We start from the raw sequence: 115343 nt of genomic DNA, 5'->3' as shown, positions 1-115343 counted from the left end.
TACAAGTTCATATAAATCTTTAAGTCCTTCTTGATTTTTTACAAGTATTGTTGTTTTAATTGTTGGTGCTATTTTAACATCTAGTTGTAATTTTTCATTAACATCGGATAAAGTGTTTACGTTCATATTCATTACCAAATTAAGTAATTTTCTAAACAATTGTGCAGTAACTTCAGCATCGTTTACGGCTCTGTGGTGATGTTCATTTACTAAATTAAATTTTTTACATAAAGCATCTAAGCTAAATCTTTTTTGATCAGGTAATGTTAATTTAGCCCACTCAATCGTATCTATATATGAAAAATTTGTATTTATGTTTAGTTGTTTTGCTTTTTCCGTTACAAACCCTATATCAAATTTTGCATTGTGAGCTACTAAAGTTGATTTCCCAATAAATTCAAGAAATTGTGGAAGTACTATATCAATTGTATCCTGATCTTTTACATCATCATCAGTTATACTAGTTAATTCAGTAATTGTTTTTGGTATTGGAATTTCAGGATTAATGAATTTTGAAAATTTTTCAATGATTTTATTTTCTTGAATTTTAACTGCCCCTATTTCAATTATTTTATCTGAATAAGGATTTAATCCAGTTGTTTCAATGTCAAATACAACATATGTTTCTCTATCAAGTAATTCATCAGAAGGATTTACAATCAGTTTAGCATTATCATCTACAACATATGCTTCCATACCAAGTATTGCCTTGACGCTGTCATCTTTTTTGTCATATAAAAAAGGAAAACTATGTACTACACCTAAATCATTTACTGCATACGCCTTATATCCTAAATTTTTCATAATAGAATTTAGTTTTTTTGAATTAATATTAGAACTTAATTCACTCATATTAGTTTTCATGCTAAGTTCTACTCTTTTTAAATTTGAATCATCTATTAATTTGAATATTTTTCCTTCAGTTTTAGTTATCTTTTTTGAATCAATATAAAATTCTTTTGTGTACCTATCATCTCTTTTGTATGTCCCTTTAACATTTACATAATCAGAGACTATATAATCAATATTATCTTTTTCATTATATAACTTTTTGCAAATATATGAAGTTTCATAATTTGTTATGTATAATTTAACAATTTGCTTTATCTCTCCATTTTTTGTAGTAATTCTTTTTATGTCCATATCAAAAATTTGACCTTGTATTTCAACGGTCTGTCCAATAACAAGGTCATCTTTATTTTCTAAGATTATATTTTCAGTGTTTTCATATACTTTTACATATTCAATTTCTTCTTTTTTTTCTATTGAAATATCATTAGTTTTACATTTAAATTCTATATTACTTTCTAAATTAAATATTTTTTTTATTTCTTTAGAAATATCATGATTTATGTTATTTTTGTACGCTTGATTTACTAATAAATCTTGAAGTAAATAAATGGTTATATTGTTATTATCTACGTTTGTAACATAATCACTAAATAAAATAGAAAGAGATTTTTTTGTAATAATTAAAAAATTTATAATAAAAGAGATAATTTTTGACATTTGAGCATTACTATATTCAAATTTAGGCGTTAAAATAAAACTAAGCTTATATTTGCTTGAGTAAATACTCAATCTGGCATCAATTATCTTTTTTAATTTATCTATATCATTTATTGCATCAAATGAATGAATATCAATTTTAATTTCAAGCTCTTTTAAAACAGACGGTACTATTCTTATCTCCGTTATTTGAATATCTCTTAATCCAAATTCTCTATTAATATTATCGCTTGGTTTTAATCTACAAATTTTATTCATATTTAATTCCTAATTTTTCATCAATTAACTTAAATATATATTCTCTATCTTTTTCATTATTTACAAAATCAATTTCATCGACATTAATTTTAATAATATCTGATAAATTGTAACTTTCAAAATATTCACGGTAGTTTTTATCTAAATGTTCCCAGTATTCATATGGTACTATTTGCTCATATTCCCTACCTCTTTTTTTTATTTTCTTTATTGCATTTTCAACACTTGTTTCAAGATATATCATAAGTCTTGGTCTTTCAACATGCTCTAACATGTTATATAAAAGTTCTTCATATAGCTCAAATTCTTCTGGTTTCATATGCCCATCATGAACTAACATTTTACTAAAAATTACATCACCATATATAGATCTATCCATGACACAACCATCTAATTTAGAAGCATTTTTGATCATTTTAAATCTTTTATTTAAGAAAAATATTTGTAAAGGAAAACTCCATCTCTTTTTGTCATAATAGAATTTATCCAATATGGGATTATCTAAAACTGGTTCATTATATATTGTTATGTTATATCTTTCTGCTAAAAGTTTTCCTAATGAACTTTTACCAACTCCCACAACTCCATCTACACATATAGTTCCTTTCATTATATCCTCCTTAATTTTTGCTTTTTTAAAAAAATTAGCGTAGTAATTCATTTTTTTACTCCATTATTTAAGTATTATTTGTTCTTTTCTATTTCCGACTGATATCAACGTTATCTTTATATCAAGATACCCCTCAATATATTCAATATATCTTTTACAATTTTCAGGAAGTTTATCATATTCCTTTATATTTGAAATGTCTTCTTCCCAACCTTCAAATTCTTTATATATTACTGAAAATTCAGTATTTTTGTTTAAATTTATAGGATAAGTATCATATACTTTTTTATCAATTTCATATGCAACACCTAACTTTATTTTCTTTAACGAAGATAAAACATCAAGTTTTGTCATGTGTAGTTCTGTAACACCATCAATCATTGCTGCATATTTTAAAACAACTAAATCAAGCCATCCACACCTTCTAGCATAACCGGTCGAATTTATGTATTCATTACCGTGATGCCGAATTACATTTGAATTAACACTATCCATTTCTGTTGGAAAAACTCCATCCATAACTTTTGTTGAATATGATTTAAAAACACCTATAATATTAGCTATTTTTTTAGGGGATATTCCAACACCTGTACATACTCCACCTGTTGTTGCTATAGCTGAATTAACATTTGGATATGTTCCAAAATCAGTATCTAACATTAAAGCTTGCGTACCTTCAAACAATACCTTTTTTCCATTATCGATTGCACTATTTATTTCAAGCATGCCATCAATAATTCTATATCTTAATTTAGAAGAAAAATCTTTAAATTTTTCAAAAATATAATCAAATTCTAAAGGTGCTTCTCCAAATTTTTCTAGTATGCTATTTTTTTCTTTTAAATTTAATAATAATTTATATGCAAAAGTATCCATGTCTAATAAATCCGCTATTCTAATACCTACTTTTGATATTTTATCAATGTAGCAAGGTGTTATTCCATTTTTTGAAGGTTTTATAACATCTTTACCAATGATATTTTGTTTAGCGACATCTATCATAGTATGATAAGGCATGATAATATTAGCTCTACCGTCAATATATAAATTTTCAAGAAGTTGACCGTTTTTTTCAATACTATATACTTCATCTAAAAATGTATCTATATCAATTGCTGTTCCTGCTGAAAGTATACATTTTCCTTTAGTATTTAATATACCTGAAGGCAACATGTCAAGTGTAATTTTTTCATCTCCAACAATAACTGTATGCCCAGCATTATTACCACCTTGAAATCTTACAACATAATCAGAATCACTAGCTAATATATCAATTATTTTACCTTTACCTTCATCACCCCATTGAAGACCCACAATTACATATGTATTATATTTAGTATCCATTTTTACATATCCTTAACTACAATTTTTACAGCTTTTTTTTCTTTTTTTGATATAGCGTTAACTAAATTTCTTAAATTAGTTATAATGTTTCCATTTTTACCGATTATTTTTCCCATATCTGCTTTTTTTACATTTATATATACTTCAACAGAGTTATTTGAAATTTCTTTTTCAGTAACAGTATATTTTTCTTCATCTATAATTAATTTTTTTGACCAAAACTTAATAATATCTAAGTATTTTTTCATTTATATTTCTCCTTGCCATTCATTTTCATTGATTATTTTAATTTCTATATTGAATACTTTTTTTATTTTTTTAAACATTAAATTTATATCATTAAAAAAATATTTATTAGTAAGTATTTTTACTATTCCTTTTCTATTATCAATGGTTCTAACATTACCAATACCATCATATGCTTCAGTTATTTTATTTATAATATCTATATTTTCTCTACCAACTTCTATAATGTATTCATAATCTATCATAACTTATCAATTTCCTTTATTAAAGATATAAATTGTTCTATACTTAATTCTTCAGCACGAACTAAATCATTTGGTAGCAAGTTAATTAATTTTTCTTTATTAATATTAAGGCTTTTCAAATTATTTACAAGACTTTTTCTTTTATTTGAAAATGCTAATTTTAAAAAATTAAAATATTTTTCATGTTTAATTTCTTTTTCATATTTATTATCTTTTCTTATTTCAAGTTTTATAAAAGCAGAATCAACCTTTGGTATAGGTTCAAACATTTCCTTTTCTACTGTAAAAAGATAATATGGTTCACAAAAAAATCTTACAAAATGAGTCAACATACTGACATCACTTGATTTATATTTAGAACATATTCTTTGTGCAACTTCTTTTTGTACCATTAAATATATTTCATTTATTTTATCCCGATTTTCTATTAATTTTTCAATTATAGGTGTTGTAATATAGTAAGGGATATTTGCAATTACTTTTATATTTTCACCTTTTATATCAACAGTCATAAAATCTTGATTTATAAGTGTAAAATTACTATAGTTTTTAAATTTATTGTTAAGATACGGTATTAAATCCTTATCAATTTCATAACAATCAAGCTTTTTTGAATTATCAAGTAACATTTTTGTTAAAAATCCATGACCTGGTCCTATTTCAATTATATGGTCATTATTATTAATATTTACAGTATCTTTAATTTTAGATAATAATTCATCACTATTTAAAAAATTTTGACCATATTTTTTCTTATGAATATATGACACTCTTATTCACCTTTAATATCTAATACACATATATATGGTATATTTCTATATTCTTGTTTAAAGTCTAACCCATATCCTGAAACAAATTCATCAGGAATTTCAAAACCTACGTATTGTACATCAACGTCAGCTTGTCTTCTTTCTCTCTTATTTAATAAAGTACAAAGTATAACTTCTTTGGGACCTCTTTTTCCAATTAATTTTAATATCTTTTTAAGTGTAAGTCCTGAATCAATTATATCTTCAACAACAAGCACATTTTTATCTCTAACACTATGTTCTAAATCTTTTATTATTTTTATATCTCTTGTAGTCTCAAAACTATCACCATAACTTGATACTTCCATAAAATCCATTGTTAACGGTAATTTTATTTCTCTTACCAAATCTGACATAAAAATAACTGAACCTTTTAAAATTCCAACTACTACCATAGGAGCTGGATCATCTTTATAATCATTTGTAATTTGTTCTCCAAGTTCTCTTACTCTTTTTTGAATATCTTCTCTTGAAATTAGAGTTTTAACTATATTTTTTTCATAATTTTTTGCCATTTTGTATTCATCTCCAAATAAAAATATTATTTACATTATATCATATTTTAATTATTATTTTTACCTAAATTCAGATAAAAAATTGAAAGTACAAGTATTGTAGCAGCTATTAATTGAATAGGTGATAATAATCTCTTATATGTTATTGCTTCTACAAATACTGATGTTATTGGATAAGCAAGCTCACATATTGTTGCATATGTTGCTTTTGTTGTAGTCATCCCTTTATAGTATATTAAAATTGAACTTAAACTATAAACTGCAATAATTATAGTAAGTATATAAAGATTACAATTTGATACATATAGCTTTGCACTTGATATAGTTGAATTTGAAAATACTAAAATTATACCTGTTATAACAGTTGTAAATATAAATCTATAAAATGTAGTTGTCAAAAATGAATGTTTCGTTACTATTTTTTTTCCAAAAACCGTTGAACTTCCAAACGACATTGCTGCTATAAGTGAATAAAATGCCGCCTTTAAATTATTTTCAGGTAATAATTTAGGATTTTTAAATCCAAATATTAAAAAGTATAGTGAAATTAGCGAAACTATTAATATTATATAAAATCTTTTTTTAGGTTTTTCTTTCAATAAGAAATATGCAAGTATAACAGCAAAAATTGGTTGCATTTTTTGAATTACAGTTACCAAACTAAGGCTAAAATTGCTAAGTTGTAATGCTTTTACTATTGCAAGTGTTCCAATTGTACCACCAAATAATGATATTAAACCATAATAAACATAATCTTGTTTTTTGAATTGTGTTATAACTTTATATTCGTTGAAAAACAATAAAGATAAGATTATGCTTGGAACTAAGTGAGACATAAATACTATAAATTTAACATCATAGAATCCATACACAAAATATTTTGGAGTTAATAAAATGCCATCTATTCCCCACATTGTTGCTGAAATAATAATTAATAACCAACCAAAATTATTCTCTTTTTTCATATATTATAACTCCTTCATGTTATTTGTAAATTATACCTATTTTTATTTAATTATTCAACTCTTTAATCAAATATGATATAATTGAATAAATTAAAATCAGGGGGCAAAAATGATATTAGTTAATTTTCTTACAATATTAATAAGTGTAATTTTATCATTTTTAATTATTGTTTTTATACTTATTATGATTATTAAAAATTCACTATCAAATAAAAGTAAAAAAAATGTCGTTAAAAATCCAAAAACAGTATTAATCGCTATAGATGATGTCATTTATGATAATATCGAAAATCCTTTTTCAAAAAAATTAAATTTTTATAATTTAAATGAAAAATTAAATGATGTTTTACATAATGAAAAAATAGAAAAAATAATAATAGATGTGGACAAAACAAATCTAACAAATACTCAAATTGAAGAATTAGAACCAATATTTACAAAACTTCGTCAGACAAAAGAAGTTGTTGCAATAGGAAGTTTACTGGATAATAATAAATATTTAATGTCAATGCTTGCCAGCAAAATATATCTTGTTAAAACTGCAAATTCTACTCTAGTTTTAAGAGGATACAGCAAAAAATTAAATTATTATAAATCATTATTTGATAAAATTGGTATTAAATTTAATGTTTTACATGTGGGAAATCACAAATCATATGGTGAAAATTTTAACCATGACAACATGTCAAATGAATTAAAAGAAGATATAACTAGACTTAGTAATTTAAATTTAGAATACTTCATAGAAAAAGTAAAAAAATACCGTAATGTCGATATTACAAATGATTTAATTGATGGAGAATTATTTTTAAATAACAGTTACGATTCATTAATTGATGGTTATGATACAAAAAGTAGCTTAATTGACGAAGATGATTATTTAATTAATATTGAAGATTATAAAATAAAAAACAAGAAGAAAAATAAATCAAAAAATATAATTGCAGTTATAAACTTAGAAGGTCAAATTAATCCTGGTTCTACAAATAACTTATCTATAAGTTATGATGATGTATTAGAAAAAATTGAATTATTAGAAAATTCTGACGATTTTATTTCAGGTGTTGTTTTAAACATTAATTCACCTGGTGGATCTGCATATGAATCAAGTATAATACATTCATTATTAAAAGAAAGAATTGACGTACCTATATTTGTATCAATGAAAGATGTTTGTGCTTCAGGTGGTTATTTCATTTCAACAGTTGCGAGAAAAATATTTGTAAATGAAACAACTTTAACTGGATCAATTGGAGTTGTTGCACTCTACCCTTCATTTGAAAAATTAATTGAAAAAATTGGTATAAATATTGATGGAGTCGAAAAAGGTGAAACAGTTGATTTTGGAAATTTAACTACTTCACCAAGTGAAAAAACATTAAAGATACTTAATAAGTCACTAGAAGCTACTTATAAAGAATTTAAAGCTTGTGTTATTCGTGGAAGACTTATGACAGATAAAAGATTAGAACCAATTGCCGGTGGTCGTGTATGGACAGGTAAAGAAGCTGTTGAAAATGGGTTAGCCGATAAAATAGGTAATCTTGAAGATACAATTAAATCCCTTGCAAATTATTTGAAATTTGAAGATTATAAAGTAATTAATGTAGAAAAAAAGGTAAATATTAAAGAAAAAATAAAAAAATTAAAACCTTCAATGTTTTTTGCAAATTTTAATAATTATTATGAACCTCTAATGTTGTATATAAAAAATGAGCTGTAAGCTCATTTTTTTATATTTCATCATAATCACTAGCACATTTTAATTCAAACAATTTAGGATGAATTTTAGGATAAGTCCAATATTTTTTTAATGGCATTTTATTTATAACTTCAATATTGTCATTAAAATTATTTATAAAATCATTAATTATTGAATAATATAAGACACCAAATTTACTGTAACCTTCGTCATATTTTATTTCAAAAATTCCCATTTTTAAAAGATTATATTTTTTTGCTCCAACTTGTTTTTCAATTACATCGCTTGCAATATCAATTAAATTTTCTTCATTTTCAATTTCTATACTGGGAAATTCATAGGTATCACTTTTTTTATTTTTCATAATAACCCATTTATTTTTATAACTTGGTATAACCACAAGTAAATCAATATTTTCTATATTAAACTGTTTAATAAAATTAACTTTTATCATAAAATACGACCACCTTATTACATTTTTTTTGCAATTTTTTTCAATATTTCTTTCATTATTAATGCAGAGTCTGCTAATTTTTCAATTTCATCATTTGAAATATAATCTTCAACTTTAATTTTATTATATCCTAATGATTCTAATGCCAAACTTACTTCATTTTTAATAATATGTAAGTTAGAGTTACCAGTAAATTCAAGTAATTCAACTTTATCTTTTAATTCAATGATAAGCTTTTGTGCTTTTTTTAGCCCAAGTCCTGGAACTTTAGATAATAATTTAGCGTCTTCATTATTTATTATATTTGTTATTTCATTATAATTAAACGTTGAAAGAACTGAAAGTGCAATTTTAGGACCAATACCACTAACTTTAATAATTTGTTTAAATATTTTTCTTTCATTTATATTCTTAAACCCATATAAAGTAATATCATCTTCTTTTACATTCATATGTATATATATTTTTTCAGTTGTCCCTATACCTCCGAGAGCTTCATAAGTTTTAAATGGTATGTAAATTAAATATGCTACTCCCATACATTCAAGAGCAATATAATTTAATTCTTTTACCACTAAATTACCATTTATGTACTCGTACATTTATATCAACTCCTAAAATATTTTTTGATAATGTTTTAAATTGTCCTACATCACCACTTGTATAATATTCATCAATTCCACTATCATGTTCTATAATCCTAATTGATTTTGCACACTCTAATGCTGGATCTATAAATTCATAATCATTGTATATATTTTTCAAATATTTATTTAATAAAGGAAAATGAGTACATCCCAAAATTATTGCCTCATTTTCATTAACCATATCATCTAAATAATTTTTTATCACTTTTTCAATTCCAATTTTATCAAGTTTTTCAGCATATTCTACTAATTTAGGTGTAGCTTTTTTCATATTTAATTTTCCATTTAATAGTTTATCATATTTACCAGATTCAACCGTTGATCTTGTTGCAATTAATCCAACTTTAGTATAATTATTACTTAGCATATATTTAACAACAGGAATAATAACACTATAAATTGGGATTTTATATATTTTTATAAGTTTATCATATGCAACAGAACTTGCAGTGTTACATGCTATAACTATTGAACTAGCTCCCTTTGATATCAAAAACTCACATATATTTTTGCTATATTGTATAATTTGATTATCTGTTTTTTCACCATAAGGCAAATGAATACTATCAGCAAAATATATAACTTTTTCATTGGGATATAACAATTTAATTTGCTTTAAGACACTTAGACCACCTAGTCCTGAATCGAAAATTCCAATTGCCATTTTATATCTCCAAACTAAATAATTGAACTAATTTTTTTGCAACTCCATCTTCATAATTTGCATCAATTACTTCAATATTATTTAAACAATTTTTTAATTCTTCAGCAGCATTTTTCATTATATATCCTTGCTTTACTTCATTTAGTAATTCGGCGTCATTAAATCCATCACCAAAAGCAATAGAATGTTCAAGTGAATAATCACATATTTTTATTAGTTTTTTTAAAGCCTTTGCTTTAGTTGCATCTTTTGGGAAAATCTCTAAGCAAAAAGGTAATGTAAATGCCGTATTAACATCAAAACCAACTTTATCTTTTAATTCTTTTTCTAAATTAACTAAATCGTCATGTTTACCTATATAATATACTTTTGTAATTTCTTCATCTTTTATTAATTCAAGTGAAGTATTTTCAAATTTCCAATCATCACTTATCCATTCATATATAATATGATCTTTAGGTAATGTTTCAAGTATGTACCATCTATCATCCGTAATTATATTTATAAATATATCTTTTGAATATTTTTTATGATTTATTTGATATATCTCATCAAGTGTACTTTTATTCAAAAAATAACTATGTAATCTTTTATCAAATTTATCATATAATATTGCACCATTTGAAGTAATCATTGGTATGTTTAATTTTAAATCCGCTTTAATCCTTTGAGCATCTTTATAATTTCTTCCGGTTGCTATAATAAATTCAACATCATCACGTTCACATAATTTTCTAACAACTTTTTTTGTATAATCACTTAAAACATGTTTACTATTTAGTAGTGTTCCATCTAAATCACTTACTACCAATTTAAGCATTAATTCCTCCAATATCTAGTAAAAATAAATATAAAACGGACTTTATATTAACATTATTTTTTAAACTATTTTTTAAATTTATAAGATATATATATCTATCTTTACTAATTATATTTGCAAGCTTTATAATTAGTCTATGTAAAAATTCACTTGCTTTCTCTCTATCTTGCGAAAATAAATCAATTAATTTATAAATATAAGTAAGTTTATTTACATCATTTTCATATTTTAAATTAAATATTAAATAATCAATGGAAAATTCATAATTAATTTTCATATAAACATTGATATTTTCATTCGTAAAATATGTTTCAATCATATCATAAGAATTCTCAATATCCTCTATCTTATATTCATCTAAATTAATATTATTTTGTAAATATTCATCTATATATTTTTCATTGCCATCAAAAAGATTATAAATATCACTGCTAATATCATATTGTTTTGGTTTAATATATATTTTTAATGCTCTTGATTTTATTGTTGGCAATATGTTAAGTGTATTAGTTAAAAGTATAAAATATGTATTTTGTGGTGGTTCTTCTATAACTTTTAACATTGCATTACTAGCTTCTTTTTTTATTCCATTAATATCAAGTATAAATATTTTTTTTCCAGTATATGATGTTTCAGCAGCTTTAGCTATGATATTTCGTATATCATCTATTTTTAATTTTTGCAAATATGTTATATCAGGATGTTCCCAAATATCATTATAGCTTATTTCATATTTATCATATATCATTTTAGATAATATTATAGCCTTATCAAGTAAATTTACTCTTACATCAGAATATAATAAATATGTTGCATTATTTCTTTCAAGCTTTGCAATTTTTTCTAATTCATTCATACTATATTTCTTTCATTTGTAATGTTTCTAATAATTTCTTGTCTTCAAACGCCTTTCCTCCGCCTAAAACAACACTATCCATAGGGTGTTCTGAAACATAAACATTTACTTTTATATATGATTCCAATAAAGTTGTGAAATTTTTGATAAGTGCTCCTCCACCAGTCATTACAACACCATTATCAAGTATATCAGCTGCTAATTCAGCTGGACATTTTTCTAGTACTTCTTTAGCAGAATTTACTATATCCATAAGTGAATGTTTAATTGCTTCATTTACTTCATTTTCATCTATTTCTATTGAGGAAGGTGTTCCAAGTTCAAGATTTAAACCTTTAATAACCATTTTTTGAGGATTTTCAACTTTAATTGCATTTGCAATATTTTTCTTTATTGCTTCTGCTGCTCTTTCTCCAATTAATAGATTATATTTATTTTTAATATATCTAACTATGTCACTATCAAAGGTATTTCCCGCTATTCTTATTGATTTAGAAGAAATTAATTCATTTAGCGAAAGTATTGCTATATCTGTAGAACCTCCTCCTATATCAACTACCATGTGACCATTAGGTTTTGAAATGTCAATTCCAGAACCTATAATTGCTGCTCTACCTTCTTCTATTATATATATTTTTTTTGCACTTAATATTGAATCAAATAATGCTTTTCTTTCAACTGATGTTACTTCAATAGGTACACAAATCATAACTTCAGGTTTAAATAAACCATACCCATATATTTTCTTTATGAAGTGGTCTATCATTTCACGAGTTACATCAAGATCAGCAATAACTCCATCTCTAAGCGGTTTTATCGCTTCAATGCTTGCTGGAGTTTTACCTAACATTTCTCTGGCTTGAGAACCAACAGCTATAACTTTTCTAGTCTTTCTATCAATTGCAACAACAGATGGTTCATTTAATACAACTCTTTTAAGTTGTTTGTCATAAATTAAAATATTTGCTGTTCCTAAATCAATTGAAATACTTTTATTTACTCTAAAAATATTAAAAAATTTTCTAAAATTCATTGTTACCCCTCATTATTTTTTATCACTAATTGATATATTTAATTTTAATAATTCATCACGGATTTTATCAGCTAACTCATAATTTTTATTATTTCTAGCTTCATTTCTTAAATTTATAAGAATCTGCAATAATTCACTTTCCATACTATTTACCGCCTTATCTTCAATAATTAATTCTATACCTAATATATCAACTAAATGATATCTAACTGCATCATATACACTAATTAAATTACAATCTAAATTACTAGATATAAAACTATTTACTTTTTTTAAACATTTCGATATTGCTGCAAATGCTTTAGGAGTATTCATATCATCATCTAATGCTTCTTTAAAATCATTTTTAAATTCATTCACTATTATTTCTATAGTTTCATTTTTATTAAATTCTGAGGTTTTACTGTATTTATATAAAGTTTTTGAAATTTTTTCCAATGTTTTTTTTGCAACTTGCAAATCAGTTTCATTAAAATTAAGATTTTTTCTATAATGTGAAGATAATATAAAGTATCTTATAACATTTCCTGAAAAATTTTTAAGTACATCTCTTAATAGTAAAAAATTTCCTGTAGATTTACTCATCTTTTCATTGTTTAATGTAACATAACCATTATGTAGCCAGTAATTTACAAATGTTGTCTTTTCTTTATTTGAGCATATACTTTGTGCTATTTCATTTTCATGATGAGGAAATATTAAATCCTGCCCTCCCGCATGTATATCTATATTATCACCTAAATATTTTTTTATAAGTGCACTACATTCAATATGCCAACCGGGTCTTCCTTCGCTAAATGGTGAATTATAGTACGGTTCATTCTCTTTTTTCCTTTTCCATAGCACAAAGTCAAATGGATTATTTTTATCCTTATTTATTTCTACTCTATTACCTGCGTTTAAATTTTCAAGTTTTTGTTTTGATAATTTACCATAACTGCTAAATTTATCAACTGAAAATATTATATCGCCATTTTTTTCATATGCGTAACCATATTCAATTAATTTATTTATCATTATGATAATTTCATCTATATTATCAGTTACCTTAGGTCTAATGATATCTTTTAATAAATTTAACTTAGATGTATCTTCCATAAAAGCTTTTATATATTTTTCAGTTATAAAATCACAACTTTCATTTTCCTCATTTGATCTTTTTATTATTTTATCATCAATATCTGTAAAGTTTTGTACATATCGTACATTATATCCTAAACTTTTTAAATATCTTGCTAGAACGTCAAATACAACCAGAGGTCTTGTATTTCCAATATGAATATAATTATATACAGTCGGACCACATACATACATTAAAACTTCATTTTTATTTATTGAATTAAATTCTTCAATTTTATTTGTTAAAGTATTATATAACTTCATTTATAACCCTCTTTTATTTTAAATTAACAATAGTACAACCTAAACCACCTTCATTTTGATTAGCATCTGTAAAATTTGATACATATACTGAAGTTTTTAAATATTCTCTTATTTTTTGTCTTAAAACCATTGTACCTTTTCCATGAATTATATATACCATATTGTAGCCAGATAAAACTGCTTTGTCTAAATATATTTCAATTTCATTTAAAGCATCATCACTATTTTTACCTCTGACATCTATTTGCATTTTAGTATTTCCACCTTTAAATGAAACAAATCTTTTTCCTGTATTATTTTCTTTTTTCTTTGATATTTTAACTATATCTGTAAATGGTACAACTAATTTCAATATACCTGCTTGAACTTGTGCTGATGCTTTACTTGCAATTATTTTAAGTATTTTTGCATTTTTATTAAGCGATTTTATTAAAACTTCTTCTCCAAGTTCAAAGTCTATACTTATTTCTTCTACTTTAATTTCATTTTTTATTTTCTTTTTATCTTCTTTTATTGAATTAGCAAGCATATTTATATTTCTTTGTGTTTGTTTCATTTCATCGATATTTGCATTTTCTTTATTGATTTTCTCAACTAACGCTTTAGCTTTTGCCTGCATATTTCTTAAATATTCATCAGCTTCCTTATGAGACTTTTCTATGATATCATTTTTTTCTTTTTCAAGTTGTAATATTTTACTACTGTATACTTGCTTTTCTTTTTCTAATTCTTGTGTAAGCTTTTTAAACTTTATATTCATTTCTTCAAGCTCTTCATTTTTTTGTTTAATAGCTGTAAGCATTTCTTCAACTTTTTTATTATCTTCACTAATGTATGATTTTGCATTTTGAATTATTGTATCAGAAATACCATATTTTTTAGCTATTATAAGTGCATTACTTTCTCCAGGAATACCTTCTATTAATCTATAAGTAGGAGATAATGTTTCAATGTTAAATTCCATTGAAGCACTTTTAATTCCTTTATTATTAAAAGCGTATGCTTTTACATCACTATAGTGAGTGGTTATAATTGACTTTATATTTTTACTGTTTAAATAATCAATTATTGCCATTGCAAAAGCTGATCCTTCCATGGGGTCTGTTCCTGAGCCTAATTCATCTAAAAGTATCAATGCTTTTTTATTACAAAGTGTAAGTATTTCAGATATTGATTTAACATGTGCTGAAAATGAAGATAAATTCTGTTCAATGCTTTGCTCATCACCAATATCTGCTAAAACAATTTCAAAAAAACCGATAGTTGACTTTTCAGATGCAGGTATAGGTATACCTGATAATGCCATTATTGTAAGTAAACCTGTTATTTTTAATGTTACTGTTTTTCCACCTGTATTTGGACCTGTTATTAGCATAATTTTATCTTCATCTAAATTAAAGCTTATAGGTACAGAATTTTCTTTTGGTATAAGTGGATGTCTTGCATTTACAAGATTGATCATCTCTTTATTTACAATATTTGGAATCTCACATTCATATTTTAATGAAAATAAAGTCTTACTGTTTAAAAAGTCAAGAGTAAGTATAATTTCAAATATATGCTTGATATCATCTAATTTAACTCTAATATATTCACTTATTCTAATTAAAATTTTTCTTATTTCTTCTCTTTCACGAGTTTCATATTCTCTTAATTTATTATTAAGTGAAACTACTGAAATAGGTTCAATATAAACAGAATTTCCAGTTGATGATCTATCATGTTCTATACCTTTAATTAAACCTTTAAAATCCGTTTTTACAGGTATTACATATCGATCATTTCGCTTAGTTATTATTTTTTGATCTACAGCTTTTGATGTTTTGGGCTCATTTATTATACTATCTAATTTATCTTTAATATTTTCATTTATTAATTTTTTTTGTTTTCTAATGTCTTTAAGACCTACAGAAGCAGTATCTTTTATATCTCCATTATCATCAACTATATCTTCAATGACATTTTCCAATTCTTTAATTTCAATATCATTTGAAAATATCTTCCATATTTCTTTATATTTATCTCTTACATTTTTAGCACGACTTTTACATTTTCTATATAAAATTAAATCTTTTTTTAAATGAAATAAATCAATTAATTCAATATATGAGCCTAACATACTTAATGATTTTATTTGATTAGATATATCAAATATCTCTGTCAATTCAAATCCATCATCATATTTATAAAAATCAATCATTGACTGCATTAATTTTAATTCTTTTTCCAATAAGTCTTTATTAGTATATAATTTTAAATCTAAAAATTTTTCTTTTGTTTCATTTAAAAATGAATTATCTATTAATTTATTAATTATTTTATAAAATTCAAGTGTATCATTATAGTTTTTCATTTGTCACCTCACTTGTTTATTATAACACATATAGAAAAAAAACACATTATAAAATGTGCTTTAAACTATTTCTGATATATTCAAATATTTTGGCAAATATGCCTAAAGCTGTGGCACTTGTTTGTGCAATAATAGGTATTTTATCTATTACTTGATTATTTTTAGTAATTATTATTTCTCCAACTTTATCTCCAATATTAACTGTTTCCTCTAATTTTATAATATTTTCAACTATATCAAAACTCTCATCATAGAAAAAAAAGTCTTTTCCTATTACAGTTCTAATCTTTTTTTCATTTGAATATTCTACTGGAATTTCTTTATAAAACTGACCGTTTTGATAAACAAGTTTAATTTTTTCCATTAATTGTTCAGCCACTTCATTTTGCTGCTTAAATCTCATAGATTTTGTATCATCACCTAAAGTTACTGTAATTAAATTAATGTTTTTAATTTTATTTATCCCAATCATATTAAATTTTGATAAAGAATGAAAACCTGTTTTAAGTCCAATATTTCCAAAATATCCTAAATTATTGTTTCTTGTGTAATATTCTTGATCATCAATAATTATTTTTCTCTTATTTGTCCATTCAAGTATTCTATTATCTTTTATTGCAATTTTAGCTAATTTATATAAATCCTTTGCTGTTGAAATATCAAGAGGTAATTTTGTAATACTTGTAGGTAATCCTGCCGGCGTGTAAAATACAGTATCATTAAGTCCTAAGTAAGAAGCTTTTTTATTCATAAGTTCTACAAATTTATTAATATCTCCTCCACCAATATATTTAGCAACAGCATATGCTGCATTATTAGCTGAATATACAAGCTCAGCTTCTAATAAAGTTCTTAATGTATATTTTTTATTAAGGCTAACATCTAAATAACTTCCTTTAATGTTGATTGTTTCCTTATCAAAGGTAATTTCATCATCTAACGATACTTTTTTACTGTCAACTGCATCTAGTGCTACTAACACATTCATAACTTTTGCAAGAGATGCCGTAGGCCAAATCATATCAGAGTTTTCCTCATAAAATATATCTCCATAATCAGTTGCACTAAAAATAGCAGTCGATGAAAAACTAATCATAGATAATATGCTTATTATGATAAAAAAATATTTATTTATTTTCGTATTAAATCGCATACTTCACACTCTAACTTTCTTTGTATACATTTTTCTCTACCGTGTAATATAAAATAATGTGTTATGTTTCTCCAATATTTTTTAGGTACAAGTTTTTTCAATTCATTTTCAATTATAACAGGATTTTTAGTATTGACAATTTTCAATAAATTTACAAGTCTTATAACATGTGTGTCTACTACTATACCTTCGTTTATATTCCATAGTTCGTGTAGTAAAACATTAGCTGTTTTTCTTCCTACTCCGGGTAATTTAAGTAGTTCCTCCATATTATGAGGCAAAATTGAATTATATTTTTCATAAAGTAACTTAGAATTTTCTTTTATATTTTTAGCTTTATTATGATAAAATCCTGTAGATTTAATATATGTTTCAAGTGTTTTTATATCCATATTGACTATGTCAATTGGAAATTTAACAATTTTAAATAATTCTTTTGTAACTATATTAACTCTTGCATCTGTACATTGTGCGGATAATATAACAGCAATCATTAACTGAAATTCAGTTTCATAGTTTAACTCTGTTTTTAAATTTCCATATTTATTTTCAAAAAATGTTAATACATACTTTATCTTTTCTTTTTTAGTCATATATATTTTCCTTTAATTAAAGACGAGCCTAATGGCTCGTCTAATATTTATCTTGATTCATATATACTTACTCTTTTTTTACCTTTTCCAAATGATTCAAATTTTACATAACCATCTATAAGTGCATATAAAGTGTAATCTTTACCTAAGCCCATATTAGCTCCTGGATGGAATTTAGTTCCTCTTTGTCTAACAACTATGTTCCCGGCTTTAACTACTTCACCATCATATTTTTTTACCCCTAAATATTTAGGATTAGAATCTCTACCATTTCTAGTAGACCCTTGTCCTTTTTTTGAGGCAAATAGTTGTAGGTTTAACTTTAATAACATTTTCATACCTCCATTACTTTGAAATTTATATTTTTAGGATATTCTTTACTCAATTCTTCTAAAAAAAGATAATATGAATTAATTAATATATAAATTTTATCATCTTTTAAATTTTCAAAATTACAGTATGTATAACCTTCATCAATTGTATATTCTACATTTGCACTTAACACTTCTAATATTCCATTTAAAGTCATAAGTGTTGTTGATGAAACTGCTGAACATACTATGTCTGTTCCATATCCTCTTAAATTTGAATGACCTTTTATTTCAAATGAAATAAATTTGTCATTTTTTCTTTTAAAAAGAATTTTAATCATTCTTTTATCCTTTGATGTCTTTTATTTCAATTAAAGTATATTGTTGTCTATGACCTTTTTTTCTGTAGTATGTTTTTCTGTTATACTTAAAGTTGATAACCTTTTTTAATTTATCATGAGCCTTTACAGTTGCTATTACTTGTGCTCCTTCTACTAAAGGATTTCCAATTTTTCCATCTAGCATTAACACTTCGCTTATTACAACATCTGAATTTACTTCAGCGGCTAATTTTTCAACTTTTATTACTGATCCAACTTCTACTTTGTATTGTTTTCCACCAGTTTTAATTACTGCAAACATTTACTGTTCACCTCCAAATTAATTTAAACGCTGTTATAGGTATTAGCGACCTATACCAAGCATAATTGTTATTATATCATATGTAAAATATAAATGTCAAACTTATTAGATTTTTTTAGTCTGAATATACCAAGTTGATAATAAATGCATTATAAGCATTATTAAAATTACAATAACGTAATTTAATGTTGGATTCATTAATTTTTTTAATAAAATTATAATTGAAATAAATACAATAAATAACTGTATAACTATAACTTTTACTGTTACTTCATATGCTATTTTATTAACAAAACGCCAATTTTCAATATTTATTATTGAATAATCCGTTCTAAATCCGCCTTTTTTGGTATAGTTATAGCATTAATTTGTTTTTTGTATGATAACGAATATAAATATAACATTAATGGTATTGCAATTTCTAATATAAAATTTCTTAATAATGTTTCCATTTCTCACCCTTTTAGTTTTATTTAATAATATATCCTATACCTCTAACAGTAGTAATTAATTTTGTTTTAAATTTATAGTCAATTTTTTTTCTTAAAAAATTAACGTATACGTCAACAATGTTACTATTCATTACTGTATCAATATCCCATAATTTCTCTGCTATCATAGTTCTTGTTAATATTTTATTTTTATTTTCTAAAAAATATTCCAATAATAAAAATTCTGTTTTTGTTAGCTCAATATCCACATTATTTCTACTGACTGAATAAGAGTCTAAATCAACTCTTAAATCTTTATAAACAATTAAATTATTTTTACTATATTTATATCTTGTTATCACTTTATATACAGCAGATATTTTTTGATATATTTGTTTAATTGTACTTTTACTGAAAATATAATCATCTATTCCAAGTTCAATGCCCTTATTACTTACAAAATTATCACTCATATCATCAACAGCTAAAATGTATATGTTTTTATCTGTTTTTCTTATATTAATTATAGTTTTTTCAATATCAATTAAATAATTTGTATATATTACTAATAAATCAATATCGTTATTATTTATATGATCATATAATTTTTCTTCACTGTGTATGTTAAAAATTTCATCTTTTACATATGTAATTAATAATTTATCTAATAATGAAGTATTTAATTTTGTCAATTTATTATAAATTAAAATCTTCATATATTCTCTCCTATTTTGTAAATAGTTTATCCCAAGCTTCGGTTTGTTCCTTAAAATTATTTAAAAAATCATTAACATTATTTCCGCTTATTTCTATATCTGTAATTGAATCACTCATTCTAATTGTTTTAGCAATATTAAGATCATTTCTACTTATTAATGAACCAAAAACTGTATAGTTTTGATAAAATTCAGGATAAGGATTTAGCGTTATAAAAAATTGCGAACTTGAGCTATTTGGTTGTCCTGTATTTGCCATTGCAAGCATTCCTGGATTATCAAAATTTAACCAACTTACATATTCATCTTTTACCGTATATCCTGTATTACCCGTAGAATCTCCTTTATTATCTCCTGTTTGTATTAAAAGATTATTTACTATTCTATGAAAAGTCATATTATCATAAAAATCTCTTTTTACTAGATAAACAAAATTTGCAACTGTTTCAGGTGCAGCCTCCGGATAAAGATAAATATTTATATCTCCTTTAGTAGTTTTAATTTTAGCCTCTAATTTATATCCAGCTAATTTTTTAGCTAATTTTTCTTTAGGTGTTAAATTTGTTAATTTTTCACCAAAAATTGATTTTGTAAAATCACCAAATGTGTAATTAGAACAACTTACACTTACCATAAAAAGTAATGACATTAATCCTGCATAAAATATTTTTCTCATTTTAATTCCTTTCTTTTCTTTTCCATTGCTAACGAATTTTCAACGTCAATTTGTCTGTTAAAATCATACTTATAGATATTAAAATCAAAATTAAAATTGTCATTATCAACTCTAATTTTTTCTTTAAGTAATTTACCTTTATTTAATATTTTATCATATATTACCAATATCAATATTTCAATACCATTAGGTTCAACAGCTTCAACAAGTTTTATAAATCTATTAGGATGAATGTTTAAATGAATTCTTAATACATCTTCAACTGCATTTTCACTTATTGCAACTTCAAATAAATCAGCTATTATTTTAGGTAATATAATTCCAAATTCTATTTTTGGATCTCTTTGTGTTTCAAACTTATATTTCATAGCACTCCTTTAATTATATCATATTGGTGATTAATTTGAATATCCCATATCTTTTAAAAACTTTTTATCTTTTTGCCATTTTTTTCTTACTTTAACCCATAATTTTAAATTTATTTTAAAACCGCTTAAAGCTTCAATTTCTTTTCTAGAAAGTATTCCAACTTTTTTTATTAATGAACCTTTATCTCCTATTACTATTCCTTTTTGAGAATCACGCTCAACATATATTACAACGTTATAATGTCTAGTATCTCCTTTTGTTTCTACATCAATGATTTCTACCGCTATACTGTGTGGTACTTCATCTTTTGTAAGCAATAATAATTTTTCTCTTATTATTTCTACCACTATCTTGTTTACAGGCATATCTGTATAATAATCTTGTGGATAATACCATACATCACTACTTAAATATTTTTCACATTCGTCATAAATTTTATGTATTCCAATTCCAAATTCTGCTGTTATATTTATGATATTTGCAAAATATTCACCTAATTTTTCTTTTATTTCAATTAATTTGTTATTTATATCATCATCACTCATTTTATCATTTTTATTTATCACAACAATACAAGGAGTTTTTGTTTTAGTTATAATATCATTTATAAACATATCTCCTGTTGATATTTCTTTTGTACCATCTAGTATAAATAAAATTACATCTGCCTCATCTAATGTTTCAATCGCAACATTAGTCATATATTCACCAAGTAAATGTTTTGGTTTATGAATACCTGGTGTATCAATAAATATAAATTGATTTTCACCTCTATTTGATATTCCCCTTATTTTATCTCTTGTTGTACCAGCTTTATCAGATATAATTGCAAGTTTTTCTGATATTAATTTATTCATTAAAGTAGATTTACCTACATTCGGTCTACCTACTATTGCTATAAATCCAGATTTCATTAAATACCTCAATATTCAAATATATTTAATATATTACTTTCGTGTTCTACAGGCTCTGTGCCAGTTTTAAATAAAGCTCTATCTGCATTTACTCCATCATCATCAATTAATCCATTTAAGTTATCAATAGTTACTTGAACTATTTTTTTTGCTGCAATTGCATCTGTTATAAATTGAAAATTACCTGGATCATATGTAGATAAGTTCGCTACTGTTTGCATATAGTTTTTCCAAATTGGTATGGCTGTAGACGATCCTGACATTCCACGTCCCATACTTTTATTATCATCATACCCGACATAAACTACAGTTGCAAGTGTTGGGGTATAACCTGTAAACCATGCTGAAACATAATCACTTGTAGTTCCAGTTTTTCCTGCCATAGGTATTTGAACACCATTTTTATATACTGCTGCACTTTTACCTGTTCCATTATTTATTACTTGTTGCATAAGATGTGTAATTAATGCTACATCTTCAGGTTCATAAATTTTTTCTTTGCTTGTATTTGCTTCATATATAACTTCACCATCTTTATTTTCAACTTTATAGATAAATTGAGGAGTAACTTTGTATCCACCATTTGCAAAAGATGCATAAATTCTTGCCATGTCAAGAGGTGTAGTAGTTATTGAACCAAGAGCTAGTGTTAAATCGTTAGGAAAATCTTTACTTTGTATACCACTATCTTCCCATACTTTTTTTACATTAGATATCCCAGCAGCTTCTAATACTTTAACTGATGCTATATTATTTGAAACTTCTAAAGCCTTTAACATTGTTATATTTGATCTATATCTACCATCATAATTTTTTGGACTCCATCTTGAAAATTTTGTTGGAGAATCTTCTAAAACAACATTCATTGGTATATTTTTTTGAAGTGCTGCTAAATATACTATAGGTTTAAACGCTGAACCAGGTTGTCTTCTTGCATTAATTGCTCTGTTAAAATCACCTTTAATATAATTTTTACCTCCAACTATAGCTTTTACAAATCCATTACTTGGATCAATTGAAATAAGTGCTGCTTGAAGTTTATCTCTTTTTAAAATAGCACTTGTTTCAAATGCCTTGTATGCCGCCTTTTGCATATTTATATCTACAGTTGAGTATATTTTATATCCATTAAATAAAGATTTTGTTGTGTCCTCATCATCTTCATCTATATTTAATATTCTCTTTAATTCACTTAATATTACTGTTGTTATTTCTGGAGAAACATTAGAATTTGATATTTCTTGTGCTTCACTCTTTTTTTCCAAATCTTTATTTGTTGCAAAAGTAATCTTTTCTTTTTTAGCATTTTCATATTCTTTTTTTGTTATAAATTTAGCATCATACATGCTCTTTAAAACAATTTTTTGTCTTTCAATAGCATTTTCAATTTTTGAATATTTAGAAGGTGACTTAGGAATACTTGCAAGTATTGCAGCTTGAGCTATTGTTAAGTCTTTAGGTAAAACTCCAAAATATCTAAGTGAAGCATTTTTAATACCATACGCTCCTTTACCAAAATTTATAGTATTTAAATAATTTTCAAGAATTTCATCCTTAGTATATATTTTTTCCATTTCTAATGCTAATACTGCTTCTACTACTTTTCTTTTTAAAGATCTTTCAGGTGTAAGAAATGCTGTTTTAACTAATTGTTGTGTTATAGTACTTCCACCTTGTCTACCTGTATTAGTTATATTTAACATTATAGCCTTTGTTAATCTTAGATAATCTAAACCATGATGCTTTCTAAATCTTTTATCTTCTACTGCAATAAAAGCATTTTGAACTCTTTCAGGTATTTCACTAATTTTTATAGGATCCCTATTTTCTACTGCAAGTACATCAATTTGATTTCCATTTATGTCATATATTATTGAAGGTTTTAAAGGCTCATAATTTTCAAGTAATTCTTTAGGATAAGTTCTTTTTACTTCAATTACAACATAAGTTACAAAAAGTGCTAGCCCTACAAATAGAAGTAATAAAAATCTGACCCCATATTTAATTATCTTTTTCATTTTTTTGATTCTCCTTTTTTACTTTTAATTGTCCACAAGCGGCAGATATATCCTGTCCTTTTGTTTCTCTTAAAGTGGCATTAATTTTATTATTTTTCAAATAATTAAAAAATTCTCTTTGTTTAATTTTTGAGGGCGTTACATACGATTTACCTGTAACTGGGTTATATGGTATTAAATTCACATGTGAATTAAATCCTTTTAAAAATTTAGTAAGAAGTATCGCATCTGTTTTATCAATATTCATATCATCAATTAATATATATTCAAATGTTATTCTATTACCTGTATGTTTTTGATATTCAAATAACGCCTTTCTAAGTTCATCTAAATTATATCTTTTATTAATTGGCATTAATTTATCTCTAATCTCTTGTTTTACAGAATGAAGAGATATTGCTAAATGAATTTGCTTTTCGTTTTCAGAAATTTTTTTTATTTCATTTATAAGCCCTGATGTAGAAATTGTAAAATTTCTTTTTGATATATTTTGACCATATTTAGAATTTAATAAATTAATTGATTTAACTACATTATCATAATTTAAAAACGGCTCTCCCATGCCCATATATACTAAATTTGTTATTTTATCTCCATTCTTTTTCAATTCTTTTTGTATATGATAAAATTGCTGTATTATCTCAGAAGCAGTTAAGTTCTTTTCAAATCTCATAGTACCTGTAGCACAAAAATCACATTTTAAAGGACAACCAACTTGCGATGAAACACATAATGTTTTTCTATTATTATGAGTTATTAGTACAGATTCCAACAAATGTTTTTCATTTACTTTAAATAAATATTTAGACGTCATTTTATCTGCTGATTCCTGTTTTGTGATAAATTTAAAATCATTTATCATATATTTCTCTTTTAAAATTTCTCTGATTTCTTTTTTTATATTACTAAAATTATCAAAATTAAATTCTAATTTATTGTGTAGCCAATCATATATTTGGCTAATAACAAATTTTTTTAAATTTAAACCACTTAATTCATTAACGAGTTCATCATAATCAAAATTAAGTATATCAATTTTTTCCATTTTACTCCTACAATAAAAATAAAAATTCAAAAGCTTCATTAGCTAATGATAAAAATTCAAGTAACTCACTATATACAAATGTTGACTCTTCTCCTGTTCCTTGAATCTCTATATATTCATGTTTATTATTCATAACTATATTCATATCAACTTGTGCCCTGCAATCTTCTTTATAATCAAGATCAAGCATAAGTTCTCCATTAACTTTACCAACACTTATGGCTGCAACTTTAGAAATTAATGGATTTATTTCAAGTACACCATTATCTAAAAGTTTTTGAATTGCAAGTTCTAATGCTAAATATCCACCAGTAATTGATGCTGTTCTTGTTCCACCATCTGCTTGGATAACATCACAATCAATAGTTATTGTTCTTTCACCAAGTTTTGTAAGGTCTAAGCAAGATCTTAATGCTCTTCCAATTAATCTTTGTATTTCCATAGATCTTCCAGATATTTTACCTGTAGAACTCTCTCTTTTATTTCTTGTATTGGTTGCTCTTGGAAGCATGCTATATTCTGCTGTAACCCAACCACTTCCTTTTCCTTTAAGAAAAGGAGGTATTTTTTCTTCAATTGTAGCATTACATATTACTTTAGTATTTCCAAATTCAATTAATACTGAACCTTCTGGATGTATAATATAATTATTTGTTACTTTTATTTTTCTTAACTCGTTATTTTTCCTATTATTTTCTCTCATATGTTATGTCCTTTTTTATGACATTATATCATATTTAAATATTAAGTGTCTAATTTTTTATACTACATGGGATTATGTTATTTTTTTTAATCATTGGTTTAATTATTTTAAAACTTTATGTATTTTTTGATCGTAAATTTTACACTTTCATCTTAAAATTTATTCGCATTTTATATTTTGCTAGCATAAATTCATTTTTATTGTTATAAATTTATCAATTTTTACATTTAGGTATAAAATGAAAATGTATAAGAAAATGAATATAGTTAAAAAAGTTTCAAATTTTTAAAACAATTATTTTTTTATTTTTAATTTTTAAATGTTAAACTTAGTGCGAAAGTCGAGGTGATCTATGAGAAAATTATTGTTTACACTATGTGCCACTTTTTTATCAATATCACAAATTCAAATGGCTAGTATCCATATTGATGACTTTAGATTAAAGCCGACAACTAATGAAGAAGAAAATATCAAAGATGAAATTAGAAAACAAATTAGTGAGTTTGCATTAAATTATTTAAATACTCCATATTTATGGGGAAGCAATGGACCTAAATCATTTGATTGTTCAGGATATGTTAATTATGTTTACGAAAAAACTGTAGGTATTGATTTACCAAGAGTATCATCTAATATTGCAAAATATGGTACGAAAGTTGATAAAGATGATTTACAGTTAGGTGATATACTGTATTTTAAAACTACAAGAAAAAATAGAATATCACACGTAGGTATTTATATTGGTGATAATAAGTTTGTTCATGCGTCATCAAGAAATAAAAAAGTGGTTATCTCAGAAATTAAAGGATATTATCAAAGAACATTAAGAGGGGCTGTAAGGCCAGTTAAATAAAAAAAAGGTTATTTGTTAAGTTAAACTTCTCAAATGACCTTTTTAAATTTATTTTTTCTTATTTACTTTTTCAGATAAGCTCTTTCCAACTTTGAACTTAACTATTGTTTTTGCAGGTATAACCATTTTCTTCTTAGTTAATGAGTTAATTCCTTCTCTTCTTTTTCTTTTATTAAGAGTAAAAGTCCCCCAACCAATGAATTTAACTTCTTTTCCTGCACATAATGAATCTTCAACTGATTCTAGGAATAAGTTTACTAATTCTTCAGCTTTTTTCTTAGTGTTATTTGTCTTCTTTGCATATAATTCAACAAATTCCTTTTTTGACATAATCAAAACCTCCATTTGTATTTTTAATAAATTATACTGACGTTTTTATAAATGTCAATTAACTTTTTCAATATTCATCGATATTTTTATAAATTATTCTTTTTTTTGGCTGAATTTTCCTCAAATTTTTACCATTTTTTCCTATTGATCTAGATAGATCTTTGGTATATACAAAAATGTAATTTTTAGTTTCTAGAGCATACTCCCCTATTTGCTTGTCTATCTCTAACTCAGTAAGCACGATATCTTTTGTAACTTTTTTAAAAAATATTTTATTTAATGTTAAATATTTCCCATTTAATTCTTTTAGTTTCCCAGTTAATATATATGATGACATAATTCTGACTTGATGGGGTAAAAAACTATCACCGTTAAAGTATAGAGACTTATTTTTATATGTTATACGTAAATTTCTAATTGTATTTTTTAGAAGTTTTCCTTTTTTTGTGGTAAATTTTGAATAATCCATATTTCCACTCAAATTTTCACACAATTTTTGGATTTCATTTTCATTTCTAGTTATCTTATCCTCGTCATATGTAAAAATATATTCACGTCCTTTTATATACTCAGGTAGTTCAATAAAAGGTAGACACTTTTCAATTTTAATTACATCATCATATTGTAACATAACATCTATATTTTGCTTTGATGTCATAATATATAGTACATTTTCATTTGCACTTACACCTTTATCTGTTCTTCCTGCTTGCTGTATACCTTTAAATATATTTATATTATGTTTTAAAAATCTATTCTTATATTCTAATTTTAAACTTTTAAGTCCTGGATTTTCGTCAAAACTTTCATAGTCATTTCCATTATATTTTATGTATATTAAGTATCCAAGTAATTTTGTTTTTTCTAATTTTCTTTCATTAATCATATTAATCTTTCTTAAAAACACATAACCAAGTACAATTTTGTGATGTTGCTTTTACACGATGTCTAACTTGTTTTGGTATATATTCAAAATCACCTTTTATTAAAAATTTTTCTGTATCCTCATACTCAAGTATAGCATTTCCTTCTAAAATATATACAAATTCATTTGCATTCTGAACAAACCAATCTGTATCAGAGCCATTTGAAAATATTCTTTCAACCCTCATATCATTACTGTTAAATAGTTCTTCAATTACTTCATTATTCATTTTTCATTACCTCACTTATTATTAAATATAATGCTTCTCCTTCTCCTAAATTTCCAATTTTTATGTCATTTTCATATTTCAAACATAATTTAAGTATATTTAGTGTTTTTTCTTTTGAATAAAGATTTTTGTAATTTTTAATTTTCAAAAAAATTGAGTAATAATTTACTTTAAAAATACTTTCATATTTGTGATATTCCTTTTTAAATTCGTCATGTGTTGATGGTAAATCAAGATGATGTAGTGTATTTAAAATTTGAAATTCATTTTGAAGTGAATAAAGAATACCCATATACATATTATTATGTATATCATTAAAATTTATTTTTTTTGAGAGTATTTTATTTGCAATATCAAAAATCTTTATTTCCATATCTTTAGTCATTATATGTTTTATTTTATCTAAATCATATTTTTCATTTCCCAGATATACTTTATATTTTAATACTTCGTTTTTTACCATATAATAGTTTGTACCTATTATTTCAATTATCTTTTTAGCATCTGTCTTTTTTATAGACAAATTAGTCATAATGTAGTTTATAACTATATCTTCATCATTTTCTATATTTATAATTTCAGCTTTTAAATTTTGAAAATCTTTAATATAGGGGTTTTTATTTTTATATTCACAATAATAATCAATTACTATATGTTTATTATCATCTTTTATAGTATTTAATAAATTTAATAATTGCTTAAAATTTTTCAGTTTATTTGCACGTTTTAAAACTATTAATTCTCTTTCCTGAAAAATTGAACTTGATGTAGATGCATTTAAAAATAAATCGTATTCGTCTAAACTTGCATCATATATACTAATATTATTAAATTCTTTCATTAATTCTTCAATTTTATAACTTCTACTTCTAAGTCCTGTTATATAATAAATCATTTATATAATCCCACAACTTCTCTAACAATTTTCATTTTTTCTTGTGCAATACTATTAGCTTTTATAGCCCCATCTTTTAATATATCATTAATATAATCTAAATTATTTAATAATTTATTTCTTTTTTCTCTAGCAGCTGAAAAATAATCCATTATACTATCAAATAATTCTTTTTTTGCATGTCCATATCCATAACCACCATTTAAAAATTTTTCTTTCATTATAGCTACATCAGATTCTGATGCAAATAATTTATATATTTTAGTAATATTATTCTCAGGATTTTTAGGTTCTTCAAGTGCTGCACTATCTGTTACTATACTCATCACTTGTTTTTTAAGCTCTTTTTCAGGTAAAAACATATTTATCATATTTCCATAAGATTTACTCATTTTTTCACCATCAGTACCAGGAACTATTGAAACATTATCTAGTATTAAATCATTTGGTAATTTAAATATTTCTTTTTCATATAACTCATTAAATTTAATTGCAATATCTCTAGCAAATTCAACATGTTGCTTTTGATCTTTTCCTACTGGAACTACATCAGTATCATATAATAAGATATCTGCCGCCATTAAAATAGGATAAGTAAATAATCCTGTATTAGGTTTTAATCCTTTTGCAATTTTATCTTTATAGGCATGCCCTCTTTCAAGTAGTGATATAGGTGTACAATTTGATAATATCCACATTAATTCTGTATGAACCGGCACATCTGATTGTAAAAATATTGTTGATTTTTTTGGATCAAGTCCAAGTGCTAAATAATCAATTATCGCATTTAAAGTCTTTTCTCTTAAACTTTCACTACTTGGGTTTGAAGTAAGTGCATGATAATCAGCTAAGAAATACAGTCCTTCATATTTATCCTGTAAATCCACAAATTGTTTTAATGCTCCAAAATAATTACCTATATGTAACATTCCACTTGGTTGTATTCCTGATAAACTTCTTTTCATTATACTATTCTCCTATTCTAATGTCGTTCTTAAAAGAACCATATTTCCCTTTAATTTTACTTTATAATTTATAGGGATAAGTATTGTTTCCCCATATTTAACTTTTTCATTTCCAATATATCCATTTCCTTCTAAAATTGAATATACTATGAAAGATTTTGTTGATATATCATTTTTTTCGTCTTTAATTATCAGCTTATCTAAAGTATAGTAATCTGTTTTAATTATTCTACCATTCATATTATTCGTATCAATAATTTCAGGTTTTAAATTAAAATCAATAGCATCAGCTGCATCATTTATATGAAGTGGTCTTAACTTACCATTTTCAAATCTATTAAAATCATATATTCTATATGTTATGTCTGAGTTTTGCTGTATTTCTGCTAAAATTACTTTTCCTTTCACTGAAGCATGAACTAATCCAGGTGCTACATTAATAAACTGACCAGTTCTAATATTATACTCTTCAAACATTTTATCAAATTTATTATTTTTTGCATTTTCAATAAATTGTTCTTTTGTAATTCCTTCTTTCATACCTAATACTAATCTCGCATCTTCGCTTGCATAAATAATATACCAGCATTCACTTTTACCAAATTCATTATATTTTTTTAATGCAATTTCATTATTAGGGTGAACCTGTATTGATAATCTATCATTTACATCTAAGTATTTTATAAGTAAAGGAAATTTATCAAAATTTAAATTTCCAATTAATTCTTCTTTATATTCATTAAATATTTCTTCTAAACTTTTTCCTTTTAAATTTCCATTTATTACAAATCCCATACCATTTGGATGTGCTGAAACTTCCCAAGATTCACCATATAAACTGTCATCATCTATATCAAAATTTAATATAGTCTTAAATTCTCTACCACCCCATACTTTTTTTACAAGATGTTTTTTAAATTTCAATGGATACAGCATATTAAAACTCCTAACTTATTTAAAATTCTCTTTTTAATTCAGGTATAAAAAATTTAGTTTCATTATCAATAACTTCCTGTAATGTATAATCAACAAGTATTTTACCATTTTCAAATACTGTTTTAAGTAAAGTATTAGGGTGATAAGTTTTCATATCTAAATAAGAAATATTCATTGTTTTATATTCACCACGATTATCTTTTATTAAATCTAATCTTCCCTTTTTACTTATCTTACCTCTATCAGTAATTGGATTTTTAAATACATCAATCAAAGTATTTCCAATTTTTACACAACTACATTTCATTGCAAATTTATGTGTATCTCTATTTATACTTGAATGTTCATTTCCTTGTAATAGTGAACCTCCACAACCAAGAGCAATATTTTCAGCAGAATAACCGTTATTCATAAGACATTTTAATATATCCCAAGTTGTATCTTCATAAACACTGTCTCCTTGTATAATTCTAACTTTGTTTAAAACCTTGTAACCTTTACTATTAACAGTAACTCCAAATGCCTTTTCAAGTTTTTCAAGTGCAAATAATATATTTGTAATTGCATCTCCACTGTCAGGTCTTACTACCAACATTCCATCTCTATTTTTTATTTTATCTTTTAATTCTTTACATATTATATTTTCAACAGCGTTAAAAAAATTATATGAATCACTTACTATTGATACAAGTCCTGTTGGAAATTTATCCAAAATATTTTCAAACGCATCTTTTTCATGATCACGTCCCCATGATGTTATTGTGCTATGTTCTGCTGCCGGTATACTAAATCCTGCTATTTTTTCATTATAATAATTTCTTCCAAATTCTAAAGCATTTATATTATCTGTTCCTTTAAAATTTGTTAAATGTGCTAGCCCTCCAAGGGCTGCTGTTTCTTCACTTGAAGCTCCTCTATATCCAAAATCATGAAATTTAAAAGGAAGTTCTGCTTCAACATTATCTGATGTTTTATCTAGAAAATACCTAATTATTTGCTTTGTTTTATATGAATAAGTCGCAACTGTTGTAGGATACCATATTTTAAGTATTAATGGTTCAAGCCAAGATACTATCCAAGGAACATTTTTATCAGTTGCCTCAACAGTTACTAGGACATTATGATTAGGTATTATTGCTCCTTCTGGTACTGCTCTTATTCTAAGAGGTATATTTCCATTTAATTCATTTACAATATAGTCCCAACCACTTCTATCAAATGGTACTTGATGTAGTGAAAATATTTCTTCTGCTTCATCAATCATTTCTTTTGTAACTTTTCTGCTTAAATATTCTTTTAAATAATATTGTAATCCAAAAAATTTAGTATAACCGTAAAGTCCTCCACGACTTTCAATATAACTGTGCATATATGTCATTCCATCCGGATATTGTTTAGGATGCGTTACTTTGTATGAATCACAATTTAATATTATATTCTTACTCATTTCATATTCTCCCTTATTGACATGTCCAATATTTCTTCAAGCTCTAACACAGCTGTTGCAATATCGGTAAATACAATTAATTTATCACCATCAAGTATTAGCGTATCTCCTTTTGGAATAAATTCGCTATTATTTCTTTCTATTCCTATTACAAGTAAATTTGTAGGCCACTTTATATCCATAATTTTTTTGTTTACAATTTTTGAATTTGTAATTACCGGTATTTTTATTGCAGTCATTTTTTCATTCATATCTTCTTCAATATTTTTATTAGTTCTAAACATGTTACTAAATAATTCCTCATATACAGATTCAAATTTCATAAGTTCTGAAATAATGAACGTAAGTGCTGAAACAATAGTTAGTGAAAATAAATTTGAAAAATTACCTGTCATTTCTAATATTAATATTATTCCAGTTATTGGTGCTCTTACTATTGCAGTAAAATATGCAGCCATAGCAATAAGCATATAGTGCACTATAAATGTTTGAGGCATATTAAATATATTTACAACCATTATACCAAATAGTCTACCTATCAAAGCTCCAATTACAAGCATTGGTAAGAAAATTCCACCTGGTGCCCCTGTTGAATATGAAAACATAGTAAATAAAAATTTAAATAACAATAATATTAATAAAATTTTTGTAGTTACACTTACTGTTAACAATTTTTCAATTAATAAATTCCCACCACCTGTGATATCAGGAAGCAAAATAATTACAATATATGAAATAAATAAAGCTATTATCATTTTTATATATTTATTTACTTCTATTCTTTTATAAATCTCTTGAAATTTAAGTAAAGAGATATTAAATATTTTACCAAATATGACCATAACTATACTTAAAAATAGGATTAATACAAGCTCAAATAATATTCCCTTTATAGTTGGAGAGACCGGCGTCAATTGTTTGAAATTTATAAATGCTGTTTCTTCTCCTAATATTAAAATACTTACTAAATTAGCTGAAATACTTGCAAGTATAGCACAGATAAGCATTAGAGGTGAAAAAAATTTGTGTAATTCTTCTAAAACAAAAATAGTTCCTGCAAGAGGAGCATTAAATGCTGCTGAAAGACCGGCTGCTGCCCCTGACGTTACTAAATATTTTCTTTCTATTTCATTTCTTTTAGTTACTTTATTTATACCATCTGCAACTAATGCTCCTAAATGTATTGAAGGTCCTTCTCTACCTAAAGAAAGTCCTGAAAATATGGAAAGTACACCACCAAAAAATTTAAGTATAAGTTCATAAAACCAATTAAATTTTAGTTTTTGTTGTATTAATCCCATAACTTGAGGTATACCTGAACCACTTATAAGGGGCATAAAATTTAACATTAATTGAATTAATATTCCACTTAATATAATTAAAGCAAGTATAATTATATTTGAAGTAAGTAAAATAAATGAAATAGAATATATTATTTCAAAAATATATATAGCTATAAAAAATTTTGTATTTTTATTTTTAAATACCAGTTTTTGTATTATGTAAGTTATAAAAAATAAAAAAATAATTAGAAATAATTTTACAGCCATTGATTTTTCAGCTTGAAATATATTCCTAAATTTTATAACTTTATCAAGTGATATTCTATACAAAACAACTATAATTCCGGTTAGAATACCTGTTAATATTGAATAGCAAACCAATCTAAATTTAGCTGTGCTTAATTTTAAATTGCTTAAACTGTTAATAGTTGAAAAGATGCCGTTCATTTTTATCCTTTCTCAAAAAAGCTACAATAACTGTAGCTTTCATATAAATTATATATAGTTATTTTTTTATTGGTGGAAGTGACGAGAATCGAACTCGTGTCCAAAATAAGGGTCCATAGCATTTTCTACAAGCTTAGTTAATTTGTCTTTTTCGTAATTTTAGATGTTAAATTAACAAATGTCCAAATACTAGATTATATAAGTCATATGAACTATAATCATTGTTCATATCAAGCTATTAAAAGTAACATTAATAAAGAATTAATAGCACATTCTATATTAATGAGCTACTGTTATTAAGCAGCTAAAGCGTATTTATTGTTTCCAATTATTTTAAAAAGATTTATAGGTTCACACCTGCTTGCTTATACTATGCTTCTTACTCTGTCGAAACCAAAACACTCCCATTTATTTTGATTATATCAAGTTTTATATACAGTTTCAAGTTTATTTATAGATCTTATCTATTTCTCTTTGAATTGTTTTTTGTTTTAATGTTTCCCTTTTATCATAGTTCTTTTTACCTTTAGCAAGAGCTATTTCAATTTTTATAAGTCTATTTTTTGAATAAATTGAAACTGGAACTATTGTATAACCTTTTTCTTTTATTTTTTCATTTAATTTCTTTATTTCTTTTCTATTTAGCAATAATTTTCTAACTCTTGTTTCATTTATATTATTAATATTTCCAAATTCATATGGAGAAATGTTCATATTCATAATAAATACTTCATTTTTTATTATTCTAACAAAAGATTCTTTTATACTAACTTTTCCAAGTTTAATTGATTTAACCTCAGTTCCTACTAATTCAATTCCTGCTTCATATTTCGTTTCTAAAAAATAATCAAAATTTGCTTTTTTATTTCTTGCATATACCATTACTTTATTTCCTTTACTAAAATTTCACTTTTAAACACATCAACATCAAAAATGACTACTTTTATAGTTTTACCAATAACATATTCAGATGATTTATTACTAATTAATATTGTATCTACATAATTATTTAATTGAACAAATACTCTACTTGAAGTTATTCCAGAAATTATTCCATTAAATTCATGTCCTATATATTTTACCATATATTCGCAAACTTTAACGTTTGTTGTCTCCATTTCAAGACTTTGTGCCACTCTTTCTGTTTTTGATATATGCTCACATATAGGTTTTAATTTATCCAGTATCTTATCTTTTTCCTTTTTATCAATATATTTATCAATTAAAATTGAAAGTAATCTATGAACTACAAGATCTGAATATCTTCTAATTGGTGATGTAAAATGTAAATAATATTTTGAAGCTAAACCAAAATGCCCTTTATTTTCTGTACTATAGATTGCTTTTTGCATGGATTTTAATATTAATTTATGAGCCATGTATGAAATAGGCAATTTTTTAGTTTTTTCTATTATTTTTTGAAATTGTGAAGATGTTATATTATTCACTTTTTTTATAGGATATCCAAGTTTAGTAAGTTCTGCATTAAGCGTTTCAATAGATGTTATATCAGGTTTTTCATGTATTCTATATACAGTTGGCATTTCATCCCAATAAAATCTTTGGGCTACCTCCTCATTTGCTAAAATCATAAAACTTTCAATTAATTTTTCTGAATCCTCTCTATTTCTTATTGATAAAGAAGTAACTTCATTTTTTGAGTTTAAATTAAGTTTTATCTCAGGTATATCAAAATCAATGCTACCTCTTTGTTTTTTTTGCATTTCAAGCATTTTTGATAATTCATTCATACTGTTTAACATTTGCATGTATTCTAGCTTATTATCGTTATTTTTAAGTAAATTATTTACACTATCATAATCTAACTTATATTTACTTTTTATAATCGATTTATAAAAATCAGATGATATTACTTTTGCATTTTCATCAAGTGTTATTTCTACCGTAAATGCTAATCTATCCACATTAGGATTTAAAGAACATAAATCATTTGATAAGCGTTTATGAAGCATTGGTATAACCTCATTATATAAATATACAGAATTACCTCTTAACTTCGCCCATTTATCTAATGCACTATTTTTTTTAACAAAATATGATACATCAGCTATACTTACAAATAATTTATAACCTTTATCAATTTTTTCTAAACAAATTGCATCATCAATATCTCTAGTATCTACTGAATCTATTGTCACATGTAATTTTTCTCTTAAATCTACTCTATTTTTTAATTCTTTTTTTATATTCGGGTCTTTAATATTTTTAATTTCATTTATTACATCTATATCAAATGTTATATTTATACCGCTTTTTTCAATTATAGCTTTGGTTAATACATCTGCTTTTGAACTATTTCCATAATTTTTAATAATTTTACCTTCAGCTTTTTTATTTTTATTTCCCCAAAAATATATTTTAATTTTTACTAAATCACCTGTTTTTACTTTATTTTTTTTATTTATTTTAACATATACATCTTCATAAAAAGAACTGATGCTTACAAATGAAAATTTATCATGAACTTCAATTTTTCCAATAAATTCATCAGTACTTCTTTTTAGTATTTTTGTTATTTTTGCTTCTTGTTTACCATTAAATGTAATATACTCAAATTCAACTAAATCATTATCATGAGCATTTAAAGTATTTATACCGGATACATAACATTTATCATCACCTGAGATTATAAAGCCATAATTTGACTTGCTCATTGATAATGTTCCTTCATATTTATTCATTTTCTAACTCCTGTATTAATGTGTTTCTAAATTCAACAGTATTTTTATGAATCGGAATATTTCTATCAATTAAATATTTTAATTTATGATTTATTTCATATAAAATACCAGAATTTAAGTTCTTAAATACTCTCTCTCTTATTTTGTCAACATATTCATATTTTCTTCCAAGCTCTATTGCATCAGATATATATACTACTTTTTCAATATCGTTCATATTTTTTTTACCAGTTGTATGATATTTTACAGCCGATAATATTAATTCGTCATCAATATTTAATTTTTCTTTACAAATAATTGCACCTGCATATCCGTGTAATATATTTTTATTATACATTCCATCAATATCAGAAATATCAGTATCTCCAACTAATTCTTTTATTTTTTCAAGACTTAAGTTTTTAGCAATGTCATGTAATAATGCCGCTGTTACTGCTCTATCATCAATATTATATATATCACAAAGCTTTTTTGCCATTTCCATGGTTCTTATGCAGTGTTGTTTTCTATTTTCATCTAAATAGTTTTCTAAAACTTTTATATATTTATTTAACATTTCTACCTTTTTTTCCTTGCTTTTCTTACATTTTATCATATTTTATTATAAACAAAAAGACATATTATAAAATATGCCTTAATTGTTTGAATCAATTTGAAAATCAATTTTATTTATATTCGGAAATTTTTCTTTTAAAGTGATATTTACTGATCTTACAAATTCTTTATAATAAGTTTTATCAAGATTTGAAAAATTTTCATTTAATTTAATTAAAATTTGATTATTTTCTAATTCATATATTGCAAGAATTTCCATAGTTTTACTTATATATTTAGAATTATTCAAAATTAAATTTACATAATCTGCTTTATCTAAAAATTTTGTATTTATATTTTTTATATCCATTTTTTCAATTTTTTTGCTTGAAGTTGAATAAATATAAATACTCGTTTCACTTTGATTATTTACTTTGTTTATGCTTATATTTGCACTAAAATCTTTTACTTCATTATTAGTTTTCTTAAATATGTTAAGCAGTAAAAATATTAACAAAACTGTAAATAATATGATAGAGATTAAATATTTTTTTATATTTTCTTTCATATGAATACTCCTATTAATAATGCTTTCTTATAGCTTCTGCAATTGCATTTGCAGCTTTTATTTGACCTGCTTCAGAAGTATAACTAAGTACATCATCAACATTAGACATGAAACCTAATTCAATTAATATTGATGGAGATAAAGAACCTCTTAAAACTGCAAAATTTGCTCCTGCAACTCTCCTACGCTGAAGTTGCATAGTTCTTACAATATTATTTAAAACTGTGTTCGCTAAACTTGCACTTTGTTGTTGATTAAGATTATATAAAATATCTTCAACAACAAATTGTGATGCTTCTATTATTCTTGCCCCTTCTTGGTCAAAACTGTTTTCATATTTAGATAATTCTCTAGCATATGATGAAGGATTTTTAGAAAAATAGAATACTTCTGAACCATTTGCCACTTTATTTGTTGCTGAATTTAAATGTATACTGACAAATAAATCTGCTTTTGCATCATTTCCAATTTTTGCTCTTGTGTTAAGTGGGACAAAAAAATCTGAATCTCTTGTTAAAATAACTTTATAATCCCTTTTTAGATTTTGATATAATTTTAAGACTACATCTAACGCTATATCTTTTTCTCTATAACCATTTCCTACTGCACCACTATCTTTACCACCATGTCCTGCATCTAATACTATTGTATAATTTCTTTTTGGTAAATGTACGGCATCTTGAAATTTTATTATAAGTTCTTTAGCTTTTTTCTCTATTGTATACTTTGTACCCGTTTGCATATAGATTACAATATTTGTATTATTTTCATATCCATCTGTTAATATATCAGATAAATAATTATCAGATATTTGTAAACGATTTGGTACTTTTTTACTATCAAAAGTTGTCTGTTTAAAAGATAATAATAATGATGGATTATTATTGTCATATGTTTCGTTATAACTTGATACAGTTTTTGTAAATTTTATTTTTAATGTACCATTTCTATATGATAATTCCTCAATATTATTTGTATAAGTTAATAAGGGAAAAATTAAAATTAATAAAAAGTAAAAAACTTTTTTAAGAATTTTAATCATTTTTTTACCCTCGCAACAGCATTTTTTGATATAGTCATTGAAACACCTTTATCTATTCTTATTTCAACTATTTCATCTAAAACTTTAATAATACTTCCGTGTATACCTCCAATAGTTTCAATATTATCTCCTATTTTAAGGTTATTTTGCATTTGGTCAATTCTTTTTCTTCTATTTCTATTTGATAAAATAGTAGGTAAAAAAATTATAACTGCAAGTACAACGTATGAAAGTAATATTTTTAGTATATAACTATTCATAAAATTACCTTTCTATTGTAAAAATGCTAGTTTTAAAACTTCACTATAGTTTTTTACAAAATTAAATTTCATATCTTTTATTATTTCTTTCGGTAATATTTCAGTATCAACCTTATTTTCAAAAGGCAAGATAACTTCCCTTATACCAATTCTATGAGCTGCTATAACTTTTTCTTTTATTCCTCCAACAGGTAATACTTCACCTGTAATTGTTATTTCTCCTGTCATAGCAATATCTTGTCTAACTTTAAGACCACTTAGTACAGAAATTATTGCAGTAGTTATTGTTATTCCTGCTGATGGACCATCTTTAGGTACTGCACCTTCTGGAAAATGAAGATGTACATCAACAGTTTTATTAAATTCTTCTTTTATTTTTAATAAATCTTTTATTGATCTTACATAAGAATAACTTACTTTTGCAGATTCTTGCATTACTTCTCCCAATTTACCTGTTAAAAGTAATTGTCCTGAACCTTGCATTTTTACAGCTTGTACTTCTAATGTGGTTCCTCCTACAGCTGTCCAAGCAAGACCATTTACTATTCCTACTTTTTCTTTCTTTAATGCTATTTTTTCTGGTTTAAACTTTTCTGGTCCTAAATAATCAGCTAAATTCTTAGTATTTACATTAATTTTAGAATTATTTTTATATTCTAACATTTTTCTTGCAATTTTTCTAAATAATTTACTGATCTCTCTTTTTAAATTTCTAACACCTGCTTCTCTTGTATATGAATTTATTATCTTTAATATTACACTATCACTTAAATTAATGTCCACAGCAGTTTCATTTTTTACTTGAGAAATTAAATGTTTTTTAGCTATATTTAATTTTTCAATTTCTGTATATGAATCTAATTCAATTACTTCAAGTCTGTCATATAAAGGGGCAGGAATACCTTGATAATTATTTGCAGTACAGATAAATAGAACATTTGATAAATCATATGGAAAATCAATAAAATGATCTTCAAACTTTCTATTTTGAGATGGATCTAAAACTTCAAGTAATGCTGATGCAGGATCACCTTTAAAATTAGAATCCAATTTATCAATTTCGTCTAATAATATTACAGGGTTTGTAACTCCAACCCTTTTCATTGCATCAATAATTCTACCAGGCATAGCACCTACATAAGTTCTTCTATGTCCACGTATTTCACTTTCATCATTTACTCCACCAAGACTGATTTTTGTAAATTTTCTATTCATTGCTTTTGCTATTGAACTTGCAAAAGATGTTTTACCAACACCTGGAGGTCCAACTAAACAAAGTATAGTGCTAAACTTCTCATCATTATTAATGTCTTTTTTTCTTTCTTTTAATTCTAATACTGATAAATACTCAAGTATCGTATCTTTAACTTCTTTTAATCCATAATGATATTCATCTAATATTTCTTTAGATTTTGAAATATCAATTGGCTCTTTTTTACTTTCTTCAAATGGAAGTTCCAATACAACATCTATATAATTACTAATTACATTGTATTCTTGAGAAAAATCAGGTAATTTTTTTATTTTACTTAATTCTTTTCTTAATTTTTCTTTAAATTTTTCAGGCATTTTAGAATTATTTATTTTTTCTAATTTTTCTAATGAATCTCCTTCATTATATTCATCACCTAATTCATCTTTAATTATTTTAAGTTTTTCTCTTAAGTAATATGCCTTTTGTGCTTCACTCATACTAGCTTGCACTTTTGTTTCAATTTCTCTATCAATTTTTACTTTTCCTTTATTTTTATCAATTAAATCATAAAAATATTGTATTCTTTGTTTTAAATCATTGATTTCAAGAAATTTTTGTTTTTCTTTTGAAGAAAATGGAAATCTTTGAATATATAAATATAGTATATTTTCAATTATGTCATCATTTAATTCAATTTTATTCGTTAATTCAATATCAATGCTTCGTAAATATTCTTTTGCTTTATCAATTATGCTCTCTTTTGTAAAATATGAATCATTAAGGTCTATTTTTTTTGTTCTTACTTTAACTACTTCTGCATAGTATACATCATCTTTTTTATTGTAACTTATTTTTTTTACTTTAATTCTTTGTGTACCCTTAATTATTACTTTATACGTTTTATCTTCATTTGTAGTTGTACTTTGAATTTTTGCAAGTACACCATATTCTTCTAAATCATTAAAAACGTTTATTTCTTCTTTTTTTTGCTCTTTTTGTAAAAGTAGCACTATTTCACCATTTGACGAATTAGCCTTAAGTAATGAGTTAATGCTTATTTGTCTACCAACATAGATTGATGATACAACACCGGGCATTGATACTATTTCTTTTAGTGGTAGTACTGGTATCATTTTTATTCTCCTTTGGCATTTTCACAATTTTTTTCATCAATTAATTTTTTACTAACGATGATTTCATTAATATTTTCTTGACCAGGTATTTCATACATAAGATCAAGTAATGCGTTTTCTATAATACTTCTAAGTCCTCTAGCACCAATTTTTCTTTTTAATGCAAGATTTGCAATTTCTTCTAACGCATCATCTTCAAATATCAAATTAACATTTTCCATTTCAAAAAACTTTTTATATTGCTTAACAAGTGCATTTTTAGGTTCAACTAATATTTTTACCAATGCTTCTTTATCCAGTTGATTTAACGCTGTAATAACAGGAAATCTTCCTATAAGTTCTGGAATAATTCCAAATTTTCTTAAATCCTCTGGCAATACATTTTTAAATATTGTATTTTCATCAAGATCTACTTTTGTATTTTCTTTTTCAAATCCAATTTGTTTCACATTAAATCTACTTTTAATTCTATTTTCTAATCCTGAAAAAGCTCCTCCAACTATAAATAATATATTTGTTGTATCTATTTCTATCATTTCTTGATTAGGATGCTTTCTTCCACCTTGTGGAGGGACGCTAGAAACTGTTCCTTCAACAATTTTAAGTAATGCTTGTTGTACTCCTTCTCCAGAAACATCACGAGTTATTGAAGTATTTTCAGATTTTCTAGCGATTTTATCTATTTCATCTATATATATTATCCCATTTTGTGCAGCTTCAATATCATAATCAGCAGCTTTTATTAATTTTAAAAGAACATTTTCAACATCATCACCAACATAACCTGCTTCTGTAACTGTTGTAGCATCTGCAATAGCAATAGGTACATTTAAAACTTTAGCAAGTGTTTGTGCAAGTAAAGTTTTACCGCTCCCTGTTGGTCCGATTAATAAAATATTTGATTTTTGTATTTCAACATCATTATCTTTTTTACTTTTTAATGATATTCTTTTAAAATGATTATATACCGCTACAGATAAAACCTTTTTTGCTACATCTTGACCGATAATATATTCATCTAGCTTCTCTTTAATTTCTTTTGGAGTTAATAGTTTTATTCCGGATTTAGAATCAATTTTATCATTTGCATTGTCAAAAATATTTAAACATTCATTAACACAAGATCTACATATAGCTGCTTCATCAGATTCAATTAAGTCTGTCGCTTCTTTTCCACAAAACGAACAAAACGAATATTCATCTTCTCTTATCTCTTCTGTCATTATATTGATTCCTTCCTATATAACTTTATCAATTAATCCATATTCAACTGCTTCTTGTGCTGACATAAAATTATCTCTATCAGTATCTTTTTCAACTGTTTCTTTAGATTTACCAATATTTTTTGCCATTTCTTCATTTAATAAATCTTTTATTCTAAGCATTTCTTTTGCGTGAATATCAACATCTGTTGCTTGTGAATAATTTATACCTCCTAAAACTTGGTGTATCATTATTCTTGAATTTGGCAGTGAAAATCTTTTACCTTTTTCTCCGGCAGCCAATAAAAATGCTCCCATACTTGCAGCTTGTCCTATACAAACGGTTGATACTTTACAGTTAATATGTTTCATTGTATCGTATATACCAAGTCCGGCTGTTACAGAACCTCCCGGACTGTTTATATACATTGTAATATCCTTTTCTTTATCTTGAGCATTTAAGTAAAGTAGTTGTGCTATTATTGTATTTGCCATTTCATCATTTACTTCACCCATTAAAAATATTATTCTATCCTTTAATAATCTTGAAAAAATATTGTATGTTCTTTCAACTCCACCTTCTTCTTCGTGAATAAACGGATATATCATAATTAATAGCTCCCTTTTTAGTTATTTTCAATAATAAACTTTTTCATTTTTTCCATATAAACACTACCTGAAATTTGACTCATATAGTTATCAAGCATATTACTTTTTTCTAATTCTTTAACTAAATCTTCTTTTGTCATTTTATACATAGATGCTACTTTTTCAAGTTCAACTTCAACTTCTTCTTTAGTAACTCCTATATTTTCAACTTCAGCAATTTTTGAAAGTATTAAATTGTATTTAACAACTTTTTCTGCTCTTTCTCTAACTGTTTGTTTATATTCTTCTTCAGTTTTACCTATCATTTCATAAAATTTAGATAATTCAATACCTTGCATTGAAAGTTGTTGAGTCATTTCAGCTAATTCATGATTTGCTTCAGAATCAACTAATTTTGTAGGCAATATCATTTCAGTGTTTTGAACTAAGCTATCTGCTATTTTTTCATATTTTTCATTTTTTGCTTGTTCTTCTTTATTTAATTCAAGTTCAGCTTTAAGTGCTTTTTTATAATCTTCTAATGTATCAAAACCTTTTAATTTAGCCATTTCATCATTTATTTCAGGTAATTTTTCAGTTTTTAATGTATTTAATTTTACTTTAAATAATGCAGGTTTACCTTTTAAATTTTCTTGATGATATTCTTGCGGGAATACAACATTTACATCAAATTCTTCTCCTGCTTTATGACCTACTATTTGGTCTTCAAATGTATCAATAAATGACTTAGAACCTAATGTTAAATTATATCCATCAAATTTTCCAGCTTCAAATGCAGTTCCATCAACAAATCCTTCAAAATTTATGTTTGCAATTTGTCCCATTTCAGCTACTGCATCTGCTGGTAAATCTTCATATGATTTTAATGTACTTGCTACTTCTTTTAATTTATTTTCAACTTCTTCATCAGTAACTTCTTTTTTCTCAACCTCTATTCCTAATTCTTTATACTTAGGTAATTCAAATTCAGGTTTAACTTCAAATTTAACTGTTATTTCTAATTTATCATTTGTCATTGAATAGTTTTCTAACTCTAATTGTCCTACAAGAGATAAATTATTTTCTTTTATTACATTTGGCATTTCTGAATTTAATGTTTCATTTAAAATATCATCTTTTATTTGAGAACTGAAAGTTTTTTCAATTACATCAGTAGGTACATGTCCTTTTCTAAATCCGTCAACCTTTGCATTTTTATATTTTTCCATAACTTTTTCTTTTAAAGTTTTTAATTCTTCAGCTTCCTTTGTTATTTTTACTAATACCTCTGAATTTTCTAATTTTTCCAAATTGTACATTTTATCCTCCTACAAGTATAATTTTATTATTATCCTACATTAACCATTTTACTTATTTTCCATAACTTTATCAATAAGAGACGCTATTTTAATACCATATTCTACACTTTCATCTATGTGTATTCTTACTTCTGGTATATATCTAATTTCAAGATTTTCACTTAGTTTTTTTCTAAAAAAACCTGCTAATTTTCTTAAGTCTTCTTCAATTTTAGACTTATTAATATTATCATTAATATTTAATATTGAAAAAGTTATATCAACATATCTAGCATCTTTTGTAAGTTTTACATTGTGAACTGTTACAAGCTTACTGATTTTTTCATTTTTTACATCAATCAATAAACAAGTTCCAATTATTCTTGAAATTTCTTTTTCTAATCCTTTTAATCTTCTATCATTCATAATAATCCTATCTTGCTATTTCTTCTAATGTATATGCTTCAATTATATCGTCTTCTTTTATGTCATTAAAGTCTTTTATACTTATTCCACAATCTTGACCTATATTTGCTTCTTTTACATCATCTTTATATCTCTTAAGTGATAATATCTCACCTTCAAATACTATTATTCCATTTCTAAGAACTCTTATTTTTGAATTTTTAGTTATTTTCCCATCAACAACTAAAGCCCCAGCTATATTTCCAACATTGCTAATCTTAAATACTTGTTTAACTTCAATACGTCCATGATATATTTCTTTGTATTCAGGATCAAGCATTCCTTTCATTGCTTTTTCAATGTCTTCAGTAACATGGTATATTACATTATAATTTCTAATTTCTACGCCTGTTTTTTCAGCTTCATTTCTAGCAGTTGTTGTTGGTCTTACACTAAATCCAATTATTATTGCGTTTGAAGCTTCAGCAAGTTTAACATCTCCTTCTGTAATTGCCCCAGCTGATGATTGAATTATGTTGATACTAACTTTATCGTTTGAAAGTTTTAATAATGACTCTTTTAACGCCTCAGCAGAACCTTTTGTATCTGCTCTTATTATACATTTTAATTCTTTTAATTGTTGGTCTTCAAGTTCTTTTGATAAACTTTCAAGTGATATGTGTTTCTTATTATTCATATCATTAGTTTTTACATTATTTTTATAGTCTTCAATAATTTTACGAGCTTGCTTATCATTTTGTACACAATAAATTAATGCTCCAGCTTCTGGAAGTTCATTAAATCCAGTTATTTCAACAGGTGTTGAAGGCAGTGCCTTTGTAATTTTGTTCCCTTTATCGTCAACCATTGTTCTAACTTTACCATGTGATTGTCCTGCTACAAAAATATCACCTATTTTTAACTCACCTTCTTGGATAAGTATATCTGCTATTGCACCTACTTGAGGATCTAATTTTGATTCAACAATAACAGCTTTAGCTCTTTTCTTAGGATTTGCTTTTAATTCTAATAATTCTGCTGTAAGTAATATAGTTTCTAAAAGTTCTTCTAAGTTAAGTTTTTGTTTTGCTGATATTTCAACAAACTCTGTGTCTCCACCCCATTCAGTACATATTAATCCATATTCCATTAATTCTTGTTTCACTTTTGCTGGATTTGCAGAAGGTTTGTCAATTTTATTTATTGCAACTATAATTGGAACATTTGCTTCTTTTGCGTGTGAAATCGCCTCTACAGTTTGTGGTTTTACACCATCATCAGCTGCAACAATAAGTATTGATATATCAGTAATATTTGCCCCTCTAGCTCTCATTTCAGTGAAAGCTTCGTGCCCAGGTGTATCAATAAATGTTATTTTTTGACCTTTCCATTCTACTTGATAAGCACCTATACTTTGTGTTATTCCACCAGCTTCAGATGAAATTACATTTGTATGTCTTAATGCATCAAGCAGTGAAGTTTTTCCATGATCTACGTGACCCATTATTGTAATAACAGGTGCTCTTGTAATTAAATCTTCGCTTCTATCTTCAATTTCAAGTTTATATTTTTCTCCAAATGAAATTTCTTCAATTTCTTCTTGTTCTACAAGTACGTTATATTCCAACGCAACTTCTTCAATTTCATTCATTGATAAAATTGAATTAGCCGTAAGCATTTTACCTTGCATAAAGAATTTTTTTATGATTTCTGAAACATTAACTCCTAATTTTTCAGCTAATTCTTTAGTACTTATTTCATTTGAAATTTTAATCATTCCTGAATTTTCATCTATTTTTATTATTTCATTTTTTAAAACTTTATCTTTTTTCTTTGTTTTTTTCTTAACATCATCTTTTCTGAAATCTGTTCTAAGTTCTTTTAATTTTCTTTCTTCTTCTTTAGATTTTTTTTCATTTTCATATTTTTTCTTATCAAATTTTTGCTTTGTCTTTTTTGCATTTTTTGAAACTGAACTTTCTGGTTCTGGTATAGCTACAGAAGTCTTTTTATCATTATTAAAAGATTGTTTTGAATTAGAAAAATTATTGTCTTTGTTAAAACTTCTATTTCTGTTATTATCCTTATTAAAATTTCTATCTTTATTATCTTTTTGATCTCTATTATATCTATCTTTAAAGTCTTTCTGTTCTCTATTTTCTCTGTAACCATTGTTAAAATTTCTATTATCTTTGTTATCTTTATTATCTCTATTATTTGGTTTATAGAATTGTTTTCTTTCACCATTATTTTCTTTATTATTTTGATATATGTTTCTTGGTTGTTGCTGATTTTGTCCAAATTGTTCTTTCTTTTGAAATTTTTGTTCATTATTTCTATTCATTCTTTTTTCATTGTTAAATTTGTTTGTATCTTTATTATCTCTATCTCTTTTTTTATGAGTAAATACCATTTTTTCTTGGACTACATTTTCTACTTTTTTATCTTTTTCGTTCATCATAATTTCTTTACTTTTTTCTTCTTTTCCTTTACTCTCAATTAATTTAGACATATTTTTTTCAATTAGTTCTATTTCTTTTTCATCTAATTTATTAAGTGCCGTTTTATCATTTATACCTAAATATGCCAATTTTTTTATAAAAGTTGTTGTATCTAATGCAAATTTTTTAGCATAATCATATACTCTATTTCCCACCAAAATCACCACCTTTTTCTAACATGTAACTTAGAATTTCTTCTTTTACCTGATCAGAGAGATTATATTTTTTATTTTTATATATAAGCTCTTTTAATTTTTCACAAGGATATATATATTTGCCTCTTGATTGTTTTTTCATTTCTTTATCAAGAACATATATACCATTTTCCATAACTACTCTTATCATTTCATACTTATTAGCTCTCTTTTTTGTATATATACAAGTTCTAATAGGTATATGTTTACTCTTCATATTCAGTACTTTCAGTTTCACCATTATCTACAATATCAATTTTTATTTGGCACAATTTTGAAGCTAATCTAGTATTTTGACCTTTTTTACCAATAGCTAATGATAATTGATTAGAAGGAACTTCAACTCTTGCAATTAATTCATTTCCAACTTCTACAGTTCCTATTGCATCTACTTCAGCAGGACTTAAAGCATTTTTTACAAATATTCTCTTATCTTCATTCCATAATATAATATCAAGTTTTTCATCAACTAACTCAGATAATATTGTGTGTATTCTAATTCCATTTTTACCTATACATGCACCTTTTATATCTAAATTCTTATCTGTTGAATATACAGCAATTTTACTTCTACTTCCTGCTTCTCTAGCAATTGCTTTTATTTCAATATCTTTGTTTTCAATTTCAGGAATTTCTCTTTCTAATAATTTAATTAAAAATTTATCTGATTTTCTTGATAATTCAATTTTTGTATATTTAGTTCCTTCTTCAACTTTACCTACATAAATTGATACTCTATTTCCTTGAACAAATTTATCACAAGGAGATAATTCCTTACTAGGCACTATTGCTTCTAAACCATTTATTTCAACATATAAATTTCCTTGTTCGTCCATTTTTTTTACAATTGCATTTACAAGTGAATTTTCAAGCATTTTAAATTTATTATATACACTGAATTTTTCATGTTCTCTTACTTTTTGTATAACAATCTGTTTTGCTTTTTGTATTGCATTTCTTTTAAATAACTCAGCATCTACATCCACTATAATTTCATCACCAAGTTTTGCATTTTTATTATGTAACTTTGCATTTTCAAGAGTTATTTCAACTGCTTTATTTTGTACATTTTCTACAATTTTTTTTGTAGCTTTAACCTTAACATCACCATTTTTCCTATTTATCTTAACAGTGGCATTTTCATATTCTCCATAATTTCTTTTATATGCAGCAATAAGTGCTGTTTCTATAGCTTGTAAAAGTTCTTCATAGTCTATTCCTTTTTCTTTTGTAAGCTCTTCTAAAGCTTCTAAGAAAATTTTCTGTTCTTTAGACTTCATTTAATTTAAACCTCCATTTCTTTAATATTTTTAAACTCATATATTATTCTTGCATTTTTTAATTTACTATGTGGTATTTTTATTTCTCCTAAAATTTCATCGTTGATTATAATATCGCCATTTTCATAACCTAACAATACACCAATAAAGCTTTTTTTATCCATTACATTACTTTTGGTTTTAACTGTTATTTTATTTCCAGAAAATCTTATAAAATCCTTTTCTTTTTTCAATTTTCTATCTAGCCCAGGACTTGAAACCTCAAGAACAAATTCATTTTCAATTGTACTTTCTGCAATGTTAGAAATAAGGACACTTACTTTTTCGCAATCATCTAAACTTATACTACCATCATTTTTTTCTATGTATACTCTTAAATAATTGTATCCACCATCTTTTACATACTCAACATCAACAACTTCAATATCTAAATCACCAATTATTTTTTGAAATTGTTCTTCAAGTTCAACTAATTTTTCCTCCATTTTTTCACCTTTCATATTAAATTAAAGAGTGGACACGCATTGCCCACTCTCAAAATGTTAATTAATTTTATCATATTTTGTACATTTCTGCAAGCCTAAATGCTCTAAAATCCTCAAACGAAATATACTCACAACACACATATTATCTATTAAATTTACGTATTCTTCAATAATATGCTTTTATTTACTTTTTTTATTGTTTTTTGCCTCATTTTTTATACTTTCTTTAATTAAAGCATCCACAATATTTTTTGTTTTATTTGCTTCCTTAATTTGTTTTTCATCTTTTTTTGTAGCTGTTTTTGTAGTTACAGTTTTATTATTATTTACTCTACTAGTATTTTTTGTCTCCACTTTTGGAACCGTTGCCTTAGCTTTTTCCACTTGTTTTATTGGAGTACTTGTTTTTTCATTTTCTTTTACTTCATTATTTTGTTCAATTTTTTCTTTATTTTGAACATTCTCAGTAACTTCAACTTTCGTTTCAATAACTTTATCATTTTCATTTACTTTAGTATTATCAATTTTCTCATCATTTTTAGTGTAAAAATCTGTTTTTCTTATTTTAAATTCTTTTGTTACATTTTTCGTTTCTATTATTGATTTATTCCTTATATATAGATATTTATTAACAGTCATAAATATTAATACAAGAAATAATAAAAATTCAATAATATAATATATACCATTATTTTTATTCATTTATTCACCTCACCATATATTATTAAAGTATTAATCTTCTAAATATTTTTCAGGTTTAACTCTCTTTTTATATTCTAAAAATATATTGTAGCTTTCTTCAACTATAGTGTCATAAGTTTTACCTTGTGGGCTTACTCTATCCAATGCTTCAATAGTTATTTTTTTAGGTTTAGGAAATTTAGAAAATCTTGAGTAAGCTTCATATGCTCCCTCTATACCTATACATTGAATATCAACATTTAATTCTTTTGATATCATTGCAAATATTTTTTTAAACTGTGATAACTTTCCATTTTTAGTTCTTGTTCCCTCAGGAAATATGAAAACATTATTACCCTGCTTTAATACATTTGAAATTTCTTCAACACTTTGTTTAATATTTTTTTCAATATTTACATTTATTATATTTCCATTTCTTGCAATATATTTCATAAATGGATTTGAAAAATATTTTTCAAGTGCAAGATAAAAAGTTTTGTTATGTATTTTAAATGGTAATGCAAGTGATAATATTAATGCATCAATAAAACTCTCATGATTTGCAATAAAAATAGTAGGTTCATCTTTAATTTTATTGTTATTTTTAATTGAAAATCTAAAATATATTTTAAATAAAATCCAGACTAATGGGAACAATAACCACTGTAGATATCCTAATTTCACTTCTTTATGCGGTGCATTTTTTATGATATTATCCATTTTAATTTCACTATCTGTGAAACTAATTGATTTTTCACTTATATATTCTGCTAAAAGTCTTAATGTTGAATATTTTAAAAGTGTTGTTTCATCTAATTTTAAACTAAAACTATTTTCAATATATGTTAAAAATTCTACTTGATCTAACGAATCTAAACCTACTTCAACTTCAAAGTTTTCATCAGGTCCAGGTTCATTTCCTTTTAATTTTTTTATGTACTCTTTTAATATTTTATATTCTTTTGTATCTGGCTCATTAATTATTTCACGCTTTTCTAATTGACCACTGAAAAGCTCTGGAAGCATAAATCTTCTAAGTTTTCCTACTCTTGTTTTAGGTAATTCCTGTTCTGTTATTTTATAATCCAATATTTTTTCATAATTATGTACATCTGTATTATAAAACTCAACTAAATCTTTAATATGTGTCGAAATATTATTTATTTTATTATCTTTTATGTATTGCATATTTGGAACTATAAGTGCAGAAAGTTTATCATTTTTTCCAAAAATCCCTACTTCTTCAACTAAACCATTACTCATGTTTACAAATTTATTTTCAAGTTTTTCAGGATCAATATTTTTACCATTTGATAATACTATCATAGAATTAGCACGTCCGATAATAGTAATATAACCATCTTCATCTATTTGTGCTAAATCACCCGTTTTAAACCAACCATCAACTGTCATAACTTCTGCTGTTTTTTCGGGATTGTTATAGTATCCTTTCATAACCATAGGTCCTTTTACCCATAGTTCACCATTTACAGTTTTAACTTCTGCATTTGAAACAACTAAACCAACTGTTCCAATTTTATACTTAGGATATATATTCCCAGCTATTACAGGAGCCGTTTCAGACAATCCAAATCCCTCTGCATAATTAAAACCTAATACGTTGAAAAATTCTATCATTTCTATATCAGATTTTGCTCCACCTGCAACAAGTGTACGTAATTTTCCACCAAAATTATCATGAACTTTTTTAAATATTATTCTTGAAAAAGTTCTATTATTTATTTTCTTAGCAATAGCATATATTACTCTTGCAACAATACTGGCGTTTATTTTGTCTTTTATTGATTTGTAAAATAATTTATAGACTCTCGGAACTGCTGACATAAGTGTTATATTATTTGTTTTAAATCTTTTTAATATTTCTTGACTTGTAAGTTTAGGAACTAATACAGCTGAATATTTATTACCACTATAAAAAATATATAAACAAGTAGTCATAAGAGGTAATATATGATGATACGGTAATATTGCTATTACTTGTTCATCATCAAATGTTATCCCAAATGATTGAATGGCTTGTATCTCTCCAATAATATTACTATATGTAAGCATTATTCCTTTTGGATTTCCAGTAGTACCTGATGTATATATCATAACTGCTATATCTTCATCTTTAGGATTTCTTAATACTTCGTCATCTGAATATTCTTCTAAGTTTATTTCATCTAAATTGTACATATTAATATCAAAGTCACAATTATTTACTGCTAATTTAACATTCTCAATTGTTTTATTTGTTGCTATTACTGCTTTAGGTTTTGTATCATTTAAAAAATATAATATTTCTTCTTCTGAACTAAGAGCATCAATAGCTATCGGAGTTGATAATCTATCCCAAATTGCAAAAAAGGAATAAATCCACTCTATTCTATTTTCAGAAATAATCAAAACAAAATTATTCTCACATATGTCTTTGTAAACTATTCTTGAAAAATATTTAACATTATCAACCATTTTATCATAGTCAACTTTACTACCATCAAAGTCCACAATAGCAAGTCTTTTAGATTTTTCTAAAAACATGTTTTTCCCCTATTTTTTTACATTTTTATTAATAATTATATCATCAATTATTAAAAAAAATCAAATGAAAAAAGAGGCTTTAATGCCTCTTCATTAGTCAATTCATACAAAGCTAATATAAATTAGCATTGTCAACCTATTTTTTTACTTTTTAATAATTTCTAACTTAACTTTTGTAACTCCCTTTTGTACACTATCTATTGCACTAAATGCTGCTTTTGTTAAATCAATTACTCTACCTTTTATAAAAGGACCTCTATCGTTAATTCTTACTATAACTGATTTACCATTAGATTCATTTGTTACTTTAACTAGTGTGCCAAAAGGCAATGTTTTATGTGCTGCTGTAAGCAATTTAGTATCAAAAATTTCACCATTTGATGTCTTTCTTCCGTTCCACTTTTCACCATAAAACGAGGCTTTACCGTTCTCATAATGTACTAATTGTTCTGGTTCTTCGGTCTGAACATTTACTGGTTGACTTTTTGTTTCATCCTCTAAGGATTTTTGAATATCATTATCAATAGATGCTGTATCAACTATTTCTTTAATAATACTCTCTTTAACATTCGATGATTGACTACTACTTTTACTTATTTGATTGTCACTTTCAGCAAATATTACTGATGAAGTAAGTGAAAAACAGGTAAGTATAATTAGTAATTTCTTCATTTAAACCTCCTATTAGATGTTTTAGTATATCATACTAAATTATATAATGTCAAATTTTAGACTATTTGAAACGAAAATTTGATCTTTAATTCTATTAATAAATACTACTTCAATGCTTTTATCATACTTGAAAAATATTCTTGTTATACCATTTTCTATAGAGTTCAAATAATTTTGCTCGATATCTACAAAATTTTCATCAATTTCATTATATTTATCAGGAAAATCAATTTTATAAGTTTTCTCTACATTATTTTTTTCATTTTTAATTTTAAAACATAGTTTTTTTGAAGCTGAAATCTTATCAATATAACCAATATTTGAAGTATTACTGTCAAAAACAAGCTCAAATTGTTCTTTAAAATTTTTTGCTAATATAGCAAAATTTATTCTTTCATATTCTATATTAAAATTATATTTAATTTTTCCCAAATTAGTATCTTCTATATATTTTTTTGCTGTTTCTAATAATTGTAGTTCACTTTTTTTGTGTTTTAAATCAAATGATATCATCTTTCCAGGTATAAATTCTTTTAAAATATCATAAAATATTTTTGATTTAATTATATTCCCAATTAATGTTATTCCCTTATATTCATTTAATATTTGTGATAAATTATTAGAAAAAAACATGTTTAAAAAATTGTATATTTCTATTATGAAAACATAGTCTATCTCATATCTTGAAATAATAATCTTTTTTAATTTATTATATTTTTCTAATGCAAAATCAAATTCATATATTTGTTTACTTTCATCATATATGTACTCTTTATATATCATTTCACTCAAATTTCTTATAGTAATATAATTTTTATATATTTTCATATATTCTTTAGTCAACTTATTTTTATTTTTCAAATAATTTGTAGGAAACTTTTCTTCTAAAATATCTGCTTTAAATTGTAAATCAACATTAATTTTATGATAATTACCATTATCAATCATCTGAAATACTTCCTTATTATCATATCTTATATATTTTTCCTCACATATTTTATGTTTTATAATTAAAAAAATCTTATCTATAATTAAGTTATAATTAACATTATTATTTACACTACAAAGGTTTGAATTAACACATATTTCATAATTAATATCTTTTTCAATAATTTCATATCTATTACTTGAAGCTTCGATACAGTCTAAAGTAGAGTTTATAATTAAATATTTTTCAAATGTATAAATTCCATTTTTTATCTTGTTTAAACTTTGCGTAACTACCCAATAATTTATAAAATGTAAATATGAAAAACATTCTATATCTGGATATTTAATGTTTTGACCTATAATGTAATATTTTGAATAATACTTTTTACTATAATAATTTATCTCTTCTTTTAATTTTGACATAAATAACGATATTAATTTACTCTTTTCAATATATTTATTAAAACCAAAATTATCAAATATTCTAATGATTTGTTTATCATTAAAAAACAATTCATTTACATTGTAAATATGCGTTCCTAATATTTGATATTCATATTTTTCCAGTATATTTTTGGAATCCTCAAAATACATTATTTCAATTTCATTCTCATTATTAATTTTATATATGTACATACTAAAATCAAGTGAGAAATAATCACATATAATTTTGTTATCCATAAAAATAATTGGCAATATTTCATCACAAACATTTTTAGAAATAAAGGAAAATTCAGGTATTATTACCTCATATCCAATTATATTCTTAGGTTTTAAATCCATTTCAAAATTATTATATAAATTGAATATAGCTTTAGTTATATATTTATTAAAAAATAACAGTTTAACTACTTCATTTTCAATATTTTTATTTATATATCTTGTTATATTATTATTGCATATATAATATTTAACATATTTATCATTTTTAAAATTATAATCTTTTTGTAAGTAACAAATACTGTATATATAATTATTATTCCCAACTAGTAAAACAATATTTTCACATACATCAATATTTTTATTAATTAAAATAACGTTTCCATCACCTTTTTTTATTTTAATATTTTCGTAAAAAACTATCTTATGGGATATATCAATATCAGTTTCAAAATATCTATGAAATTTTATATTATTATCAATAAATTCTTGTACTCTTATAAAACCTTCATCTATGTATTGATTTATAAAAAATTGATTTTCAATTCCTCTATAATTTAAAATTAAATCAATTAACTCCTTTTTTGTCATATCATTACTATAAACATCAACTAATTTTTCTTTTTCTGCTATTTTATACAAAGCATCATAAGACTTTATTTCTAATTCATTTTTTAAGTAATAACTCATTTTTTAACTCTCTAATTTTATCGAAGTAATCATCAATACTATTGTATGACTCATTTTTTATTTTATATAAAACTGTTTCATTTTTAAAAATATAGTACAAAATATAACTTAAAGAATAAAGATCCGCAATATAGTTATTATTATTTAATTTTGTTGATAAATCAAAATCTAATATATAGACGTTTTTATCGGAAGTTATAAGTACATTTGAAAGTTTTAAGTCATTATGAACTATTTTTATATCATGCAACGACTTTACGATTTTAACTATTTTTATGAATAAAGAAAATTTTTCAATTACATTTAAATATTCAAGCTTAAATTTTGATAGTTCAACACCATTAATTTTTGTAAAATATAAAGTTGTTTTATCTTTTTCATTTTTTAATGCAATTATTGAAGGAACATTTTTTATTTTATTTTTAAACAATATATAATTTATTTCAATTTCATTATTTACAATATTTTTAACATAAGGATAAAGATGTTTGTACTCTTTTATAAATAAATTATTATCAAACTTTGTTGAAGAAATAGTAACAATTTCACCATTTTCAATTTTCATATCCAATTAGACCACCAACTTGTATTTGATTTTTTTATTGCATATGTAAGTTTATCTTTAAGTTTTGAACTTATACTTGAGTCTAAATTAACCTTTTTTGAAAAAGTGATTGCTCTTTGATATTCCAAAATTGCATTAGACCAATCATTCTTTTTCATATATTCATCACCTTTTTTTATACTATTATTTATACTTGATATTATTAATTCCCTATTATCTACTTTGGGAATAGATTTTTTCGTTTTTGTTTCTTCCCAAAGTAGATTTTTTATCTTTTTTATATTTTCTAAATTTATATTAATTTCATTTACTAAACCAATTTTTTTAAGTAAAGTATTAGCTTCTAAATAACACTCTATTGCTGATTTTAATTTCCCTGTTTTGTAATAAAGAACAGCTTCTTCTTTCAATGATTTTGCTCTGTTATATAAAACTTGCTTATCTGCTTCTAAAATATTTATTTTATTTTGAACTTTTTCAGCTAATTCTGCATAATTTAAATTTTCATAACTTTTTAAAATACTTGCATATATTTCAATTGCTTTGTTATAATCACTTATTTCAAAGACTTCTGCTTGTTGTTTTAAATTATTTATTTGATTTTCAATTTTTTCAATTTCATTTTTACAAAAATTTATTTTTTCTTTTAATACAATATTAGCATAACTTTGTTTACCATTTTGTTCATATATCTTCAACATATCCATATATATTTTTAAAGCTACCACGTACTCTCTATTTTCAAAATGTGTATCAGCCTCTTTTTCTCTTTCAGACACTTTTAAAAATTCATCGGTTATTCTAATTCCTTCTTCTATCTCATTATTTAATTTTATATATTCTAATTTATACGTATTATATTTTGATTGTGCTATTTTATATTTATCACTACTTTTTAAGTATTCATTTTTATTAAATAAATTTTTAGCTTTTTGTAAATCATCATTTATATCGGAAATTATGTCCAGTTCTTTTTTTAATTTTTCAATTTTATTTTTATCAGTTTCAATTTTTTTATTTATTGTTTTATTTAAGTATAATGTTTTTGAATTATCTATTTTTTTATATATTATCTCTAAAGTTTCTATGTTTCTTTTGATATTTTGAACATCTATATTTTTTAAATAAATTACTAATTCTTTATTGATAATATCAATTTCATTTTTATATGCTTTTATCCGTAAACTATTTATAAAATAAAACAAACATAAAGAAAAGAAGATGAGAAAAGCAATAAGAAATTTAAAGTATTCCTTTTTAAATACATATTTATTTATAATTTTTGAATTTGGTGTTGTTGAATTAACATTAATTATTACAGTATCGTCTATAAGCGTATAATCTTTATTTTCACAAGCTTTTATACCTTGGATTACAAACTTATCGTCAGTCATTAACTCAAAAGGTCCTAGTATATTCAATTTTAAGTCATCAAGACCTCCAAATGTATTTGTTAAATTATATTTATATACATTACTATTCATTTCCTCATTAGATAATTCATTTTTATCAACTAGAGTTTGTGCAATATTATCTAATTTTGATTGAAAAATAGCTGTATTATCTCTAATAAACGATAACCTTACATTACCTACTGAAACTGCAATTAATGTGTTAAAATCTGAAATAATCACTAATATAGAATAACTTAAATATTTTAAATCAATATTTTTTGACTTATATTCTTTAAATTCATCATCAACTTTGTATACTAATTCTTCTAAATATTTAACGCTATATTCTTGATTTTCATAAAAATTTTTTGCAAATAAATCAACAACAATTTTTGAAATTTTTGTTTTATAAAAATAGTTTACATCTTCAACATATATTAATAAAATGATCTCGTTTAATATTAAATAACCAAAATCACTATTGCTTGACGTTTTAAAATCAACTGATAACTTATCGTCCATTTAAACCTTCCAATTAAAATTTTCACCACAATATCCTATAAATATTAATTTTATTGTATTTAGTTCAATTAAATTATAATTTTCTATTAAAGTAGTTTCATAAATTGCATTTTTATTTAAATAAATGATTTCATTTGTATTTCCTGGAGAAATAACAAAAATTCTTTGTTTAGCATTATACGTAATTGTAAATGAATATTCTGTGCTTTCAGTTAAAATATTTATACCGATTTCATTATTAATAGCAATAAAATTTCTTTGATCTATTATTCTAAAATCTTTTCCTTTTTCAACTCCATCTATACATACTAACCAACCAACTACAGGTTCTATTTTAACTGGCATATATACAAGTGTTTTTTCTTCTTTTTCATACTTTAATATATCAATATTTTTTTCGTTTTTATTATTTATACAATAAGGACAACTATCTGATTTTTCTTCATTAAAAATATGTCCTTTATTACATCTTTTTAGTTTCATTTATTCACCTACATCACTAATACTTGAAGTTTAAAAATTTCTATAATATCTCCACTCATTATTTTTTGAGGTTCAAACTTAATGAGTTTTAATTTTCTTTTATCAGATTTCACAAGTGTTGTTCCATTTTTAGAACCTAAATCTGTTATTAACCAGCTATTTTCTTTTTTTATTATTGAAAAATGTAGTCTACTAATTAATAAATTATTTGTATATTTACTTAAATCAATATCAACTTCGTTATTTTTATTTTTCTTACCTGCTATATATATTTCTTTTGTAATATCAATTTTTTCGGCATCATATCCATATTCATCTTTGATTATTAGTCTAGTTATATTATTTCTTTTAATGAGCAGTTGCTGTTTATTTTTTTCTTTAATACTTTTTTGATATTCAAATCTTTCATCGATATTTTTGTATATATCAGTTACTAAATAATAAAGTTTTATAAATAAGTAAATTTCAAATGAAAATAAATTAAATAAAAAAGCATAAATTTTATTTTTAACAATAAAAAAATATATTATAGATGAAAGGAATATGAGAAAAATAAAAAATAAATCTTTATTAATTTTATTTTTTCTCTTTTTTATGACATGCTGCTTATTATTCGTGTTTAATTTATTAATAAATCTATTAAAATAATTAATCCACGTGTATCTTTTCAATTTTATCAACTACACTTTTTGTCTGTAATTTTTTTTCATCAAATGTTTTCAATATCATTGATAAATCCTGTACTAAAGTAATATTAGTATCTGAAACTGTTCTATTTACATTTAACTTTAAATTAATATATCCTACTAAACATTCTCTACTAATAATTGAATTCATACACAAAAAGGCGAAATTTAAATCTACTGTTTCAATATTAGACTTTGTACACATTAAACTTGACCATTTTTTTAATAACTTAGGTGATATACTTGGATATAGACTATAAGGACAACAGTAATTTGTAGAAATGGTATCTATAGTATTAAATTCGTTTCTATACTTATCAAACTCATGATTTGCTGATTCAATATTAGCGCCATCTCTTAATATAATAGAAAATAATTTAAAATCCTCTTTTAAAATATTATTTTCTTTTTTAAATTCAAAGTTATATATATTTATATAAAACAATTCATCTTCCTTATTTAAAATATTAAAAACTAAGTAATATCTTCCCTCTTCTTTCGGTTTTTCAATAAATTTATCTTCACTTAACCAGTAGATTTGATTATTGTATTTTATTACACCTTTGGATATTTTAAATTTATTCTTATTTTCAATATATTTAACATCAAATCCTGTTATTATTCCATTTGAAGACATACAAAAATTAGTATTTAAAAAATCAAATAAAGTATTACTTACTATATCCATTATTTCTTTTGTCAATATACCATAACGTTTAAATTTAGGAAATTTTATACTATGTTGCACTATATCCACCTTCAATTGCTACTTCACCAATTTTTTCTTTCTTTTGTTTCAATATTAAATTAAAAATACCTGTACCATTTTTAGTATCAAAATTTTCATTATAATCTATAATAAATGCAGTAGATAAACTTATTTTTCTAATTATAGATCCAGCAATTATCGTTTCTAGCGTGCATTGTCTATAACAATCTTGAACTTCTGCCGGAACTAAAGACCAAAGAGCTAATTTTTTAGTATCGTCTTTCTTTTCATTAGTAATTTTCCCACTTATTTCTAACCCTATACTTAAATCTGTAGCTCTTGCATTTGATTCATTAGGCGTATCTGAAATAAATTTCACAGATAAAATACTATCTTTTTCAAGTATAATATCATCATTAGAACCTTTTATTGTCAATCTAAATCCCATTATAATCACCCCCTTTCAAGATTATTCTTTACTGTTTATATTAAGTTCTAAATGTTTAACATCTCCTACAAAACTTAGATTTAAACTACAAGTATTTAATTTATTGTCAATTATATGAGTCATATCATCTTTTTTTGTTAATATCGAATTAATATAATCTGAATTTTTTAGCCATATTGATTTTTTGCTATCAGGAGAACTACTAAAAAAATGATTAATTCTATCTTCTTTAAAATCAGATGTTGTATATCTCAATACTCTTTCTATATATGTGCAGGTTAATGTTTTATATATAGGTTCATAACTATGTTGATTATTTTTATATAAACTTCTTGCCTTATATACACAAATATTATCTATTATTTTCTGATTATATACTGCGTTATCTGATGTAAATATAAATCCATATCCAGCTTCATTTATTCTATTTTTTACATTATTTGTATATCCTGAAATTTCTTTAGGCATAGTTGTCATTATTTCAAAATTATTATCAAATGCTTCAATATTTATCCTTACACCAGGTGTATCAGATAAAACATTACTAAATCTATCTTTTAAAAATTCCGGACATTGATAAGATGCTACTAAACCTGCTGCTACATAACTTGCATCTAAATACATACCATCAATATAGAATTTTATTTCTTGAGTTTTCTTTATGCCTGTATCTAATATATCTAATTTATTACCTAATAAAACTTTAGAATTATTTTTAGGAATCAACGTAAAATTTGGTAAAACTGGAATTACATATTCTGAATACACTTTATTTTCTAATATTTTTGTAAGTTCCATATACTCATCTATCCCGCTTGTTGAAACTTTTTTAAAATTACTTTCTTCATTAGCTACAAAATTAAAAAATAATTGTATTTTATATTTATACAAAATATCTGATAAACAAATTAAAGTATTAAATTTTATTTTTTCTATATCCTCTTTATTTGTTCCTTTAAATCTTTTCTTAACTTCTTTATTAAATGTATGATTATTCATTTCTATATTTGGAAGTATTCCAAACCATACAGTATTATTGAAATCATTTTTATTATTTACCGTATTTAAATATATCTCTAAAGATTTTTTAGAAGATGTATTTATCCAAAAATTTGGGTTTATATTTGTTATTAGCAGTTTAGGTGACATACCTGCATTTTTAGTTTCATATTGTTGAAAAAATAATTTTACACCTATTAATTTTTTTACTAATTCTTTTGCAATTTTTATAAAATCTTCTTGTGAATTTTTGTATATTTCAAGATAATTATTATAATTTTCAACTTCCTTTTCTATAGGTAAATCTGTTATATTTTTGCTAAGTGGTACAAAAGTTCTTGATATTAAATTTGCAATATATGTGCTAGGAAGTGCTGTGTTTTCTTGATAGTCCTCAATAAACATATTTGATAATTCTTCATTACATACCGAGTTTTGTTCTATCTGTATTAATTCACTATTATTACTTATTTGAAGTATTTCTAAACTCCCTTCATTATCTATATTAAGTATTCCTGGTGTTATTCTATTTATTAGATGTTTACTTCTATTATTTTCTTCAAGTAAAATTCTAGTTTTAATATCTTCTATCGCAAGAGGCAATAATGAAAGTATATTATTATAATTTTTTGAAGCATTTTCAAATTTTAAATTTAATTTATCTCCTATTTCTAATCTCGCTGGATCGTTTTCATCATAATTTAAATATTTATTATATAGATAATGAATTTCTTTTCTAGTCTGCCTTATATTCTCAATTACTTTTTTAGGTGATAGTAATTCCAATATATCCTCAAAATTAAAATTAATATTTTTTACTTTATTTGATTTTCTAGTATCTATTAGAGTTAATAACATATTAAAAAATGAATTGTTTTCATTTAACACTATTTTGTTTACTGCCTCATCAGGTATATTTTCAATTCTTTGTAAAGTATAAGAAATCTTATTTGTTTTTGCATCAAAATAACTATATATCGTTGGTTCAAATTTTTCTAAAAATTCATTGAAATTACTAACCAATAACTCTTTATTAATTTCATCAATTTTATCATCACTTAAACTTTCTAAATTTTCAATATCTCCAATTAAAGTTAAAAGATCATTTTTGTTAGGATTTATTTCTTCGAATAATATCGTCCTATTGGTTTGACTTATTTCGCTCATCTTTACCCTCCTTTCGTTTTATTTAGTGTAATTATATATTCAAAATTTTTATTTAAAATATTTTTATATAAAAAAAAGCAAGAATATTTTTAAATTAATCACAAATATTTCTTGCATATAATATATTTTATATTATAAATTTTTTTTATAGTAATAAAGTTCATTAAGTATAATATCAAGTTTATTTTTGACCCTTGACTAAAACAAAATCATCTACGGTCTCTATATTTATAATTTTAAAACAAAATTTCTCAATACTTTTTATTAATTCTTCTTTTCTACTAATTGGATAAATTAAATAAAAATAACCTTTTAATTTTAATAACCTTGATATACTTTGTAAAAGCGTTTCTAAATTCAGAAAAAATTCAAACTTTGAGTATTTTTTTATATTATTATCAGGATATTTTCCACTTCCTAGTTTATAATAAGGAGGATTTGATACAATATAATCAAATTCTCCATTAAAATCTTTTATATCTTTATTTATAACTTTTATATTAATATTATTTGAATTAACGTTATCTAAAAGTCTTTCATAAACTATATTTTGAATTTCAACTGCAACTATGTCTTGAATATATTTAGATAATTTAATACTTATATATCCTGTTCCCGGACCAATTTCTAGTAATCTTTTATTTTCAATTTTATCATTTAGTATGTATTCAGTTAAAAGAATGGCATCTTTTGTTATTTTAAAACTATCATCATATATTTTTATATTATAGTCATCGATTTTTTCAAATTTCATATAAATCCTTTCAAAAAAAAGTCACTATTGTGACTTTTTACCAATATAATTCTTTACCATATCTACCAAAAGCATTTAATATTCGGCCTTCATCATTTGATTTTATTTGATAAAATTCAACTCTTCTATTAAATGCCTTATTAACTTCTCTAACAAGTTCTCTAAAGTCTAACCTATCTTCTGCTGTAAAATAAAAAATCAATTTTTCTTCATCAAAAGTATATTCACCTATTACTAAATTCATTGTAGGCAAAATTCTCTTAACAATTTTTTTACATTTGAAATATGCCTCATCTGCTTTTTTATCTAATATTTCTAATGTTTTAATTTCACTAGGTTCAAGTTTTCTTTTAACTTCTCTTATTTTTATATCTTCTGTTTCAACATCAGTCTGAGAAGTAAATTCTGACTTACTTATTACAACACCTATTTGATCTCCCCTTATTGTTTCAACAATTACATAATCGCCTTTTGAATAATTTTCTTCATCTTGTACAATAAAAGGGTATACTTTTTTTGTTTTCCTAAATCTTATACTTAAAATCTTCAAAGTAATCCTCCTTCTGCAAAGCTAAAATAACCACTTGTACTGATTATAAGATGATCTACTAAATCAACATCTATTAACTTTATTATTTTCTTTATATTTTTCGTTATTTCAATATCTTGTTTAGATGGTTTAAGTGATCCTGATGGATGATTATGCGTTATAATTATATATTTTGCATTACAATCTAAAACTTGACCTATTATATTTCTTATAAAAACAACACTTTTATCTATTGTCCCTTTTGAAATTGTCTTATAATTAATAACTTCGAATGTATTAGATAAAAATATTACATCAAATCTTTCATCTTTTAAATATGCTAAATTGTTTTTTAAAAAACTTACAACATCTATAGTACTTGATGTTATTATATTTTTCTTTTTTAGTTTTGAAAAAAATAAATCTTTTGTATAATCTTTTAATAAAGATAATATTATAGTAAATTTTTTATTAATTTTATTAGTCATAGTGTCTAAATCACTATTACTTGATAATATATTTTGTAAATTTCCATAATAACTCATTAATTCATCTGATTTTTTTTCTACTTCATTGCAATCTGAAATATATAATAATAACTTTAAAATTTCCAAGTCATCTAATGAATCATAACCATTTTTAATATATTTTTCACTTACATTCATCTATTTTTCTCCTGTATGCAAGCAAAATTATGGAGCACCCAAGAGGGCTCGAACCTCTAACTTTTTGTTTCGAAGACAAACATTCTATCCAATTGAATTATGGGTGCATTTATATACAAATAGTAGCATAAAATTGTAAAAAAGGCTATATTTAACCATAACTTTTGCTTTATATTTATTTTATGTCTATATTCTGTCCTATACTAAATAGCGGTAACATTATTGCAAATACTATTATTCCTATAATAAATGCAATAAAAACTATTGATATAGGTTCAAATAATTTTAAGTAAATTTTAATTTTATTTTCAATTCTATTTTTATAAATCATTGATAATATTTTAAAACTTTCAGATAATTTTCCTGTATTACCAGCAATTATTAAATAACTCCTATATTCTATATCAAAAAAAGTTAATGATTTGAATATATCATAAATATCTTCACCTTTTAAAATTTTATTAGTAATTTTATTAATAACTAATTTAAAATGTATATTCTCTGTTTGTAAACATAATTTTAATGAATCTATAATATCAATATTTGATGATAAAGTTATATACATTGACTGACTAAAATTTAATATCAAAAATTCCTTTACCAAAGGTAACTGTAATATAAATTTATCAAATATTTTTTTATTATATCTAATAAATAATTTAGAAAATATAATTAAAATTAAAGGAAAAATTAATATTAAATAATAATACTTATTTATTATTTTACTTGTATTTATAATAAATATAGTAACATTAGGTAATTCTTGATTTAAATCTTCATATATTTCAACAAATTTTGGAATTAGAAAAATCATTATCATTATTAAAATAATAATAGTTACAGATATTACAATTATAGGATAAATCATAAGAGATATTAATTCCATTTTAATTTTATAAATCATATCATATTTTTCATATAATAATTTTAATACTTGCTTTAAATTTCCAGTTTTTTCTGCTGTGGTTATAAACATTAAAAATTCTTTATCATTTGAAATATTTTTAAATGCTTTACTTAAACTATCCCCATTTTCTAGCGATTTTTTTAATTTTAATATTTTATTTAATTGTTTATTCTTAAAATTAAAACGAATAATATTTAAAGTATCAAGTAACTCAATATTTGAATTTACCAAACTATATAATTGTCTTATAAACTCTTTTCTAAATTTATAATCATTCATTGTACTATTGCCTCTACTTCAATATACATCTCTCTTTCAACATTACTACTACTCGTATATGTAAACAATGCTCCAATAAAAGGTATTTCACTAAGAACTGGAACTTTTTGTTTTGACTCTTCTTTTTGTATTTGTGTATTTCCTCCAATAAAAACTGAAGATCCATTTAATACATTTACAACAGTATTTATTGTATTTTTCTTTTTAGATCCCTTTATTTTAAAATTGCTTATTTCTATTTTTAAATTAATTTCAACATATTTTGAAAAAATTTCACCTTTAATTTTAGGTTTTACATCTATAATTATACCTGCTTCTTTTGTTATAGGAGTTTGTACTTCAGATTTCGAATTATTTGTAAAACCTACTAATATTTCATCTGTTATTTTAAATTCTCCATGTTCATTGTCCAAAACTAATATACTTGGTATTGCTTTTATATTTATATCCCCATTCTCTTTTAATGCTTCTATATTTACACCTAATATATCACTACTATTTTGCAATAATTTAGAAAAACTAAAATTTCCACCAGAAATATTTTTTATAATTTCTGTTCCATTAAATTTCCATTTAAAACCAAGTGCATCAAAAAGATTTTTACTCGTATCAATAATAGTTATTTTAATTAGAATTTGACTCTTTTTACTATCAATTTTTTTGATAACATCAATCACTTTTGATATTTCATCTTTACTTCCTTTTAATATTATTTTATTGTCAAGTCCTGTAATTTTTATATCTGTAATATTTTTTAAAATTTCTATAATTTCACTGCTTTGCTTATTTTGTAAAGTATAAATTTCAACATTACTTTGAATTTTTTTTGAAATCGGAATAAATGTATTTTTATTCTCTACAGCATATAATGTGATACAAAATAAATATAAAAAGTATATAATTATATTTTTATTCATTAGCTCCACCACTACTAATGTGCCCTATATTTACAATAAAATTATCGGACATGATATCAAAACTAATTCTTTTTGTATCAATATATTTATCAGAATTTTGAATTAGGTAAATAAATTTACTAAATGATTCTAAATCACCTTTAAATTTAATTGTTAAATAATTTAAACTAAAATTTAAAAAATTAAATATTTTTTGTTCCTTTGTTATCTCTTCTAATATTAAAGAACTTTCTCTAGAAAAGCTATATATAATCTTTTTAAAATCATTTGAACTTATTGAATATGATTTATCTAAATTATTTTTAAACTCATTAATTTTTACTAATTTATTATTCTTATCACTGTCAATTAATTTATATTTTGAATATAAATCTTTTAATTGTATTTCTTTTTCCAAGAATTTATTTTCTAAAATATTTAGTTCGTATATTACCTTATCATACTTTGATTTTTTTATACTAAAAATTATAATAGAAAATATTAAAGTAAATAAAATCATTAAATAATCAACATATTTATCAATATATTTATTCATTATTAATCACCTTTACTCTTATTTTAAATTTTATTCCATACTCTGTATTTAAAAGATATTCTATTTTAGCATTATAAAACTCTGCTTCTATATCACTATAATTATCTGCAATCCCTTCAATAATTATTTCATCATTTACATATTTAATATTTGAATAATTGACATTATTTTTTGATAAATTTAGTAATTTATCAAGTAATATATAAATATTCTTTCTTCCCAATTCTTCCATAAACTTATCAGTATTAGGTAGCCTAGAAATCTCATCTTCCTTACTTATTACATTTTTATTAACTTCATTTATTTTTATGTCAATTTCATTAATTTTATTATTTGTATTTATAACACCATTTTCAATATTTTTAATTTCATACAAATATGAACTAATTAAGTAGCATATAAATAATATAAAAATACAAAAAATTAACGATATATTGCTAAAATTAATATTTAGACTTAACCTATTTTTTATTTTAGAATTTTTACAAAGTTCAAATATATACCCTATACTATCATGATTTATGTATATATGTTCAAATCCATCAAAATCAAAACTATCTGATTTTTTTATATCCAGTTCCTCTATTTTAGAATTTTCAATTTTTATGCTTAATTTATCTCCAACTATCAAGATATCTTTTTTTAGAGACAAAAAAATATCATATAGATAAATTAATTTCTTTGTTGCTAATTTACATTGTTTTAATGCAGCAATATATATTTTTGCATCTTGCTTATCACTATCAAGTATCATAAAAACTTTTTCATTTTCTTGGATGACCAATTGGTCAACAATATTATTTATATCATTATTAATATCACTATAATTGAAAAAATATATATCCCCATCAACATCAAAAAATATTTCATTTATTTTTATATACACATATATCATACTGAATCCTCAATAAATTCAATTTTATTACTATAAGGAATATAAATGTCGCCTTTTATTCTAAATTCTATATTTTCAGAAACTTTAATCAATTGACCTAAAATTTCTTTTTTATATATAACAAGTATTTTTTCATAATTTTCGTTAAAATTTAATGGAGGATAAATTTTTTCATTATTTTTAAAAATATTCTCAATATGATATCCTCCTATACTTTTATTTCCTGAACTTAAATATATCAATTTTTCTTTATTTAGTTCACTTAAGTCAAAATATCCATTATTTTTTGATTGTGACTTTTCTTTTTTTATTATTCTTTTTCTTAGAATTTTTAAATCAATTTTTGTTTGAATAATTTTCGTTTTTTTATTTTTATAAATCACATATTCTATAACTGTTGTAGTAATTACTGCTAATATAAATGATAAAATCATAGCAAATATTAAACTTGAACCTTTATTTTTTTCTTTCATAATCTTCCTTATTCAATCAAAATTTTTCTTTTTATACTTACTTTTTCAAAATCAGAATAAATACATATCATATTATCTTTTTTTACAAATTTTAAATTTTTAGACTTAAATAATAACTCCTTTTTCTTCATTTTACCTGAACTTACATAAATAGAATTATTTATAAAATGAATTCTAAGTGAATCTAAATAAATACTATTATTATTAACTATTATATTTTCACTACTTTTAACTTTATATACTAAATTATCTAATATCTTAATATATTCAATAATTTTTTCATCATTATTTATATATTTTTTTGTATTATTTGCATTTATTAGTAATAGTTTAAACATAGAAATAAAAGTAATTATAAATATAGTAGTTATTATACTTTCAAGTAATAAATACCCTTTATTTTGGGATATAATAATCTTCATATTGGTTTACCTTTATATAAAATATATATTTCTTATCATTATAAAAATAATCTGTTTTCGTTATTAATATATTATAATTTTCACTAACTTTAAGATAATAATCATTATTATCTAAATTAAATATTGAGATTTGTTCGTTAATATTTCCATTGATAGTCTTATTATTAAATTTTTCAATTTTATCATAATTAAAATTTTTAATGTCTTCTATCATATTTAAACTATTAATTTTATTATAATATCTTTCATTTAGCTTATTGTTATTTTTAATAATAAATTGAATTGATGAACTAAGTGGAAATAAAATTACAGACAAATAATATAAAGTTATGATACTTTCAATTAACATTTCACCTTTATTCATAATTTTTCACCTAAAAATATGAAAAATATAAATGTTATGTACATCATTGGAGCAAAAGCAATATATTTTTTATTTCTAAAAAAAACTATCACAATTAAACCTGAAAAAATGTACATAAAAGTATAAAATTTGTATAAAAACTCAAGGGAAACATTACCAAAATACGCACCTATACATATTATAAGTTTTACATCTCCAAGACCTATTATTTCTTTTTTTAAATATTGTTCTACTATTAATAAAATTAAAAATGGAAAAGAAAATATTGATATTCCTAAATAAAAATTTTGAAAATCGTTTTTTAGAAAAGTATTTATAATTGTTATTATTAACATTAAAAATATGAATATATCTGGTATTATCATCTTACGTATATCAGAAATAACACAAATTATAAATAAAATATTAAAAATTATACATAATAATATACTCATTTTATTGAAATCTCTTGATTTGCAAATTCTGTAGGTCCTGTTAATATTGCTGTAATTACACCATCATTATATTTTAGTGTTCCTTTTACTTTCCCTATACTAAAAGAACCATCATTTGATATATTTATATGTTTAATCTTACCATAAGCATTTAAAACGGTATTTATATCTTTAATCTCAGTATTTTCAATTTCCATACTTATAAGATAATTATTCAATTCTGAAACAGCTGCTATAACCTTTGTCTTATTTGCTTGATTAATATATCTATTTATTTTAGGAATTGCAATTGTTGCAAGTAAAGATATAATGCACATTACAGTTATTATTTCAATTAAAGTAAATGCTGAATATTTTTTCTTTTTATATCTCATTTTATTACTCCTTTCAATTTATAATAAATCATATCATATACAAATTGCACTGTATAATTTTATAATTTAATAAAAAATAAAAAAAGAATATAAAAAAAATATACTTTCTTTTTTTATTTGGTTAGAAAGTATATCTTATATGTAACTAATAAATTTTATTCTTTATATAATAGAAAAAAATAAAAGATTAAAAAACTATTTAGTTATAAAGTAAATCTTCAACATCAGATTGGTTCTCAATATTTTGCAATGAAATATAATTTTTTATTTTATCTTTTGTAAGGTTTTGTGTAATAATTATATATTTTTCGTATATAAGTGCATATTCTTTTTCATTTTTATTATTTACATAAATTCCTGTAAAATATATATTATCAAAATCAAATATTAATTTTCTAATATCACTTAATGTGAAAATAATAAAAACTTTATTTACTCCTTCAAGTTTATCAATAACATAATTTACTTTTGATATGCCATTATATATAACTTTCATTTTAGTTTTATCAATTATTGATATATTTTTATTATCAAAATTAAGTTTTAATTCATCTAATACACAAGAATATCCAGACATAACTACACCTCACTAAATGTTTCATTACTAGTTTAACTTGTTTTATATAAATGTCAATATATTAGACTAGACAATCTAAAACAAAAAAAGACTTCCAAATTGAAAGTCTTAATATCTATTAACCTACATATACTCCTACTAATAATGGATCAATTTTTATTCCAGGTCCCATTGTTAATGAAATTGCAACTGTTCTTAAGTATTGACCTTTAGATGTTGCAGGTTTTAATTTTATTATTTGGTTTAAAGCAACTTTAAAGTTTTCAACAATTTTTTCTTTTTCAAAATTAACTTTACCTATTGGTAAATGAATTGAACCTAATTTATCAACTTTAAATGCAACTTTACCTTTTTTAAATTCATCAACAGTTTTTGATATATCAGTTGTAACTGTTCCTGATTTAGGGTTAGGCATTAATCCTTTTGTTCCTAAAACTCTTCCTAATTTTCCTAATTTAGGCATCATATCAGGTGTAGCTATAACTAAATCAAAATCAAACCAACCTTGTTGTATTTTATTTATATATTCATCATCACCAGCATAATCAGCACCAGCTTCTAATGCTTTATTAATATTATCTCCTGAAGTTATTGCTAATACTCTAACATTTTTACCTGTTCCATGTGGTAAAACTACAGTTCCTCTAACTTGTTGATCTGCATGTCTTGGATCTACACCTAATTTAACAGCTAATTCAACTGTTTCAACAAATTTAGCACTTTTAGTTTCAAATATTAAATCTAATGCTTCTTCTGGTTTATATATTTTTAAATTATCTACTTTTTGAGAAATTTCACTATATCTTTTTCCTCTTTTCGCCATCTAATTTTCCTCCTCTGTGGTCATTGGTTTTATTTAACCTTCCACTTATTCTACTAATCTTCTATTTTAATTCCCATACTTCTAGCTGTACCTGCTATAATTTTCATTGCAGCTTCAATGCTACTAGCATTTAAATCAGGTAATTTCATTTGTGCTATATCTTGTAATTGTGCTTTAGTTATAGTTCCAGCAACTTCTTTTTTAGAATTATGTGCAGCTGTTTCAATTTTAGCAGCTTTTTTTAATAAATCTGATGCAGGTGGTGTTTTTAATACAAATGTAAAACTTCTGTCAGCATATATTGTTATTTCTACTGGTATTATATATCCCATCTTATCTTGTGTTTGTGCATTAAATGATTTACAAAATTCAGGAATGTTTATTCCTTTAGGTCCTAATGCTGACCCAACTGGTGGAGCAGGATTTGCTTTACCAGCACTTAATTGTAGTTTGACTTTACTCATTACTTCTTTAGCCATTATTATTCCTCCTCTGTGGTAATTGAATGTTTTCTCCCACTAATTTTTCACTTTTTTATACTATAACTCTTTTTTTACATGTGAACTGTCAATATCAACTGACACTAATCTTCCAAGAGTTTCTAATTCAATTTTAATTTTTGAGACTTCTTTATTTGTTTCTATTACTTTTGCATGTACATCTTTAAACACACCATCAGTAACTATAACATTATCTCCAACTTTTAAGTTATTATCATGTACATTTGACTTAACATTTATTAAGTTCATTATACGATCCACTTCTTCATCAGACATTGGTATTGGATCACTTCCAACTCCAACAAATCCTGTAACACCATTAGTATTACGTATTATATACCAAGCTTCACTATCTACACGATAATTAAGACCATTTTCAACTATCTCTTCTGTTGATCTCATTTCTATCATAACATAACTTGGAAATAATTTTCTAAATACAGTAACTTGTTTCCCTCTTTTTTCTTCTTTAATTTCTTCTTCAGGAACAAGAATCCTAAATACTCTATCCTTTAATCCTAATGATTCCACTCTTTTTTCTAAGTCTGTTTTAACCTTTTTTTCATAACCAGAATAAGTATGTATTAAATACCACTTCTTTTTATAAGCAACTTCATTATTTTCCATTATTTCCTCCATTACTTAATAAATTTAGCAAGTGTATTTGATATAGCATCAATTATTGTTTTAAATGAAAAATCAAATAACATGATCATTAACGCTACAAACGTTGTTATAATCAATACTACAATTGTTACTTGTATTACTTCAGGTAATGATGCCCAAGTTACTTTTCTATATTCTGATATTATTCTACTTAAAAGGTTTTGTTTTTTATCTTCCATAAATTTCTCCATAAAATAAAATGGCAGGCCAGACAGGAATCGAACCCGTAACTTTCGGTTTTGGAGACCGACGCTCTACCAATTGAACTACTGACCTATTTAATAATTACTTAACTTCTCTATATAGAGTGTATTTTTTTAGAACAGGATTATACTTTCTAAGTTCTAATCTTTCTGGATGAGTCTTTTTGTTTTTAGTTGTTACATAATGTCTCAACTTTGATTCAGTGCATTCTAAAATTACTTGTACTCTCATTTACATTCCTCCCAATCAAATTATTTGTATTGGTAATACAGATTATTAAATTTAATTAACAAGTCATAGTATCATATTTTAAGTTTAAATGTCAACGATAATATTGACTATTTAATTTTTGACTATATAATCATATTAATAAAAGAAAATATAGAAAAGAGGTTTTTATTATGTATCAAAAAATTTTGAACCAATACTTACTAATTTCTACATTTCACAGACTAAAAAATACTAATGACAATAACATCATTGATTTATTACTAAAAAAAGAATATTTAAAAGAAAGATTGAATAACACAAATCTAGGTTATTATTCATACTTTGATGCTTTAATTTCAATACAAAATGAAGCAAATGAAAACAAAAGAAATGAAATAATTGATAAAATTCTTGATACTACTGATTTCTATTTCATAAAAGAAATTAAAAAAAATCCACCACTTGAAGACTATATAATGACATTTTTAAATTATCTTTATTTTGAATTATATTACGGTACTGAGAAAACTTTAATGCCTAAGAAAATAAAGACATTTATTAGAAATACAAAATTAAATGAAATATTAAAATTTAAAGAAACTATTATAAAAGCTCTTGGTGAAAATACACCAATAAGTTATAAAGTAAATAAAATATATGAAATTATAGAAAATTTTGATTATAAATCACATGAAAATTTTACAACTCAATTGGATAAAATATCAAATTATATTGATAGAATTTTAAAAAACTTAATATCTATGGAAGCTATACCATTTAGATTTATATTTAAACACGTTTATATACCATATGAAGCATTAATTTACAGAGTTTCTGGAAATAAAGAAAGTAAAGATGCAGAAAACTTCAATTTTTTAACTAATAAAGTTGAATTATCATTAAATTCATATAAATCACTTTATAGTTTCTTATATGAAATAAAAATAAATGAAACTAACTTTTCATATTTAAAAAATTTAAATTTAAAGTACTCTAATAGTTATATCATTAATAACTTAGCAGATTTAAGTATTTTGATGTCTCACGTTTTAATAGAAGTATCAAGTAACAAATTAACTCCAGAAGATAAGCAAATACTTTATCTTTTCTATAAGGACATAGAACTTCTGGTCTGTGAATATCAATATTTAATTGAATATTTAGAATAAAATTATATGGGCTGTTGCAATCGCAATAGCCTTGTTATTTTATTAATTTTTTTACAATAAAAAAGGCTGCATTTTATTGCAACCACTTTATTCAATTATTAAATTCATCTTTTAATTTTTTGAAAAAATTTTTTACCTTTGATGAAAAATTTTCAGTTTCTTTATAGTTATTTTTAGTCATTGTTTTCTCAAATTTAACTAATATATCTTTTTGCTCCTGAGTTAAATTAATTGGTATTTCTACATTAAATTTAATTATTTGTCTTCCTTTTCTACCTCTAAATGATAAACCTTTGTCTGAAAGAACTTTAACTTCTCCATTTTGCAGACCTTCACTTATATTAATAATTTGTTTACCATATAAAGTAGGAACTTCAACTTCTCCTCCAAGCATTGCTTTAGTAATTGAAACAGGAATATCACAATAAATATCTAAGTCTTTTCTTTTGAATATTTCATGTTTTTCAATTGTTATTCTTAGATACAAATCACCAAAAACTCCTCCACCTCTTGGATATGAGCCTAAACCTCTCATAATCATTCTAGTATCATTTTCAATTCCAGCAGGTATTTTAATTTTTCTTGTAATTGTTTCTTCTGCTATACCTGTTCCGCCACAAGAATTACATGCAGCTTTAGGAACTTTTCCTTTTCCTTGGCACACATTACATTCTTCAGTTTGTTGTATACTTCCTAATATAGTTTGATGAACTCTTGTAACATATCCTGATCCTTTACAAGAACTACAATTATTCATTTCTTTATTTTTCGCTCCTGTTCCATCACAAGTAGAACACTTACCATTTCTTTTAAATGATATTTCAGTTTCAAAATCATTAACTATATCTTCAAGTTTTAATCTAATATTATATTCTAAGTCTCTACCTTTAACTTCATGACGTTGCTGTGAAGAATGTCCAGAAAATCCTTGACCGAAAAAATCACTGAAGATATCTGAAAATCCACCAAAATTTGAAGAACTAAATCCCTCAAATCCTCCAAAGCCACTAAATCCACCTTGTCCTGCACCACCATTTTCAAATGCACTATGACCAAATCTATCATAAGTTTCTCTTTTTTGAGTATCAGATAAAATTTCATATGCTTCAGCTACTTCTTTAAATTTCTCCGCTGCTTTTTCTTTATTATCTTTATTCAAATCAGGGTGATATTTTTTCGATAATTTTCTATATGCTTTTTTTATTTCATCAGCTGTTGCATTTTTATTTACACCCAATATCTCATAATAATCTCTTTTTGCCATTATTTCACCTTTTTCTTAAATGTAAAAAATATATTTGATTCAAATATTTTTTTTGAACCCAGTTTTATAATTCCAATTTTATCTTCAATTTTTCCATTATGATTTACATTATCTGTAATTCCAAACCAAGGCTCTACACAGATAAATTTTGCTTTTTCAGGCTTCCAATACGCTATATATTTAAATCCTTTATGTTCTATTATTATTTGTTTTTTGTCATTTTCAATTGTTGTTTTATTAATACCATCACCATCAAGTATTATTGCATCATCTTTAAAATTTTCATCTATAATATTAATTATACTTTTCTTCCCAATATATATTTTTTCATCTAAATAATATCCATTAGAAAGTTTATATGTATATAATTCTTTCTCATTTTCAAAACTAATATTCCAATTATAGTAGTCATCAGAAAGTTTAAACGCCGGATGTGCTCCAAGTGAAAAATACATATCATCTTTTCCTAAATTTTCAACAATCAATGACATTTTTAACGTATTATCTGAAATTATTTTGTATTCTAATTGAAAATTAAAATCAAATGGATAAACTTTTTTTGTTTCTTCACTTGATTTTAATTCTAATTTTACACTGTCACTTAAATGTGAGACGACTTTAAAATCCATATCACGTGCAAATCCATGTCTTGTGTCCATAGTGTATCTTTTATTTTTAAAAGTATAACTATTATCTTTTAATTTCCCTATAAATGGGAATAATATGGGCGATGTTTTCGCCCATATTTCTTTTTCATTCCACATATATTCTTCATCATCAATTACTATACTTTTCAGTTCTGCCCCTTTTTTTAAAACAGCAACTTTCATTTTATTTGAATTAATGTTTATATTCATAAATTTCCTTAATTAATTATTTCAGGTTCTTCTGATTCTGAATTACCTTGTTGTGCATTATTTGGATCAGCAGATTGATTATTTTTTGCTGCTTCTTGATAAATTCTTGTTGCAAATCCTTGTGCTGATTTTGCAAGTTCATCTATCTTAGCTTTAATTTCTGATATATCTTCTGAATCCTTAACTTTTTTAAGTTCTTCTAATGCTTTTTCTATATCTTCTTTTTCAGTACCTTGAAGTTTGTCTTCATTTTCTTTCATCATTTTTTCAGTAGAAATTAATAGTTGGTCTGCTTGATTTCTTGCTTCAACTAGTTCTTTGAATTTTTCGTCTTCGCTTGCATTAGCTTCTGCTTCTTTTTTCATTCTTTCTATATCTTCTTTTGATAAATTTGATGATCCTGATATTGTTACAGAATTTTCTTTTCCTGTTCCTAAATCTTTTGCAGATACATGAACTATACCATTTGTATCAATATCAAATGTAACTTCAATTTGAGGTACTCCTCTTGGTGCAGGTAAAATTCCTCCAAGTGAAAATTCTCCTAATTTATGATTATCTGCTGCTCTTGCTCTTTCTCCTTGTAATACAACAATTCCAACTTCAGGTTGATTATCAACTGCTGTACTAAATACTTGTGATTTCTTAGTAGGTATAGTTGTATTTTTTTCAATAACTTTTGTAAATACTCCACCCATTGTTTCAATTCCAAGTGATAAAGGTGTTACGTCTAATAATAGTACTCCTTTTACATCACCTTGTAAAACTCCACCTTGTATTGCTGCACCAGCTGCAACAACTTCATCAGGATTTATTCCCTTATTAGGTTCTTTACCAAAATATGATTTAACCCATTCTTGAACTGCTGGTATTCTTGTTGAACCTCCAACTAATAGAATTTCATCTATTTCACTTGCGTTTAGTCCTGAATCTTTAAGTGCTGTTTGTACAGGAGTTTTTGTTAATTCTACTAAATCTTTTGTTAATTCATTAAATGCAGCTCTAGTTAATTTCTTTTCTAAATGTTTTGGTCCTGTTGCATCTACTGTAATAAATGGTAATGATATTTGTGTTTCTAAAGTTGTTGATAATTTTTTCTTAGCATCTTCTGCTGCATCTTTTAATCTTTGATATGCCATTTTATCATTTCTTAAATCAATACCGCTTTCTTTCTTAAATTCTTCCGCTAACCAATCAATTATTTTTTTGTCAAAATCATCTCCACCTAAATGGTTATTTCCTGAAGTCGCTAAAACTTCAACTACATCGTCTCCAATTTCTAAAACAGAAACGTCAAATGTTCCACCACCAAGGTCAAATACTAATATTTTTTCATCTTTTTTCTTATCAAGTCCATATGCTAAAGCCGCAGCTGTTGGTTCATTTACTATTCTTTCAACTTTTAAACCTGCAATTTCCCCAGCATCTTTTGTTGCTTGTCTTTGAGCATCTGTAAAGTACGCAGGAACTGTAATTACTGCTTCTGTAACAGTTGTTCCTAAATAACTTTCAGCATCTTTTTTTAACTTTTGTAAGATTTTTGCAGATATTTCTTGTGGTGTGTATGATTTACCATGTATATCTACTTTATAGTTTTCTCCCATATGTGTTTTAATTGAACTTATTGTTGAATCTGGTTGAGTTATTGCTTGTCTTTTTGCAATAGTTCCAACTACAACTTCTCCATTATCTTTAATACTTACAACAGATGGTGTAGTTCTTTCTCCGTCACTATTTGGAATTATTGTATATGTTCCACCGTCCATAACAGCAACACAAGAGTTTGTTGTTCCTAAATCTATTCCTATTATTTTACTCATTATAATCACTCCTATTTTATTTTTTATTTATTTTAACCATACTTGGTCTAATTACTTTTCCTTTTAATTTATATCCTTTTTGTAGTACATCTGTTACAACTTCATTTTCAATTTCTTCATTATTTTCAGTTGCAACTGCATAATGAATATACGGATCGTATTTTTCATTTATTGCGTTTATTTCTTCTACACCTTCATCATTAAGTGCAATTTGTATATTTTTTATTATCATATCTATGCCGCTTGATAATGATTCAAAATCTTTTGCCTTATCAGCACTAGTTTTTGCAAGTGTAAGCGTATCAAGTGAATCTATAACTTTTATTATCAATGATTCACAAGCATATTTTTTGAATTCTTCAAATTCTTTATCTTTTCTTTTAGTATAATTTTGAAAATCTGCTAATTTTATACTGTATGCTGCTTTTAAATCTGATACTTCCTTTTCAAGTGCTTTAATTTTTTCTTCAGTTTCATCTACTTGATTTTGTTCACAAGAATTTGAAATTTCTTCTATTTCTTTTTCTTCAACTTCTCTTTTATCCATTCTCAACTCCTTATTTAATTAACTTTAATGAAACTGTCTTATTCAACGCTTGTTTTAAAATTTCATTAATGTAATTTATTAAATTAATATTTTTCTTATAATTCATTCTACAAGGTCCAATTAAACTAATTACACCTCTTTCATTAGCATATTCATATACTGAAAATATGAAAATATAATTTTTTAATTCATCATACTCTAATTCATTTCCAAATAATATATTTATTTCATATGGTTTATATTTTTTGTTTTCAACAATATCTTTTAATATATTTTTTAGTATGTTTTTATCATCCAATATCTTAATAGTTTTAAATACATCTTCAGAATTGATTAATAGACTTGTTTCATTACTCATATGAAGTTTAGTATCACTTTCTTGTGATAAACCTTTATCCAAACTACCAACTTTTTCAAAAAAAGTTTTAAGACTATTTATTGTATATTTTCCTTTTTGTTCTGCGATTAATAAATTTATATACTCACTTACCTTTTTCAAAACTGTTTCATCAATATAATTATAAAGATTTAAATTAGCTGTTTTCACTATATTCATGTCAGTTACTGCAACAATAAATGCTCTTTTATTATTCACATAAACTAATTCTACTTTTTTTAAACTATGATTTTCATTAGATGGTTCCAGTGCTATTGCGGCATTCGAACTAAGTTTTGATAACATTTGAGTAACATTTTCAATTATTAAACTAACTTGCTCATTTTTTAGTTGAGCATAAGAATTGACATCTATATTATGAGTATACTCAAAATCATTTTCATTTAATAAATTATCAACATATAATTTATAGCCGTCGTATGTTGGTATTCTACCTGATGATGTATGTGTTTTTGAAATTAGACCCATATCTTCTAAATCTGCCATTGCATTTCTTATAGTAGCAGATGAAACTCCAATATCATACTTTTTTTCAATAGTTCTTGAACCAACACTTTCACCGGTTTCAATATAATGACTAATTATAGTATAAAGTATCTGCTTTTCTCTTTCGTTCATCAGATCACCTTCTCGCTTGTTAGCACTCATAACCTTCTAGTGCTAAATGTATAATATACCTTTTTTTTTCTTTTGTCAACAACTTTTTTATAAAAAAAGAAAGTCTTGTTTTCAAAGACTTTCAATTAATACCATTGCAATTGCATATCTTTTTTCATGCGATATACTTACATCATAGTTTTTACCTTTATAATTTATACAAGGTTTGCCATTTTCATCATTTAGTATTTCTATATCTAGAAATGAAATATCATCTGTAAATCCTGTACCAAGAGCCTTAACAAATGCTTCTTTAGCACTAAATCTTCCAGAATATGATTCGTATTTATTTTTCTTATTTTCACAATATTTTATTTCTGCTTTTGTAAATACTTTTTCTTTAAAATTATTATTTTTTTCTATCGCTTGTTTTATTCTATCAACTTCTACAATATCAGTACCTATTCTCATAATAAATTTTCCAATCTATACGCTTTAATTGCATTTTTACTTGTTTGGTTTATAACTTGCTCAACATCAATTTCTTTAATTCTTGCAATTTCTTCAGCTACATATTTTGTAAATACTGGATTATTTCTTTTTCCTCTAAAAGGCACTGGAGTTAAATACGGACTATCTGTTTCAATAACTATTCTGTCAAGTGGCACTTTAGAAACTAGTTCTTTTGTTTTAACATTATTTTTAAATGTAAGCGTTCCACCAACACTAACATAATATCTATCTAATATAGGTTTTACAGATTCATATGAACCTGGAAAACAATGAAGTATTCCTCCAACATCTTTATATTCTTTTAATATATTAATCGTATCTTCAAGTGCATCTCTAGTATGTATAACAATAGGTATATCAACTCTTCTTATCATTTCTATTTGTCTTGTAAACGCTTGTTTTTGAACATCTTTTGGATCTTTCATCCAATGATAATCAAGCCCTATTTCTCCAATTCCGATTACTTTTTTATGAGTTCTTGCAAGTTCTTCAATGTGTGAAAAATCTTTGTCATTTATTTTTGAAATATCTGTTGGATGATACCCAATAGTAGCATATACTTTATCATATTTTTCACTTAATTTAATTGCTCTAAGCGAACTTTCATAATCCCAACCTGAACATACTATAAATTCCATTTCTTTTAAAATTTCATCTATTATACACTCTAAGTCTTCATCATACATACTATCATTTAAATGACAATGTGCATCTATCAATTTCATTATTTATCACTACTCTTCAATAATTATTTCTCTATTATTTATATCAAGAATTTCAATTTCACTTACTCCGCCTAAATTGGTATCTATTAAAGTTTTTAGTTCCATAAGTGCTACATTAAGTATATCAATTCTATCAGTATCTATTAATTCAATACATAAAAAAGCATTCTTTGTTTTTTCTGTAAGTATAGTCCTTACACACTCTCTCCAGTTTAAACATCTGCATATAGCACCCTCGTTATCTTTATATACTATTTCATTTTCATATGGTGGTTCACTTTTATCAGATCCAAGTGTTATAAAACTTTCTGTTCCATTTGCTAATGTAAGTCTTATATCTCCTAAAAATTCATCAATATCTTCTCCCCCGCAAGGTAGTGCATATTTTAGTGAAACTGAATTATATATATCAACTAACGGATTAATATTTCCAATTGTACCCCCGTTATTTACACGTTTTAATAAAGCTTCAATAGAAGATCTTGCACCTTTTTTAGTTTTAAATTTTTGAAATGCTTCTCTATAGACTTTTATAACATTATTACTACTAAAATCAGGATTTGGTAAATGACTTGGAACTATTTTATATGATTCATCTAACAAATATTTATATTTATTTTCATCAATTATATTGTTGTTAATCCCTTTACAAACTACTATACCTAACTTTGCATCTGGAAATATATCAAAAAAACCTTGTTCTATTATAAATTTTTTCATATTTATCACTCCTTTATTTTAATTCTATACTATCTGAAACATATACTTTATACTTATGTTTTTTACAATATTTTTTTATTTTACTTACTAAGTAATAATCCGTAGTATATTCTGTCAAATATATATCAATCCCTATTTTTTTTAATTTTGATAAATATTTTAAATACTCATTTGTAATATTTCTTTTTTGTTTAAAAAATTTTCTTTTATTAAAATCAATTCTAGTAAATACAGTTTCTTGATTAACTGCATTAATTAATCCATTTATATTATTTTTTTTTAGTGCATCTTTTAAAAATATGTCGATACCATTAATTATAATGGGTAAATTATGTTTTTTTATCATTTTTAATATTTCAATTATACTCTCATATACTTTTTTATTTTTTGATATATAGTATATATCTGCATTATCTATAAAAAAACCATCTATATTTTTATTAGCAAGCTTACTCGAATAATCTTTTATGTGTTTTTCCAATTTTTATTTGTAATATCAATCCAAAACTCATTATTCCAATTATCATATTTTTTTATTATTTTGTTTTTAAACTTCCTATAATATGGTCTAAACGTTTCAACTGAGCCTATATTAATATATGAGTATACTTTAATATTTTTATCTTTTAAACTTTTTATTTCATCTTTAGAATAGTACGTCGCATCTATCACAACCATTTTATACTTAGATAATTTATCTAATTTTTTTTCTCCTATAAATATTCCAAAATCATTAGTAAAGGAAAAAATACTAAAAAACAAAATAAAAATTAAAATTTTTTTCATAAATATCTACTTCGATTCTTCCCTAATTTGCTTTACAGCACATACAATATTTTTTAAACTTTCTTTAATTTCAAAATAATTTCTAGTTTTAAGCCCGCAATCTGGATTAATAACCAATTTATTTATATTTATTTTACTACTAATTTTTAAAATATTTCCTTTTATTTCTTCTATACTTGGTATTCTTTGCGAGTGAACATCATATATTCCAGCACCTATATTAGTTTTAATATCACATAACTTAGATACTTGTGAAAAATTATCTTTAGATAATTCTAAGTATATCACATCAACACCAAGATTATCAATTACGCCAATTATATCTTTAAAATCACTGTAACATATATGTGTATGTATCTTAGTAGTTTCTTTAATGCCATAATATGACATCCTAAATGACTGAACAACTAAATCTAAATAATCAGAATGAGCTTTTTCATTTTTTAAAGGTAATTTTTCTCTTATCGCTGGTTCATCAATTTGAATAATATCGATTCCATTTTTTTCAAGTTCTAAAACCTCTTCATTTATTGCTTTTGCTATTTGAAATGCAATGTCTTTTTGACTTATATCTTCTCTTTTAAAAGACCAATTTAATATTGTAATAGGTCCTGTTAAAATTGCTTTCATTGGTTTATTTGTGAGACTTTTAGCATATAAAATCCATTTAAGAGTAATTGACTTTTTCCTTTTTATATCTGAGTTTATAATCGGTGGTTTTACACATCTTGTTCCATATGATTGTACCCAACCATTTTTTGTGAACACAAAGCCTAAAAGATTTTCATAAAAGTACTCAACCATATCATTTCTTTCAAATTCTCCATGAACCAAAATATCAATTCCTATTTCTTCTTGAAACACTATACATTCTTTTATTTTTAATTTAATAAATTCTTCATATTTTTCTTTTGAAATCACATTATTTAAATATTTTTTTCTAATATTTTTAATGTCCTCTGTCTGAGGAAAAGAACCTATTGTTGTAATTGGAAGTAATATATTATTTTTTATTATACTTTTTCTTTTTTCATATTTGATATTATTATCACTTTGTATTATCTCGGTAATATTTTCTCTATTTTTACCCACATATTTTTTTAAAGTTTCTAATTCTACTAATTTTTCTTTAGCAAAGGAAAACATATTTTTACAAATATTTTTTTCATTTTCAATTGTATACGGAATATGAATTAATGAACATGATGTTGATACTACTACTTCTTTAGAATTTTCTTTTATTTTTGACAAAATAGTAAAGATTTTATCTAAATCAGCTTTCCACACATTTTTACCATTTATAACTCCTGCAAAAATTACTTTATCTAACAAATTATATTTACTAAAAATATCTAAATTATTTTTACCTTCTACAAAATCTAACCCAAAAGCATCAAAATTCATGTTATAAATACTAGAAAATATATGAGAAATATCTCCAAAATAAGTTTGAAGTAAAACTTTTACATTTCCTTTATTCTCAAGTATTTTTGAATACATTGTTTTAAATAAATATATATCATCTTTATCTAATTCGCAAACTAAGTAAGGTTCTTCAATTTGAAACCATTTAACATCTAATTTTCTTAATCTTTTCAATATATCTGTATAAGTATTTATAAATGAATCTAAAAAATCATACTTCGTTTTAGTTCCAGCAAACGTTGACAACTTCATTAATGTAAATGGTCCTATAATTGTAGGCTTGAATTCTTTTGCTTCTAAATACTCATCAAATATTTTATTATTTTTAATATATATATTCGCATCATCTTCTATTTCCGGCACTATATAATGGTAATTTGTATTAAACCATTTTTTCATGCTAAGAGAACAAACATCACCATTAATTCCTTGATAACCTCGTGCCATAGAAAAATATGTATCAAGTTCATTAAGTTTAAGATTTTTGTACCTACTTGGAATAATATTTAACATGTTCGCCACATCAAGTACTCTGTCATAATAAGAAAAATCATTACTGGAAATATATTCAATATTATTTTCACTTTGACTTTTTAAATGAGCTTTTCTAAGATTTTTTGCAACTGTTTTAAGTTCTTCTTCACTTATATGTTTATTAAAATATTTTTCAACAGCAAATTTTAATTCTCTATTTTCACCAATTCTTGGATATGCAACTACAGATGCTTTCATATTATTGCCTTTCTAAAATTTTAATATGTTTTTACTTGGAAATGAATTTAATATAGATTTTCCATATGATTTTTTCACTATTCTACTATCTAAAATTACAATTTCTCCTTCATCTTTTTTACTTCTTATAAGCCTTCCAACTCCTTGACATAATTTTACAGTCATAAGAGGTAATTGATATTTTATAAATGGTATATCCCCTTGTTTTTGTATATTTTCAATTATAGCCTCAACTATAGGATCATCTGGTACTTGAAAAGGAAGTTTTGGAATAATTATACTTTTTAATTTATCTCCTTTTACATCAACACCCTCCCAGAAACTATCTGTTCCTAAAAGTATTGACTTATCATTTGATTTAAAAGTTTCAATTAAATTTGTTCTTGACATATCTCCTTGTTTTAAAATAATAAAATCTTCTAATTCCAACTTATTATATACCTGACTCATAAATTTATATGAAGTAAATAAAACAAAACAATTACCATTTTTTTCCTTAGCATAATTATTAATAAAAGAGGCAGTATAGTCTATAAACTCGGCTGTATTTACATCAGGGGAATTTTTTGATAATAATATTTTCATATTTCTGTCATAATCAAATGGTGATTTTATTACATATTCTTCAAAATTTGATATTCCAAGTCTTGACTTAATATATTCAAATTTATTATCAACTCTTAATGTTGCTGAAGTTAAAATGACATTTTTATTATCCTTTAATAATTCTTTTTCAAGTTTATCTGCGATAATATACGGTGTTGACATAATATCAATACTTAAATCATTTAAATTAAATTTAAACCAATTTACATATTCATCTTGACTATTTTTTTCAATAGTTTTTAACGTATCTATATTTTCTTTTAATTTGTCATATAAAGCAAAGAAATCTTGATAAATATCTTCCGGTAAATTATATGCTTCTATATTTTCTTTTAATACTTTTATTATTTTGCTTAATTTTTTAAAATTATTTATAACTTCTTTATTGTATTCAATATATTTTTCTAACCTATTTTCAATATACTTCCTTCTTATTTTTTCTATATTTTTTTCTACCATTATTTTTGATATTTCTGAACTTTGTTTTATGAAATTATCGTATATTAAATTAAATAAAGAAAGAACTTCATCTCTATTTTCTTCAAATACTATATATGAAGTACTTGAAACATACTCTGCAATTTTTCCAAGCATTGATAAATATGCTCCAACTTTGTTTTTCCTATTATAAAGCATTCCTAGTACTGCACTTACTTCTGATGAATTAATGCTATACTCAAAATACTTTCTTGCTGAATTTTCAAGATTATGTGCTTCATCTATAAGTAATATATTAAATTTAGGTAAAATTTTGTCATACTTAAAATTAGAAAATAAAAGTGAATGATTTACTATAAGTATTTCTTGGTCTTGTAACTCTTTTCTAGCTTTATAGAAAAAGCAATTACATTTTTTTACAGAACAATAATCTTTATCTGATTTTACTAGATTCCACTCATCAGCATTTAAATAAAAATCAATTTCAGCCTTATCACCTGTTTTTGTGTTTTCAAACCACTTTGCTAATTTTTCATTTTTATTATTTTTCATAAATCTTACATGACAAGCATAATTGCTTCTTCCTTTTACAAGCATATACTTTATCTCTTGACCTAAAATTTTTTCTAAAAGAGGTAAATCTTTTTCAACTAATTGTTCTTGTAAATTAATTGTATTAGTTGATATTACTATCCTTGTTCTATGTTCTTTAGCATATAAAACTAAAGGCATAAGATATGCTAAAGTTTTTCCTATACCTGTACCCGCTTCTATTATGCATGGTTCATATTCATTTAAATGTCTTTCTATAATACTAGCCATTTCAATTTGACCTTCTCTATATTCAAAGTCAAAGCTATCTATCATTTTTTTAAAATATTCTTTCATTTACTTTCCTTTATTTTTAATATATAAAATTATATCATTTTATAGCATAAATTCAAATTTATTTTATATCTATTCATTTAAATTATGTTATACTATTTATGGAGGTACAAATGTTTGATGAAATATTTAACAGGAAAAGAGAAGAAAATATTGACTTAACTAAATATATAAAAGGAAAATTACCTTATTTAATTCATGTTGCTGGTACAAATGGTAAAGGTTCTACATGTTCTTATCTTGAATGTGTTTTAATGGGGAAATATAAAGTGGGAAAATTTACTTCTCCCCATCTTTTTAGTCCAAATGAAAGAATTACAATAAATCAAAAACAAATTAGTAATAAAGAATTTTTTTCATATTACGACAAATTTAAACATCTTAAAATAGGCTTTTTTGACTTTTTATTTTTAATTGCAATGAATTATTTTATTGACAATCAAGTTGACATTGCAATAATTGAAGTTGGTATTGGTGGTAAATATGACAGCACAAATTGTCTTAATTATGATGTTGCACTAATAACAAATGTATCATATGATCATACTAATATGCTTGGAAACTCTATTGAAAGTATAGCATTTCAAAAGGCAGGTATATGTAAAAATAACACACTAACTTTTTATACTCATAATATCAAGTGTTTAAAAGATGAAATTGAAAAACTTACAAATAATTCAAAATATATTACAGGTACTGACAAATTTAAATTGCCTTTATCAGGTAAATTTCAAGAAAGTAATTTCGCTCTTGCATATGAAGTATTCAAATTATTTAATTTAAGTGATGAATTTATACAAAATGGATTAAAAAAATTCAAACTAAGAGGTAGGCAAGAAAAGATAAGAGACAATGTTTACATAGATATATCTCATAATGAGGCTTCTTTTTTAGCTTTAAAAGAAAACTTTAAAAATTATGATAATTTACATATATTTTTAACATCACTACTTGATAAAGACATTAAAAGTATATATAAAATTGCTTCATCTTTTGCAAAAAAAGTAAGTGTCTATCCAATGCCACATATTAAGCGAGGACGAAGTAAACAAAATATCATAGAAACACTTGGAAATGTTGATATTATTGATGATATTTATATTGATGAAAATTGTATTAATATTTATTGTGGTTCTTTTTATTTCATATCAGAAATTTATGATAAACTCATAATAAAAAATGAAACTTACATAAGTCACAAATCAAAATATTCAAACTAAAAAACTTAAAAATATATAATTATAGAAAACAAAAATTAACGAGTTTTTATTTATAACACTAATATTCAAAAAAATAGAATGTCTCATAAAGCGAGACATTCTTTATTATAAATTTTTATCCATAGTAAATGACATTTTAGATACTGATAATGCTCTTGTCATAAATTCATTTAAAAGATTTCTTGTTTTTTCTAACATATATTTAACTGTTTTTTCATTTTCATTTGTTAAATATGCTCTTAATTTTGTTCCACTTAATTTTGAAGCATTTTCTCTAATTTCAAATACCCTTCTTCTTCCATATGAACGCATTTCTTCTAAATATTTAGTATTTTCTTTAGAAAATAACTTATAATGTGTTTCAACATAATATGAAAATACTTTAAATAACCAATACGCATATTTCATATCCATTTTAAAAGTTGTATCTCTATATTCTTCAGGAATATCATCAACATCTGTGAAAAATGGCACATATGGAGTAAATGCTGTTGTTGCCATTGCAACCCATTTTACAGGTAATTTATCAATTTCAATTATATGTGATTCTTGCGTTCTTGAAAGCGATATTGCTCTAAATCTTGTTTTTTCATACTCTGTACCTGAATTACCCATAGGATCATAAATAGTTTCATTATAATGAGAACTTAATATGTACTCAACATCTTCAATAGTTATAAGTCTATCTGCTTTATTTATAAACGGTATTTCACTCGATACAGGATCCTTATCAAAATTTTTATCTAAATATTTATGACCAAACCAAGCTCTAGCCGTATTATATACTCTATCTAACTCTGTACTTGTACCAAATATTTTTCTAAAATTAAATCCTTCTCTATCTGGATTTAAACTATATTTTTCAACAAATTCTCTAATACCTGTTGAATATAAATAATCAGGACTATTAAAATCTATTTCTTCTATACATACACAATTAGGTGCTATTGCATAACTATCTTCAGGTATTCTAACAGCTACCCAGTGATGTCCTGTTGGAATTTCCATATACCAAACTTCTTTGTCATCAGAAAAAATTATACCATTTCCTTCATTTGAACCATATTTTTCAATGTATTTTCCTAATAATTCAACACCTTCTTTAGCACTTTTAATAAATGGTGCTACTATATCATTTATTGCATCTTCAGCAATACCATTTTCAATTAATGGATCATATGCTAAAACTCTTTCATTTCCATATAGACTTTCTGTTGAACTTACTGCAACATGAAATTCATTTACACTTGCTTCACTAAATCTTCCGTTATTATATGTATCAGATATTACATCAGGCATTGCTGTAAATGTATATGATTTTTCAGGTAGTAAAACTTCCACACCCGTATATACAGATTTATGTTTTCTATTTTTTATTTTATTTCCTTTTACTATTTCTAATCTTTTGGGATTTATCGCTAAATGTGAATCTTCATTTCTAGCAATTATTGTCTTATTATTAATTGTTACTTTTTTTCCAACAATAACTGTTGTACACATATAATCACCGCTTTCTAATATTAATTATTTAATTATACACTGGTAGTTTTTTTTTGTCAAGTATTGCTTAATCAAAGCATATGATGTATAATTGCCGAGGAGGTATTAATATGAAAAAAACTATTTTTGCATTAACTATTTTATTAGCTTCTGCTTTATCATTTTCATCAGAATATGGATTTGAAACAAAAGCTTTAATAAATAGTGCTGCATACTTACATGATTTTAGTAAAGTATCGGGAATTTTTTCAGTAGAAGCTGCTATTTACAAAAATATAATACCATCTGACAAAGTAGTCGGATTTAACCTTGGAGCAGGTCTTGAAATAGGTGGTAGAACTAAAAATGCAGGACCAGATGGAATAATTTCACCTTATCTTTCACTTGAAATAAATAAAAAAGTATCAGATAGTATAGTTGTTTTAGGTGGTCTTAATGTCGGTTCAGTAACTTTTTTTGGACATAAAACAAACAGCACCTCTACACAGTTAAAAATTAAAACATATGCCGGATTTGTATACCATAAATACTTTACAATGGAACTTGGAGTTGGTTATCCAGGAGCAATTAGTTTAGGTATAGGTATGAGATACGGATTTTAAGAAGGGACATTCATGAAAAAATATATTGTAATTTTTTTTGCATTAGCATCTACAATTTCAGTTGCTAAAATAAGCAATAATCGGGGCGGGAAGAAACCTTATACCACGAAAAAAAATAAAATTATTGTAAAAACTAAAACAAATAATATTGAAGTTAAAGCACTTGTAGGTATTGGAGGATATTTATTTAACAATTCTCCTAAAGGTGCAACAGTAGCAGGTTCTGTAACTGTTTATAAAACATTTGATTTAAGTAAACAAACTAATATTAAAACTTTTGGAATTAACGTTGGTGGAGGAATTGATTTAAGTATCCAATTAAACAAAAATGGAAATAGTGGTACTGGTATAAATATTAGTCCCGTAACTAGATTTTCACCATTTGTTTCAACTGAACTATATGGACAACCACATAAAGATGTAAGAGTTTATAGTGGACTTGATTTAGGTATTGGATTTAAACATGCAAATAGTTCATTTTCTACTTCATATATTTCAAAAATATACGTTGGTACAACTTATAAAAAAATTTTTACTGCTGAACTTGGTTTTGGCTATCCTGAGACAATAAGTCTTAGAGTTGGTGCAAGATTTGGCTTTTAAGAAAGGAAATTTATGAAAAAATATATTATAATTTTTTTTGCATTAGCATCTACTATTTCAGTTGCTAAAATCGGGGGGGGGAAGAAACCTTATACCACGAAAAAAAATAAAACTATTGTAAAAACTAAAACAAATAATATTGAAGTTAAAGCCCTTTTAGGAATCGGAGGATATTTATTTGAAAGTTTTAACTATTCTTCAATAATATCAGGTTCTGCAAGTGTATATAAAACACTAGATTTAAGTGAACTAACTAAAATTAAAACATTTGGAATTAATGTTGGTGGGGGCTTGATTTAAGCATTCAATTACAAAATAAAAATAGTAGTGACAGTAGTACTACTAATATTATATCATTAACTAGACTTATTCCAGTTGTTTCAACTGAATTATTTGGAAAACCACATAAAAATTTTAAAGTTTATAGTGGTCTTGATTTAGGAGTAGGAATTGAAATCGAAAATGGTTATCCTTCCGTTTCATATATGTCTAAAATATATATTGGTACAACTTACAAAGAAACATTTACTGTTGAACTTGGAACTGGTTATCCAGGATCAATAAGTCTTGGTATTGGTGCAAGATTTGGATTTTAAGAAAGGATATTTATGAAAAAATATATTGCAATTTTTTGTACATTAGTATGTACCATTTCAGTTGCTAAAACAAATGATCTTTTGGCATCTACCACTTCAGTTACTAAAAAGAATAATATTGAAGTTAAGGCTCTCGTAGGATTTGGAGGATATTTATTTGAAAATTCTCAATATGCCCCAATAATATCAGGGTCTGTAAGTGTATATAAAACATTAGATTTAAGTGAACTTACTAAAATTAAAACTTTTGGAATTAATGTTGGTGGAGGACTTGATTTAAATGTTCAGTTAAAAACTGAAGATATGAGTTTTACACCAACAGTTAGACTTATTCCATTTATTTCAACTGAATTATTTGGAAAACCACATAAAAATTATAGAGTTTATGGTGGACTTGATTTAGGGGTAGGAATTGAAAGTGAAAATGATTCACCTTTCGTTTCATATATGTCTAAAGTATATATTGGTACAACTTATAAAGAAAAATTTACTGCTGAACTTGGAGTTGGTTATCCAGGAACAATAAGTCTTGGAATTGGTGCAAGATTTGGCTTTTAAGAAAGGGAATTTATGAAAAAATATATTATAATCTTTTTTGCGTTAGCATCTACTATTTCAGTTGCTAAAATCGGGGGGGGGGAAGAAACCTTATACCACGAAAAAAAATAAATCTATTATAAAAACTAAAACAAATGATATTGAAGTTAAAGCTCTTGCAGGAATTGGAGGATATTTATATAATGGCTCTCCTAAAGGTACAATAATTGCAGGATCTGTAGCTGTTTATAAAACATTTGATTTAAGTAAACAAACTAATATTAAAACTTTTGGAATTAATGTTGGTGGAGGTCTTGATTTAAGTGCAAAATTAGAAAAAAATGGTAGTGGTACAACTCTAAGTCTTAAACCATCACCTATGTTCGCTCCATTTTTTTCAACTGAACTATATGGACAACCACATAAAGATGTTAGAGTCTACAGTGGACTTGATTTAGGTATTGGATTTAAGCATGAACACAGTACATTTAAGCCTTTATATCTTTCAAGACTCTATGTTGGTACAACTTACAAAAAGATTTTTACTGCTGAACTTGGCTTTGGTTATCCTGAGACAGTAAGTCTTAGAGTTGGTGCAAGATTTGGATTTTAATAAAAAACAGTTGAAATACGTTCAGTATTATTACGCCATTGAACGTATTTTTTTTTATTTCATTTCATATAAAAAATACCTCCAAAGCTTTTACTTTAAAGGTATTTTATTTTTTATTTTTTCTTATAAATCATTTGGTCCAAAACTATAAGGTAATATTTCATTTATCTTGAATTTTTTTAATTCTTCACTTTCACTTGAGCCAAGTATTAAAACAGTATTTTCATCTGAAAATTCTGATATTACTTGCCTACAAGCTCCACAAGGACTAACTGGTCTATCTGTATTTGCTGTAATATATATTTTTGAAATTTTAGCAAGTCCTTTTGTAATTCCATTAGTTATTGCATTTCTTTCAGCACAAAGTCCTACATTATATGCCGCATTTTCAACATTTACGCCATAATATTCATTTCCATTTGCATCAATGACTATTGCAGCTACTGGAAAATGTGAATAAGGTACATATGCCATTTTTAAAAGTTTATTTGCTTTTTCTATATATTCCTTATCAGTCATAACAACTCTCCTAAAATTTTATTGCCGTTTCTAGTGCTGTTATTATCATATCATTGAATGTTGATTGTCTTTCTTCTGCTGAAGTGCATTCACCTGTTACTAATGAATCACTTATAGTAAGTAATGTTAATGCTCTTACATTATATTTAGCAGCTAATGTATATAATTGCGCTGTTTCCATTTCAACACATAATACACCAAATTTTGCCCATTTTTTCCAAGCATCCTTATCATCGCCATAAAAACTGTCACTTGTAAGAATATTTCCAGCTTTAACAGAAAGTCCTTTTTCTTTTGCAATATTGTATGCTTCAATAAATAGTTCATAATTAGCTGTCGGTGCATAGTCTGCTCCATTAAATCTTAACTTATTGATATTTGAATCTGTTGAACTTGCCATTGCAAGTACTACATCTCTTATTTTTACACTTTCGTGCATTGATCCTGCTGTACCTATTCTCATAAGCGTTTTACAACCAAAATGATTTATTAATTCATCAACATATATTCCAATTGAAGGTACACCCATTCCAGTACCTTGTACTGATATTCTTTTCCCTTTATATGTTCCTGTAAAACCAAGCATTCCTCTTACGTTATTATATTGAACTACATCTTCTAAAAATGTTTCAGCTATATATTTTGCTCTTAGCGGATCTCCTGGTAATAAAATAGTTTCCGCTATATCCCCTTTATTTGCTCCTATATGTGGTGTTGCCATAATCTTACTCTCCTTTTTCGCCGTTTATAATTTCAATACCAGATGATGTTCCAAGTCTACTTGCACCTAACTCTATATATTTTTTTGCTATTTCGTAACTCTTAACTCCACCTGATGCTTTTACTAATGCCTTATCTCCTACAACTTCTTTCATAAGTTTTACATCTTCATATGTTGCTCCACCTGTACCAAATCCTGTTGAAGTTTTAACATAATCAGCTCCTGCATTAAGTGATAATTCACAAGCAATTCTTTTTTCATCATCAGTTAAATAACAAGTTTCAATAATTACTTTAAGCACATTATCTCCTATTGCATTTTTTATTGCACGAATTTCTGATTCAACATACTCTAAATTTTTTGATTTTAACATACCTACATTTATTACCATATCTATTTCAGTTGCACCATCTGCAATTGCTTTAGCAGCTTCATAAACTTTAACACTGCTATCCATTGCACCTAGTGGAAATCCTACTACTGCTGCAATTTTTACATCTGTTCCTGTTAAATTTTTCTTACACATAGAAACATATGCTCCATTAACACAAACAGAATAAAATCCATATGTTTTTGCTTCTTCACATAATTTATTTATATCTTCTACAGTACTTACTGCTTTTAAAACTGTGTGATCTATATACTTATTGATCATTTTAATAACCACCTTTATTCAATTATTTCTAATATTGCTTTTGATTTTTCAACGGTATCATCACCAATGATATAGGCATCTAAAATTAATTCCTTAGCTTGCTCTACATTTTTACTATCATTATATGATAATACTGCTATTATTTCGTCTTTTTCCACTTTTTCAGATACTTTCTTTAGTACCTTTAGTCCAACACCATGATCAATTATTGAATCTTTAGTTGCACGTCCTGCACCTATAACCATAGCTGCTTTACCAATTTCTTCTGTTTTAATTTTCTTTACGTAACCAGATTTATTACTTCTTATTTCTAAACTATATTTTGCACTTGGAAGAAGTGAATAATCATTAACTACTTCAGGATTTCCTCCACTTTCTTTTATAAACTGAGCAAGTTTTTTTAATGCACTTCCATCTTTAATAACTTTATCAACCATTTCTTTTGCATCTTCTACATTTTCAACATTACCTTTAGTTTTAAGTGCAAGTCCTGCTATTGTATATACAACTTCTTTTAAATCTTTAGGAAAATTCCCTTTTAAAGCTTCAATTCCTTCAATTACTTCATTAGCATTCCCAATATTATATCCTAGCGGTTCGTCCATATTTGATAGTACAACTTTTACTTGTCTATTTGCACCACGTCCTATGGCTATCATTCTTTTAGCAAGATTTTTAGCATGCTCAATATCTTTCATGAATGCACCATCTCCGACTTTAACATCAAGAATAATAACATTAGAATCTATCGCTAATTTTTTGCTCATTATACTACTTGCAATAAGCGGTATTGATGGTACTGTTGCACTTACATCTCTTAAAGAGTATATTTTTTTATCAAGTGGAACTATATTATCACTATACCCCATTAATCCAATACCTGTTTTATTTGCAATTGCTATTAATTCATCTTTTGTGTTTGAAAATTTAAAACCTTCTATTGCTTCAAATTTATCAATTGTACCACCTGTATGTCCTAACCCTTTACCTGATAATTTTGCTGTTCCCATTCCAAGTGCTGCAATTATTGGAGCTAATACAATTGTTACTTTATCTCCAACTCCACCTGTACTATGTTTATCAACTAAAAATTTATCTAAATTCTCAAATTTAATTCTATCTCCTGAATCACGCATTTTTTTTGTAAATTCAATTAATTCATTATCTGTCATATCTTGAAAATATGTAGCCATTAAAAATGCTGACAATTGATAATCAGGAACTGTCCCTTTTTGGCATTCATCAAGTAAAAAGTCAATTTCTTGCTTTTCTAATTCTATTCCATCTCTCTTTTTTTGAATAATATCTACTATTCTCATATCATATTACCTTCTTTGATTTTAAGAAAAAAACAAAAACAGGCAACACCTGTTTTTATTTTATTTAAGTTGCTTATTTTTATTTAGGAACTTCTTCGCTTACAGTAATTTTACCTTCAACTATTGCTTTCTTTAATTCATCTAATTTACTAATTTTTTTTTGCCCTATTATATCTTTAGTAAATTCAAATTCAGTTGTTCCAACACCATCTTCTTTGATTCCAAAGAATTGTGTTCCTAATTTAAAGTTTCCTTCTAAAACATTTTTAACAGTTGTAAATACAGCTTTATCAACATACTTAACCATTGAAGTTAAGATTGTTCCTTTTTCAACATCATCTTGATTAGCGTCAACACCCATTGCAAATACTTTATTTTCTTTTGCTGCTTGGAATACTCCTGAACCAGATGCTCCTGCTGCGTGGAAAATTATGTCTGCATTTTTCTTAATTAATGTTTCAGTAAGTGTTTTTGCAGATACAGGGTCATTAAATGGATTTGAACCATTAATAAATACAGATAATACTTGTATTTCTGGATTTATATATTTTACACCTTGGATATAACCAGCTTGGAATCTAGTTATAACTGGTACTTCTAACCCACCAACAAATCCTACTGTTCCAGTCTTAGTCATTAAAGCAGCTAATGCTCCTACTAAGAATGAACCTTCTTGTTCTTTAAACATTAATGAAGATACATTTGGTAAATCATTTACAACTTCATCAATTAAAGCAAATTTTTGTTGTGGAAATTCTTTAGCAACTGCTACTAAAGCATCTTTCATTGAAAATCCAACTGCGATTATTAATTCATAATCACCTTTTTCAGCATAGTTAGATAATTGATTTTGTGCTTCAGCTGATGGATCTTTAGGTTCATAATAATCATATTTAATTCCTAATTGTTCAACAGCTTGCATTAATCCACGATTAGCTGAATCATTAAATGATTTATCTCCTAAACCACCAGTAGAAAATACAATTGCTACTTTCTTTTCTTTTGCTTCCGGTGCTTTAGTTTCTGTTTTTGCACCACAAGAAATAACTAGCACCATTGCAAATAATGCACCAATTAATGATAAAATTTTTTTCATTAAACTTTCCTCCTAAATATTTATCTATAATATACGTTAGTATAATATATTTTACCACGATTTTTTTAAAAAGCTAATTTTTTTATTTTTCATAAGGTTTTCCACTTGCTTTAGGTGCTCTTGCCTTACCTACAAATCCAACTAATACTACAAGTGTTAATATATATGGTATTGTTGCTAAAAATTGTTGAGGTATAGGAAGTGCCGATGCTTTTGCATAGTCTGAAAATGCTTGACCAAATGCAAATAAAAGTGATGCTAACATCGCACCTAAAGGATTCCATTTACCAAATATCATTGCAGCAAGTGCCATGTATCCTCTACCTGCTGACATATTATTAATAAATTGTTGTAATACTACTACTGACATGTATGCTCCACCAAGTCCTGCAAACATACCTGATAAAATTACACCGTAATATCTATATTTATATACATTTATACCAACAGTGTCAGCTGCAAGAGGATGTTCTCCAACTGTTCTAAGTCTTAAACCAAATACTGTTCTATAAACGATATAATAAGTTAAAATAGCTAATACATAAATTCCAATTAATACATAAACTTTATTAGCAGTTGTATTAGCTGAAGGTGAAGACCCAGCAGCTTTAAATAAAGCTTTTATTAAAAAGCTTGTTGTTGATACTGCAAATAAGTTAATTGCTACACCACTTACTATTTGGTTTCCTTTTAAATGTATGCTTATAATAGCGTGTATAAGTGAAACTAAACCACCAACTATTATTCCAACTACTATTCCTAAGTACGGATTTCCTGTGTATATATTTGTAACAGCTGCTGCAAACGCACCTGATAGCATCATACCTTCAAGTCCTATATTTACAACTCCAGACAATTCACAAAGACAAGCACCTACCGCAGTAATTAGAACTGGTGGAGCTAGAATTATTGTTTGTTTTACTAAAGTTTGAATAGCATGTAACATATTAATTCTTCCCCTTTCTCTTCTTATCAAGCATATACTTAAATAAGTTTTCCGCCGCTACTAAAATTATTATTAGTGCCTGTATTATATATACAATTTCTTTATCTAATTTATAGTCAATTTGTAATGTTTGACCTCCAATTTCAAGTGCCGCATAAAATATTGATGCAACAACTATACCAAAAGGATTGTTTTTACCAAGAAGTGAAACTGCAAGTCCTGTAAATCCAAAATCACCCATTATTTGATCTGTATAAACATATTGAGTAGAACCTCCTAATATTCTTTCAGCTCCACCAATACCAGCTATTGCTCCTGCTATACCCATGGCAATAAATGCTATAGTTTTAGGATTTATTCCTGCATTTTCAGCCACTGTTGGATTATTTCCAACTGCTTTTATCTTATATCCTAAAGTTGTATTTTTAAAGAAATAATAAGCTGCTACACAAGTTAATATAGCTATAATAAATCCAATGTTAAGCGATTGTTTTGTAATCTCTTGAAATAAAGTTGGCAACCTTACACCTTCATATATAGGTACTGTTTGAGTATTTGAAGAACTAGGATCTTTTAAAGGTCCTCCAAGTAGAAAATTTTGTATTGGAGCTATAGTATAATTTAACATTATTGTACTAATAACTTCATTTATTCCAAATACAGATTTTAATAATCCTGCTATTCCTGCCCATATAAATCCAAATAGTGCTGCAACTAATAATGCTACTACTATATTTCCAAAAATGTTATGACAATATATACCAACTAAAGTTGCACCAAGTCCTCCAGCCATCATTTGCCCTTGAACACCGATATTAAACATTCCTGCTCTAAATGATAACATTACAGCAAGAGCTGAAAATAGTAGAGGTGTTGCAAATACTAATGTTTTTGCTAATCCATTAAATGGATATCTTGTTGATGTTTGATAAAATGCTGCTTTTATCATACTCGCATATGCTGTTAGCGGATTAACTCCTTTTAATGCAATTACTATTGCCCCTATAATTAATGCAATTATAACTGCAAGTAATGATGGAAGAATTGAAAACAATCCTTTTTGTATTTTCTTATTCATCTAATTTTCCTCCAGCCATTAATATTCCTAATTTTTCAGTTGTTGCATCTTCTTTATTTAATATACCAACAAATTTACCAGAATACATAACTGCAATTCTATCACTAAGTGCCATTACTTCTGATAATTCTGCTGAAACAACCAATATTGCTTTACCTTTTGTTCTTTCATGAAGTATTGTATTATGTATCATTTCTATTGCTCCTATATCTACTCCACGTGTTGGTTGTGACGCAATTATAAATTTATTTTCTTTTTCAAGTTCTCTTGCAACAACAACTTTTTGTTGATTCCCACCTGATAATCCTCCATATATTACATTAGCATCAACAGGTCTAATATCATATTTTTCTATCATTGCATCTATACTAGCATTAATTTTTTTATGATTAAAAAATCCATTTTTTGAATAAGGTTCAAGCACTCCTAAATAGAGATTTTCTTTAACTGTAAATTCATCAATCGTAGCTCTTTTGTGTCTATCTTCTGGTATATGAGATAATCCCTTATCTCTAATTGTTTTAGGACTATTATTTATTAACTCAAGTCCATCTACCTTATAGCTTCCATTTTTTGCTTTTCTAAGCCCTGCTAATACTTCAATTAATTCTGTTTGTCCGTTACCTTCAACACCGGCTATACCAAATATTTCTCCACTTCTTATTTCAAAACTGATATCTTTAACTTTAGAGATACCTAAATCATTTTCTGCAACTATATTTTTAACTTCAACAACTACATCTCCAATTTCAACAGGCTCTTTTTTAATATTGAAAAGTACTTGTCTACCTACCATCATATTAGCAATGCTTTCTTTTGTTGCTTCTGAAGTTTTTAATCCTCCTACATCTTTACCTCTTCTAATAACTGTAATATTATCAGAAAGGTCTAATACTTCTTGTAGTTTATGTGAAATGAAGATTATAGTTTTACCTTCTTTTATAAGGTTTCTCATAATACCGTATAATTCAACAACTTCTTGTGGTGTAAGAACAGCACTTGGTTCATCAAATATTAAAAGTTCTGCTCCTTTAAATAGGATTTTTAGAATTTCTATTCTTTGTTGAATACCAACTGATAAATCACCGACAATAGCATCTGGATCTATATTAAGTCCGTATTTTTCAGAAACTTCTTTTACATTTTTTCTTGCAGTTTCTAAATCAAAGAAAATTCCATTTTTTCTTGGTTCAAATCCTAGAACCATATTTTCAGCAACTGTTAAAGTTTCAACCAACATAAAATGTTGATAAACCATTCCAATTCCTAAATGTGCTGCAACTGATGGTGATGATATATCAACTTTATTACCTTTATAGTATATTTCACCTGAGGTTAGGTCATATAATCCGTTTAGGATTTTCATAAGTGTTGATTTCCCAGCACCATTTTCACCTACAATAGCGTGAATTTCACCAGGTCTAATTTTAAGGTTAATGTCATCATTTGCGACTATTTTACCGTTAAAAAATTCTTTTCTTATATTTCTCATTTCCAAAATATAGTCACTCATTAAAATTTCCTCCAAAAATTTTATATTACTTATATATTATACCAATATTTATCACATTTTCAAAATTTTTTGTCTAAAAATCTTCATAATTTCTCCAGCAAATTTATGGCAACACTTTCAGGTAATATTTCTTTTAGCTCATCAATACTAGCTTTTTTTATATTTGAAATTGTACCAAACTTATTTAATAATGTTTTTTTTCTAACTTTACCTATCCCGGAAATTTCATCCAATAAACTTTTATTATTTCTCTCTGATCTTAATTTTTTGTGATAAGTTATAGCAAATCTATGTACTTCATCTTGAAATGATGTTATTAAATTGAATAAATTTTTATGAATTTTCAAATTAATTATATTATTTTCATCACAAAGACCAAAAGTCCTGTGTTTATTGTCTTTATACATACCAAAGACAGCTATATTTATATTTTCGTTTAATAAAAATTTCTTTATTGTATTGACATGAGCTTTACCTCCATCTAATAATATTAAATCAGGTAAATCTTTATATTTTATTCTTCGCTTTATTACTTCTTTCATACTACCATAATCATCTTGACCTATAATTGTTTTTATTTTATATTTTTTATATAATTTTGGTTCTTTTACTCCATTTATAAATACAACTTGAGAACCTACATTATCATTACCACTAATATTAGAAATATCATAACATTCAATTTTATTTGGAATTTTATCAAGTTTTAATATTTCTTTAAGTTCAATTAAATTTTTAAACATATTTTCTTTTTTATTATAGTAATTTTCTTGTTCACTTACTAAATTTAAATTCCCTAATTTAAGTAAGTCATATGTTCTACTTTTTTTGCTTGGAAAAATAAGTTTTACTTTATATTTTTTTTCATTTAAAAACCAATTTTCAATAATTTCTTTTTTATCTTTATATTCTGCACTTAATACTATTATTTTAGGAGGCGTAAATTTATCATAATATGCAGTTATAAGCCTATCTAAAATATCAGTATCATCAATAATATTTTTTATAACATTAAATGTCTTATTTATTATTTTTCCTTTTCTCACACTTATGATACATAAAAAGATATTATCTTGGATATGATTTAATACAAAAATATCTTCATCATATTCTCTTACAGCTTCAGTTATTTGAATTTCTATTAATTTTTGTAGTGTTTTTAATCTTTCCCTTTCAATAATGGCTTTTTCAAATTCAAAAGACTCACTGTAATTATTCATTTTATTTTCAATTTCTTTTAATATGCCTGTATCTTTGTTTTCCAAAAATTTCACTAATTTTTTTGTGTTTTCTATATATGTATTTATAGTATCCTCATCTTTATACATACAAGGTGCATTACACAAATTTATATGATATTTTAAACAAGGTTTTAAGTTATTTTTATAAACATTTATATTGCAATCCCTAATATTAAAAACTTTCATTAACATATTAACAGCACTTTTCATATTAGTATTTGGATAAGGTCCAAAATAATATGCTTTATCACTATTATTATCTGAAACATTTCTTACTACCGATATCTTAGGATATAGCTCTTTTGTTATCTTTATATAAGGATATGTTTTTTGATCTTTTAAAAGTATATTATATTTTGGTTTATGCTTTTTTATTAAATTATTTTCTAAAATAAGTGCTTCTATTTCAGAATTGCATAAAAAAAAATCAATAGTAGTAATATTTTTTACTAATTCCGTTGTCTTTAAATTTTGTGTCTTATTAAAATATGAACTAACTCTTTTTTTTAGGTTTTTGGCTTTTCCTATATATATTATTTTGTCATATTTATTTTTCATAATATAAACACCTGCATTTGCAGGTATATGTTTTAAGTCTATAGACATTTTTTATTTCCAACTTCTCTATGATTTTTATTTATTTTATTATTAAATTTTATACTCAATTCTTTTTTTAAACGGTTAATAAAACTAACCGATCTATGTTGTCCTCCACTACAACCAACAGCTATCTTTAAATATGCTTTACCTTCTTTTTCATATTCAGGTATTAAATATGTAATCATGTTATAAAGCATCGCATAATATACTTCGCTTTCATTAAAGCTCATAACATAATCATAAACTTCACTATCATTTCCGGTTTTATGTCTTAATTCTTTCACATAATATGGATTAGGTAAAAACCTAACATCAAATACTAAATGTGCATCAAGAGGTATTCCATTTTTAAATCCAAATGATATTAAAGAAATATCAAGTTTTGTATCTCCAGCTTCAAGTTCAGTTTCTAATTGCTTAACATCAAGTTTACTAGTATCTATAATTTGATGTGCATATTGTTTAAAACATGAAATTAATTTTCTTTCAGCTTCAATATTATCTATAAGTCCCTCATATTTATTAAGCGGATGTTTTCTTCTTGAAAGTTCATATCTACTAAGTAAAACATCTGTTCTTGCATCTAAATATATAAGTCTATACTTTATTTTATATTTATTTAATATATCCAATTGGTTTATAAAATCAGTTATAACATTAGCATCTCTTATATCAACTACAACTGCAATTTTTTCTCTTTTTTCAGCACTTTGATATATATCTTGAATATATTTAAATAAAGCCATTGGATAATTATCAATACAAAAATATCCTCTGTCTTCATAAATATTTAAAGCCTGTGTTTTTCCAGCTCCACTCATACCTGTTACTATTATTAATTCTTTCATATAACCACCAAATTTATTGTATCATAATTATTATAAAAATGATATAATAAATAAGGTGATAAAAAATGTTTAAGCGATTTATTTTATCTTTATTATTTATACTATCTGTTGTAAGCTATTCATCAAGTTTACAAATACCTACTAACTTACTTAATACTGGAATATCATTTATTATGCCTATTGAAAAAAATTATGCATTAAAAGGAAAGCTAGTAATTCAAAATCCTAATATTGAAATAAAAGATAATCAACTATATCTTACAGTAGATTATGAAAATCAAGTTATAGGTAAACATGCTACTGGTAAAATGATACTTAAGTCAAATTTAAATTATGATAAAAATAGTACAAATTTATACTTAAAAGATTTAAGCATAGAATCATTTTCAGCAAATAACTCTAATTTTAACCCTGAATCTAATTTTTTTAGCAGAATGGTATTAAAAGGAATTTATAAAAAAATAGAATCTAAGCCAATATTTATTTTAAGTGAATATGCTCTAACAAAATTAATTAGTGTAAAAGATATAAAGATTATAAATGATAAAATTATGGTAATATTTTAAAAAACGAGAGAACAAATTTTCTCTCGTTTTTATTTTAATCGTTTATATATAGATTTTTTTCATCATATTCTTTCTTTTTCATAAAGAATGCTACTAATCCAATTAAAGCAACTATTACAGCTACACCAAATCCTGTTCCAGCTATAACTGTTTGCGAAACACCTTTAAAGAATCTTACAAATCCTTCAGGAGCTATAACTATATAATCTATTGAAACTAAAGTCATAAATACAGCTGGTAATAAAGTAATCCAATAATTTCTATTACGTTTTAATAACCATGCTGATGCAGACCATAACCCAATCATAGCTAATGTTTGGTTAGACCAAGCAAAATATCTCCATATAATATTAAAGTCTACTTGTGATAAGTATGCTCCAATTGCAAATAACGGTATTGCTATCATCAATCTATTTTTAATAGGTTTTTGATCTATTTTAAATATATCAGCTATTGTCATTCTAGCACTTCTAAATGCTGTATCTCCTGAAGTTATAGGTGCTGCAACAACTCCTAATACCGCTAAAACTGCTCCAACTTTACCAAGTGTTATTCTTGCCACTTCATTAACAACTACAGGTGCTTTTCCAACTTCTTTTAATCCAACTAATTGACTAACAAGACCTAATTCACCATTGTGTGGGAATAATGTCATTGCAGCTGCTGCCCATATAATTGCAACTATTCCTTCTCCTATCATAGCTGCATAGAAAACTTTTCTACCATCAGCTTCTGATTTTATACATCTACCAATTATTGGTGATTGTGTTGCGTGGAATCCGCTTATTGCTCCACATGCTATTGATATAAATAGGAATGGGAATAATGCTAATTTAGAGTGATAATTTAGTTTTGTAAATAATTCTGTTATTTCAGGCGTTTTATATACTCCAGCTATATTTCCATAAATTATTGATATTGATATCCCCACAGCCATGAAAAATAATGCAACTCCAAAAATTGGATAAATTCTACCGATTAATTTGTCAACTGGTAATAAAGTTGCAAGAATATAATATGTTATTATAATAACTAATAAATAATTATATGAAAACTTAGTTAAAGTATGTAATATTTGTGCAGGTGATGTTAAAAATACAACTCCAACCAACACCAATAAAACTATCGAGAAAACACGCATACCTTGTTTTGCAAAATCACCTAGATTTTCTCCAACTAATTCTCCTACAGTAGCTCCATTACTTCTTACTGAAAGCATTCCACTAAAGAAATCATGAACCGCTCCTGCAAAAATACATCCAAATATTATCCATAAAAATGCCATGGGTCCGAATAATGCCCCTGCAATAGCTCCGAATATAGGACCAGTTCCAACAACGTTTAAAAATTGAATAAATAATGATTTGAACGTTCCTAGAGGTACATAGTCTACTCCGTCCGGTCTAGTAATTGCCGGTGTAGGTCTACTTGGATCTGAACCGAATACTTTTTCAACATATTTACCATATGTAAAGTAACCCACAACTAAGATGATCAACGCTAATATAAAACTATACATATATAGTCCTCCTTAAGTAAATTATATCTATATAGTATAACTTTATTTTAAAAATATGCAAGTAATTGAATAAAAAAATAAAGCAAATAATTTTAATATTACATTTTATTTGCTTTATTCTTATTTATATAATTTCTGATAATATTTTTTTTGCATCGGTTCCAATAACTATATGAATATCTTTATCCAATATTAAAACATCCTTAGAAATTGTTGATAAAATTTTTTCTTTATCAATTTTGCTCATATCAAATAAATTAACTCTTAATTTTGTCATACAAGAACTTATATCTTCAATATTGTCTCTACCTCCAAGTGCTTCAACTATTATATCTGAATCTCTTTTTGATGCCATAGATTTTAACGATTTAGCAACTTCTTTTGCAGTTACCCCAATCGGTATATGAACATCATTATCAAATATTAATACATCTTTAACACCTGATGATAGTATCACATTTCTTGCTACTTTATTACTGTCTTTTATTCTTATTCTAAGTTTAGTCATACAGTTATCTATTAGATCTATATTATTTACTCCACCTAAACCTGATATTATGTTTTCTAATTTAAGCATTTGTAACCTCAATTATAATTTTTTTAATTCATCTGCAACAAATTGTACTTGTGGTCCTATTATAACTTGAACAGAATGTTCATCTATAACTACTGTATTTATTGCACCTGAAGATTTTATTACATCTTTATTTATTAAATTAACATCTTTAACTTCAAGTCTTAATCTAGTTATACAATTATCTATTGATGTTAAATTTTCTTTTCCACCTAATCCTATTAAGATTACTTTTGCCATTTCAACAAATTTTGCTTTTTTATCATTTCTACCTAATATTTCATCAAGTTGACTGTTGTCTATTTCTCCATCAGTACGTCCTGGTGTTTTAATATCAAATGTTTTAATCATAGTAACAAATACTACGAAGTATACTACTGCTACAATTATTCCAATTGGTATTAATAATAAAGTATTGTTTGCATTTGGATTTCTTAAAGATATTACATAGTCAATTAACCCTGCACTGAAAGCAAAACCAGCAGTGTATTTAAGCATTGCCACTACCGCAACTGTTATACCTGTTAAAGCTGCATGTGCTACATATAAAGCTGGAGCTACAAACATAAATGAAAATTCTAATGGTTCTGTAACACCTGTAAAAAATGATGTAAATCCTGCTGCAAGCATTAATGATCCTATAACTTTCTTTTGTTCAGGTTTTGCAGTAAAGTACATAGCTAACCCTGCTGCCGGTAACCCAAACATCATAACAGGAAAAAATCCTGCTTGATACATACCTACAACATATTTTCCTTGAAGTACTAATGGAATATTTTCATAAGCACTTTCAACTGGAGAAAGCCATCTACCAATATCATTTATACCTGCAATATCAAACCAAAATACTGAATTTAATGTATGATGTAACCCTAATGGTATTAGTAATCTATTGAAAAATCCATATAGTCCTGCACCTACTGCACCTAATCCCATTATTAATTTACCAAATTCAACTAATACTGTATAAATTGTTGGCCATATAAAGAATAAAACTCCTGAAACAACTAACATACATGCTGCCGTTAAAATAGGAACAAATCTTTTACCTGAAAAGAATGCTAAAAATTCAGGCAATTGAATATCATGGAAATAATTATAAACAGTTGCTGCTACTATACCTGAAATTATACCAATAAATTGGTTATTAATTTTTCCAAATGCAGGATTAACTTCTTCAGTAGCTATACGCATTAATTGAGAAACTGATGCAGTTGACAATACTGTTGTAACTACTAAAAATGCAACTAATCCTGAAAGTGCTGCTGAACCGTCTCTATCCTTAGACATTCCAAGTGCTACTCCTATAGCAAATAATATAGACATATTATCTACTATAGCTCCACCTGATTTAATCAAAAATGCAGCTAGCTGACTTTGAGCTCCTGATCCTGATGTACTTATTGCATATCCAACACCTAATATTAAGGAAGCTGCGGGTAAAATTGCAATCGGCAACATAAGTGATCTACCGATTCTTTGTAAATACTTCATCATAATATGATTCACCTCTTAAAATATAATTTTCTATCTATAGTATACCCTATTTATGTAAATCTGATTATTTATAAATAAAATTTATAATAAATTTATTAACTTTACAATTTTAAAGGCATAGTTAGGTAAATGCTATTACTACTTCTGTCCTCTTCTTTAAGCAATACAGCAGATACTTCATCAGATAAATTTATTTCCAATATTTTAGAGTTTCTTACAGTACTTAAATAATCAATTAAAAATTTAACATTTAAATATATTTTTATGTCATCACAATCTTTATTGATTAACACGTTTTCAGAAACTACCGCTGTGTCATTATTTCCATTTATTGTTAATTTATCTGCTGAAAATATAAACTCAGCAACATCTTTTCTTTCTTTTTTATCTCTAACAAATAACTGAACTAAATCTAATTTTTTATGAAAATCTGTTTTGCTTATTTCTATTTTTTTATCTGTTTTAACATTATTTAATATTGTTTTATAATCAGGAAATTGTAATTCCACAACTTTAGTTAATATTTCAATATCATCAAGTTTAAATAAAACTTTTGTTCCATCAGATTTTAATACTAAATTGTCATTGTTGCTTTCTCTTAATACTTTAATTAAACTTTGAATAGTTCTAAGAGGTAAATTTACACTAATATTTTCATCAGTTACGTTTTCATTCATTTCGACTTCTCTATACATTAAACGATATGAATCAGTAGCAACAAGTTTTAATACATTTCCTACAACATCAAACTTAATACAGTTAATTGTAGTTTTTGTTATATCTGTTGAAGCTGCAAATTGTGTATTTTCAATATTTTCCAATAATAATTTTTTATCAAATATATATTCAACACCATTACTTATATATGCTTCAATTGGCTTTTTGTATTCTATTAAAGTATATTTAGCGTTACTATCTCCATTTTTTATCTCAATTTGAGCATTTTTTTCAATAATATCTATAAATTCTTGATCTATCTTTTTTAAATATTCTTCAATTAATTTATATTTGATTATTATATTTCCTTCTTCTATAATAGAGGCTTCACATTCACTTTTTATGAAAATATTTTGACCTATACCTTTAAATATAAGTTTATTTTCAGCAGTTTCAATGTATATTCCAGTATTACGACTATCTGTTTTGTCATCTTCAATGGCATTTTCAACTATTCTAATTGACCTTAATATATCTTTAGTTTTTACTCTAATATTTAACATATATTCCCAGCTCCTTTTAATATATATCTCTATAATTTTCAAAATGTCTTTTTAATTTTGTCACAGCTTTCTTCTCTATTTGCCTAACTCTTTCTCTGGTAATATTTAGTATGGTGCCTATATCTTTTAATGTATGAATTTTCGAGTTATATAATCCATATCTTAATTCTAAAATTTCTCTTTCTCTTGTAGTTAGAACTTTTTCAAGCAAATCTTTCATTTCCATAAGTTGCTCTTCTTTGATTATTAGCTCTTCTATGTTATCATCCTTACCTATAACATCTTCTAAGAAAATATTATCTCCTATAGTTTCATTAAAAGATAATACATCTTGAAATTCATTAATAAGTAAAATAACTTTACTAGGTTTTAAGTTTAACTGCTCCGCTATATATTCAACACTTGGATGTTCTCCATGTTTATGGTTATATTCATTTACTAATTTATTAACTTTTGCTAATTGTTCATGTTTATATGATGGTATTCTTATATCTCTGCCTATGTTAATTATTGCCTTTTTTATTGCTTGTTTTATCCACCATACAGCATAAGTACTAAATCTATGTCCTTTTGTATAATCAAATTTATCTATAGCTTTTAATAAACCTAAATTCCCCTCACTAATTAAATCAATAAGCGGTAATCCATTTCCAAGTGATTTTTTAGCAACAGATATAACTAATCTTAAATTTGCAAGAACTAACCTATTTTTTGCTTCTTCATCTTTGTATTCTCTAATTCTTCTTAATAAATCTAATTCTTCATCTTTGTCAAGTAATTCATTTGCACTTAAATCAGATAAATATAATGAAATTAGATTCATCTCATTTTTTTCTTCCATTATCAAACTCCTAAAATTCGGATCTTAAATTTCTATTCATAAGTGTTTTTGTTATAGTATCAGTAGATTTATTCTCATATAATATAGAATAAAGTTCCATAAATATAGGAGCTCTTAAATTATTCATTTGTATAATATCGTGTAAAGCTTTTATTGTTGTAGCTCCTTCTGAAACCATTTTTAAATCAGATAAAATCTCATCTAATTGTTTTCCTTTTCCTAACTGTTCTCCAAGAAATCTGTTTCTACTGTGCTTGCTCGTACAAGTTACAACAAGATCTCCAAATCCTGTTAATCCCATAAATGTCTTTTCATCTGCTCCAAAAAATTTAGAAATTATAGCCATTTCATTTATGCCTCTTGTCATAATTGCAGCCTTTGTATTATCTCCATAACCTAATCCATCAGAAATACCTGCAACTATAGCAAGACAATTTTTTAATGCTCCTGCAAGTTCTGAACCTATTACATCAGTTCCTGTATAAACTCTTAAATATTCGGTATTAAATATATGTTGAACTACTTTTGCAATTTCTTCATTATTTGAAACTGCAACTATAGCAGATGGCATATTTTTCACCACTTCTTCTGCATGAGTAGGTCCTGCAAGTAACACATAACTATATTTTTTCTCTTTTATTTCCTCCTCAATTATTTGAGAAATTCTTTTTAAAGTTCCAATTTCTAAACCTTTTGCAACATTAACTATAATTTTATTTTCATTTAATTTACACAAATTTCTTACAATTTTACGAATAAATTGTGTCGGAGTTGCAAGTAATATGATATCTGATTCCAATGCTTTATCATTGTAGTCATCAATTATTTCAATATTTTCATTAAATTTAATTCCAGGTAAAAAATTTTTATTCTCTCTGTCATTTCTAAGTTGTTCTCTGTAAGCTTCGTTGTATTCCCATATAAAACATTTATGTCCTTTGTTTGATAAGAGTATTGAAAGTGCAGTTCCCCAACTTCCGCCACCTATGACTAATATTTTTTTCATATACACCTCGCTAATTTTTATCTGCTTTATCTTTAAATTTTGCTTCAGTTCCATTTAAAAGATTTAATATATTTGATTTGTGTCTATAAATAACTAATAATCCAATAAACATCGCAAATACTGTATAAAATATATTATGATTAAATATATGTACAAATATAAATAAAAGCGATGCAGCTGTCATTGATGCTACTGAAACATATCCTGTTATTAATACAATTAGTATAAATATAACAATTAATACTAATACAGATTTAAATGATAAAATAATAAACACACCTAAACTTGTTGCTACTGCTTTACCACCTTTAAATTTTAAAAATATTGAATAGCTATGTCCTATAATACTTCCCATTGATACTAGAATATGTAAAATATAATTTTGTGGATAAAGTTTAATTGCAATATATACAGGTATTAATCCTTTCGACACATCTAATATTAATGTCATTACACCATAACCATATCCTAAAACTCTTGCTGCATTAGTTGATCCTATATTTCCACTTCCGTATTCCCTAATGTCCATTCTTTTAAAAAGTTTACCTATCCATAAAGCATTTGGTATACTACCTAAAACATATGAAAATATTATTAAAAAATATCCTAACATTTATTTCCTTTCTATAAGTGCGACTGTTTCTATATGATGAGTGTTTGAAAACATATCAACTGCCGACATTTTTGTAAGTTTATATCCGTTTTCAGTCAAATAATTCAAATCTCTTGCAAAAGTTGAAGGTTCGCAAGAAATATATACAATTTTATTTATTTTATTTTTTATAACACTTTTTAACGCTTTTATATCAACACCTTTTCTTGGTGGATCAAATACTATATGAGTTACATTTTCTTTTAACATTACTTTATCTATTTTATGTTCAACCTTACCAGTAACAAATTCAATGTTTGATATATTATTTTCCCTGGCAGTTATATTTGCTGCAACACTTGCATTTTCAACAGATTCAATACATATTACTTTTTTTGAATTTTTTGATAATAGCATTCCTATTGTTCCTGTACCTGAGAATGCATCAATTACACAGTTTGTTGTCTCTCCTAAATATTCAATTGCTTTTGAATACAGTTTTTTTACCTGTGTAATATTAACTTGAAAAAAACTGTCTAAATGTATTTTAAAATTTAAATCAAATATATTTTCACTAATATATTCATTTCCGGCAATTAATATATTTTCATCACCTAATATTACATTATTTTCAATATTTTTAACTGATATATATACTGATTTGACTTCCTCATACATATCATATACATCTTGAAGTATTTTTTTTAACTTAGAAAGCCTTGTTTTTTTAGTTACAACTATACCAATCATAACATCATCTTTACTGTTATTTCTTATAATTAAATGTTTTAAAAATCCACTTTTAGTAATATCGTTATATACTGTAAAATCACTTTTATTTAATAAATCACAAACAATTTTTGTAAATTTTACAGCAATTTTAGATTTTAATATGTCTTCACTTGAACTAAAAACTTTATGTGATTTTCTTTCATAAAATCCTGTTTTTATTATATTATCCTGCTTAAAAAACGGCTCTGCTATTTTATTTCTATAATTATTTATCTGTGTTGAACCTTGTATATTTTCATATATATCACTTATGTCTATTTTTGAAATATTTTGCATCATTTCTTTTAACATTTTATCCTTATATTCAAGTTGTTTTTCATATTTTAACATACCAAAATCACAACCGTTATATTCTTCAAATGTTATTTTTTCACTTTCAATTCTATCAGGTGAAGGAATTAAAATTTTCTTTATTAACGCTCTTGCATAAGTTTTTTTCACAGAAATTACTTCTACTATTAATTCATCACCTATTGCACTCATTGGTACAAAGATAATAAAGCCGTCAATATATCCTAAACCTTCCCCTCCAAACACAATTTTTTCTATTTTTACATGTATCTCTTGACCTATTCTATACATAGAAACTCCAGTGCATTTTTTAATTGTACTAACATTCCAATTCTTAAGGATAATTCATTTGCTATAAACTTATTACTATGTAATTCATGGTAAGTTTCATTTGGAGTTCCAACACCTAAACGATAAAATGAACCCGGTATTTGCTCTAAGAAAAATCCCATATCTTCAACGTCCATTCTCGTCTCTTCAATTTCTATTACTTTATCTTTTCCTAATATATCTCTAGCATTTTTACTTAAAAAATCTGTCATTTCATTATTATTTATTACAGGTGCATAACTATCTCTAATATTTATTTCTATTTTTGCACCATAACTTTCAACAAATTTTACAAGCTCACTTTTTAATATATCAACTATATATTTCTTTGTTTCTTTAGTTAGTGTTCTTATTGTACCGGTTAATTCTACATTTTCTGCAACAACATTTTCTGCAAAGCCACCATTAAATGTTCCTACAGTTATGACAGCACAATCTCTTGCGTCTATTTTTCTTGATACTATTGTTTGAAGATAATCAACAACCTTACTTCCTATAACTATACTATCTATACCTTGATATGCAAGAGCTGCATGTGATGATTTACCAATGATTTTCATTTTAAATACCGCTGATGTTGCATGTAATTTTCCATGCTTAATTCCGATACTTCCAGCTTCTATTTCAGGAGCACAATGTAAACCAAATATGGCATCCGCTTTATCCAAATTTACACCTTCATCAAGCATTCTTTTTGCTCCTCCAACTGTTTCTTCAGCAGGCTGAAAGAAAAATCTTGCTTCACCTTTCCATAGATGCTTATTTTCAACTAAGCATTTTATAACTCCAAGTTGAACACTCATATGTATATCATGTCCACAAGCATGCATAACATCTTTATTCACTGATTTAAAATCTACATTTGTTTTTTCATCTATAGGTAAAGCATCCATATCCGCTCTAAATGCTAATTTTTTTCCGCAACCATTTTCTATAAATGCAAAAAGACCTGTATCAGCTACTTTTTTATACTTAACTCCTAATTTATTTAAAAAATTTTGAATATATTTAGAAGTTTCATACTCTTTTTCACTTAACTCAGGGTATTTATGTAAATGTTTTCTTATTGATACAACCTCATCGTAATTAGATTCTACAATATCAATAATAGTTTTATTACTATTCATTAATAACTCCAATCTTTGTTACAAATCATTATCAATATTATACACTAAATTAAAATGCAAGTAAAGACTAACAGCCACTTAATATTTTTATGTTGCATTTACATTTAAATATGTTATTATATTTTTAAGAAAGAGGTTAAAAAATGAAAGATAAGAAAATAATAAATTATGAAAAAGAAATATTAAAATTAATGAAATTAAGATTATTTTTAGGATAATAAATATGAAATATGCAATTTTTTTAAATGGAGAATATCCAAAACTTAACGAATATCACTTTAATTTAATTAAAAATAGGTTTATTTATTGTTGTGATGGTGCAGCTAATACTTTAATAAAATATAATATAAAGCCTGATATAATTATAGGAGATTTTGATTCAATTGATAAAAAAGCTTGGGAATATTATAAAAATACAAAAATGTATAAGTATGACTCTGATAAAGATTATACTGATTTTGAAATTGCCCTTATCCATATATATGGAATAAATAATATTAACATAAAAAATAGATTTAATAACTGTGAAACTTATTTATCTGGTAAAGAAGATATCATTGTTTTTGGTGCAACCGGATATAGAACAGACATGACTATATCAAATTTAAAACTTTTAGAAAAAAATAAAAATATGAAGTTTATATCACACACAAATGAACTAATATATTATATAAATAATAAAAGCACAATTTATGATATGAAAAATCATATATTTTCATTAATTCCAATTACAGATATTAAAAATCTTAGCTTAAAGGGATTTAAATATAATTTAAAAAATAAAAATATTGAAAGGCAAATATCTTTAGTAAGTAATATAATTGAAAGTAATAGTGCTGAAATTGAACTAAATGGTGAAGCGTTGGTATTTATAAAAAAGTAAGAGGTGAACAACTGTCCGCCTCTTACCATTTAAATTCAAATCCTGTCTTAATATTTACATCTGTTCTCTTGTATTTAGCATTTTCAAAACTTACCGGTACATTTATACTTGATGTCCATGATATTCCTTTTATTATATTGTATTTTGCCGATACCTCTGGTGATAACACATTTTTTGCTTTTAACATATTGCTTCCAAATAATTTCAAATCATCTAGTAATATATTATCAACCATTACATATTTAAGATCTAACTTATGATTTACTCCAACTCCCATAAAGAACTTATCTATAACTTTAAAGTTATATCCTAAATGAATATCACTATTAACATTTAGACTTCTATATTGCAGATTTTCTTTTACATTTTTTATTGTTACTTCTTCTTTATTTACTTTTTTGCTTTGATCTACAGCGGTGATAACTGGATTTTCACTAAATCTATCCATTTTCCCACCTCTAGCTTCAATTATTTTTTTTATCTTTGCTTTTTTAGCTTCACCATTAACAAAGAAAACAACATTTTCATCCTTAAATTGCTCTTTTAACTCTGTATATGGTTGATTTTGTTTATCTGATTTTATTGCATAAACCTTTTCTACTGTTATTTCAGTATTTTTTTCATGACGCTCAGAAGTATATTTAATATTATTATACTCTAAATCAAGGTTTGTTCTTACATTAAATCCAACTTCATTATCATAGTCTAAATTAAGATATATTCTATATTTTTTATCAAGTAACTTATCTATTTCATTTGTTTCTTTATGATTGAAGTAGTTTTTAAGCTTTACAAAGTATACTCCTTTATCACCATTATGATTATAAAACCAACTAGTCCAACTTGAATCAAAATTTTTATCATAAGCCCATGTTATTTTTGTATTTGAACTTGTATTACCTAATGCTTTTATATCATCTTCTTTAACTTTAAATTCATCACCAAATATACTTTTTGTCTTAACTATTGCCTCACCACTTTTTGATGAAAATCCCGTTCTTATTGTTAAATTATCTGATATCTTCTCTACACTTACAAATGGTGTTAATCTATAATTT

General features: G+C 25.0%; 125 protein-coding genes, 2 tRNA genes and 1 other RNA gene (1 of these 128 running past the window's edge). 11 read left to right on the top strand and 117 right to left on the bottom strand.

What is annotated here, in order from left to right:
• From AWT63_RS00635 to AWT63_RS00600, 8 genes are all read right to left on the bottom strand, one after another.
• A protein-coding gene (locus tag AWT63_RS00635) for a PolC-type DNA polymerase III (RefSeq protein ID WP_068267638.1) crosses the window boundary here: on the bottom strand, positions 1-1767 show its 5' portion. Its footprint begins 2547 nt before the window's first position; 1767 of the gene's 4314 nt are visible here — the first part of the coding sequence; the start codon lies at positions 1765-1767; the stop codon falls past the left edge of the window.
• Positions 1760-2377 carry a deoxynucleoside kinase gene (locus AWT63_RS00630; RefSeq protein WP_068267636.1) on the bottom strand — a complete coding sequence of 206 codons (618 nt, stop codon included), beginning with the start codon at positions 2375-2377 and terminating at the stop codon, positions 1760-1762. Before AWT63_RS00630 ends, AWT63_RS00635 begins: the two co-directional genes overlap by 8 nt.
• 63 nt (positions 2378-2440) lie before the next feature.
• Entirely contained in the window at positions 2441-3721 is a 1281-nt protein-coding gene (locus AWT63_RS00625) for an adenylosuccinate synthase (protein ID WP_068267634.1), read from the bottom strand.
• Between the two features lie 2 nt (positions 3722-3723).
• Positions 3724-3969 (bottom strand): KH domain-containing protein, encoded by a 246-nt coding sequence (locus AWT63_RS00620; protein WP_068267633.1) that lies wholly within the window; start codon positions 3967-3969, stop codon positions 3724-3726.
• A complete protein-coding gene (locus AWT63_RS00615) occupies positions 3970-4212 on the bottom strand; it encodes a DUF4911 domain-containing protein (RefSeq protein WP_068267631.1) in 243 nt (80 codons plus the stop codon).
• Entirely contained in the window at positions 4209-4982 is a 774-nt protein-coding gene (rsmA, locus tag AWT63_RS00610) for a 16S rRNA (adenine(1518)-N(6)/adenine(1519)-N(6))-dimethyltransferase RsmA (RefSeq protein WP_068267629.1), read from the bottom strand. Before rsmA ends, AWT63_RS00615 begins: the two co-directional genes overlap by 4 nt.
• A gap of 2 nt (positions 4983-4984) precedes the next feature.
• On the bottom strand, positions 4985-5536 hold the full coding sequence (gene hpt / locus AWT63_RS00605; RefSeq protein WP_068267627.1) for a hypoxanthine phosphoribosyltransferase: 552 nt from the start codon (positions 5534-5536) through the stop codon (positions 4985-4987).
• Positions 5537-5583: 47 nt separating this feature from the next.
• Complete coding sequence (locus AWT63_RS00600; protein ID WP_068267625.1) at positions 5584-6501, bottom strand: DMT family transporter; 918 nt, start codon at positions 6499-6501, stop codon at positions 5584-5586.
• A gap of 109 nt (positions 6502-6610) precedes the next feature.
• Between AWT63_RS00600 and AWT63_RS00595 the strand changes: the two genes are divergently transcribed.
• On the top strand, positions 6611-8224 hold the full coding sequence (locus tag AWT63_RS00595; protein ID WP_068267624.1) for a S49 family peptidase: 1614 nt from the start codon (positions 6611-6613) through the stop codon (positions 8222-8224).
• A gap of 10 nt (positions 8225-8234) precedes the next feature.
• On the opposite strand, the gene AWT63_RS00590 is transcribed toward AWT63_RS00595, so the two are convergent.
• The 21 genes from AWT63_RS00590 to rph form a co-directional block, all read right to left on the bottom strand.
• Positions 8235-8657 (bottom strand): NUDIX hydrolase, encoded by a 423-nt coding sequence (locus tag AWT63_RS00590; protein ID WP_068267622.1) that lies wholly within the window; start codon positions 8655-8657, stop codon positions 8235-8237.
• A gap of 17 nt (positions 8658-8674) precedes the next feature.
• Positions 8675-9259: a Holliday junction branch migration protein RuvA gene (gene ruvA / locus AWT63_RS00585; protein WP_068267620.1), complete on the bottom strand. Its 585-nt coding sequence runs from the start codon at positions 9257-9259 to the stop codon at positions 8675-8677.
• Entirely contained in the window at positions 9237-9968 is a 732-nt protein-coding gene (gene murI / locus AWT63_RS00580) for a glutamate racemase (RefSeq protein WP_068267618.1), read from the bottom strand. The genes ruvA and murI overlap by 23 nt, the downstream gene beginning before the upstream one ends.
• A 1-nt stretch (position 9969) precedes the next feature.
• Positions 9970-10788 carry a Cof-type HAD-IIB family hydrolase gene (locus tag AWT63_RS00575; protein WP_068267617.1) on the bottom strand — a complete coding sequence of 273 codons (819 nt, stop codon included), beginning with the start codon at positions 10786-10788 and terminating at the stop codon, positions 9970-9972.
• Entirely contained in the window at positions 10781-11644 is an 864-nt protein-coding gene (locus AWT63_RS00570; RefSeq protein ID WP_068267616.1) for a hypothetical protein, read from the bottom strand. The genes AWT63_RS00575 and AWT63_RS00570 overlap by 8 nt, the downstream gene beginning before the upstream one ends.
• A gap of 1 nt (position 11645) precedes the next feature.
• Positions 11646-12677, bottom strand: a complete 1032-nt coding sequence (mreB, locus tag AWT63_RS00565; RefSeq protein WP_068267608.1) for a rod shape-determining protein — start codon at positions 12675-12677, stop codon at positions 11646-11648.
• A gap of 12 nt (positions 12678-12689) precedes the next feature.
• Positions 12690-14060, bottom strand: coding sequence for a cysteine--tRNA ligase (gene cysS / locus AWT63_RS00560; protein WP_068267607.1), 1371 nt, complete (start codon positions 14058-14060; stop codon positions 12690-12692).
• A gap of 13 nt (positions 14061-14073) precedes the next feature.
• On the bottom strand, positions 14074-16413 hold the full coding sequence (locus AWT63_RS00555; RefSeq protein WP_068267606.1) for an endonuclease MutS2: 2340 nt from the start codon (positions 16411-16413) through the stop codon (positions 14074-14076).
• A 46-nt stretch (positions 16414-16459) separates the two neighbouring features.
• Entirely contained in the window at positions 16460-17509 is a 1050-nt protein-coding gene (locus AWT63_RS00550) for a D-alanyl-D-alanine carboxypeptidase family protein (RefSeq protein WP_197407526.1), read from the bottom strand.
• A gap of 35 nt (positions 17510-17544) precedes the next feature.
• Complete coding sequence (nth, locus tag AWT63_RS00545) at positions 17545-18159, bottom strand: endonuclease III (protein WP_068267604.1); 615 nt, start codon at positions 18157-18159, stop codon at positions 17545-17547.
• A 47-nt stretch (positions 18160-18206) separates the two neighbouring features.
• Positions 18207-18491: a 50S ribosomal protein L27 gene (gene rpmA / locus AWT63_RS00540; protein ID WP_068267603.1), complete on the bottom strand. Its 285-nt coding sequence runs from the start codon at positions 18489-18491 to the stop codon at positions 18207-18209.
• Positions 18492-18493: 2 nt separating this feature from the next.
• Positions 18494-18811, bottom strand: coding sequence for a ribosomal-processing cysteine protease Prp (locus AWT63_RS00535; RefSeq protein WP_068267597.1), 318 nt, complete (start codon positions 18809-18811; stop codon positions 18494-18496).
• Between the two features lie 4 nt (positions 18812-18815).
• A complete protein-coding gene (rplU, locus tag AWT63_RS00530) occupies positions 18816-19112 on the bottom strand; it encodes a 50S ribosomal protein L21 (RefSeq protein WP_068267595.1) in 297 nt (98 codons plus the stop codon).
• A gap of 314 nt (positions 19113-19426) precedes the next feature.
• Entirely contained in the window at positions 19427-19564 is a 138-nt protein-coding gene (locus AWT63_RS06180; protein WP_156414469.1) for a hypothetical protein, read from the bottom strand.
• Between the two features lie 17 nt (positions 19565-19581).
• Complete coding sequence (locus tag AWT63_RS00525; RefSeq protein WP_068267593.1) at positions 19582-20259, bottom strand: response regulator transcription factor; 678 nt, start codon at positions 20257-20259, stop codon at positions 19582-19584.
• Positions 20260-20269: 10 nt separating this feature from the next.
• Positions 20270-20935, bottom strand: coding sequence for a peptidylprolyl isomerase (locus AWT63_RS00520; RefSeq protein ID WP_068267589.1), 666 nt, complete (start codon positions 20933-20935; stop codon positions 20270-20272).
• Positions 20932-21303 (bottom strand): hypothetical protein, encoded by a 372-nt coding sequence (locus AWT63_RS00515; protein WP_068267588.1) that lies wholly within the window; start codon positions 21301-21303, stop codon positions 20932-20934. Before AWT63_RS00515 ends, AWT63_RS00520 begins: the two co-directional genes overlap by 4 nt.
• 30 nt (positions 21304-21333) lie before the next feature.
• On the bottom strand, positions 21334-22218 hold the full coding sequence (gene era, locus AWT63_RS00510) for a GTPase Era (protein WP_068267587.1): 885 nt from the start codon (positions 22216-22218) through the stop codon (positions 21334-21336).
• Positions 22219-22226: 8 nt separating this feature from the next.
• Positions 22227-24236: a transglycosylase domain-containing protein gene (locus AWT63_RS00505; RefSeq protein WP_068267585.1), complete on the bottom strand. Its 2010-nt coding sequence runs from the start codon at positions 24234-24236 to the stop codon at positions 22227-22229.
• Positions 24220-25281: a 23S rRNA (adenine(2503)-C(2))-methyltransferase RlmN gene (gene rlmN, locus AWT63_RS00500; RefSeq protein ID WP_156414468.1), complete on the bottom strand. Its 1062-nt coding sequence runs from the start codon at positions 25279-25281 to the stop codon at positions 24220-24222. Before rlmN ends, AWT63_RS00505 begins: the two co-directional genes overlap by 17 nt.
• 7 nt (positions 25282-25288) lie before the next feature.
• On the bottom strand, positions 25289-25984 hold the full coding sequence (gene rph, locus AWT63_RS00495; protein ID WP_068267581.1) for a ribonuclease PH: 696 nt from the start codon (positions 25982-25984) through the stop codon (positions 25289-25291).
• Positions 25985-26336: 352 nt separating this feature from the next.
• Between rph and AWT63_RS00490 the strand changes: the two genes are divergently transcribed.
• Positions 26337-26837, top strand: coding sequence for a C40 family peptidase (locus tag AWT63_RS00490; protein ID WP_068267580.1), 501 nt, complete (start codon positions 26337-26339; stop codon positions 26835-26837).
• A gap of 48 nt (positions 26838-26885) precedes the next feature.
• Here the strand turns inward: AWT63_RS00490 and AWT63_RS00485 are convergent, their stop codons facing one another.
• From AWT63_RS00485 to rpmG, 55 genes are all read right to left on the bottom strand, one after another.
• Positions 26886-27167, bottom strand: a complete 282-nt coding sequence (locus tag AWT63_RS00485; protein ID WP_068267579.1) for an HU family DNA-binding protein — start codon at positions 27165-27167, stop codon at positions 26886-26888.
• Between the two features lie 67 nt (positions 27168-27234).
• Positions 27235-28053 (bottom strand): pseudouridine synthase family protein, encoded by an 819-nt coding sequence (locus AWT63_RS00480; protein WP_068267577.1) that lies wholly within the window; start codon positions 28051-28053, stop codon positions 27235-27237.
• 1 nt (position 28054) lies between these two features.
• On the bottom strand, positions 28055-28321 hold the full coding sequence (locus AWT63_RS00475) for a cupin domain-containing protein (RefSeq protein WP_068267570.1): 267 nt from the start codon (positions 28319-28321) through the stop codon (positions 28055-28057).
• Positions 28314-29216, bottom strand: coding sequence for a DNA polymerase III subunit delta (locus AWT63_RS00470; protein ID WP_068267568.1), 903 nt, complete (start codon positions 29214-29216; stop codon positions 28314-28316). Before AWT63_RS00470 ends, AWT63_RS00475 begins: the two co-directional genes overlap by 8 nt.
• The gene (gene trpS / locus AWT63_RS00465) at positions 29213-30181 is read right to left on the bottom strand and encodes a tryptophan--tRNA ligase (protein ID WP_068267566.1); all 969 of its coding nucleotides are present in this window, start codon (positions 30179-30181) and stop codon (positions 29213-29215) included. Before trpS ends, AWT63_RS00470 begins: the two co-directional genes overlap by 4 nt.
• A gap of 12 nt (positions 30182-30193) precedes the next feature.
• Positions 30194-31117 carry a type I phosphomannose isomerase catalytic subunit gene (locus AWT63_RS00460; protein ID WP_068267564.1) on the bottom strand — a complete coding sequence of 308 codons (924 nt, stop codon included), beginning with the start codon at positions 31115-31117 and terminating at the stop codon, positions 30194-30196.
• Positions 31118-31136: 19 nt separating this feature from the next.
• Entirely contained in the window at positions 31137-32564 is a 1428-nt protein-coding gene (locus AWT63_RS00455) for a nicotinate phosphoribosyltransferase (RefSeq protein ID WP_068267562.1), read from the bottom strand.
• Positions 32561-34294 (bottom strand): ClC family H(+)/Cl(-) exchange transporter, encoded by a 1734-nt coding sequence (locus tag AWT63_RS00450; RefSeq protein ID WP_231723204.1) that lies wholly within the window; start codon positions 34292-34294, stop codon positions 32561-32563. The genes AWT63_RS00455 and AWT63_RS00450 overlap by 4 nt, the downstream gene beginning before the upstream one ends.
• Positions 34295-34364: 70 nt before the next feature.
• Positions 34365-34700, bottom strand: a transfer-messenger RNA (tmRNA) gene (gene ssrA / locus AWT63_RS00445).
• A 41-nt stretch (positions 34701-34741) separates the two neighbouring features.
• Positions 34742-35176, bottom strand: a complete 435-nt coding sequence (smpB, locus tag AWT63_RS00440) for an SsrA-binding protein SmpB (RefSeq protein ID WP_068267557.1) — start codon at positions 35174-35176, stop codon at positions 34742-34744.
• Positions 35176-36996 (bottom strand): ribonuclease R family protein, encoded by a 1821-nt coding sequence (locus AWT63_RS00435; RefSeq protein ID WP_068267556.1) that lies wholly within the window; start codon positions 36994-36996, stop codon positions 35176-35178. Before AWT63_RS00435 ends, smpB begins: the two co-directional genes overlap by 1 nt.
• Positions 36989-37552 (bottom strand): bis(5'-nucleosyl)-tetraphosphatase (symmetrical) YqeK, encoded by a 564-nt coding sequence (gene yqeK, locus AWT63_RS00430; protein ID WP_197407527.1) that lies wholly within the window; start codon positions 37550-37552, stop codon positions 36989-36991. The genes AWT63_RS00435 and yqeK overlap by 8 nt, the downstream gene beginning before the upstream one ends.
• A gap of 78 nt (positions 37553-37630) precedes the next feature.
• Positions 37631-38098, bottom strand: a complete 468-nt coding sequence (locus AWT63_RS00425; RefSeq protein WP_068267553.1) for a hypothetical protein — start codon at positions 38096-38098, stop codon at positions 37631-37633.
• 13 nt (positions 38099-38111) lie between these two features.
• A complete protein-coding gene (locus tag AWT63_RS00420; RefSeq protein ID WP_068267551.1) occupies positions 38112-39140 on the bottom strand; it encodes an N-acetylmuramoyl-L-alanine amidase family protein in 1029 nt (342 codons plus the stop codon).
• On the bottom strand, positions 39137-39400 hold the full coding sequence (gene yajC / locus AWT63_RS00415) for a preprotein translocase subunit YajC (protein ID WP_068267549.1): 264 nt from the start codon (positions 39398-39400) through the stop codon (positions 39137-39139). The genes AWT63_RS00420 and yajC overlap by 4 nt, the downstream gene beginning before the upstream one ends.
• A gap of 12 nt (positions 39401-39412) precedes the next feature.
• The gene (gene lon, locus AWT63_RS00410; RefSeq protein ID WP_068267547.1) at positions 39413-41728 is read right to left on the bottom strand and encodes an endopeptidase La; all 2316 of its coding nucleotides are present in this window, start codon (positions 41726-41728) and stop codon (positions 39413-39415) included.
• A gap of 2 nt (positions 41729-41730) precedes the next feature.
• Complete coding sequence (clpX, locus tag AWT63_RS00405; RefSeq protein WP_068267545.1) at positions 41731-42951, bottom strand: ATP-dependent Clp protease ATP-binding subunit ClpX; 1221 nt, start codon at positions 42949-42951, stop codon at positions 41731-41733.
• 15 nt (positions 42952-42966) lie between these two features.
• Positions 42967-43539 (bottom strand): ATP-dependent Clp protease proteolytic subunit, encoded by a 573-nt coding sequence (locus tag AWT63_RS00400; RefSeq protein WP_068267544.1) that lies wholly within the window; start codon positions 43537-43539, stop codon positions 42967-42969.
• A 17-nt stretch (positions 43540-43556) separates the two neighbouring features.
• Entirely contained in the window at positions 43557-44837 is a 1281-nt protein-coding gene (gene tig / locus AWT63_RS00395) for a trigger factor (protein ID WP_068267542.1), read from the bottom strand.
• A gap of 48 nt (positions 44838-44885) precedes the next feature.
• The gene (gene rbfA, locus AWT63_RS00390) at positions 44886-45242 is read right to left on the bottom strand and encodes a 30S ribosome-binding factor RbfA (RefSeq protein ID WP_068267540.1); all 357 of its coding nucleotides are present in this window, start codon (positions 45240-45242) and stop codon (positions 44886-44888) included.
• A gap of 7 nt (positions 45243-45249) precedes the next feature.
• Positions 45250-47877, bottom strand: coding sequence for a translation initiation factor IF-2 (infB, locus tag AWT63_RS00385; protein ID WP_068267538.1), 2628 nt, complete (start codon positions 47875-47877; stop codon positions 45250-45252).
• The gene (locus AWT63_RS00380; RefSeq protein ID WP_068267536.1) at positions 47867-48133 is read right to left on the bottom strand and encodes a YlxR family protein; all 267 of its coding nucleotides are present in this window, start codon (positions 48131-48133) and stop codon (positions 47867-47869) included. Before AWT63_RS00380 ends, infB begins: the two co-directional genes overlap by 11 nt.
• Entirely contained in the window at positions 48123-49196 is a 1074-nt protein-coding gene (gene nusA, locus AWT63_RS00375) for a transcription termination factor NusA (protein WP_068267534.1), read from the bottom strand. Before nusA ends, AWT63_RS00380 begins: the two co-directional genes overlap by 11 nt.
• A 5-nt stretch (positions 49197-49201) precedes the next feature.
• Positions 49202-49681: a ribosome maturation factor RimP gene (locus tag AWT63_RS00370; RefSeq protein WP_068267532.1), complete on the bottom strand. Its 480-nt coding sequence runs from the start codon at positions 49679-49681 to the stop codon at positions 49202-49204.
• Between the two features lie 180 nt (positions 49682-49861).
• Positions 49862-50383, bottom strand: coding sequence for a hypothetical protein (locus AWT63_RS00365; RefSeq protein WP_068267530.1), 522 nt, complete (start codon positions 50381-50383; stop codon positions 49862-49864).
• A gap of 30 nt (positions 50384-50413) precedes the next feature.
• Positions 50414-52906, bottom strand: a complete 2493-nt coding sequence (locus tag AWT63_RS00360; RefSeq protein WP_068267528.1) for an AMP-binding protein — start codon at positions 52904-52906, stop codon at positions 50414-50416.
• A 144-nt stretch (positions 52907-53050) separates the two neighbouring features.
• Positions 53051-53578 carry a septal ring lytic transglycosylase RlpA family protein gene (locus tag AWT63_RS06470; RefSeq protein WP_068267526.1) on the bottom strand — a complete coding sequence of 176 codons (528 nt, stop codon included), beginning with the start codon at positions 53576-53578 and terminating at the stop codon, positions 53051-53053.
• A 39-nt stretch (positions 53579-53617) separates the two neighbouring features.
• Positions 53618-55858, bottom strand: a complete 2241-nt coding sequence (locus AWT63_RS00350) for a hypothetical protein (RefSeq protein ID WP_068267524.1) — start codon at positions 55856-55858, stop codon at positions 53618-53620.
• The gene (locus AWT63_RS00345) at positions 55836-56423 is read right to left on the bottom strand and encodes a protein kinase domain-containing protein (RefSeq protein ID WP_068449056.1); all 588 of its coding nucleotides are present in this window, start codon (positions 56421-56423) and stop codon (positions 55836-55838) included. Before AWT63_RS00345 ends, AWT63_RS00350 begins: the two co-directional genes overlap by 23 nt.
• Positions 56420-58339 carry a hypothetical protein gene (locus AWT63_RS00340; protein ID WP_068267520.1) on the bottom strand — a complete coding sequence of 640 codons (1920 nt, stop codon included), beginning with the start codon at positions 58337-58339 and terminating at the stop codon, positions 56420-56422. The genes AWT63_RS00345 and AWT63_RS00340 overlap by 4 nt, the downstream gene beginning before the upstream one ends.
• Positions 58340-58822, bottom strand: a complete 483-nt coding sequence (locus tag AWT63_RS00335; protein ID WP_068267519.1) for a hypothetical protein — start codon at positions 58820-58822, stop codon at positions 58340-58342. It abuts the gene before it with no gap.
• An 8-nt stretch (positions 58823-58830) separates the two neighbouring features.
• Entirely contained in the window at positions 58831-59493 is a 663-nt protein-coding gene (locus AWT63_RS00330; protein WP_068267517.1) for an FHA domain-containing protein, read from the bottom strand.
• The gene (locus AWT63_RS00325) at positions 59471-60256 is read right to left on the bottom strand and encodes a hypothetical protein (RefSeq protein WP_068267516.1); all 786 of its coding nucleotides are present in this window, start codon (positions 60254-60256) and stop codon (positions 59471-59473) included. The genes AWT63_RS00330 and AWT63_RS00325 overlap by 23 nt, the downstream gene beginning before the upstream one ends.
• A complete protein-coding gene (locus AWT63_RS00320) occupies positions 60246-60665 on the bottom strand; it encodes a hypothetical protein (RefSeq protein ID WP_068267515.1) in 420 nt (139 codons plus the stop codon). The genes AWT63_RS00325 and AWT63_RS00320 overlap by 11 nt, the downstream gene beginning before the upstream one ends.
• A 21-nt stretch (positions 60666-60686) precedes the next feature.
• Positions 60687-62831 (bottom strand): transcriptional regulator, encoded by a 2145-nt coding sequence (locus AWT63_RS00315; protein ID WP_068267514.1) that lies wholly within the window; start codon positions 62829-62831, stop codon positions 60687-60689.
• A 181-nt stretch (positions 62832-63012) separates the two neighbouring features.
• The gene (locus AWT63_RS00310; protein WP_068267510.1) at positions 63013-63585 is read right to left on the bottom strand and encodes an rRNA adenine N-6-methyltransferase family protein; all 573 of its coding nucleotides are present in this window, start codon (positions 63583-63585) and stop codon (positions 63013-63015) included.
• Between the two features lie 37 nt (positions 63586-63622).
• Entirely contained in the window at positions 63623-64135 is a 513-nt protein-coding gene (gene ricT / locus AWT63_RS00305; RefSeq protein WP_068267508.1) for a PSP1 family protein, read from the bottom strand.
• Positions 64132-64779, bottom strand: a complete 648-nt coding sequence (locus AWT63_RS00300) for a JAB domain-containing protein (protein WP_068267505.1) — start codon at positions 64777-64779, stop codon at positions 64132-64134. Before AWT63_RS00300 ends, ricT begins: the two co-directional genes overlap by 4 nt.
• Positions 64780-64809: 30 nt before the next feature.
• Positions 64810-64886 (bottom strand) — tRNA-Arg (locus AWT63_RS00295).
• A gap of 68 nt (positions 64887-64954) precedes the next feature.
• Positions 64955-65965 carry a type II secretion system F family protein gene (locus AWT63_RS00290; RefSeq protein ID WP_068267503.1) on the bottom strand — a complete coding sequence of 337 codons (1011 nt, stop codon included), beginning with the start codon at positions 65963-65965 and terminating at the stop codon, positions 64955-64957.
• Entirely contained in the window at positions 65962-66882 is a 921-nt protein-coding gene (locus AWT63_RS00285) for a type II secretion system protein GspD (protein WP_068267499.1), read from the bottom strand. Before AWT63_RS00285 ends, AWT63_RS00290 begins: the two co-directional genes overlap by 4 nt.
• Positions 66875-67417 (bottom strand): hypothetical protein, encoded by a 543-nt coding sequence (locus tag AWT63_RS00280; RefSeq protein WP_068267498.1) that lies wholly within the window; start codon positions 67415-67417, stop codon positions 66875-66877. Before AWT63_RS00280 ends, AWT63_RS00285 begins: the two co-directional genes overlap by 8 nt.
• The gene (locus AWT63_RS00275; RefSeq protein WP_068267496.1) at positions 67410-68312 is read right to left on the bottom strand and encodes a hypothetical protein; all 903 of its coding nucleotides are present in this window, start codon (positions 68310-68312) and stop codon (positions 67410-67412) included. Before AWT63_RS00275 ends, AWT63_RS00280 begins: the two co-directional genes overlap by 8 nt.
• Positions 68309-68785, bottom strand: a complete 477-nt coding sequence (locus tag AWT63_RS00270; RefSeq protein WP_068267494.1) for a hypothetical protein — start codon at positions 68783-68785, stop codon at positions 68309-68311. The genes AWT63_RS00275 and AWT63_RS00270 overlap by 4 nt, the downstream gene beginning before the upstream one ends.
• A gap of 8 nt (positions 68786-68793) precedes the next feature.
• Positions 68794-69207 carry a hypothetical protein gene (locus AWT63_RS00265; protein ID WP_068267492.1) on the bottom strand — a complete coding sequence of 138 codons (414 nt, stop codon included), beginning with the start codon at positions 69205-69207 and terminating at the stop codon, positions 68794-68796.
• Positions 69182-69571 carry a hypothetical protein gene (locus tag AWT63_RS00260; protein ID WP_068267488.1) on the bottom strand — a complete coding sequence of 130 codons (390 nt, stop codon included), beginning with the start codon at positions 69569-69571 and terminating at the stop codon, positions 69182-69184. Before AWT63_RS00260 ends, AWT63_RS00265 begins: the two co-directional genes overlap by 26 nt.
• Positions 69568-70005: a prepilin peptidase gene (locus AWT63_RS00255; protein ID WP_068267486.1), complete on the bottom strand. Its 438-nt coding sequence runs from the start codon at positions 70003-70005 to the stop codon at positions 69568-69570. Before AWT63_RS00255 ends, AWT63_RS00260 begins: the two co-directional genes overlap by 4 nt.
• Positions 70002-70379 carry a type II secretion system protein gene (locus AWT63_RS00250; protein ID WP_068267484.1) on the bottom strand — a complete coding sequence of 126 codons (378 nt, stop codon included), beginning with the start codon at positions 70377-70379 and terminating at the stop codon, positions 70002-70004. The genes AWT63_RS00255 and AWT63_RS00250 overlap by 4 nt, the downstream gene beginning before the upstream one ends.
• Before the next feature lie 199 nt (positions 70380-70578).
• Positions 70579-70956 (bottom strand): hypothetical protein, encoded by a 378-nt coding sequence (locus tag AWT63_RS00245; protein WP_068267482.1) that lies wholly within the window; start codon positions 70954-70956, stop codon positions 70579-70581.
• Positions 70957-71074: 118 nt separating this feature from the next.
• Positions 71075-71779 (bottom strand): 50S ribosomal protein L1, encoded by a 705-nt coding sequence (gene rplA / locus AWT63_RS00240; protein WP_068267480.1) that lies wholly within the window; start codon positions 71777-71779, stop codon positions 71075-71077.
• 53 nt (positions 71780-71832) lie between these two features.
• A complete protein-coding gene (gene rplK / locus AWT63_RS00235; RefSeq protein ID WP_068267478.1) occupies positions 71833-72258 on the bottom strand; it encodes a 50S ribosomal protein L11 in 426 nt (141 codons plus the stop codon).
• 60 nt (positions 72259-72318) lie between these two features.
• Complete coding sequence (gene nusG, locus AWT63_RS00230; RefSeq protein WP_068267476.1) at positions 72319-72906, bottom strand: transcription termination/antitermination protein NusG; 588 nt, start codon at positions 72904-72906, stop codon at positions 72319-72321.
• Positions 72907-72917: 11 nt separating this feature from the next.
• Complete coding sequence (gene secE, locus AWT63_RS00225) at positions 72918-73124, bottom strand: preprotein translocase subunit SecE (protein ID WP_068267474.1); 207 nt, start codon at positions 73122-73124, stop codon at positions 72918-72920.
• A gap of 21 nt (positions 73125-73145) precedes the next feature.
• Positions 73146-73221 (bottom strand) — tRNA-Trp (locus AWT63_RS00220).
• 9 nt (positions 73222-73230) lie between these two features.
• Positions 73231-73380 (bottom strand): 50S ribosomal protein L33, encoded by a 150-nt coding sequence (gene rpmG, locus AWT63_RS00215; RefSeq protein WP_068267473.1) that lies wholly within the window; start codon positions 73378-73380, stop codon positions 73231-73233.
• 170 nt (positions 73381-73550) lie between these two features.
• On the opposite strand from rpmG, the gene AWT63_RS00210 reads away from it, so the two are divergent.
• Positions 73551-74528 carry a hypothetical protein gene (locus tag AWT63_RS00210; RefSeq protein ID WP_068267472.1) on the top strand — a complete coding sequence of 326 codons (978 nt, stop codon included), beginning with the start codon at positions 73551-73553 and terminating at the stop codon, positions 74526-74528.
• Between the two features lie 91 nt (positions 74529-74619).
• Here AWT63_RS00210 and dnaJ read toward each other — a convergent pair whose 3' ends face one another.
• The 12 genes from dnaJ to AWT63_RS00150 all read right to left on the bottom strand — a co-directional run bounded on the left by dnaJ (position 74620) and on the right by AWT63_RS00150 (position 86843).
• Positions 74620-75792, bottom strand: coding sequence for a molecular chaperone DnaJ (gene dnaJ, locus AWT63_RS00205; protein ID WP_068267468.1), 1173 nt, complete (start codon positions 75790-75792; stop codon positions 74620-74622).
• Positions 75792-76649, bottom strand: coding sequence for an aldose 1-epimerase family protein (locus tag AWT63_RS00200; RefSeq protein ID WP_068267466.1), 858 nt, complete (start codon positions 76647-76649; stop codon positions 75792-75794). Before AWT63_RS00200 ends, dnaJ begins: the two co-directional genes overlap by 1 nt.
• An 8-nt stretch (positions 76650-76657) precedes the next feature.
• The gene (gene dnaK / locus AWT63_RS00195) at positions 76658-78469 is read right to left on the bottom strand and encodes a molecular chaperone DnaK (protein ID WP_068267464.1); all 1812 of its coding nucleotides are present in this window, start codon (positions 78467-78469) and stop codon (positions 76658-76660) included.
• Positions 78470-78485: 16 nt separating this feature from the next.
• A complete protein-coding gene (gene grpE, locus AWT63_RS00190) occupies positions 78486-79016 on the bottom strand; it encodes a nucleotide exchange factor GrpE (RefSeq protein ID WP_068267462.1) in 531 nt (176 codons plus the stop codon).
• A 10-nt stretch (positions 79017-79026) separates the two neighbouring features.
• Positions 79027-80031 (bottom strand): heat-inducible transcriptional repressor HrcA, encoded by a 1005-nt coding sequence (hrcA, locus tag AWT63_RS00185; protein WP_068267460.1) that lies wholly within the window; start codon positions 80029-80031, stop codon positions 79027-79029.
• 111 nt (positions 80032-80142) lie between these two features.
• Positions 80143-80481: a holo-ACP synthase gene (gene acpS / locus AWT63_RS00180; RefSeq protein WP_068267459.1), complete on the bottom strand. Its 339-nt coding sequence runs from the start codon at positions 80479-80481 to the stop codon at positions 80143-80145.
• Entirely contained in the window at positions 80478-81248 is a 771-nt protein-coding gene (locus AWT63_RS00175) for a TatD family hydrolase (RefSeq protein ID WP_068267457.1), read from the bottom strand. Before AWT63_RS00175 ends, acpS begins: the two co-directional genes overlap by 4 nt.
• A gap of 9 nt (positions 81249-81257) precedes the next feature.
• Entirely contained in the window at positions 81258-81968 is a 711-nt protein-coding gene (locus AWT63_RS00170; RefSeq protein ID WP_068267453.1) for a B3/B4 domain-containing protein, read from the bottom strand.
• A 13-nt stretch (positions 81969-81981) separates the two neighbouring features.
• On the bottom strand, positions 81982-82449 hold the full coding sequence (locus tag AWT63_RS00165) for a hypothetical protein (RefSeq protein WP_068267449.1): 468 nt from the start codon (positions 82447-82449) through the stop codon (positions 81982-81984).
• Positions 82434-82754, bottom strand: a complete 321-nt coding sequence (locus AWT63_RS00160) for an endo alpha-1,4 polygalactosaminidase (RefSeq protein WP_068267448.1) — start codon at positions 82752-82754, stop codon at positions 82434-82436. Before AWT63_RS00160 ends, AWT63_RS00165 begins: the two co-directional genes overlap by 16 nt.
• Before the next feature lie 6 nt (positions 82755-82760).
• Complete coding sequence (locus AWT63_RS00155) at positions 82761-84911, bottom strand: 5-methyltetrahydropteroyltriglutamate--homocysteine S-methyltransferase (protein WP_068267447.1); 2151 nt, start codon at positions 84909-84911, stop codon at positions 82761-82763.
• A gap of 12 nt (positions 84912-84923) precedes the next feature.
• Positions 84924-86843, bottom strand: coding sequence for an ATP-dependent DNA helicase (locus AWT63_RS00150; RefSeq protein WP_068267445.1), 1920 nt, complete (start codon positions 86841-86843; stop codon positions 84924-84926).
• Positions 86844-86953: 110 nt separating this feature from the next.
• On the opposite strand from AWT63_RS00150, the gene AWT63_RS00145 reads away from it, so the two are divergent.
• Positions 86954-88060 (top strand): bifunctional folylpolyglutamate synthase/dihydrofolate synthase, encoded by a 1107-nt coding sequence (locus AWT63_RS00145; RefSeq protein WP_068267443.1) that lies wholly within the window; start codon positions 86954-86956, stop codon positions 88058-88060.
• A 105-nt stretch (positions 88061-88165) separates the two neighbouring features.
• On the opposite strand, the gene AWT63_RS00140 is transcribed toward AWT63_RS00145, so the two are convergent.
• Entirely contained in the window at positions 88166-89560 is a 1395-nt protein-coding gene (locus tag AWT63_RS00140; RefSeq protein WP_068267441.1) for a C69 family dipeptidase, read from the bottom strand.
• A 110-nt stretch (positions 89561-89670) separates the two neighbouring features.
• Here AWT63_RS00140 and AWT63_RS00135 point away from each other — a divergent pair, with 110 nt between their 5' ends.
• The 5 genes from AWT63_RS00135 (at position 89671) to AWT63_RS00115 (ending at position 92511) form a co-directional block, all read left to right on the top strand.
• Positions 89671-90162 (top strand): hypothetical protein, encoded by a 492-nt coding sequence (locus AWT63_RS00135; protein ID WP_068267436.1) that lies wholly within the window; start codon positions 89671-89673, stop codon positions 90160-90162.
• A 12-nt stretch (positions 90163-90174) separates the two neighbouring features.
• Entirely contained in the window at positions 90175-90765 is a 591-nt protein-coding gene (locus AWT63_RS00130; protein WP_068267434.1) for a hypothetical protein, read from the top strand.
• Positions 90766-90777: 12 nt separating this feature from the next.
• The gene (locus AWT63_RS00125) at positions 90778-91065 is read left to right on the top strand and encodes a hypothetical protein (protein ID WP_068267431.1); all 288 of its coding nucleotides are present in this window, start codon (positions 90778-90780) and stop codon (positions 91063-91065) included.
• 308 nt (positions 91066-91373) lie between these two features.
• The gene (locus AWT63_RS00120) at positions 91374-91919 is read left to right on the top strand and encodes a hypothetical protein (protein WP_068267430.1); all 546 of its coding nucleotides are present in this window, start codon (positions 91374-91376) and stop codon (positions 91917-91919) included.
• Positions 91920-91980: 61 nt separating this feature from the next.
• Complete coding sequence (locus AWT63_RS00115; RefSeq protein WP_068267429.1) at positions 91981-92511, top strand: hypothetical protein; 531 nt, start codon at positions 91981-91983, stop codon at positions 92509-92511.
• A 123-nt stretch (positions 92512-92634) separates the two neighbouring features.
• Here AWT63_RS00115 and cdd read toward each other — a convergent pair whose 3' ends face one another.
• The 10 genes from cdd to rapZ all read right to left on the bottom strand — a co-directional run bounded on the left by cdd (position 92635) and on the right by rapZ (position 103047).
• Positions 92635-93030, bottom strand: coding sequence for a cytidine deaminase (gene cdd, locus AWT63_RS00110; protein WP_068267426.1), 396 nt, complete (start codon positions 93028-93030; stop codon positions 92635-92637).
• A gap of 10 nt (positions 93031-93040) precedes the next feature.
• Entirely contained in the window at positions 93041-93751 is a 711-nt protein-coding gene (deoD, locus tag AWT63_RS00105; RefSeq protein WP_068267423.1) for a purine-nucleoside phosphorylase, read from the bottom strand.
• A gap of 4 nt (positions 93752-93755) precedes the next feature.
• The gene (gene deoC / locus AWT63_RS00100; protein WP_068267421.1) at positions 93756-94406 is read right to left on the bottom strand and encodes a deoxyribose-phosphate aldolase; all 651 of its coding nucleotides are present in this window, start codon (positions 94404-94406) and stop codon (positions 93756-93758) included.
• A gap of 14 nt (positions 94407-94420) precedes the next feature.
• Positions 94421-95725 carry a thymidine phosphorylase gene (locus AWT63_RS00095; RefSeq protein WP_068267418.1) on the bottom strand — a complete coding sequence of 435 codons (1305 nt, stop codon included), beginning with the start codon at positions 95723-95725 and terminating at the stop codon, positions 94421-94423.
• A 79-nt stretch (positions 95726-95804) separates the two neighbouring features.
• The gene (locus tag AWT63_RS00090; protein WP_068267416.1) at positions 95805-96821 is read right to left on the bottom strand and encodes a BMP family lipoprotein; all 1017 of its coding nucleotides are present in this window, start codon (positions 96819-96821) and stop codon (positions 95805-95807) included.
• 82 nt (positions 96822-96903) lie between these two features.
• Entirely contained in the window at positions 96904-97767 is an 864-nt protein-coding gene (locus AWT63_RS00085; RefSeq protein ID WP_068267414.1) for an ABC transporter permease, read from the bottom strand.
• Position 97768: 1 nt separating this feature from the next.
• The gene (locus tag AWT63_RS00080) at positions 97769-98845 is read right to left on the bottom strand and encodes an ABC transporter permease (protein ID WP_068267410.1); all 1077 of its coding nucleotides are present in this window, start codon (positions 98843-98845) and stop codon (positions 97769-97771) included.
• On the bottom strand, positions 98838-100358 hold the full coding sequence (locus AWT63_RS00075; protein ID WP_068267408.1) for an ABC transporter ATP-binding protein: 1521 nt from the start codon (positions 100356-100358) through the stop codon (positions 98838-98840). Before AWT63_RS00075 ends, AWT63_RS00080 begins: the two co-directional genes overlap by 8 nt.
• An 83-nt stretch (positions 100359-100441) precedes the next feature.
• Positions 100442-102205, bottom strand: a complete 1764-nt coding sequence (uvrC, locus tag AWT63_RS00070) for an excinuclease ABC subunit UvrC (protein ID WP_068267406.1) — start codon at positions 102203-102205, stop codon at positions 100442-100444.
• Positions 102196-103047: an RNase adapter RapZ gene (gene rapZ, locus AWT63_RS00065; RefSeq protein WP_068267405.1), complete on the bottom strand. Its 852-nt coding sequence runs from the start codon at positions 103045-103047 to the stop codon at positions 102196-102198. The genes uvrC and rapZ overlap by 10 nt, the downstream gene beginning before the upstream one ends.
• 65 nt (positions 103048-103112) lie before the next feature.
• Here rapZ and AWT63_RS00060 point away from each other — a divergent pair, with 65 nt between their 5' ends.
• Positions 103113-103613 carry a DUF1439 domain-containing protein gene (locus AWT63_RS00060; protein WP_068267403.1) on the top strand — a complete coding sequence of 167 codons (501 nt, stop codon included), beginning with the start codon at positions 103113-103115 and terminating at the stop codon, positions 103611-103613.
• A gap of 34 nt (positions 103614-103647) precedes the next feature.
• Here the strand turns inward: AWT63_RS00060 and AWT63_RS00055 are convergent, their stop codons facing one another.
• From AWT63_RS00055 to AWT63_RS00015, 9 genes are all read right to left on the bottom strand, one after another.
• Positions 103648-105132 (bottom strand): carbon starvation CstA family protein, encoded by a 1485-nt coding sequence (locus AWT63_RS00055; protein ID WP_068267401.1) that lies wholly within the window; start codon positions 105130-105132, stop codon positions 103648-103650.
• A gap of 124 nt (positions 105133-105256) precedes the next feature.
• Positions 105257-105709 (bottom strand): PTS transporter subunit EIIB, encoded by a 453-nt coding sequence (locus AWT63_RS00050; RefSeq protein ID WP_068267399.1) that lies wholly within the window; start codon positions 105707-105709, stop codon positions 105257-105259.
• Positions 105710-105721: 12 nt separating this feature from the next.
• Positions 105722-107203, bottom strand: a complete 1482-nt coding sequence (gene nagE, locus AWT63_RS00045) for an N-acetylglucosamine-specific PTS transporter subunit IIBC (RefSeq protein ID WP_068267398.1) — start codon at positions 107201-107203, stop codon at positions 105722-105724.
• A 101-nt stretch (positions 107204-107304) separates the two neighbouring features.
• The gene (dnaN, locus tag AWT63_RS00040) at positions 107305-108423 is read right to left on the bottom strand and encodes a DNA polymerase III subunit beta (protein WP_068267392.1); all 1119 of its coding nucleotides are present in this window, start codon (positions 108421-108423) and stop codon (positions 107305-107307) included.
• Between the two features lie 16 nt (positions 108424-108439).
• Positions 108440-109264 carry a sigma-70 family RNA polymerase sigma factor gene (locus tag AWT63_RS00035; protein ID WP_068267391.1) on the bottom strand — a complete coding sequence of 275 codons (825 nt, stop codon included), beginning with the start codon at positions 109262-109264 and terminating at the stop codon, positions 108440-108442.
• A gap of 10 nt (positions 109265-109274) precedes the next feature.
• Entirely contained in the window at positions 109275-110270 is a 996-nt protein-coding gene (locus AWT63_RS00030) for an NAD(P)H-dependent glycerol-3-phosphate dehydrogenase (protein ID WP_068267387.1), read from the bottom strand.
• A 10-nt stretch (positions 110271-110280) separates the two neighbouring features.
• Positions 110281-110883: a glycerol-3-phosphate 1-O-acyltransferase PlsY gene (gene plsY / locus AWT63_RS00025; RefSeq protein ID WP_068267385.1), complete on the bottom strand. Its 603-nt coding sequence runs from the start codon at positions 110881-110883 to the stop codon at positions 110281-110283.
• Positions 110884-112236 carry a 23S rRNA (uracil(1939)-C(5))-methyltransferase RlmD gene (rlmD, locus tag AWT63_RS00020; protein ID WP_068267380.1) on the bottom strand — a complete coding sequence of 451 codons (1353 nt, stop codon included), beginning with the start codon at positions 112234-112236 and terminating at the stop codon, positions 110884-110886.
• Positions 112224-113402 carry a M20 metallopeptidase family protein gene (locus AWT63_RS00015; protein ID WP_068267378.1) on the bottom strand — a complete coding sequence of 393 codons (1179 nt, stop codon included), beginning with the start codon at positions 113400-113402 and terminating at the stop codon, positions 112224-112226. The genes rlmD and AWT63_RS00015 overlap by 13 nt, the downstream gene beginning before the upstream one ends.
• Before the next feature lie 223 nt (positions 113403-113625).
• On the opposite strand from AWT63_RS00015, the gene AWT63_RS00010 reads away from it, so the two are divergent.
• Positions 113626-114285 (top strand): thiamine diphosphokinase, encoded by a 660-nt coding sequence (locus AWT63_RS00010; RefSeq protein ID WP_068267376.1) that lies wholly within the window; start codon positions 113626-113628, stop codon positions 114283-114285.
• Positions 114286-114307: 22 nt separating this feature from the next.
• Here AWT63_RS00010 and AWT63_RS06265 read toward each other — a convergent pair.
• Positions 114308-115343 (bottom strand): hypothetical protein (locus AWT63_RS06265; RefSeq protein WP_197407838.1); only part of this gene is annotated, 1036 nt, incomplete at its 5' end.

Source organism: Caviibacter abscessus, assembly GCF_001517835.1.
Lineage (GTDB): Bacteria > Fusobacteriota > Fusobacteriia > Fusobacteriales > Leptotrichiaceae > Caviibacter > Caviibacter abscessus.
Note: the sequence above shows the minus strand (reverse complement) of the source record. Positions and strands in the feature narration are given on the sequence as shown.

Bases quoted from the DNA above. Each gene is read 5' to 3' on its own strand.
- AWT63_RS00455 (WP_068267562.1), bottom strand. From the start codon at position 32,564: ATGAGTAAGAATATAATATTAAATTGTGATTCATACAAAGTAACGCAT.
- AWT63_RS00350 (WP_068267524.1), bottom strand. From the start codon at position 55,858: ATGAGTTATTACTTAAAAAATGAATTAGAAATAAAGTCTTATGATGCT.
- AWT63_RS00150 (WP_068267445.1), bottom strand. From the start codon at position 86,843: ATGAAAGAATATTTTAAAAAAATGATAGATAGCTTTGACTTTGAATAT.
- AWT63_RS00620 (WP_068267633.1), bottom strand. From the start codon at position 3,969: ATGAAAAAATACTTAGATATTATTAAGTTTTGGTCAAAAAAATTAATT.
- nusA (WP_068267534.1), bottom strand. From the start codon at position 49,196: ATGAAGTCTAAAGAACAGAAAATTTTCTTAGAAGCTTTAGAAGAGCTT.
- AWT63_RS00125 (WP_068267431.1), top strand. From the start codon at position 90,778: ATGAAAAAATATATTATAATTTTTTTTGCATTAGCATCTACTATTTCA.
- yqeK (WP_197407527.1), bottom strand. From the start codon at position 37,552: ATGTTAAATAAATATATAAAAGTTTTAGAAAACTATTTAGATGAAAAT.
- AWT63_RS00550 (WP_197407526.1), bottom strand. From the start codon at position 17,509: ATGATTAGTTTTTCATCGACTGCTATTTTTAGTGCAACTGATTATGGA.
- murI (WP_068267618.1), bottom strand. From the start codon at position 9,968: ATGGCAATTGGAATTTTCGATTCAGGACTAGGTGGTCTAAGTGTCTTA.
- AWT63_RS00420 (WP_068267551.1), bottom strand. From the start codon at position 39,140: ATGATTAAAATTCTTAAAAAAGTTTTTTACTTTTTATTAATTTTAATT.
- mreB (WP_068267608.1), bottom strand. From the start codon at position 12,677: ATGAATTTTAGAAAATTTTTTAATATTTTTAGAGTAAATAAAAGTATT.
- grpE (WP_068267462.1), bottom strand. From the start codon at position 79,016: ATGGATAAAAGAGAAGTTGAAGAAAAAGAAATAGAAGAAATTTCAAAT.
- AWT63_RS00130 (WP_068267434.1), top strand. From the start codon at position 90,175: ATGAAAAAATATATTGTAATTTTTTTTGCATTAGCATCTACAATTTCA.
- AWT63_RS00290 (WP_068267503.1), bottom strand. From the start codon at position 65,965: ATGAATGATTATAAATTTAGAAAAGAGTTTATAAGACAATTATATAGT.
- AWT63_RS00280 (WP_068267498.1), bottom strand. From the start codon at position 67,417: ATGAATAAATATATTGATAAATATGTTGATTATTTAATGATTTTATTT.
- rapZ (WP_068267405.1), bottom strand. From the start codon at position 103,047: ATGAAAGAATTAATAATAGTAACAGGTATGAGTGGAGCTGGAAAAACA.
- rbfA (WP_068267540.1), bottom strand. From the start codon at position 45,242: ATGAATGATAGAAGATTAAAAGGATTAGAAAAAGAAATTTCAAGAATA.
- AWT63_RS00470 (WP_068267568.1), bottom strand. From the start codon at position 29,216: ATGATTTATTATATAACAGGACTTAGAAGTAGAAGTTATAAAATTGAA.
- plsY (WP_068267385.1), bottom strand. From the start codon at position 110,883: ATGTTAGGATATTTTTTAATAATATTTTCATATGTTTTAGGTAGTATA.
- uvrC (WP_068267406.1), bottom strand. From the start codon at position 102,205: ATGTCTATAGACTTAAAACATATACCTGCAAATGCAGGTGTTTATATT.
- AWT63_RS00490 (WP_068267580.1), top strand. From the start codon at position 26,337: ATGAGAAAATTATTGTTTACACTATGTGCCACTTTTTTATCAATATCA.
- dnaN (WP_068267392.1), bottom strand. From the start codon at position 108,423: ATGTTAAATATTAGAGTAAAAACTAAAGATATATTAAGGTCAATTAGA.
- AWT63_RS00555 (WP_068267606.1), bottom strand. From the start codon at position 16,413: ATGAAAAACTATAATGATACACTTGAATTTTATAAAATAATTAATAAA.
- AWT63_RS00155 (WP_068267447.1), bottom strand. From the start codon at position 84,911: ATGAAAGCATCTGTAGTTGCATATCCAAGAATTGGTGAAAATAGAGAA.
- nagE (WP_068267398.1), bottom strand. From the start codon at position 107,203: ATGATGAAGTATTTACAAAGAATCGGTAGATCACTTATGTTGCCGATT.
- deoD (WP_068267423.1), bottom strand. From the start codon at position 93,751: ATGGCAACACCACATATAGGAGCAAATAAAGGGGATATAGCGGAAACT.
- tig (WP_068267542.1), bottom strand. From the start codon at position 44,837: ATGTACAATTTGGAAAAATTAGAAAATTCAGAGGTATTAGTAAAAATA.
- hpt (WP_068267627.1), bottom strand. From the start codon at position 5,536: ATGGCAAAAAATTATGAAAAAAATATAGTTAAAACTCTAATTTCAAGA.
- AWT63_RS00575 (WP_068267617.1), bottom strand. From the start codon at position 10,788: ATGCTTAAATTGGTAGTAAGTGATTTAGATGGAACACTACTAAATAGT.
- AWT63_RS00030 (WP_068267387.1), bottom strand. From the start codon at position 110,270: ATGAAAAAAATATTAGTCATAGGTGGCGGAAGTTGGGGAACTGCACTT.
- AWT63_RS00370 (WP_068267532.1), bottom strand. From the start codon at position 49,681: ATGGAGGAAAAATTAGTTGAACTTGAAGAACAATTTCAAAAAATAATT.
- rlmN (WP_156414468.1), bottom strand. From the start codon at position 25,281: ATGGAAAAAATTGATATACTTAATTTTGATTATGATGAACTCGTTAAT.
- AWT63_RS00095 (WP_068267418.1), bottom strand. From the start codon at position 95,725: ATGAGAATAGTAGATATTATTCAAAAAAAGAGAGATGGAATAGAATTA.
- acpS (WP_068267459.1), bottom strand. From the start codon at position 80,481: ATGAGAATAGGTACTGATATTGTAGAAGTTGATAGAATAAAACAAGCG.
- AWT63_RS00630 (WP_068267636.1), bottom strand. From the start codon at position 2,377: ATGAAAGGAACTATATGTGTAGATGGAGTTGTGGGAGTTGGTAAAAGT.
- AWT63_RS00520 (WP_068267589.1), bottom strand. From the start codon at position 20,935: ATGAGAAAAATATTTTATGCAGGATTAATGTCATTACTTTTTATGGTA.
- secE (WP_068267474.1), bottom strand. From the start codon at position 73,124: ATGGAAGATAAAAAACAAAACCTTTTAAGTAGAATAATATCAGAATAT.
- AWT63_RS00200 (WP_068267466.1), bottom strand. From the start codon at position 76,649: ATGAATATAAACATTAATTCAAATAAAATGAAAGTTGCTGTTTTAAAA.
- AWT63_RS00340 (WP_068267520.1), bottom strand. From the start codon at position 58,339: ATGGACGATAAGTTATCAGTTGATTTTAAAACGTCAAGCAATAGTGAT.
- AWT63_RS00535 (WP_068267597.1), bottom strand. From the start codon at position 18,811: ATGATTAAAATTCTTTTTAAAAGAAAAAATGACAAATTTATTTCATTT.
- AWT63_RS00085 (WP_068267414.1), bottom strand. From the start codon at position 97,767: ATGTTACATGCTATTCAAACTTTAGTAAAACAAACAATAATTCTAGCT.
- rlmD (WP_068267380.1), bottom strand. From the start codon at position 112,236: ATGTATAGAATAGGTCAAGAGATACATGTAAAAATAGAAAAAATTGTG.
- AWT63_RS00270 (WP_068267494.1), bottom strand. From the start codon at position 68,785: ATGAAAGAAAAAAATAAAGGTTCAAGTTTAATATTTGCTATGATTTTA.
- AWT63_RS00090 (WP_068267416.1), bottom strand. From the start codon at position 96,821: ATGAAAAAAATTTTATCATTAATTGGTGCATTATTTGCAATGGTGCTA.
- AWT63_RS00380 (WP_068267536.1), bottom strand. From the start codon at position 48,133: ATGAAGAGTAAACATATACCTATTAGAACTTGTATATATACAAAAAAG.
- AWT63_RS00080 (WP_068267410.1), bottom strand. From the start codon at position 98,845: ATGAATAAGAAAATACAAAAAGGATTGTTTTCAATTCTTCCATCATTA.
- AWT63_RS06470 (WP_068267526.1), bottom strand. From the start codon at position 53,578: ATGAAGAAATTACTAATTATACTTACCTGTTTTTCACTTACTTCATCA.
- AWT63_RS00625 (WP_068267634.1), bottom strand. From the start codon at position 3,721: ATGGATACTAAATATAATACATATGTAATTGTGGGTCTTCAATGGGGT.
- AWT63_RS00250 (WP_068267484.1), bottom strand. From the start codon at position 70,379: ATGAGATATAAAAAGAAAAAATATTCAGCATTTACTTTAATTGAAATA.
- deoC (WP_068267421.1), bottom strand. From the start codon at position 94,406: ATGATCAATAAGTATATAGATCACACAGTTTTAAAAGCAGTAAGTACT.
- smpB (WP_068267557.1), bottom strand. From the start codon at position 35,176: ATGGTATATGCAAGAAATAAAAAAGCAAATTTTGATTATTTTTTAGAA.
- AWT63_RS00450 (WP_231723204.1), bottom strand. From the start codon at position 34,294: ATGAACGGCATCTTTTCAACTATTAACAGTTTAAGCAATTTAAAATTA.
- AWT63_RS00010 (WP_068267376.1), top strand. From the start codon at position 113,626: ATGAAATATGCAATTTTTTTAAATGGAGAATATCCAAAACTTAACGAA.
- AWT63_RS00015 (WP_068267378.1), bottom strand. From the start codon at position 113,402: ATGAATAGTAATAAAACTATTATTGATATTGTAGAATCTAATTACGAT.
- AWT63_RS00595 (WP_068267624.1), top strand. From the start codon at position 6,611: ATGATATTAGTTAATTTTCTTACAATATTAATAAGTGTAATTTTATCA.
- dnaJ (WP_068267468.1), bottom strand. From the start codon at position 75,792: ATGGCAAAAAGAGATTATTATGAGATATTGGGTGTAAATAAAAATGCA.
- rplU (WP_068267595.1), bottom strand. From the start codon at position 19,112: ATGTTTGCAGTAATTAAAACTGGTGGAAAACAATACAAAGTAGAAGTT.
- AWT63_RS00590 (WP_068267622.1), bottom strand. From the start codon at position 8,657: ATGATAAAAGTTAATTTTATTAAACAGTTTAATATAGAAAATATTGAT.
- AWT63_RS00360 (WP_068267528.1), bottom strand. From the start codon at position 52,906: ATGTTTTTAGAAAAATCTAAAAGACTTGCTATTGTGGACTTTGATGGT.
- AWT63_RS00135 (WP_068267436.1), top strand. From the start codon at position 89,671: ATGAAAAAAACTATTTTTGCATTAACTATTTTATTAGCTTCTGCTTTA.
- AWT63_RS00485 (WP_068267579.1), bottom strand. From the start codon at position 27,167: ATGTCAAAAAAGGAATTTGTTGAATTATATGCAAAGAAGACAAATAAC.
- AWT63_RS00435 (WP_068267556.1), bottom strand. From the start codon at position 36,996: ATGAATAAATATGAAGGAACATTATCAATGAGCAAGTCAAATTATGGC.
- rpmG (WP_068267473.1), bottom strand. From the start codon at position 73,380: ATGAGAGTACAAGTAATTTTAGAATGCACTGAATCAAAGTTGAGACAT.
- AWT63_RS00310 (WP_068267510.1), bottom strand. From the start codon at position 63,585: ATGAAATTTGAAAAAATCGATGACTATAATATAAAAATATATGATGAT.
- AWT63_RS00525 (WP_068267593.1), bottom strand. From the start codon at position 20,259: ATGAAGATTTTAATTTATAATAAATTGACAAAATTAAATACTTCATTA.
- AWT63_RS00615 (WP_068267631.1), bottom strand. From the start codon at position 4,212: ATGATAGATTATGAATACATTATAGAAGTTGGTAGAGAAAATATAGAT.
- AWT63_RS00275 (WP_068267496.1), bottom strand. From the start codon at position 68,312: ATGATATATGTGTATATAAAAATAAATGAAATATTTTTTGATGTTGAT.
- AWT63_RS00400 (WP_068267544.1), bottom strand. From the start codon at position 43,539: ATGATATATCCGTTTATTCACGAAGAAGAAGGTGGAGTTGAAAGAACA.
- rplA (WP_068267480.1), bottom strand. From the start codon at position 71,779: ATGGCGAAAAGAGGAAAAAGATATAGTGAAATTTCTCAAAAAGTAGAT.
- AWT63_RS00345 (WP_068449056.1), bottom strand. From the start codon at position 56,423: ATGAAAATTGAAAATGGTGAAATTGTTACTATTTCTTCAACAAAGTTT.
- AWT63_RS00210 (WP_068267472.1), top strand. From the start codon at position 73,551: ATGTATCAAAAAATTTTGAACCAATACTTACTAATTTCTACATTTCAC.
- AWT63_RS00035 (WP_068267391.1), bottom strand. From the start codon at position 109,264: ATGGAAGAAAAAAATGAGATGAATCTAATTTCATTATATTTATCTGAT.
- rph (WP_068267581.1), bottom strand. From the start codon at position 25,984: ATGAGAGAAAATAATAGGAAAAATAACGAGTTAAGAAAAATAAAAGTA.
- AWT63_RS00245 (WP_068267482.1), bottom strand. From the start codon at position 70,956: ATGTCTGGATATTCTTGTGTATTAGATGAATTAAAACTTAATTTTGAT.
- AWT63_RS00320 (WP_068267515.1), bottom strand. From the start codon at position 60,665: ATGGGATTTAGATTGACAATAAAAGGTTCTAATGATGATATTATACTT.
- AWT63_RS00175 (WP_068267457.1), bottom strand. From the start codon at position 81,248: ATGAAATTGATAGATGCACATTGTCATTTAAATGATAGTATGTATGAT.
- AWT63_RS00285 (WP_068267499.1), bottom strand. From the start codon at position 66,882: ATGAATAAAAATATAATTATATACTTTTTATATTTATTTTGTATCACA.
- AWT63_RS00055 (WP_068267401.1), bottom strand. From the start codon at position 105,132: ATGTATAGTTTTATATTAGCGTTGATCATCTTAGTTGTGGGTTACTTT.
- AWT63_RS00460 (WP_068267564.1), bottom strand. From the start codon at position 31,117: ATGCTGTATCCATTGAAATTTAAAAAACATCTTGTAAAAAAAGTATGG.
- nth (WP_068267604.1), bottom strand. From the start codon at position 18,159: ATGACTAAAAAAGAAAAGATAAAGTATGTATTAACATTTTTTGAAAAT.
- AWT63_RS00170 (WP_068267453.1), bottom strand. From the start codon at position 81,968: ATGAAAAAATTTATAATAGAACAAGGTTTTTTTGATATATTTCCAGAT.
- AWT63_RS00335 (WP_068267519.1), bottom strand. From the start codon at position 58,822: ATGAAACTAAAAAGATGTAATAAAGGACATATTTTTAATGAAGAAAAA.
- AWT63_RS00140 (WP_068267441.1), bottom strand. From the start codon at position 89,560: ATGTGTACAACAGTTATTGTTGGAAAAAAAGTAACAATTAATAATAAG.
- AWT63_RS00260 (WP_068267488.1), bottom strand. From the start codon at position 69,571: ATGAATAAAGGTGAAATGTTAATTGAAAGTATCATAACTTTATATTAT.
- yajC (WP_068267549.1), bottom strand. From the start codon at position 39,400: ATGAATAGTTATATACTAAAAATATTACTTTCATACGTTGTACTTGCA.
- dnaK (WP_068267464.1), bottom strand. From the start codon at position 78,469: ATGAGTAAAATAATAGGAATAGATTTAGGAACAACAAACTCTTGTGTT.
- AWT63_RS00365 (WP_068267530.1), bottom strand. From the start codon at position 50,383: ATGAATAAAAATAATGGTATATATTATATTATTGAATTTTTATTATTT.
- trpS (WP_068267566.1), bottom strand. From the start codon at position 30,181: ATGAAAAGAAGTTTATCAGGAATACAACCAAGTGGAATGTTACATATA.
- AWT63_RS06180 (WP_156414469.1), bottom strand. From the start codon at position 19,564: ATGGAAACATTATTAAGAAATTTTATATTAGAAATTGCAATACCATTA.
- rpmA (WP_068267603.1), bottom strand. From the start codon at position 18,491: ATGTTATTAAAGTTAAACCTACAACTATTTGCCTCAAAAAAAGGACAA.
- AWT63_RS00050 (WP_068267399.1), bottom strand. From the start codon at position 105,709: ATGCTTAAATTAGAAAACATAATATCAGGTTTAGGTGGAGTAAATAAT.
- AWT63_RS00265 (WP_068267492.1), bottom strand. From the start codon at position 69,207: ATGAAGATTATTATATCCCAAAATAAAGGGTATTTATTACTTGAAAGT.
- AWT63_RS00145 (WP_068267443.1), top strand. From the start codon at position 86,954: ATGTTTGATGAAATATTTAACAGGAAAAGAGAAGAAAATATTGACTTA.
- AWT63_RS00515 (WP_068267588.1), bottom strand. From the start codon at position 21,303: ATGAAATATAAGTTTGAAACACAAAGAGATCCAAAAATAGAATTTGGA.
- AWT63_RS00315 (WP_068267514.1), bottom strand. From the start codon at position 62,831: ATGAGCGAAATAAGTCAAACCAATAGGACGATATTATTCGAAGAAATA.
- hrcA (WP_068267460.1), bottom strand. From the start codon at position 80,031: ATGAACGAAAGAGAAAAGCAGATACTTTATACTATAATTAGTCATTAT.
- cdd (WP_068267426.1), bottom strand. From the start codon at position 93,030: ATGACTGATAAGGAATATATAGAAAAAGCAAATAAACTTTTAAAAATG.
- AWT63_RS00255 (WP_068267486.1), bottom strand. From the start codon at position 70,005: ATGAGTATATTATTATGTATAATTTTTAATATTTTATTTATAATTTGT.
- rplK (WP_068267478.1), bottom strand. From the start codon at position 72,258: ATGGCTAAAGAAGTAATGAGTAAAGTCAAACTACAATTAAGTGCTGGT.
- AWT63_RS00160 (WP_068267448.1), bottom strand. From the start codon at position 82,754: ATGAAAAAAATTTTAATTTTTATTTTGTTTTTTAGTATTTTTTCCTTT.
- AWT63_RS00120 (WP_068267430.1), top strand. From the start codon at position 91,374: ATGAAAAAATATATTGCAATTTTTTGTACATTAGTATGTACCATTTCA.
- AWT63_RS00600 (WP_068267625.1), bottom strand. From the start codon at position 6,501: ATGAAAAAAGAGAATAATTTTGGTTGGTTATTAATTATTATTTCAGCA.
- AWT63_RS00475 (WP_068267570.1), bottom strand. From the start codon at position 28,321: ATGAATAATGAAGTAATTGAAGAACTATTTAACAGTAATGATATGAGG.
- era (WP_068267587.1), bottom strand. From the start codon at position 22,218: ATGAAATCTGGATTTATAGCAATAGTAGGTAGACCGAATGTAGGTAAA.
- cysS (WP_068267607.1), bottom strand. From the start codon at position 14,060: ATGAAGTTATATAATACTTTAACAAATAAAATTGAAGAATTTAATTCA.
- lon (WP_068267547.1), bottom strand. From the start codon at position 41,728: ATGATACCAGTACTACCACTAAAAGAAATAGTATCAATGCCCGGTGTT.
- ruvA (WP_068267620.1), bottom strand. From the start codon at position 9,259: ATGTACGAGTACATAAATGGTAATTTAGTGGTAAAAGAATTAAATTAT.
- nusG (WP_068267476.1), bottom strand. From the start codon at position 72,906: ATGGAAAATAATGAAGTTGCTTATAAAAAGAAGTGGTATTTAATACAT.
- AWT63_RS00075 (WP_068267408.1), bottom strand. From the start codon at position 100,358: ATGAGTGACTATATTTTGGAAATGAGAAATATAAGAAAAGAATTTTTT.
- AWT63_RS00060 (WP_068267403.1), top strand. From the start codon at position 103,113: ATGTTTAAGCGATTTATTTTATCTTTATTATTTATACTATCTGTTGTA.
- AWT63_RS00570 (WP_068267616.1), bottom strand. From the start codon at position 11,644: ATGAATGAATTAGAAAAAATTGCAAAGCTTGAAAGAAATAATGCAACA.
- AWT63_RS00300 (WP_068267505.1), bottom strand. From the start codon at position 64,779: ATGAATGTAAGTGAAAAATATATTAAAAATGGTTATGATTCATTAGAT.
- clpX (WP_068267545.1), bottom strand. From the start codon at position 42,951: ATGACAGAAGAGATAAGAGAAGATGAATATTCGTTTTGTTCGTTTTGT.
- AWT63_RS00505 (WP_068267585.1), bottom strand. From the start codon at position 24,236: ATGAAAAAGATAATTAAATATGGGGTCAGATTTTTATTACTTCTATTT.
- AWT63_RS00480 (WP_068267577.1), bottom strand. From the start codon at position 28,053: ATGATTAATGAAAGAAAATTAGAAAAAACAAAATTACTTGGATACTTA.
- AWT63_RS00425 (WP_068267553.1), bottom strand. From the start codon at position 38,098: ATGAAAGAAAATATAAAAAAATATTTAATCTCTATCATATTATTTACA.